Below are 111,809 nucleotides of genomic sequence, written 5' to 3' on the forward strand. Positions count from 1 at the left end.
AGCGCGGTGGCGCCGCCGTGGGTCCGCACCAGCCGCCGCTGTTGGGCCAGCAGGCTGAGGTCGCGGCGCACGGTGGCCTCCGAAACGCCCAGGGCGGCGCCCAGTTCTTCCACGCTGGTGTCGCGGTGGCGAACGAGGTCGAGGATGGCGCGCTGGCGGTCGGTCGGTTTCATGGCGGTCTCGCTTTGCTGTCGGGGCTGCCGGTTGGCCGTTGCGCAGGCCGCCCGCGGAGGCGGGCGGGGCGGGCTAGCGGGGGCTGAGGATAGTATCGCGCGCCTCGGGCAGCAGCCCCGGGTAGTCCAGGGTGTAGTGCAGGCCGCGGCTTTCGTGGCGCTGCATGGCCGAGCGGATGATCAGGTCGGCGACCACGGCGAGGTTGCGCAATTCGATCAGGTCGCGGCTGACCTTGTAGTTGCTGTAGAACTCGTCGATCTCGCTGAGCAGCATCTGCACGCGGTGCTGGGCGCGCTGCAGGCGCTTGGTGGTGCGCACGATGCCGACGTAGTCCCACATGAAGCGCCGCAGTTCGTCCCAGTTGTGCGCGATGATCACGTCCTCGTCCGAGTCGGTGACCTGGCTTGCGTCCCAGCTCGGCAGGGCCGGGGTGGCCGGGGTGCTTTCCAGGCGCGCCTGGATGTCGGCGGCGGCGGAGCGGGCGTAGACGAAGCACTCCAGCAGCGAGTTGCTGGCCATGCGGTTGGCCCCGTGCAGGCCGGTGAAGCTGGTTTCGCCGATGGCGTAGAGGTGCGGCACGTCGGTGTGGCCGTGCTCGTCCACCAGCACGCCGCCGCAGGTGTAGTGGGCGGCCGGCACCACCGGGATGGGCTCGCGGGTGATGTCGATGCCGAAGGTCAGGCAGCGCTCGTACACCGTGGGGAAGTGTTCCTTGATGAACTCGGCCGGCTTGTGGCTGATGTCCAGGTACACGCAGTCCACGCCCAGGCGCTTCATCTCGTGGTCGATGGCGCGCGCGACTATGTCCCGCGGGGCCAGTTCGGCGCGCGGGTCGAAGCGCTTCATGAAGCGCTCGCCGTTGGGCAGGCGCAGGTAGGCGCCTTCGCCGCGCAGCGCCTCGGTGATGAGGAAGCTCTTGGCCTGCGGGTGGTACAGGCAGGTGGGGTGGAACTGGTTGAATTCCAGGTTGCCGACGCGGCAGCCGGCGCGCCAGGCCATGGCGATGCCGTCGCCGGAGTTGCCGTCCGGGTTGCTGGTATAGAGGTAGACCTTGCTGGCGCCGCCGCAGGCGAGCACGGTGAAGCGCGCCGAGAAGGTGTCCACCTCGCCGCTGTCGCGGTTCAGCACGTAGGCGCCGAGGCAGCGCTGGCCGGGCAGGCCGAGCTTGCGTTCGGTGATCAGGTCGACCGCCACGCGCTGCGCCAGCAACTCGATGTTCGGGCGCTGCCGGGCCTGTTCCAGCAGGGTGTTGAAGATGGCCGCGCCGGTGGCGTCGGCGGCATGGATGATGCGCCGGTGGCTGTGGCCACCCTCGCGGGTGAGGTGGAATTCGAAGCCGTTGTCCTCGCGGCCCGCCTCGCTGTCGCGGGTGAAGGGCACGCCCTGGTCGATCAGCCACTGGATGGCCTCGCGGCTGTGCTCGACGGTGAAGCGCACGGCGTCTTCCCGGCACAGGCCGGCGCCGGCGTCCAGGGTGTCCTGCACGTGGGACTCGACGGTGTCGGTGTCGTCCAGCACCGCGGCGACCCCGCCCTGGGCCCAGAAGGTCGAGCCCTGGGACAGTTCCCCCTTGCTCAGCACGGCGATGCGCAGGTGCTGCGGCAATGTCAGGGCGAGGCTGAGGCCCGCGGCCCCGCTGCCGATCACAAGGACGTCGTGATGAAAGTGCTCGCTCATGCCCGGATTCCGATTGGTGGCGGCCTAGTATATAGAAGGGGGGATCGGCACAATAGCGGCCTTGTGCCTGCCGCCGTATTTCTGGCGCAAGCCCCGGCGTTCATGCGCCAGGGGCGGCAGGTGGAACTATTTCAGTCTTTCTGGTTCTAACGGTGAATGTCCGAAACCTTCTTGCAACGGGGTTCCCGACGCGCGAGAAGGCTGTGGTTGTTCGCCGATTGCAGTGGATTTTCAAAGGCTTGGACAATGGGTCCGGCCGGGTCGCGGTGAAGCGACAAAAAAACTGTGCGGCGTACGCTTGGAGGGGAGAACTTTTGCAAGACATCCGAGTCTATCTTGGCAGAGCGATTCTGCAGGGTGCTCGCAGCTCCTCCGGGCTTGTTGAGGAGCATGCATGCTAACCCAGGAACAGGATCAGCAACTGGTTGAACGGGTACAGCGCGGAGACAAACGGGCTTTCGATCTGCTGGTGCTGAAGTACCAGCACAAGATCCTCGGGTTGATCGTGCGGTTCGTGCACGACGCCCAGGAAGCCCAGGACGTTGCGCAGGAGGCTTTCATCAAGGCGTATCGCGCCTTGGGCAACTTCCGCGGTGACAGTGCCTTTTATACCTGGTTGTACCGGATCGCCATCAATACCGCGAAGAACCACCTGGTGGCGCGCGGTCGGCGACCACCGGACAGCGATGTGACAGCCGAGGATGCGGAGTTCTTCGATGGCGACCACGCCCTGAAGGACATCGAATCGCCGGAACGGGCAATGTTGCGGGACGAGATCGAGGAAACGGTCCATCGCACCATCCAGCAACTGCCAGAGGACCTGCGCACGGCATTGACCCTGCGCGAATTCGAGGGATTGAGCTACGAGGATATCGCCACCGTGATGCAATGCCCGGTGGGTACGGTCCGCTCACGGATCTTCCGTGCGCGGGAAGCGATAGACAAAGCCTTGCAGCCGTTGCTGCATGATGAACAGCCCTGAATACGGCGGAACAGCCAAGAGAGGTACGCCATGAGTCGTGAAGCCCTGCAGGAGTCGCTGTCCGCACTGATGGATAACGAAGCGGACGAACTCGAACTGCGCCGGGTACTCGCAGCCTGCGGTGAAGACGCGGAAATGCGTGCCGCCTGGTCGCGCTATCAACTGGCCCGGTCGGTGATGCACCGCGAGCCGGTGCTGCCCAAGCTGGACATCGCCGCCGCGGTGTCGGCTGCGCTGGCCGAGGAGGCCGCCCCGGCACAGCCGCGGCGCAATCCGTGGCGCAATGTCGGGCGCGTGGCGGTCGCCGCATCGGTGACACTGGCCGTGCTGGCGGGTGTTCGTCTATACCATCAGAATGATAGCGTTGCTCCGAGCCTGGCCCAGCAAGGCGCCACGCCGCAGATCACCCTGCCGCAGGTGCAGGGCCCGGCGGTACTGGCCGGCTACAGCCAGGACGAGGACGCACCGCAGGTCATCACTGGTGGCGCGGGCAGCCCCACCACCTGGCATGAACAGCGTCTTCCGGGATATCTCCGCCAGCATGCCCAGCAGTCGGCGGTGAACGGTGCCGACAGCGCCCTGCCTTACGCGCGAGCCGCCAGCCTGGAAAGTCGCTGAAACCCCTTTAAGGAGCGTCATGCGCGCCACCTTCCTGTTGTTCTTCCTGGGCGGTCTGCTGGCAATGCCGGTACAGGCCGCCGACGTTCAGGCGTGGGTCAAGCGGCTGACCGAGGGCCAGCAGCGACAAAGCTTCCAGGGCACCTTCGTCTACGAGCGCAACGGCATCTTCTCCACCCATGAGGTCTGGCGTCTGGTCGAGCCCGACGGCTCGGTGCGCGAGCACTGGCTGCAACTGGACGGCCCGCGCCAGGAAGTGGTCAAGCGCGATGGCGTGACCCAGTGCATCGCCGGCGGCATGGCCGGGCAACTGGGCGCCGGGCAGCTGTGGCCGGTGCGCAAGCTGGTCTCGGACGACCTGGCTTCCTGGTACGACATCCGCATGGTCGGCCAGTCCCGCATCGCCGGGCGCGCGGCCACGGTGATCGGGCTGATCCCCCGCGACCAGTACCGCTACGGCTTCGAGCTGCACCTGGACCAGGAAACCGGCTTGCCGCTGAAGTCGCTGCTGCTCAACGACAAGGGCCAGCCGCTGGAACGCCTGCAGTTCACCCAGTTCAGCACCGCGGCGCCGGACGACAGCGGCCTGCAGCCCTCCGAGGCCTGCCAGGCGGTTCCCGCGGGCAAGCCGGACGCCCCGGTCGCCAGCAGCTGGCGCTCGGAATGGGTGCCGCCGGGTTTCACCCTGAACAACACCTATGAGCGCCGCAGTCCGGTATCGGACGACCGCGTCGTCAGCATGGACTACGGCGATGGCCTGGCGCGTTTCTCGATCTTCATCGAGCCGCTGCACGGCGCCAGGATCGACGACGCGCGCACCCAACTGGGCCCGACCTCGGTGGTGTCCAAGCGCCTCAACACCGAAGATGGCGGCATGATGGTCACCGTTGTCGGCGAGATTCCCACCGGGACCGCCGAACGCATCGCCATGTCGGTGCGTCCGCAGGCGCCCGCCCAGGGAGCCGCCGCGCAGTGATCGAAGAGCGGGGTCGGGTGATCGGCGTCGAATCCGCAGCGGTGCGGGTCCAGACGCTGCGCCAGGGCACCTGCTCAGCCTGCAGCGCCAAAGCCGGATGCGGCCAGGGATTGTTGCAGCAATTGGGCTCCTCTGCGGGGCGCGGCGAAGTCCGCGCCCTTTCTGCTTTCCAGCTCGGGGTGGGTGACGAGGTGGTGCTCGGCATACGCGAGGACCTCTTGTTGAAATGCGCCCTGATGTTCTATCTATTCCCCCTGCTCGGCCTGTTCGCCGCTACGCTGCTCGCGTGGTGCGCCGGCCTCGCCGAGCCCTGGTTGATCCTGGCCGGCCTCGCGGGTTTCTTCGTGACCTGGCTGTGGGTACGGCGCCATGCCCGGCGCCATTCGGATGACCCGGCGTTGCAGCCGGTTGTGCTGCGCACGCTGGTCACAGGGGCCGAGGGCCCCGCCTAAGTCCACTTCCCTTTGAATACGGGAGCAGTAGTCCATGCAAACCCTGAAACGCAGTATGGCCGCGATGGTCGCCCTGCTGGCCTTGAGCCTGTCGGTGGTCGCCCGCGCCGAATTGCCGGATTTCACCCCGCTGGTGGAGAAGGCTTCGCCGGCCGTAGTGAACATCAGTACCACCCAGAAGGTGCCGGACCAGGTCGCCAGCGCTCAGATGCCCGACCTGGAAGGCCTGCCGCCGATGTTCCGCGACTTCATCGAGCGCAGCATGCCGCGTGGCCAACGCCCGCCGCGTGGGGCGCAGCGCGAGGCGCAATCCCTGGGTTCGGGGTTCATCATTTCCGATGATGGCTACGTCCTGACCAACAACCACGTGGTCGCCGACGCCGACGAGATCGTCGTGCGCCTGTCCGACCGCAGCGAGCACAAGGCCAAGCTGATCGGCGCCGATCCGCGCAGCGACGTGGCCCTGCTGAAGATCGAGGCCAAGGGCCTGCCGACCCTCAAGCTGGGCGATTCCGACAAGCTCAAGGTCGGTGAGTGGGTGCTGGCCATCGGCTCGCCGTTCGGCTTCGACCACTCGGTGACCGCCGGCATCGTCAGCGCCAAGGGCCGCAGCCTGCCGAACGAGAACTACGTGCCCTTCATCCAGACCGACGTGGCCATCAACCCGGGCAACTCCGGCGGCCCGCTGCTGAACCTGCAGGGCGAGGTGGTCGGCATCAACTCGCAGATCTTCACCCGCTCCGGCGGCTTCATGGGCCTGTCCTTCGCCATCCCGATCGACGTCGCCATGAACGTGGCCGACCAGTTGAAGAAAGGCGGCAAGGTCAGCCGCGGCTGGCTGGGCGTGGTGATCCAGGAAGTCAGCAAGGACCTCGCCGAATCCCTCGGCCTGGACAAGCCGGCCGGCGCCCTGGTGGCCCAGCTGGTGCAAGACGGCCCGGCGGCCAAGGGCGGCCTGCAGGTCGGCGACGTGATCCTCAGCCTGAACGGCCAGACCATCAACGAGTCGGCCGACCTGCCGCACCTGGTCGGCGGCATGAAGCCGGGCGACAAGGCGGCCCTGGACGTGTTCCGCGATGGTTCGCGCAAGACCCTGAACATGACCATCGGCAACCTGCCGGACGAGGACGACGAAGTCGCCGCCGTCGAAGGGCAGGGCGCCGAGCGCAGCAGCAACCGCATGGGCGTGACCGTCGCCGACCTCACCGCCGAACAGCGCAAGTCGCTGGACATCAAGGGCGGCGTGGTGATCAAGGACGTCCAGGACGGCCCGGCGGCGATGATCGGCCTGCGTCCGGGCGACGTCATCACCCACCTGAACAACCGCACGGTGGATTCCGCCAAGGCCTTCTCCGACATCGCCAAGGCGCTGCCGAAGGGCAAGTCGGTGTCCATGCGCGTTCTGCGCCAGGGGCGTGCCAGCTTCATTACCTTCAAGCTGGGGGAATGACTGGCGGGTAGGTAGGCCGGAAAAGGGTCGTGCCACTGGGGCATCCGGTGTGGCCGATGAATCCAACCGCGGACGGGGTCCGCTCCTACGACGTGCTTCCCTGAACCGTAGGAGCAACTGTCTGCGTCGAGGTGCTTTTCGTAGGATGGGTTGAGCTTGCGAAACCCATGCGGTTGCGCTGATGGGTATCGCTTCGCTCAACGCCATCCTACGAAAAACCGTGCTTCCTGGAAGCGTAGGAGCGGGCTCTGTCCGCGATTCGGCGGATAACGCCGCACGCAGAAACCTCCGGGCGCACCGGAATACCTCTGAAGGCCAAATGAAAAACGCCGTTTCCCCCTCAGGAAACGGCGTTTTTTTAAGTGCGTTCAGCGCAGCTCAGCGGAACGCCCAGCGCACCCCCAACCAGGCGGTACGTGGCGCCCCCGGAGCAACGAAGGTTTCACCCACGGAATTGCTCCGCCTGCCATTGACCGTGCCATTGCCGGCAGCGCCATCGGTACGCATCACGCCATTGTCGTCGAACGGATTGGCGCCAAGCATGCCGGCCGTGGCGTACTCCCGGTCGAACAGATTGTTGACCTGGGCGAAGACGCGCCACGCCGGGGTGAGCTGGTAGGCGCCGTTGAGGTTGAACACGGTGTAGCCGCCGATCTCGCCGCCACCCTGGTATAGGCCGCCACTCTGGTGGTCGTTGTTCTCGTTGCCGCGCACGTAGGAGCCGGAGACGCTGATGGCATCGGCGCCGAGGCTCAGGCGCTCGGTCACCGCGTAGTCGGCCGACAGCTTGAGGATGTTGCGCGGGATCAGCGGAATGCGGTCGCCGGACTTCACGCTGATGTTGCCGTCCTCCGCGCTGCTGTTGGCCTCGCCCAGGAAAGTTTCGCCCGAGCGGTAGGTGGCGTCGATGAAGGTGTAGTTGGCGGCCAGCGCCCAGTCGCCCCAGTTCCCGGAAATGCCGGTTTCGATGCCGCGCCGGCGGGTTTCGCCGAAGTTCGCGAAGTAGCCGCTGCCGCTGGTGCTGGACGACACGAACATGATGTCGTTGCTGTTGCGCGCGCTGAACAGCCCGGCGTTCCACTGCACGTTGTTTCCGATCAGGCCGCGCAGGCCGGCTTCCCAGGTGCGCGTCACCACCTGTTCCAACGGCGGATCGCCGGCCATGGAGTTGGGCAGGCGGCAGGGCGACTCGGGGTTGGCGCAGCCCAGCTCGATGGTGGTCGGGGCCCGGCTGCCTTCGCTGTAGCCGACGTAGGTGGTCAGGCTGGGCGTCGGGCGGAAGGTCAGGCCGATGGCCGGGTTGAAGCGGTTGAAGCTGTGCTTGCCGCTGAGCGAGGCGTTATCGTCGACGGTGTCGCCCAGGGCGTCGCCGTCGAGTTCGTAGTGGGACAACTGGTCGTGGTTGCGCACCGAGATGTCGTTGTAGCGCCCGGACAGCGTGAGATCCAGCGTCGGGGCCAGGCTCAGGGTGTCGCTGCCGTAGAGGCTCCAGGTGCGGGTGTTGCCCTTCAGGCGCGCGGCGCGGTCGTCCAGTTCGCCGTCCAGGTTGAAGGCGTTGCCGGCTTCGGCGTACACGCCCGTGCCGACGATGCCGCGGTCGGCGGTGAGCGCGCCGTATTCGGCCGACTGCCGGAAGCGTACCTGGCTGTAGTCGAAGCCGCCGCCCAGGGACAGCAGGTTTTCCTTGCCGAACAGGCGGTTGCGCAGCGAGAACTGCTCGAACAGGCCGATGTTGCTCTGGGTGGTACTGGTGCGGTTGATCATCCCGGTGCATTTCTCGCCGGGTTCGCCGCCCGGCTCGAACTGCGCGGCGCAGGCTGCCAGGTTCGCCGCGGTGGTGTAGCTGCCGGCCGTCGGCAGGATGTTCTGCCCGGCTTCGCCGATGCCCTCGGGCAGGGACTCGTCGTTGATGTCGCCGTTGAAGGTGTCGGTCTTGATGTGGCGGTAGTAGAGGTTGCCGGAAGCGCTCAGGTCGTCGCTGTAGTCGTGGTTCCACTGCAGGTTGAGGAAGTTGGCGGTGTTCTGCGTGTTGTCCGGGTAGGTGTACACGCTGTCGCGGTCGCGGCGCAGGAAGCTCTCGGGGACCATGCCGTTACCGTTGAGGTCGCTGTCGGCGAAGCTGTAGGTCAGCTTCAGGTCGGTGGCCTCGCCCTGCCAGCCGAGCTTGCCGAACAACTGCTGCGCGTCGGAATCGGAGTGGTCGCGCCAGCCGTCTTCCTCGAAATGGGTGCCGGCGAAGAACCAGTCCCATTGCCCCTCGCTGCCGCCGTATTCGGCCTCGCCGATCCTGCGCCCGTAGGAGCCCAGGGTGGCCTGGACGGCGCCGCCGGGGTTGTCGCGGCCATTCTTTGTCTGCACCGAAAGCGCGCCGCCCAGGGTGTTGAGGCCGAACAGCGGGTTGCTGCCGGGCATCAGTTGCGCGCCGGCGATGGCGTTGTCGGGGATCAGGTCCCAGCTGACGACGTCGCCGAACGGCTGGTTCATGCGCACGCCGTCGAGGTACAGCGACAGCCCCTGGGGCGTGCCGAGCAGCGGCGAGGCGGTGAAGCCGCGGTAATTGATGTCCGGCTGCAGCGGGTTGTTCTGGATCTCGTTGACGTAGACCCCGGCGCTGCGCCGCTTGAGATAGTCGGCCAGGTCCAGCGCCTGGCTTTTCTGCATGTCCTCGCCGCTGAAGGTCTGTACCGGCGCGGCGATCCGGTCGCGGGAAACGCCCAGCGAGGGCAGCGGCAGGCTGCTGATCACCTCGGTCTGCCCCAGCGACAGGGGCTGCTCGCCGTCCGCTGCGCGGGCGGGCAGGGCGAGGCCGGCGGCATGGGCCACGAGCAGGGCGAGGGCGCTCGGGCCGAAGGGGTGGCGTCTGGGCATGGCAGTGCTTCCTGGTTCTTGTTGGCGTTATGGAGCGGCGCGGCCGAATCGCTCCGCCGCGCCAGGGCCAGGCGCGCAGGTGCTCGGTGGGGAGGGGTGGCCTTGGCCGGCGTGCGGCTGCACGGAGGACACTAGGGCCCTGGGTGGGGTGGGAAAATCCTACGTTGGATGCGGGCGCATCGTACGAACGTACTGGATGGCGGCCGCTGGGCGTCGGCAGCGCTGCGGCGCAGGGTGACGCCTGGCTGCGGATTCAGGTAAACTCCCCGGCTATTTTTCGGCGGATCGCCGCCTTCAGCCTTCCGAGTGTGTCAAGCCGTGAGTGACCTGAGTCATATCCGCAACTTCTCCATCATCGCCCACATCGACCATGGCAAGTCGACCCTGGCCGACCGCTTCATCCAGATGTGCGGTGGTCTGTCCGACCGCGAGATGGAAGCGCAGGTCCTCGACTCCATGGACCTGGAGCGCGAGCGGGGCATCACCATCAAGGCCCACAGCGTCACCCTGTACTACAAGGCCAAGGACGGTAAGACCTACCAGCTGAACTTCATCGACACCCCCGGCCACGTCGACTTCACCTACGAAGTCAGCCGCTCCCTGGCTGCCTGCGAGGGCGCGCTGCTGGTGGTGGACGCCGGCCAGGGCGTCGAGGCGCAGTCGGTGGCCAACTGCTACACCGCCATCGAGCAGGGCCTGGAAGTCATGCCCGTGCTGAACAAGATGGACCTGCCGCAGGCCGACCCGGACCGGGTGAAGGACGAGATCGAGAGCATCATCGGCATCGACGCCACCGACGCCGTGGCCTGCTCGGCGAAGAGCGGCATGGGCGTGGACGAGGTGCTCGAACGCCTGGTGCAGACCATCCCGGCGCCCGAGGGCGAGATCGAGGCGCCGTTGCAGGCGCTGATCATCGACTCCTGGTTCGACAACTACCTGGGCGTGGTCTCGCTGGTGCGCGTCAAGCACGGCCGCGTCAAGAAGGGCGACAAGATCCTGGTGAAGTCCACCGGCAAGCTGCACCAGGTGGACAGCGTCGGCGTGTTCTCGCCGAAGCACACCGAGACGCCGGACCTCAAGGCCGGCGAAGTGGGCTTCATCATCGCCGGCATCAAGGACATCCACGGCGCGCCGGTGGGCGACACCCTGACCCTCAGCACCACCCCCGACGTGGCCGTGCTGCCCGGCTTCAAGCGCATCAAGCCGCAGGTCTACGCCGGCCTGTTCCCGGTCAGCTCCGACGACTTCGAGGACTTCCGCGAAGCCCTGCAGAAGCTGACGCTGAACGACGCCGCCCTGCAGTACGAGCCGGAAAGCTCCGAGGCCCTGGGCTTCGGCTTCCGCATCGGCTTCCTCGGCATGCTGCACATGGAGATCATCCAGGAGCGCCTGGAGCGCGAATACGACCTGGACCTGATCACCACGGCGCCCACCGTAATCTTCGAAATCGTGCAGAAGAACGGCGACATCCTCTATGTCGACAACCCGTCCAAGCTGCCCGACCTTTCGTCCATCGACGAGATGCGCGAGCCCATCTGCCGGGCCACCATCCTTGTGCCTCAGGAGCACCTGGGCAACGTCATTACCCTGTGCATCGAGAAACGCGGTGTGCAGCGTGACATGCACTTCCTCAGCGGCCAGGTCCAGGTGATCTACGACCTGCCGATGAACGAAGTGGTGCTGGACTTCTTCGACCGTCTGAAGTCGACCAGCCGCGGCTACGCCTCGCTGGACTATAGCTTCGACCGCTTCGAGCCGGCCAACCTGGTCCGTCTCGACGTGCTGATCAACGGCGAGAAGGTGGACGCCCTCGCCCTGATCGTCCACCGCGACAACGCTCCCTACAAGGGGCGCCAGCTGGTGGAGAAGATGAAGGAACTGATCCCGCGTCAGATGTTCGACGTCGCGATTCAGGCGGCCATCGGCGGGCAGATCATCGCTCGTTCGACGGTCAAGGCGCTCAGGAAGAACGTGCTGGCCAAGTGCTATGGTGGTGACGTGAGCCGTAAGCGCAAGCTGCTGGAGAAGCAGAAGGCCGGTAAGAAAAGGATGAAGCAGGTCGGTAGCGTGGAGATTCCCCAGGAAGCCTTCCTCGCCGTGCTCAAAGTGGACAGTTAGATTCTATGACGCTGAATTTCCCGCTGTTGCTGGTGATCGCCGTCGCCCTGTGCGGCGCCCTGGCCCTGGTCGACCTGGTGCTCTTCGCACCGCGCCGCCGGGCCGCCATTTCCGCCTACCAGGGCTCGGTCACCGAGCCCGATCCGGAAGTGCTGGACAAGCTGAACAAGGAACCCGTGCTGATCGAGTACGGCAAGTCCTTCTTCCCGGTGCTGTTCATCGTGCTGGTGCTGCGGTCCTTCCTGGTCGAGCCGTTCCAGATCCCCTCCGGCTCGATGAAGCCCACCCTCGAGGTCGGCGACTTCATCCTGGTCAACAAGTTCGCCTACGGCATCCGCCTGCCGGTGCTGGACGCCAAGGTGATCCCGGTCGGCGACCCGCAGCGCGGCGACGTCATGGTGTTCCGCTACCCCAGCGACCCGAACATCAACTACATCAAGCGCGTGGTCGGCGTGCCGGGCGACCGCATCCGCTACACCAGCGACAAGCGCCTGTACGTCAACGACCAGTTGGTGGCCGAGCAACTGATCGGCGAGGAGCCGGGCAGCCTGGGCAGCGTGACCCTCTACCAGGAGAAGCTGGGCGAGGCCGAGCACCTGATCCGCAAGGAGATGACGCGCTACCGCGTGGAGCCGGGCAAGGAGTGGACGGTACCCGCCGGGCACTACTTCATGATGGGCGACAACCGCGACAACTCCAACGACAGCCGCTACTGGAACGATCCGAAGATCCCGAAGGAGCTGCTGGGCATGGTTCCGGACCGCAACATCGTCGGCAAGGCCTTCGCCGTGTGGATGAGCTGGCCGGACCCGAAACTGCGCAACCTGCCGAACTTCTCGCGGGTCGGCGTGATTCACTGAATGTGAGATGCGTCGAGCGCCGGCCGCCGGTCGGTGCTAGAACGAAGGGCGGGGCGGCACGCGGGGAGCGGGTCTGCCCCGCTTGCACTTGGAACCGCCGGTGGCGGGGGATGAGAACCATACCGACATGAGGTCAGCATGAAGTACGCAGGTTCGCAGAAGGGGATGTCGTTGCTGGGTTGGCTGGTGGTGCTGGCCATTGTGGCCTTCCTGGCCAGTACCGCATTCAAGATCATTCCGCACTACCTCGACTACTACGCCATCGAGAAGGCCATCAAATCGGTGGAAACCGACAAGGCGGCGGATGTGCGCAGCGTCCCGGAGTTCTACTCTTACGTGGACAAGGCGCTGACCATCAACAACATCCGCGACCTCAAGCTCGAGGACGCGCTGACCGTGGAACAGGACAACAACGAGTTCCGCGCGCACCTGAAGTATGAAAAACGCGAGCCGCTGATCGAGAACCTCGACCTGGTGGTCCACTTCGACAAAGAATTCCGTGTAAGAACGCCGTGAGCAATACCCTGGATCGACTCGAGCGCAAGCTCGGCTACACCTTCAAGGACCAGGACCTGATGGTCCTGGCCCTGACCCATCGCAGCTTCGCCGGGCGCAACAACGAGCGCCTGGAGTTCCTCGGTGACGCCATCCTCAACTTCGTCATCGGCGAAGCCCTGTTCAGCCACTTCCCGCAGGCCCGCGAGGGCCAGCTGTCGCGCCTGCGCGCACGGCTGGTCAAGGGCGAGACCCTGGCCCTGCTGGCCCGTGGCTTCGAACTGGGCGACTACCTGCGCCTGGGCTCGGGCGAGCTCAAGAGCGGCGGTTTCCGCCGCGAGTCGATCCTCGCCGACGCCATGGAAGCGCTGATCGGCGCCATCTACCTGGACACCGGCATGGATTCCGCGCGCGAGCGCATCCTCGCCTGGCTCGGCCCGCAACTGCGCGAGCTGACCCCGGTGGACACCAACAAGGACCCCAAGACGCGCCTGCAGGAGTTCCTGCAGTCGCGCGCCTGCGAGCTGCCGCGCTACGACGTGGTGGACATCCAGGGCGAACCGCATTGCCGGACCTTCTTCGTCGAGTGCGAAGTGGCCCTGCTGAACGACAAGACCCACGGGCACGGCGGCAGCCGCCGCATCGCCGAGCAGGTGGCCGCCGCCGCCGCGCTGGTGGCCCTGGGCGTGGAGAATGGCCATGACTGAACAACACGACGACATCAGCCGCTGCGGCTACGTCGCCATCGTCGGCCGCCCCAACGTGGGCAAGTCGACGCTGCTCAACCACATCCTCGGGCAGAAGCTGGCCATCACCTCGCGCAAGCCGCAGACCACCCGCCACACCCTGCTCGGCATCAAGACCGAAGGCGCGGTGCAGGCGGTGTACGTCGACACCCCCGGCCTGCACAAGGACAACGACAAGGCGCTGAACCGCTACATGAACCGCTCCGCCAGCGCCGCGCTGAAGGACGTCGACGTGGTGATCTTCGTCGTCGACCGCCTGCGCTGGACCGACGAGGACCAGATGGTCCTGGACCGCGTGCAGCACGTCAGCTGCCCGGTGCTGATCGCGGTGAACAAGGTCGACCGCCTGGAAGACAAGGCCGAGCTGCTGCCGCACCTGCAATGGCTCACCGAGCAGTTGCCCAAGGCCGAAGTGGTGCCGATCTCCGCCCAGCACGGGCAGAACCTAGACCTGCTGGAAAAACTGGTGGCCGAGCGCCTGCCGGAAAGCGAGCACTTCTTCCCCGAAGACCAGATCACCGACCGCAGCAGCCGCTTCCTCGCCGCCGAGCTGGTGCGCGAGAAGATCATGCGCCAGCTCGGCGCCGAGCTGCCCTACCAGATCACCGTGGAGATCGAGGAGTTCAAGCAGGAAGGCCGCGTGCTGCACATCCACGCGCTGATCCTGGTGGAACGCGAAGGGCAGAAGAAGATCATCATCGGCGACAAGGGCGAGCGCATCAAAAGCATCGGCCAGAGCGCGCGCAAGGACATGGAAGTGCTGTTCGACTCCAAGGTCATGCTCAACCTCTGGGTCAAGGTGAAGGGCGGCTGGTCCGACGACGAACGCGCCCTGCGCTCGCTCGGCTACGGCGACCTCTGACACCCACCCGCGCGGCCCGCTCCAACGGGCCGCCTGAAGGCCGCACCCGCGCATGAGCCTCGTCAGCGTTCCCCTGCCGACCTTCATCCTGCACAGCCGCCCGTACAAGGAAACCAGCGCGCTGGTGGACTTCTTCACCCCCGAAGGCCGCCTGCGCGCGGTGTTGCGCGGCGCGCGCGGCAAGTCCGGGGCGCTGGCGCGGCCGTTCGTGCCGCTGGAGGCGGAATTCCGCGGCCGCGGCGAGCTGAAGAACGTCAGCCGCCTGGAAGCCGCCGGCATTCCCAACCTGCTGGCCGGCGAGGCGCTGTTCAGCGGCCTCTACCTCAACGAACTGCTGATTCGTGTGCTGCCGGCGGAAGTCGCCCATCCCGGGTTGTTCGAGCACTACCGCGCGACCCTGCCGGCGCTGGCCGCCGGGCGCCCGCTGGAGCCCTTGCTGCGTGCCTTCGAATGGCGGCTGCTGGACGAGCTGGGCTATGGTTTCGCCCTCGATCGCGATATTGTCGGACAAGATATCGTCCCCGGCGGCCTCTACCGCCTGCTGCCCGACGCCGGCCTGGAGCCGGTGGGCGGCTTCCAGCCGGGCCTGTTCCACGGCGCCGACCTGCTGGCCATGGCCGAGGCCGACTGGAGCGCCCCCGGCGCCCTGGCCGCGGCCAAGCGCCTGATGCGCCAGGCCCTGGCGCCGCACCTTGGCGGCCGACCGCTGGTCAGCCGCGAACTCTTCATGAATCGCAAGGAACCTCCCCGTGACTGAAGCCAACCGCATCCTCCTCGGCGTCAACATCGACCACGTCGCGACCCTGCGCCAGGCCCGCGGCACCCGCTACCCGGACCCGGTGAAAGCGGCGCTGGACGCCGAGGAAGCCGGCGCCGACGGCATCACCGTGCACCTGCGCGAGGACCGCCGGCACATCCAGGACCGCGACGTGCGCGTGCTCGCCGAGGTGCTGCAGACGCGCATGAACTTCGAGATGGGCGTGACCGAGGAGATGCTGGCCTTCGCCGAGGCGATCCGCCCGGCCCACGTCTGCCTGGTCCCGGAAACCCGCCAGGAACTGACCACCGAGGGCGGCCTGGACGTGGCCGGCCAGGAGGCGCGCATCCACGCCGCGGTGCAGCGCCTGGCCGCCGCCGGCTGCGAGGTGTCGCTGTTCATCGACGCCGACCCGCGGCAGATCGAAGCCTCCGCCCGCGTCGGCGCGCCGGCCATCGAACTGCACACCGGGCGCTACGCCGACGCCCACGGCGCGGCGGAAACCGCGCTGGAACTGGCGCGCATCCGCGACGGCGTGGAGGCTGGCCTGTCCCACGGGCTGATCGTCAACGCCGGCCACGGCCTGCACTACCACAATGTCGAGGCGGTGGCGGCGATCGCCGGCATCAACGAACTGAACATTGGCCACGCCCTGGTGGCCCATGCGCTGTTCGTCGGCTTCAAGCAGGCGGTGGCGGAGATGAAAGCGCTGATCGTGGCGGCGGCCAAGCGCTGAGCCCTAGGGGGTCCGGGCGCGGCCTCGGCGTTGGTGGAGGCCGCGGTGTATCGGCGTATAACCGCGAACGGTTATACGCCCTACGCTGAGGCTGCTTTTCGTAGGATGGCGTTGAGCGAAGCGATACCCATCAGCGCAACCTCCGGCGTTGGCGGAGGCGGCGGTGTATCGGCGTATAACCGCGAACGGTTATACGCCCTGCGCCGAGGCTGCTTTTCGTAGGATGGGTTGAGCGAAGCGATACCCATCACCGCAACCTCCGGCGTTGGCGGAGGCCGCGGTGTATCGGCGTATAACCGCGAACGGTTATACGCCCTACGCCGAGACTGCTTTTCGTAGGATGGTGTTGAGCGAAGCGATACCCATCACCGCAACCTCCGGCGTTGGCGGAGGCGGCGATGTATCGGCGTATAACCGCGAACGGTTATACGCCCTACGCCGAGGCTGCTTTTCGTAGGATGGCGTTGAGCGAAGCGATACCCATCAGCGCAACCGCATGGGTATCGCAAGCTCAACCCATCCTACGAAAAGCCGTGCTTCCTGGAACCGTAGGAGCGGGCCCTGCCCGCGATTCGCGCGCAGGGCGCGTGCGCAGGCCTAGGGCTTACGCGCCACCAGGGTGGCGCGCAGCGGCGCCGGCAGGCCTTCGAGGGTGCGGCTGGGGTCGTGCGGGTCGAGGAATTCCGGCAGCGACTGGTAGCGCATCCACTGGGTGGAACGCTGTTCCTCCACCGTGGTGCGGCTCTGGTCGACGCAGCGCACATCCGTGAAGCCAGCGCGGCGCAGCCACAGTTCCAGGGCCGCCACCGAGGGCAGGAACCAGACGTTGCGCATCTGCGCGTAGCGGTCCTCCGGCACCAGCACGGTGGTGACGTCGCCTTCCACCACCAGGGTTTCCAGCACCAGTTCGCCGCCGCGGCGCAGGCAGTCCTTGAGCGCGTAGAGATGGTCGATGGGCGAGCGGCGGTGGTAGAGCACGCCCATGGAGAACAGGGTGTCGAAGCCTTCCAGGCTCGAAGGCAGTTCCTCCAGGGTGAGCGGCAGGTGCCAGGCGGGCAGCTCCGGCAGGTAGCGCTTCATCGCCAGGAACTGGCAGAAGAACAGCCAGTTCGGGTCCACCCCCACCACGCTGCGGGCGCCGGCGCCGAGCATGCGCCACTGGTAGTAGCCGTTGCCGCAGCCGACGTCGAGGATGCGCTTGCCGGCCAGGTCCAGGTGTGGCGAGACGCGCTCCCATTTCCAGTCCGAACGCCACTCGGTATCGATATGCACGCCGAACACGTCGAAGGGCCCCTTGCGCCAGGGGATCAGCCCTTGCAGGGCGGTCTTCAGTTCGGCGCGAGTGGCCTCGTCGCAGGGGCCTTCCAGGGCGAAGCAGCGGGCCAGCTCGACGCTTTCGGCGCGCAGTCCGGGCAACTGGTCGACGGCGGCCAGCCAGCGTTCCAGGTCGCCGTGGCCGTCCGCCACCTTGGCCGCGAGCTGCGCGGCGAGGGATTCGCTCCAGGCTTGCAGGGGCGTGCCGGCCAGTTCCCGGCGTAGGCCGTCGAGGGCGAAGCGTTCGATCATGGCAGGGCGACCAGCGAGGCGAAGTTCAGGCACTGGAACCAGGGCACCACCTTGGAGAAACCGGCCCGGGCCAGGCGCTCGCGGTGCTCGTCCAGGGTGTCCGGGCGCATCACGTTCTCGATGGCGGTGCGCTTCTGGGCGATCTCCAGCTCGCTGTAGCCGTTGGCGCGCTTGAAGTCCAGGTGCAGCTCGTTCAGCAGCTCCTGCTCGGCGTCGTCGCTGAAGCGCAGCTTCTCCGAGAGGATGAGCGCGCCGCCGGGCAGCAAGGCCTGGCGGATGCGCTGCAGCAACTCCAGGCGCTTGCCCGGCTCGATGAACTGCAGGGTGAAGTTCATGGCCACCAGCGAGCAGCTCTGGAAGTCCATGGCCAGGATGTCCGCCTCCAGCAGGTCCGCCGGCAGCAGTTCCTGGTACATGGCGTCCTGGGCGCTGAGGTACTCGCGGCAGCGCGCCAGCATGGCGGCGGAGTTGTCCACGCCCAGCACCTTGCAGCCATCGGCCCTGACGTGGCGGCGCAGCGCCTGGGTCACCGCGCCCAGCGAGCAGCCCAGGTCGTAGATCAGGCTGTGCGGCTGGGCGAAGCGCGCGCCGAGCACGCCGATGTTCTCGACGATGGTCGGGTAGCCCGGCACCGAGCGCTTGATCATGTCCGGGAAGACGCGCGCCACGTCCTCGTTGAAGGTGAAGTCGGCGACGTGTTCCAGGGGTTGGGCGAAGATGCGGTCAGACTCGCTCACGCGGTGGGGCCTCGGTACGGTGGTGCGGACGGCCGGCGCCAGTCTCGGGCGCCGGGGTGCGCATTGTAGCCGAGCGGGCGGGGCGCCCCAACCTCCGGGCGACGAGCCCGGCGCCTCACTTGAGCTTGTCGGAGAAGTACTCGCCGGCGCCCTGCAGTGGGCCCAGGGGGTTCTTCTTGTCTTCCACGCGGCGGATGTTCGGCTCGCCGTTGCTGACCTTGTGCACCACCACGTCGTCGATCAGCACGAACACCGGGCGGAACGACCAGCCCTGGACCTGGCGGCGCTTGCGGAAGTTGAACATGTCGGCCCAGAAGCTGCCGATGCGCTGGCTGTCGGTCTTGTTGAAGTCGAAGGAATAGCCGATGCAGCGGTCCTTGGCCTGCAGGCAGGTCACCAGGCCGTCGGGCAGGTAGTCGATGGGGATGTTCGGCTGCACGAAGAGCAGGCGCACGTCGATGAACGAGAGCATCTTGGCGTTGCCCTGGGTCAGCGGGTCGAAGCCCAGGCTGAGCAGTTGCGAGCGCGTGGTCCGGCCCGGCACCACCTGTTCGTAGCGGTGCTCGGCGTCCTGGTAGTCGATGAAGGGAGACTGCACCTCGGCGCGTTCGCTGGGCAGCAGGCTGCCGCACGCGCCAAGCATCAGACAGGTTCCAAGCATCCCCAGCAAACGGACTTCAGCACGCATGAAACCTCTCCATTCGATACTCCCTGGTATTTGATCTATAGACGATGACGGCAGCGCCTGCCGGACTTTTCTACAGGGCGAATGTGTCAGTCGACAGAGACCAGGTACTCGCGCATCAGCGGTGCCCAGGCGTCGCCTTCGCGCAGCCTGCGCAGGCCCTCGTCGAGCTGCGCCAGGCGTGCGTCGGCGTTCTTCAGGTGCGGGCTCAGGGCCACGTACATCGGCCGCGGGCTGGGCAGCTCGCCGGCGCTGCGAACCTGTCCGGCAAGGCCCTGGCGCTGAAGGTAGCGGTCGACGATGCGGCGGTCCTCGACCACCACGTCGACGCGGCCGAGCAGCAGCTTCTGCAGGTTGCGTTCGAGCACGCGCTCGCCGCTGAGGACCTGCACCCGCTCGTGGTCGTCCAGGTTGCGGTCGCGCCAGGCGTCCAGTTGCTCGCCGTAGGAATAGCCCTGGGCCAGGCCGACGGCGAGCCCGTCGAGGGAGGCCGGGTCGCGGTAGCGCCAGTCGCTGTCGGCGCGGGTGTAGAAATGCATGTCGGCCCAGGCGATGGGTTCGCGGCCGATCAGCAGCCCCTGGCTTTCCTCCGCGTAGGCGCCGATCACCCCGTCGATCAGGCCTTCGCGGGCCATCTGCAGGGCCCGCGACCAGGGCAGGTTCTCGAATTGCGGCGGCTCGGGCAGGGCCTGGCCCAGGCCTTCGAGCAGGTAGCCGGGTTTCTCCGGCGTCTGCGGGCACAGGTAGGGGCACCAGTCGTCGCCGCCCAGGTGCAGCGGCTCGGCGGTGGCGCCCAGGGCTGCCGCGCAGCACAGGGCGGTGAGGGTGGAGCGCAGCATGGCGTCCTCAGGCGAGGGGGTTCGCCTGCGAGTATGGCAGAGGCGTATGGCGCGCACTAACCGAGGCGGCGATGCCCAACTGGCCGAGCCAGTAGCTGAGCATGATGGCGTAGCCGGAACCGGCGAAGGGCGAGACGAAGCGGTTGATGCCGATCATGCCGTCGGAGATCACGAACAGCAGGGCGCCGGCGGCGGCCAGGCGGGCGCAGGGCGAGGCCTGCGGCAGCCGGGCCAGGGCGCGCCAGAGCATGCAGGCGATCACCAGGCTGTACGCCGCGATGGGTAGGCGCAGCGGGCCCAGGCCCTGGCGGTCGAGCAGCAGGAACAGCCCGCCGCCCAGCGCCGCGGCGCAGGCCAGGGCCAATGGCGCGGGGCGTCGCGTCTCGCCCAGGTAGGCGGCGAGGTAGGCCAGGTGAGCGAGGAGGAAGGCGCACAGGCCGGGCACGAAGGCGTTGAGCGGCCATTCCAGCAGCACGTCGCCGAGCAGCGATAGCGCCAGGCCCAGGGTGATCCAGCGGCGGTAGGCGGTGGCGGGGTCGCGGCTCACCCAGCCGAGCAGGGCGATGATCGGCAGCGGCTTGCAGAGCATGCGCAGCCAGGGCAGGTCGAGGGCGATGCCGAGCAGGTAGGCGAGGCCGGCGAGGACGGCCAGGGGGAGCAGCCAGCGCATCTGTCGATTCTCCGCAGCAGGGTGCGTCGACTGTGCCGCAGCCGTCGTCGCCGCCCCAGGCCGTGGGCGTCAGATCGGGTGGTATTTGGCGCCGCGTTCAGTACGCCTTGAGTGCGCAGTCGAAGGTGCGCTCGGGGGCGACGTCGGCCTCCCAGGGGCGGCGGTAGGCCAGTTGCAGGTGGTCCTCGCCGCTGGCGGTGACGCGGAAGCGCCAGGTGGACTCGCCGGCGCTGCCGACCAGGCCGCTGTCCTCTGGGTTGTTGTAGACCTCCGGGCCCAGGCTGGCCAGCACGTGGCTGGCGGGGTTGCGCACTTCCCAGCGGAAGCCGGTGGTGGGGTTGCTCGGCAGCATCAGCACCAGTTCCTGGCCCTGGTGCAGTTCCAGGGGCTTGCAGGGCTTGTCGTCTTCCAGGCTGACCACGGGCTTGGGTTGGCTGGAGCAGGCGGCGAGCAACAGCAGGGGCAGGGCGAGCAGGGGGCGGGGCGACGGCATGACGACTCCTCGGGCTGGGTCCGGACAGGCGGGAGGATATCGCAAAGGTCCGACGCGGTGGGGCCATACGTCCCCAGGGAACGGCATGGGTGAGAGGCTCTTCGTAGGCGCGAGCCGTGTCAGCCTGCAGCTCGCGCCGGGATGGCCGGCCATCGCGGACAAGGTCCGTTCCTACGGGGGAATGCCGTGCCTTCGGGCAACCTGTAGGAGCGGGCCCTGCCCGCGATTTCGCGCGCAGGGCCCGCTCCTACATGGGAATGGTGTAGGTGGGGCGGCGTAGGAGGATCTCATCCGCGAATTGCGCCGGGATGTCCGGCTATCGCGGACAAGGTCCGCTCCTACGGGGGAATGCCATACCTTCGGGCAACCTGTAGGAGCGGGCCCTGCCCGCGATTTCGCGCGCAGGGCGCGCTCCTACATGGGAATGGTGTAGGTGGCGCGGCGTAGGAGCGGATCTTATCCGCGATCCGCGCCGATACGTCCGGCTATCGCGGACAAGGTCCGCTCCTACACCCTCCGGCAAACACAACACCCCGTAGGATGGTGTTGAGCGAAGCGATACCCATCACCAGTGTCCGATGGGTATCGCAAGCTCAACCCACCCTACGAAGAGCGTTCCGGCGCAGCGCTGGCCCTCAGGCCGGGAACAGCACCTTGGCCACGTCGCTGTAGCGCTTGGCGAAGTGCACCGTCAGGCCTTCCTTGAGGTAGTCCGGCAGTTCCTCGAAGTCGCCGCGGTTGGCTTCGGGCAGGATCAGCTCGTGGATCTTCTGCCGGCGCGCCGCGATCACCTTCTCGCGCACCCCGCCGATGGGCAGCACCTGGCCGGTGAGGGTCAGCTCGCCGGTCATGGCCACGCCCTTCTTCGGCGCCTGGTTGCGGGCCAGGGACAGCAGGGCGCTGGCCATGGTGACGCCGGCGCTGGGGCCGTCCTTGGGCGTGGCGCCCTCGGGCACGTGCAGGTGGACGAAGGCCTGGTCGAAGAAGTTGGCATCGCCACCGTACTTCTTCAGGTTGGCGGTGATGTAGCTGTAGGCGATTTCCGCCGACTCCTTCATCACGTCACCCAGTTGCCCGGTCAGCTTGAAGCCGCGGTTCAGCGTGTGGATGCGCGTCGCCTCTATGGGCAGGGTGGCGCCGCCCATGCTGGTCCAGGCCAGGCCGGTGATGACGCCGATGCCGGAGAGCAGCTGCTCGGTGCGGAACACCGGCATGCCGAGGTAGCTCTCCAGGTCCTTGGCGCCGATCTTCAGCTTGGCCTCGGGGTCTTCCAGCAGCTTGACCACGGCCTTGCGCACCAGCTTGCCCAGCTGTTTCTCCAGCTGCCGCACCCCGGCCTCGCGGGCGTAGCCCTCGATCACCGCGCGCAGGGCGGCGTCGTTGATCGACAGCCGCTCCTTCGGCACCCCGGCCTTCTCCAACTGCTTGGGCCACAGGTGGCGCTTGGCGATGGCCAGCTTCTCCTCGGCGATGTAGCCGGACAGGCGGATGACCTCCATGCGGTCGAGCAGCGGCCCGGGGATGGAGTCCAGGGTGTTGGCCGTGCAGACGAACAGCACCTTGGACAGGTCCAGGCGCAGGTCCAGGTAGTGGTCGAGGAATTCCACGTTCTGTTCCGGGTCCAGCGTCTCCAGCAGCGCCGAGGCCGGGTCGCCCTGGTAGCTGGCGCCGAGCTTGTCGATCTCGTCGAGCATGATCACCGGGTTCATCACCTCGACGTCCTTCAGCGCCTGCACCAGCTTGCCCGGCAGGGCGCCGATGTAGGTGCGGCGGTGGCCCTTGATCTCCGCCTCGTCGCGCATGCCGCCGACGCTGAAGCGGTAGAACGGCCGGCCGAGGCTCTCGGCGATGGACTTGCCGATGCTGGTCTTGCCCACCCCGGGCGGGCCCACCAGCAGCACGATGGAGCCGGCTATCTCGCCCTTGAAGGCGCCCACGGCGAGGAATTCGAGGATGCGGTCCTTGACGTCTTCGAGGCCGGCGTGGTGCTTGTCCAGCACCTTGCGCGCGTGGGGCAGGCTGAGCTTGTCCTTGCCCAGCACGCCCCAGGGCACCGCGGTGGCCCAGTCCAGGTAGTTGCGGGTGACCGCGTATTCCGGCGAGCCGGTCTCCAGGATCGACAGCTTGTTCAGCTCCTCGTCGATGCGCTTCTTCGCCTGCTCGGGGAGGATCTTGCCTTCCAGGCGGGCGCGGAACTCGTCGGCGTCGGCGCTCTTGTCGTCCTTGGTGATGCCCAGCTCCTGCTGGATGGTCTTGAGCTGCTCCTTGAGGAAGAACTCGCGCTGGCGCTCGCCGATCTTGCGGTTGACCTCGGCCGACAGTTCCTTCTGCAGGCGCGCGACTTCCACCTCCTTGCGCAGCAGCGGCAGGACCTTCTCCATGCGCTTGAGCATCGGCACCGTGTCCAGCACCTCCTGCAGCTCGTTGCCGGGCGCGGTGGTCAGGGCCGCGGCGAAATCGGTCAGCGGCGAGGGGTCGTTGGGGTTGAAGCGGTTCAGGTAGTTCTTCAGCTCCTCGCTGTACAGCGGGTTGAGCGGCAGCAGCTCCTTGATCGCGTTGATCAGCGCCATGCCGTAGGCCTTGACCTCGTCGCTGGCATCGCTGGGCGTATGGGGATACTCCACCTCCACCAGGAACGGCGGTCGGTGGCGCTTGATCCAGCCGCGGATGCGCACCCGCGCCAGGCCCTGGGCGACGAACTGCAGCTTGCCGCCCTCGCGGCTGGCATGGTGCACGCGCACCAGGGTGCCGTGCTCGGGCAGGCTGTCCGGGTCGAAGTGGCGCGGATCGTCCGGCGGGTTGTCCATGAAGAACAGCGCCAGGCTGTGGTGGTCGGTCTTGGCCACCAGCTCCAGGGTTTCCGCCCAGGGCTCCTCGTTGACGATCACCGGCAGCACCTGCGCGGGGAAGAACGGGCGGTTGTGGATCGGGATGACGTAGACGGTGGTCGGCAGCTTCTGGCCGGGCAGCACCAGGCCGGTCCCGGTGACCTCCTCGGCGCTGTGGATATCGTGAATCTCGTCTTGGTCGCTCATGAGGCACCTGACTGATTGAACATGACAGTCTAGATGGGGAATCGGCCCGCGACTTTCAATTCCCCGACGAGCGCGGCCTGTTGCCGGAGGTTTCCCGCGGCGGGCGCAGGAAGTCGCTGGGCGGGCGGCCGAACTGGCGGCTGAACATGGCGCTGAAGGCGCTGGGCGTGGAGTAGCCGACCTCCAGCGCCGCCTCCAGCACGCTGGCGCCGCTGCCCAGCAGTTCCAGGGCGCGCAGCAGCCGGGCCTGCTGGCGCCACTGGCCGAAGGTCAGCCCGGTGTCGCGCAGGAACCAGCGGCGCACCGTCTTGGCGTCGACGCTGGCCCGCGCGGCCCAGTCCTCCAGCCCGGCCTCCAGGCCCATGTCGCGGCACAGCCGGCGCAGGCGCGGCTCGTTGGGCAGCGGCAGGTGCAGGGGCAGCGCTGGCTCGCTGGTCAGCTCGTCGAGCAGCAGGCGCAGCACGCGGCCGTCGCGGCTGTCCGCCGGAACCTCGCCGGCGATGCCGACGGCGGCCAGGATCAGCTCGCGCAGCAGCGGCGAGATGGCCAGCACCGTGCACGCGGTGGGCAGGTGCGGCGCGCTGTCCGGCTCGATGTAGAGGGTACGCACGCGCACCTCGCCGACCATCCGCGTCCAGTGCTCGACGCCGGCGGGAACCCACAGGCCACGGTTGTCCGGCACCACCCAGAGGCCGCCGGCAGTGCCCACCACCAGCACCCCGCGCACCGCATAGAGCAGTTGCGCGCGCTGGTGGCTGTGGCTGGGCACCTGGTGGCCGTCGGCGTAGTCCAGGGCGACGGCGGTCACCGGGCCGGTGGCGTGCTGGTCGCCGTGAATGGAAGGAATGTCCGCTTCTCGCATTTCATCGCCCATTTTGCGTTAGACGGCCAGTCTCGCCCGTTACTAGCATGCTCGCCAATCCCCTCGCGCCCGGTTTTTCCCATGTCCGATTTCGCCACTGCCCTGCAACCGCTCACCGAACAGCTCACTCGCATCGCCGACCTGCTGCAGCGCAACCTGCCGCCGCAGCCGGCCCAGGCGCTGCAGCCGGAAGTGATCGCCTACCTCTGGGAATACCGCCCCCACGCCGGGGTGGCCCAGGCGCAACTGACGCCGGTGCGCGAGCCGGCGCTGATCGCCTTCGACGACCTGCGCAACGTCGAGCGGCAGAAGGCGCTGATCGAGCGCAACACCCGCCAGTTCGTGCAGGGCCGCCCGGCCAACAACGTGCTGCTCACCGGCGCCCGCGGTACCGGCAAGAGTTCGCTGGTGAAGGCCTGCCTGCACGCCTTCCACGCCGAGGGCCTGCGCCTGATCGAGGTGGACAAGGAGCACCTGGGCGACCTGCCGCAGATCATCGAGCTGGTCCGCCAGCGCCCGGAACGCTTCGTCCTGTTCTGCGACGACCTCTCCTTCGAGGACGGCGAGACCGGCTACAAGGGCCTGAAGACGGTGCTCGACGGCTCGGTGGCGGGGCAGGCCGGTAACGTGCTGATCTACGCCACCTCCAACCGCCGCCACCTGCTGGCCGAGCGCGCCGCCGACAACCTGGCCTTCTCCCGCGGCGAGAACGGCGAGCTGCACCCGGGCGAGGCGGTGGAAGAGAAGGTCTCGCTGTCCGAACGTTTCGGCCTGTGGATTTCCTTCTATGCCTTCAGCCAGGACGAATACCTGGAGGCGGTGGCGCGCTGGCTGCAGTCCCACGGTCTGGGCGAGGAGGCCATCGAGGCCAGCCGCGCCGAGGCGATCCGCTGGGCCACCCACCGCGGCTCGCGCTCCGGGCGCATCGCCGCGCAGTTCGCCCGCGACTACGCCGGGCGCCACGCCGGCTGACCGGCGCGGCTGGGCAGGGCCGCGCAACTTCGCTAGAGTGCGGGAAAGCCACGCACGCCTCCTGCCGATGTTGCACGCACGCCTCGCTCGCCTGCCCGAGCAGTCCCACGCCCACGACCACGAACATCACCAACTGGTGATGGCCCTGGCCGGCCGCGCCGAGTTCGAGGTCGACGGGCGCGGCGGCGAGGTCTGCCGCATGCGCGCCTGCCTGGTGCCGGGCGACGCCCGGCACGCCTTCGCCGGCACGGGCGACAACCGCATGCTGATCCTCGACCTGCAGGCGCCAGGCGTGGCGGACGAGGACCGCGAGCTGCTGGCGCGGCTGTTCGAGGCGCCGCGCTACCCGACGCTGGACGCCGACTTCCAGAACCTGCTCAGCTACGCCGGCGCGGAACTGGCGCGCTACGGCAGCGACCCGCTGCTGGCCAGGGCGCTGGGCGGCGTGCTGCTGCGCGCCCTGCACCTGCGCCTGTTCGGCGAGACGCCCCGGCCGGCCACCGGCCCGCTGGACATGCAGCGCCTGGACGGGCACATCCGCAGCCACCTGGCGCGGCGCATCACGGTGGCCGAACTGGCCCAGGTGGCCTGCCTGAGCCCCAGCCATTTCCACGCCCAGTTCAAGGACAGCGTCGGCCTGACGCCGCACCAGTACCTGCTCAAGCAGCGCCTGGACGCCGCCGCGCGCCTGCTGCGCGAGACCGACCTGGCGCTGGTGCGGGTGGCGGAAGAGTGCGGTTTCTCCAGCCAGAGCGCCCTGACCACGGCGATGCGCCGCTACCTGGGGCTCACGCCAGGGGCGCTGCGCCGCGGCTGAGCCGGCCGCCTCAGGGACCGGCGATGTCGCGGGAGTCGACCTCGGCGCGGTAGCCGGGGCCGACGTCGAAGAGCACGAAGTAGGGCACCGCCGGGCGCTGGAAGGTCAGGCTGGAGTCGGCGCCCAGGCGTTCTTCCAGCAGCGTCTGGCCGTCATGGCCGAGGACCCGCAGCTTCACGCCCTGCGCCTGGCTGCCGTCGCTGAAGCCGCCCAGGCAGCGGATGCGCTCGGCGTCCAGGGCCTTGCATTCGAGGAAGGGCGCGTGGGCCAGGGCCACTGGGGTGAGGCCCAGCAGGAGGAGGGGAAGCAGGGCTTTCATTGGGATGCTCCTTGGCGGTCGAGCCAGGCCACCAGCGACGGGGAGGCCTCGGCGAGGGGCAGGCTGGCCTGGTGCACGCTGCCGTCCCAGGCTTCGACGGTCAGCCACAGCTGGTCGTCGGCGCGGGCGCGTGGCGGTACCGCCACCTCGGTGAACTGCTGGTACGGGCTGCCGCTGAGCAGCGCGCCGGGGGCGCTCAGGCTGTAGGGCCGGCCGATGCGCAGGTAGGCCGCGCGGATGCGCTGCTCGCAGCCCTGGCACCAGGCCAGGGCGAAGGCCTTGAGGTGGCCGGCGCGGCCTTCGTCCTCGGGATCGCCGACTTCCCATTCGGCCAGGCGCGCGCGCCAGGGGCCGACCTGCAGTTCGCCGACCTCGCGTTCGCCCAGGCCGGTGAGGCCGCGGTCGACGCGGGCGTCGTGGAGGAACGCCGGCAGGTAGCCGAGGGGGATCAGCACCAGCAGGGCGCTGAGGTGGAAACGCCAGCGCAGCCACTGGCGGCGCTGGCGCGAAGGTTGGCGGGCGGGCATGGCGTTCACTCCGTGAGGGCCGCGGCGCGCTGCGGGGCGCGTTGTTTCTTCTTCAACTGCTTGGCGGTGGCCAGCAGGGTGCGCTTGCTCCAGATCTGCAGGCCGCTGAGCACCATCAGGCTGAGCAGCAGGCCGAAGGCGAACCAGATCAGCTTCACCCACAGCCCGCCGAAGTCGCCCACGTGCAGCGGGCGCATGGATTCGCTGAAGAACTCCAGGCCGCTGCGGTCGCCCAGGCGCCGGGTGGCGGCCAGGCTGCCGTCGTAGGGGTTGACCTTGGCGCGCTCGAACAGCAGCGGGAACCAGCCGTGGCCGAGCAGGCCGATGGGCGCGAAGGCGTCGCCCGGCAGCGCCAGGTAGCGTGGCTCGAAGCCGGGAATCTCGCGCTGCGCGACGGCTACCGCCTGGTCCAGGCCGATGCGCGGCGGCGGCCCGCCGTCGACGCCGGGCGGCACCTGCTCGGGCTGGATGATGGCCGGCACGCCTTCGCTGGAGATGGAAATGGCGTTGTCGTAGAGCACCGCCTGGACCAGGAACCAGGTGCCGCTGACGGCGATCACCGCGATGAACCAGATCGACCAGATGCCGGTCAGGCGGTGGAAGTCGCCCCAGAAGATGCGCGCGCCCTGGTTCAGGCGCAGGCGCGGGGCGAGGAAGCCGCGCCAGAAGCGCTTGTAGACCACCAGCCCGGTGACCAGCGAGGCCAGCATCGGCAGGCCCAGCAGCGTCACCAGGTACCAGCCCCAGCTGTAGCCGTGGCTGAAGGGCACCAGCCACCAGCCGTGCAGGGCGCGGGTGAAGTTGCGGAAGTCGAACAGCGGCGCCTCGCCCTGGATGGCGCCGCTGTACGGGTTGACGTAGAGGGTGGCGTTGCGCGCGTCCGGGTAGCTGACCTGGGCTTCTATGGCGAAGTGCCTTTCGCTCGGCACGTGCAGGCCTTGCACATGGGCCTGCGGCTGCTGGCGCCGGACCGCGGCCAGCAGGGCGTCGTAGCCCAGGCGCTGGGCGTCGCCGGGCGGCGCGTTGGCGCGGATGGCCGGGTTGGCCAGCCAGACGATCTCCTGGCTGACGGTGGCCAGGGTGCCGGTGATGCACACCAGGAAGACGAAGAACCAGATGGGCAAGGCCAGCCAGCTGTGGATCAGGAACCAGTTCCTGGCACGGGATTTCTTGGACATGGGGGCTTCAGGCTTCACGCAGTGGAGGAGGCGGCGATGCCGCCGGGGCCCCGCCATTGGCCGGGGATTCTATGGATAAGGACGGATGAGACGGAGAAATCGGCCAGTGGGTTTGCAATAAATTATTTCATCGCTCCGGTTGCCGGTTTTGCCCCGCTCGTTCGTCTTCATTAGAGAAAGCCGCAATGGCGGCCCGGAAAAGGACTCTTTCGTGACCCTCCACCCTCGCTTCCCCGACGCGGCCGCCGACGACCGGCCCGAGGTCCTGCCGCTGGCGCTGCGCCGCGAACTGCGCCCGGCGCGCAAGCTACTCGAACGCGCCGGCCTGCGTTGCAGCCTGCCGCGCCTGAAGGTACTGGACGTGCTCTGTTCCGGCGGCTTCTACAGCGTGTCGGCGCTGCACCAGCGCCTGCTGGACGAAGCCGCGCCCATCTCGCCCAACTGCGTGCGCCAGACCTTGCGCCGGCTGCATGCCAGCGGCGTGCTGCGTCGCGATGCGCAGCGCCGCTACGGCCTGGAGACAGAGCTGTTGGCTTAGGGCCCAGGGGTTCGTGGACGAACGATTGACGTGTCGGCCGGCCAACCCGGTCTACAGTTGAAGTGTCGATCATTCGTTGAAAGAACCTGAGGGAGTGTAGCCATGAGCCAGCTGTTCGAGCCCCTGACCCTGCGCCAACTGACCTTGCCTAACCGCATCGGCGTTTCCCCCATGTGCCAGTACTCGGCCGAGGACGGCCTGGCCAACGACTGGCACCTGGTGCACCTGGGCAGCCGCGCCGTGGGTGGCGCCGGCCTGGTCCTGGTGGAGGCCACCGCGGTGGTTCCGGAGGGGCGCATCACCGACCGCGACCTGGGCCTGTGGAAGGACGAGCAGGTCGAGCCCCTGCGGCGCATCACCCGTTTCATCGAATCCCAGGGCGCTGTGGCCGGCATCCAGCTGGCCCACGCCGGGCGCAAGGCCAGCACCTACGCGCCCTGGCTGGGCAAGCCGGGGAGCATGCCGGTGGCCGAGGGCGGCTGGGTGCCGTTTGCGCCGTCGGCCATTGCCTTCGACCCCAAGCACACCACGCCCACGGCGCTGACCGAGGCGCAGATGGCCGAAGTCACTCAGGCCTTCGTCCGTTCCGCCGAGCGCGCCCTGGCGGCGGGCTTCAAGGTGGTGGAGGTGCACGCGGCCCACGGCTACCTGCTGCACCAGTTCCTCTCGCCGCTGTCCAACCAGCGCCGCGATCAGTACGGCGGCTGTTTCGAGAACCGCATCCGCTACCTGCTGGAAGTGACCCAGGCGGTGCGCGAGGTGTGGCCTGAAGAACTACCGCTGCTGGTGCGCCTGTCGGCCACCGACTGGGTGGAGGACGGCTGGAACCCCGACGAGACGGTGGCGCTGGCCCGGCGCCTGAAGGACCTGGGCGTCGACCTGATCGACGTGTCTTCCGGCGGCACCGCGGTGAACGCCGAGATTCCGGTGGGCCCGGGCTACCAGACGCAGTTCGCCGAGCGCGTGCGCAAGGAGGCCGAGATCGCCAGCAGCACCGTCGGCATGATCACCGAGCCGGTGCAGGCCGAGCACATCCTGCGCACCGGCCAGGCCGACCTGATCCTGCTGGCCCGCGAGCTGCTGCGCGAGCCCTACTGGCCGCTCAACGCCGCCGACGAGCTGGGCGGCCAGCAGGTGCCCTGGCCGGCGCAGTACCTGCGCGCGGCCCAGCGCGGTACGCCGATGCGCAAGCCCCTGGGCGAAGCCTGAGGCCATGGCGTGCCGTCCGTCGGGCGGCGCGCCAGCACTTTCGTACAACAGAATGTGAAATGGATCGCATGCAGGCATTTTGCTGCTATGCTCCGCCGCAACGCGTCAGGACGACGCACTTCCCACTGGTACACGCATGGACGCACGCACCCCACCCGCCGCCGTGCCGGAATCGGAGATCGCCCTGCTGGCGAACATCCTGGCCCTGGCGACGCGCAACATGTCCGCCCTCAGCACCCTGATCGGCCAGCTTTCCCTGGAGCTGGGCCGCAGCGCCGACCCGCACCTGCAGCAGGTCGGCCAGCGCGCCCTGAACGACATCGCCCACCTGGCCGGCGACCTGGAAACCCAGTGGGAGCTGATCGGCAGCCTGGCGCGCTTCTGCCCGCTGCTCAAGCGCAGCCAGCTGAAGCCCGAGCCGCTGCTGACGGAAATCCACATCACCGAGCTGCCCAGCGCCGAATGAGCCTTTGATCGGGATCAGGTCCTGGCCGCCGGGGCGGGACTAGCCTGTCCTGACCATTCCCCGAAAGGAGCCCGGCCATGAAAGCCCTGGTCTACCGCGGTGTCGGCGACATCGCCCTGGAAGAGCGCCCCGACCCCGAACTGCAGGCGCCCGGCGACGCCGTGGTGCGCCTGGTCCGCACCACCCTCTGCGGCACCGACCTGCACATCATCAAGGGCGACGTGCCGGCCTGCAGGCCCGGACGCATCCTCGGCCACGAGGGTGTCGGGGTGGTCGAGCAGGTCGGCGCGGCGGTCAGCCAGTTCAAGCCCGGCGACCGCGTGCTCATCTCCTGCATCAGCGCCTGCGGCAAGTGCGACTTCTGCCGCAAGGGCATGACCTCGCACTGCCGCACCGGCGGCTGGATCCTCGGCCACCTGATCGACGGCACCCAGGCCGAGAAGGTGCGCATCCCCCACGCCGACACCAGCCTCTACCACCTGCCCGCCGAGGCGGACGAGGAGGCCATGGTGATGCTCAGCGACATCCTCCCCACGGGCTTCGAGTGCGGCGTGCTCAACGGCCGCGTGCAGCCCGGCGGCAACGTCGCCATCGTCGGCGCCGGCCCGGTGGGCCTGGCCGCGCTGCTCACCGCGCAGTTCTACTCGCCGGCGCGGATCATCATGATCGACCTGGACGACAACCGCCTGGAAGTGGCGAAGGGCTTCGGCGCCACCGACTGCTTCAACGCCGGCGACCCGCAGTTGCTGGAGAAGGTGAAGGCGCTGACCGACGGCCTGGGCGTGGACAGCGCGGTGGAAGCGGTGGGCGTGCCGAGCACCTTCAGCCTGTGCGAGGAGCTGATCGCGCCCGGCGGCGACATCGCCGTGCTGGGCGTGCACGGGGTGCCGGTGGAGTTGCACCTGGAGCGCCTGTGGTCGCACAACATCACCCTGCGCACCCGCCTGGTGGACGCGGTGACCACGCCGATGCTGCTCAAGAGCGTGCAGGCCGGCAAGCTGCAGCCCGAACAGCTGATCACCCACCGCTTCGCCCTGGGCGACATCCTTCAGGCCTACGAGACCTTCGGCAAGGCGGCGCAGAACAAGGCGTTGAAGGTGATTATCGAGGTTTGATGGGGCGCTCTTCGTAGGAGCGAGCTTGCTCGCGAACCGTGTATTCCTGCGATGTTGGCGTGATGGATTGACTCCGCTCCCTCTCCCCAACCCTCTCCCTGAAGGGAGAGGGGGCCTTATGGTTTGAAGCGCAACATCGGCGCTCGTCGGCGAACACCTTTCGTTTCGGTTAGCACGGATAGCTCCCTCTCCCTTCGGAGCGGGGCGCGCAGCCAGGGCGGGGGGAGAGGGTTGGTGGGGCTAGCGCAAACCTTCCAGCCCCAGGCCAACCTCACCACCCCAACTGCTTATGCAACCCAAGGGCGTCGTAGTAATCCCCCTGGTAAACGATCTTTCCGTCCTTGACCTTCACATAACTGACACCGTCGAACGACAGCGGCTTGTTGGTCGCCGGCGTCTGCGCGTCCCAGGCGCCGGTGTTGGTGCCGCTGAAGGTCCACTGGAAGGCGATGCCGTCCTTGTCGACGATGGGCTTGCCGTTCATCTTCCACTTCAGGTCCGGCACGGCGCCGACGAAGACCTTGATCACGTTGTCGCGCGCGGCCTCGCGGCCCTTCTGCGGGGTGCCGACGGTGACGTCGAAGTACTCCGCGTCCTTGGCCAGGTAGCCGGCGGCCTTCTCGGCGTCGTGGGCGTTCCACGCGGCCATGTAGGCGTCGACTATCTGTTTCGGTGTTTCCTGGGATGAAGAGCTGGCGGCCTGGGCCAGGCCGGCGAGGGTGAACAGCGACAGCAGGTAGAACGCTCTGACGAGGTGACGCATGCTTGCCTCCGTTGCGGGCACGCCCGCGGGTTGTGGGCCGGGTGGCCCTGGGTGCCGCGAGGTCGCCGGGCTCCCGCGTGTGCGGGAACCCGGAAAACAACCTCAGTGCTTGAACATCACATGACGAACGGCGGTGTAGTCCTCCAGCCCGTACATGGACATGTCCTTGCCGTAGCCGGAAAGCTTCATGCCGCCATGGGGCATCTCGGTGGTCAGCATGAAGTGAGTGTTGACCCAGGTGCAGCCGTACTGCAGGCGGGCCGCCAGGCGGTGGGCGCGGCCGATGTCGCTGGTCCACACCGAGCTGGCCAGGCCGTAGTCGGAGTCGTTGGCCCAGGCCAGCGCCTGCGCTTCGTCGTCGAACTCGGTGACCGAGACCACCGGGCCGAAGATCTCGCGGCGCACCACTTCGTCGTCCTGGCGGGCGCCGGCCAGCACGGTCGGCTCGAAGAAGAAGCCGGGGCGGTCGGCGCGCTTGCCGCCGGTGACCACCTCGATGTGCGGCAGCTGGCGGGCACGCTCGACGAAGCCGATGACGCGCTCCAGGTGCTGCTCGGTGATGACCGGGCCGAGTTCGGTGTCCGGGTCGTCCTGCTCGCCGTAGCGAATGCTGGCGACGGCTTCGCCCAGTTTCTCCACGAATTTGGCGTAGATGCCCTTTTGCGCATAGATGCGGCAGGCGGCGGTGCAGTCCTGGCCGGCGTTGTAGAAGCCGAAGGTGCGGATGCCTTCCACGGCGGCGTCGATGTCGGCGTCGTCGAAGATGATCACCGGGGCCTTGCCGCCCAGCTCCATGTGCATGCGCTTCACGGTGTCGGCGGTGCCGGCGATGATGCGGCTGCCGGTGGCGACCGAGCCGGTCAGCGAGACCATGCGCACCTTCGGGTGGGTGGTCAGCGGCTCGCCGACGCTGGGGCCGCGGCCGAAGACCAGGTTGACCACGCCGGCGGGGAAGATGTCGGCCATCAGCTCGGCCAGGCGCAGGGCGGTCAGCGGGGTCTGCTCGGAGGGCTTGAGCACCACGGTGTTGCCGGCGGCCAGGGCCGGGCCGAGTTTCCACGCGACCATCATCAGCGGGTAGTTCCAGGGCGCGATGGAGGCGACCACGCCGATCGGGTCGCGGCGGATCATCGAGGTGTGCCCGGGCAGGTATTCGCCGGCGGCGGAACCCTGCAGGCAGCGGCTGGCGCCGGCGAAGAAGCGGAACACGTCGGCGATGGCCGGCAGTTCGTCGTTCAGCGCGGCGCTGTAGGGCTTGCCGCAGTTGTTGGATTCCAGGCGCGCCAGTTCCTCGGCGTGGGCGTCGATGGTGTCGGCCAGTTTCAGCAGCAAAAGCGAGCGGTCCTTCGGCGCGGTCTGCGACCAGGCGTCGAAGGCGGCGTCGGCGGCCTGCACGGCGGCGTCGACCTGGGCCGGGGTGGCCTCGGCGATCTCCACCAGGGTGGTGCCCAGGGAGGGATTGAGCACGGCGAGCTTCTCGCCTTCGCCAGCGACCAGTTGGCCGTTGATCAGCAGTTTGGTTTGCATTCTTTAAGTCCTCTTGGTCAGGGCTTGCAGGTATTCGTTGGGGTTTCTTTTATGGGGCCGCCGGTTTCGGCAGTCCTGAGGGGGTCTGTTATGTCGGAGCGGGGGCTTTTCCCTCTCCCCCCGCCCTGGCTGCGCGCCCCGCTCCGAAGGGAGAGGGAGCCGCTGAGGCCTTGGTTTCCTCCTGCTCCGATCAAGTCCCCTCTCCCTTCAGGGAGAGGGTTAGGGAGAGGGCCGCACGGCACCGTAGTCACTTCCCACTCCCCGCCACGCCCTCGCCACCCTTGGTCAGGTAGTAGGCGCCGAGGATCGGCAGCATGGTCACCAGCATCACCAGCATGGCCACCACGTTGGTCACCGGCACGTCGCGCGGGCGTGTCAGCTGGTTGAGCAGCCAGATCGGCAGGGTGCGTTCGTGGCCGGCGGTGAAGGTGGTCACGATGATCTCGTCGAAGGACAGGGCGAAGGCCAGCATGCCGCCGGCCAGCAGGGCCGAGCCGAGGTTCGGCAGGATCACGTAGCGGAAGGTCTGCCAGCCGTCGGCGCCCAGGTCCATCGAGGCCTCGATCAGGCTGTGGGAGGTGCGGCGGAAACGGGCGATCACGTTGTTGTAGACGATCACCACGCAGAAGGTCGCGTGGCCGATGACGATGGTCAGAAAGCCCGGCTCGATGCCCAGAGTCTTGAACGCCGAGAGCAGGGCGATACCGGTGATGATGCCGGGCAGGGCGATGGGCAGGATCAGCATCAGCGAGATGCCCTCCTTGCCGAAGAAGTCGCGGCGGTACAGCGCGGCCGCGGCCAGGGTGCCCAGGAGCATGGCGATCAGGGTGGCGATGCAGGCAATCTTCAGCGACAGGGTGATCGACTCCAGCACGTCCTGGCGGCCGAAGGCGACGCTGAACCAGTGCAGGGTGAAGCCCTGCGGCGGGAAGCTGAACGCGGCGTCTTCGGTGTTGAAGGCGTACATGAAGATGATCAGGATCGGGAAGTGCAGGAACACCAGCCCGCCCCAGGCGGCGGCTTTCAGGCCCCAGGAAGCCTTCTCTTGAGATGAGGAGTCAGAGTGCATCGAAGGCCCCCAGGCGTTTGACGATGGACAGGTACACGGCGATCAGCACGATCGGCACCAGGGTGAAGGCGGCGGCCATCGGCATGTTGCCGATCGCGCCCTGCTGGGCGTAGACCATGCTGCCGATGAAGTAGCCCGGCGGGCCCACCAGCTGCGGCACGATGAAGTCGCCGAGGGTCAGGCTGAAGGTGAAGATCGAGCCGGCGGCGATGCCCGGGATCGACAGCGGCAGGATCACTTGCAGGAAGGTCTGCCGCGGGTGCGCGCCGAGGTCCGCGCTGGCTTGCAGCAGCGACGGCGGCAGGCGCTCCAGGGAGGCCTGGATCGGCAGGATCATGAACGGCAGCCAGATGTACACGAACACCAGGAAGCGCCCCAGGTGCGAGGTGGACAGGGTGTTGCCGCCCACGCCGGGCATGTCCATCAGCAGGTCCAGCAGCCATTGCAGGCCGAGGTGGTGCACGAACCACATGGCCACCCCGCCCTTGGCCAGCAGAAGGGTCCAGGCGTAGGCCTTGACGATGTAGCTGGCCCACATCGGCATCATCACCGCGATGTAGAAGAACGCCTTGGTCTTGCCCCTGGTGTAGCGCGCCATGTAGTAGGCGATGGGGAAGGCCACCACGCCGCTGGCGATGGACACGGCGATGGCCATCGCCAGGGTGCGCTGGATGATGTCGAAGTTGGCCGGGGTGAACAGGGCGGCGAAGTTGGCCCAGGTCAGATCCGGCGTCACCGTCATGGTGAAGTCGTCGAAGGTGTAGAAGCCCTGCCACATCAGGGTCAGCAGCGAGCCCAGGTAGATGGCGCCGAACCACAGCAGCGGCGGCACCAGCAGCAGCGAGAGGTACAGCGTCGGCTTGCGGTACAGCAGGTTGGACAGCCGGCGCAGCGGGCCGTTGCCGGCCATGGGCGCCTGCGCGTTCATCGTCAGTTCCATCTCAGGCGCCCTCGTTCAGCGCCACCATGGCCTCGCGCGCCCAGCGCGCAGTGACGCGCTGCCCCGGCTGGTGGGCCACGGCGGCGGCGTCCCACTGGCTGTTGGCCTGGCTCAGGCAGAGGTTCTGGCCGTTGTCCAGGCGGATCTCGTAGCGGGTGGCGGCGCCCTGGTACTGGATGTCGTGCAGCAGGCCGCTGATCTCCAGGTCGCCGGCGCCCCGTTCGCCGCTGGCGAAGCGAATGTGCTCGGGGCGGATGGAGAACGGCTGGGCGTTGCCGGTGAGCTGTTGGGCGAGGTCGCCGCGCAGCACGTTGGAGGTGCCGACGAACTCGGCGACGAAGGGCGTGGCCGGCTGCATGTACAGGTTGCGCGGGGTGTCGACCTGCTCGATGCGGCCCTTGTTGAACACCGCCACGCGGTCGGACATCGACAGCGCTTCGCTCTGGTCGTGGGTGACGAAGATGAAGGTGATGCCCAGCTGGCGCTGCAGCTTCTTCAGCTCGCTCTGCATCTGCTCGCGCAGCTTCAGGTCCAGCGCGCCCAGGGGTTCGTCCAGCAGCAGCACCCGCGGGCGATTCACCAGGGCCCGGGCGAGCGCTACGCGCTGGCGCTGGCCGCCGGACAGCTGCACCGGCTTGCGGCTGCCGTAGCCGCCGAGGGCGACCATGCCCAGGGCTTCCTCGGCGCGCTTGAGGCGTTCGGCCTTGCCCACGCCTTTCACCTTCAGGCCGTAGGCGACGTTCTCGAGCACGTTCATGTGCGGGAACAGCGCGTAGTCCTGGAACACCGTGTTGACGTCGCGCTGGTACGGCGGCAGGCCGGCGGCCTCCTCGCCATGGATGCGGATGGAGCCGGCGGAGGGCTGTTCGAAACCGGCGATCAGGCGCAGGCAGGTGGTCTTGCCCGAGCCCGAGGGACCGAGCATGGAGAAGAACTCGCCGTCCTTGATGTCGATGGATACCCGGTCGACGGCTTTCACCTCGCCGAACTGGCGGGAGACCTGGGTGAATTGAACAGCGGGGGTGGTCATGGGGCACGCTCCAGGGGCAGGAATTCGGCGTGCGAAGGCCCTGCCCGGAAAAATCGGGTGAATCAGAAACGGATGTTGGGCTGGGCGCCCCCTCTCCCTTCAGGGAGAGGGACGGGGAGAGGGTTGCCTTGGCATCGGCACGGGGCATTGCCCTCTCCCCCAGCCCCTCTCCCTGAAGGGAGAGGGGAGCCAGTCAGGCGCGAAGCGAAGCCTCGTGCTTAGCGGCCGCCCATGATCGCGATGTAGTCCTGGGTCCAGCGGCTATACGGCACGAACTTGCCGCCCTCGGCCTGCGGGGTCTTCCAGAAGGCGATCCTGGCAAACTGGTCGAAGCCGTTGGTGGCGCAGCCTTCGGCGCCGAGCAGCTCGCTGGCCTTGCAGCCTTCCGGCGCGGCCGGCACCGAGCCGAACCAGGCGGCGACGTCGCCCTGCACCTTGGGCTCCAGCGACCAGTTCATCCACTTGTAGGCGCAGTTCGGGTGCGCGGCTTCGGCGTGCAACATGGTGGTGTCGGCCCAGCCGGTGACGCCTTCCTTCGGGAACACGGTGGCGATCGGCTGCTTCTCGGCCTTCAGCGCGTTGGCCTGGTACGGCCAGGAGCTGGAGGCGGCCACACCCTCGTTCTTGAAGTCGCTCATCTGCACGGTCGCGTCGTGCCAGTAGCGGTGGATCAGCGAATGCTGCTTGCGCAGCAGGTCGAGCACGGCGCCGTACTGCGCCTCGGTCAGCTGGTACGGGTCCTGGATGCCCAGTTCCGGCTGGGTGCTCTTCAGATACAGCGCGGCGTCGGCGATGTAGATCGGGCCGTCGTAGGCCTGCACGCGGCCCTTGTTCGGCTTGCCGTCGGGCAGGTCCTGCGCCTGGAACACCACGCTCCAGCTGTCCGGCGCCTTGGGGAAGACCTTGGTGTTGTACATCAGCACGTTCGGGCCCCACTGGTACGGGGTGCCGTAGGTCTTGCCGTTGACGGTGTACCAGGGCGCGTCCTTCAGGCGCGCGTCGACGTTCTTCCAGTTGGGGATCAGCCCGGGGTCGATCGGCTGCACGCGCTTGCCGTAGATCAGCCGCAGCGAGGCGTCGCCGGAGGCGGTGACCAGGTCGTAGCCGCCCTTGGCCATCAGGCTGACCATCTCGTCGGAGGTGGCGGCGGTCTTCACGTTGACCTGGCAGCCGGTGTCCTTCTCGAACCGGGTGACCCAGTCGTAGGCCTTGTCGGATTGGCCGCGTTCGATGTAGCCCGGCCAGGCGATGATGTCCAGGCGGCCTTCACCGGCGCCGACCGCCTTGATGGCGTCGGCGGCCTGTACGCCGGCGCTGGCCAGCAGGGCGGTGGTGATGGCGCTGAACAGTGCTGTCTTGCGCATGCGATGTCTCCCTCGTTTGTTGTCTCTATTGGTGGGGCAGTGTCAATCGAGCAACGGCCCTCGCGCGGCGTACCGCCGGGGCATTTCTTATGTACCGGCGGGCGGGCCCGCCGGGGCGTTCAATCCAGGCGGTCGCCGTGGCGGGCCATGATGTGGCGCACCACGCTGTAGTCCTGCAGCGAGTCGCTGGACAGGTCCTTGCCGTAGCCCGAGCGCTTGAGGCCGCCGTGGGGCATCTCGCTGGCGAGCATGAAATGGGTGTTGATCCAGGTGCAGCCGTACTGCAGGCGGTTGGCGATCTGGAAGGCCTTGTCCAGGTTCTGCGTCCACACCGAGGAAGCCAGGCCGTATTCGGAGTCGTTGGCCCAGTCCACCGCCTGCTCCAACTGCTCGAAGCGTGTCACCGTGACCACCGGGCCGAACACCTCGCGCTGGACGATCTCGTCCTGCTGCTTGCAGCCGGCCAGCAGCGTGGGCTGGTAGTAGAAGCCGGGGCCGGAGTGCACGGCGGCGCCGGTCACGCGCTCGATGTGCGGCTGGCCCAGGGCGCGTTCGACGAAGCTGGCCACGCGGTCGCGCTGGCGGGCGCTGATCAGCGGGCCGATCTCGTTGTCCTGATCGCGCTTGCGGGCGAAGCGGATGCTTGCCACCGCCTCGCCCAGCTCGGCTACCAGGCGGTCGTGGATGCCGGCCTGGGCGTAGATGCGGCAGGCGGCGGTGCAGTCCTGCCCGGCGTTGTAGTAGCCGTGGGTGCGCACGCCCTGGACGACCGCCTCGATATCGGCGTCGTTGCAGACGATGACCGGCGCCTTGCCGCCCAGCTCCAGGTGGGTGCGCTTCAGGGTGCGCGCGGCGGCCTGGAGAATCTTCTGCCCGGTGACGATATCGCCGGTCAGCGAGACCATGCGCACCCGCGGGTGGCCGACCAGGTGGCTGCCGACGTTCTCGCCGCCGCCGCAGACGATGTTGAGCACGCCCGGCGGGAGGATGTCCGCCAGCGCCGGGGCCAGCGCCAGGACCGACAGCGGGGTGTGCTCGGAAGGCTTGAACACCAGGGTGTTGCCGGCGGCCAGGGCCGGGGCGATCTTCCACGCGGCCATCATCAGCGGGTAGTTCCAGGGCGCGATGGAGGCCACCACGCCCACCGGGTCGCGGCGCACCATGCTGGTGTGCCCGGGCACGTACTCGCCGGCCAGCTGGCCCTGCTGGCAGCGCACGGCGCCGGCGAAGAAGCGGAACACGTCGGCGGTGGCGGGGATGTCGTCCTGCCGCGCCAGGTGCAGCGGCTTGCCGCAGTTCAGGGCTTCCAGGCGGGCGAGGGCGTCGGCGCGCTTGTCGATGGCATCGGCGATGGCCAGCAGCGCAGCGGAGCGTTGCGCCGGGGTGGTCCGCGACCAGGCCGGGAAGGCGCGCTGGGCGGCGTCGATGGCCTGTTCGATCTGCTCGGGGGAGGCATCGGCGACCGAGACCAGGGTTTCGCCGCTGGCGGGGTTGAGGATCGCCTCGGCAAGGCCCTGGCCGGGCGTCAGCTGATCGTCGATCAGCAGCTCGGTGTACAGGGTCGGGGTGCTCGCCAGGGCGTTCATCTTCGCGGCTCTTTTCTTCTCGGTCTTGTTTTCGGGGGCCATGGGCTGCTCCGCTGGGTTGCCCGGCCCTTCTGTATGAAGCCAGAGACTAGATTCCGGGCCTGAGGTCGACAAATTCTAAATACTGAAAGTGGCATTCGATTAAATCGAATGCTGCTAGATGGAAGGCCGCTTGGCGTTGGGTTGCTCGCGGGCCACGGTGAGGAACGGGTCCACCAGCGCCGGCCGCGCCGTGCCGCGGCGCCAGGCCAGGCCGACGTCCAGCGGCTCGCCCAGGTCCACCAGCGGGCGCGCCTCGATGATGTCGCCTTCCAGCGACCAGGGGCGGTAGGTCATGTCCGGCTGGATCGACAGGCCCAGGCCTGCGGCCACCAGGCTACGCACGGCCTCCACCGAGGCGGTGCGCAACGTCACCTGCGGCACCAGCCCGGCGCGTGACCAGATGCGCTGGGTGTGCAGGCCCATCTCGTCGGCGTTGAGCTGGATCAGCGGCTCCCCGGCGACGTCCGCCAGGCCGATGCTGTCGCGCTCCAGCAGCGGGTGCTGGGCCGGCAGCCAGAGGCGGTGCGGCGAGTGGGTGAGCACCTCGGTCTGCAGGGCGTGGCGGTCCTCCAGGTTGGAGAGGATCAGCACGCCGACGTCGATCTCGCCGCTCACCAGCAGGTGCTCTATATAAGGCCGCTCGTCCTCCACCACGCGCGTCTGCACGTTGGGGTAGGCGCGCTGGAAGCGGGTGATCAGGTCGGCCAGGTAGTAGCCGGCGACCAGGCTGGTCACGCCGATGGTCAGGCTGCCGGCGACCTTGTCGGTGCTCTGCTGCAGGCTGCGCTTGGCGTTCTCCACCGTGGCCAGGATCAGGTGCGCCTGGCGCAGGAACTGGTGGCCCTGGTGGGTGAGCGTCATGCCCTTGGCATGGCGCTCGAACAGGCGCACGCCGATCTCCTCCTCCAGTTGCTGGATGGCCAGGGTCAGGGTGGACTGGGAAATGAACACGGCCTGGGCGGCGGCGGAGATCGAACCGGTCTCGGCGACGGCGATGAAATGGCGGATCTGGCGCAGGGTCATCATGGGTGGCAGGCCATGGCTTTTGTGCTTTATCGAAAATCTATAGGAGCATTCTTTTAAATCGAATGAAAGCACCCGCCCACCCGCTCGCTCTTCGTAGGATGGGTTGAGCCTGCGAAACCCATCGGGCCGCGGTAACGGGTATCACTTCGCTCAACCCGTCCTACGACGATGTTCTCCTGCGACTATAGGATCGGGCCCTGCCCGCGATTCATACTCCCCAGCAATATCCCGAAGCACTCTGCGCCTGCGCACATACGGGAGCGGGCGCTAGAGTCGAGGTTTCCCTCAACCGACCCAGGAGACCGCCATGAACACCCGTGGCCTGCTCGACCAACTGCTCAAATCCGGCCAGGACCTCCTGCAGAACAAGGGGCTCGCCCAGAGCGGCGGCCAGCCCGGTCAGGCCCAGGGCAAGGGCGGCCTGGACCTTGGCAGCCTGCTCTCCGGCGCCGGTGGCGGCGCCCTGGCCGCCGGCGCGCTGGGCCTGCTGCTGGGCAGCAAGAAGGCGCGGAAGATGGGCGGCAAGGTCGTCACCTACGGCGGCCTGGCCGCCCTCGGGGTGATCGCCTACAAGGCCTACGGCAACTGGCAGCGCCAGCAGGCCAGCGCACCGCGCGGCGAACCGCAGACCGTCGACCGCCTGCCGCCGGTGGAGGCCGAGGCCCACAGCCACGCCATCCTCCGCGCCCTGGTGGCGGCGGCCAAGGCCGACGGACACATCGACGCCCGCGAGCGCCAGCTGATCGACGGCGAGATCGCCAAGCTCACCGGCGACCTGGAGCTGCAGGGCTGGCTCGACCGCGAACTGGCCAAGCCGCTGGACCCGCAGGAAGTGGCGCGCGCCGCGCAGAGCGAGGAAATGGCCGCCGAGATGTACCTGGCCAGCCTGCTGATGGTCGACGAGGAGAACTACATGGAGCGCGCCTACCTCGACGAACTGGCCCGCCAGCTGAGCCTCGACCCGGGCCTCAAGGCCGAGCTGGAAGCACAGGCGCAGAAGGCCCTGCAGGCACTGCCGGCCTGATTCTCAGCGTGCCCCTGAATAGTCCCGGACGGCATTGGCGGAATCCGCCACCGGGACTATCGTTGCCTGACCGCAACCACGCCGAGGGCGCTGCCATGAACACCACGGATCTGCTGGAACAACTGCTGCGGGCCGGCCAGGGCGCGCAGGCGCAACAGGGCGGCGCAGGCGGCCTGGGTGGCCTTGGCGGGTTGCTTGGCGGCCTGCTTGGGGGAGCCACCGGCGGTGGCGCAGCGGCCGGAGGCCTGGGCGGCCTCGGCGGCGTGCTGGGCAGCATGCTCGGCGGCGGCGCCCCGGCCAGCCAGGGCCGCTCCAGCGGCGGCGGGGTCAACTACGCCATGCTCGCCTCCCTGGGCATGATGGCCTTCCAGGCCTACCAGAACTGGCAGCAGCAACAGGCGGCCGCCGCGCAGCAACAGCCGCCGACCACCGTCGACCAGCTCTCCGGCGACGAAGCCGAAGCCCACAGCCACGCCATCCTCATCGCCCTGATCGCCGCGGCCAAGGCCGACGGCCGCATCGACGACAAGGAAAAGCAGGCGATCTACGCGGAAATCTCCCGCCACGCCGGCGAACCGGAACTGCAGGCCTGGCTCGACAACGAAGTGCAGAAACCCCTCGAAGCCGCCGACGTGGCCCAGGCCGCGCAAGGCGACCCGGGCAAGGCCGCGGAAATGTACCTGGCCAGCGTGATGCTGGTGGACGACCAGCAGGAAAGCGAGCGCAACTACCTGGACGAGCTGGCCTACCAGCTGCAGCTCGACCCGGAACTGCAGGCGCACCTGGAACAGCAGGCCAAGACCGGCGGTGAAGTAGCCTGAAACAACTTCGCGCGGCCCCGGGCCGCGCATTCGCACAGGCGCATGGTCGAAGGGATGCAATCAATCCGGACGAACGCATCCTGCGCGATGCGTTCGCCCTTCAACCGGCAAGGAGGCGTCATGCCCTTCACCCGTTTCACCCTCTGCACCGCGCTGCTGCTCAGCGCCACCGCCAGCCTGGCCAACGCCGCCAAACTCGAAGACGTGGCGCCCTATCCCAAGGCCGAAGACGGCTTTGTGCGCCAGGTCATCCACCTGCCGCAGCAAGCCCACGAAGAGAACTTCAAGGTCGAAGTCCTGGCCGGCAAGACCCTGACCGTCGACTGCAACCGCCAACGCCTGGGCGGCAGCCTGGAAGAAAAGACCCTGGAAGGCTGGGGCTACCCCTACTACCGCCTGGACAAGGTCGGCGGCCCGGCCAGCACCCTGATGGCCTGCCCGCAAGGCACCAGCAGGAAGGACTTCGTACCGGTGGTCGGCGACGGCTTCCTGCTGCGTTACAACAGCAAGCTGCCGATCGTGATCTACGCCCCCAAGGACATCGAAGTCCGCTACCGCATCTGGTCCGCCTCGGACAAGGTCGAACACGCCCGCGCGGAGTAACCCCTCGACCAAGCCCATGCATCCTCGTAGGAGCGGGCCCTGCCCGCGATTCGCGCGCAGGGCCCGCTCCTACATGGGAATGGCGTGGGTGGGGCAGCGTAGGAGCGGATCTTATCCGCGATCCGCGCCGAAACCTCCGGCAATCGCGGACAAGGTCCGCTCCTACGGGGAGAGGAATGCCGTATTTCCCGGCGACCTGTAGGAGCGGACTCCGTCCGCGATCCCGCCAGCACTGCTGGCGCCCGGCCGGGCACGGCGATGGGTATCGCTTCGCTCCACCCATCCTACGAAGAGCGCCACGGTTTAGTTGTGTAGGGCAGCGGCGTTCCGGCTGGTCCGAGTTCGGTATTTGCAGTCGAGTGCCAAGACCCGCTTTCATACGCCCTTGCAGGGAAACTCCATACGCATTACAGGCCGGAGGAAGCGGGCATCCTCTCGATAATAGTCCTGGCCCGTAACGATCAAGGACGCTTTGGATGCGATACATCACCAGCATTATTCTTCTGTTCTTCCCGTTATTCGCTCTGGCGAATAACTGCGTTTTCAGCACTCCGAAAGAAGAGCCATTGGAGTACAAGGCAGGACGTTATCTGCCGGTTCTCCTGGGAGGCATCCAGTTCGACCTCCCGGGGACGCCCAAGGCCTTTCTCAGTACTGACGGCCTGATCGCAGCCTATCCCGACCGGCAATTCGTCAGCCATCAGCGCGTCACCTCGGAAACCTTCCCGGAATTTCGAGAGATCTTTCCGCACATCCAATCCGTCGCCCAGGTGTACCGGCTGATCTATGGCGTGGAACCTGCCACAGCCCTCACCGAGAGGCAGGCGCAGGAGTTGGCTATGTTGCGCAAAGTCTTCCGGCTCGACTGCAAGTCACAGGTACGCTTGTTCGGTATGGCAGACACCCGGATTCTGCTGCGCGAATTGGACAGCCCCGAGGGTATCTTCGAAATCCTCGTGCTCCGTCAGAGCCATGTTGACCTGATCCAGGTGAGGGGGCCGGAGTCGATGGCGCTCGAAGTGGTTCGCAGCATCAGGAGGTCGGATCGATGAGCCGGATCGATCCCGCTGATGAGCAAGCCCTGAAAGAGGTCCTGGTGACCTGGTACGGGCCCCAGGCGCAGTATTGGAATATCAATCAGGCTGTGCTCGAACTGGTAATTGAAATGGTCAGGGAAATGGATAACTGCTCCGCAGCCATGGATTACATTCCGCAGCCGATCAACTTCGGCAATCCGCTCAGTCAGCTCGCCAAATCCCAATTGAAGAGATTCATTGCGCGTCTCAAGGATAACGACAGGACCTACCTGATCTGCGCCCGACATACCCTGCTCCATTTCAAATCGCCTCTGGCAATCGCAGCCATGGGCTTCTGAACGTGCAGGGCCTGGCGAAGCCCAGGTAGAGCGGACTCCACCGTCTTCCTGTTCCTTTCAGGCCTTGCTCTCAACCAGAATCCCCTGCTCCCGCTCACACAACTCCACCAGAAAATCCCAAACCAACCTCAGCCGCACCGACCGGTGCAACTCCCGTCGCGTACACATCCAGTACTCCCGCTCGATGAACTCCTCCGGCAGCACCGGTACCAGCAGCGGGTCGTGCAGGCCCATGAACTGCGGGAGGATGGCCAGGCCGACGCCGGCCTGGGCGGCTTGTTGCTGGGCCACCACGCTGGTGCTGCGGAACACCACCTGGGGGTGGCGGCAGAAGCTGTGGTGGAACATCAGTTCCTGGCTGAACAGCAGGTCGTCCACGTAGCCGATCCACTGGTGCTTGCACAGGTCGTCGCGGTCGCGCAGGGGCGGGGCCTTTTCCAGGTAGGCGGGGCTGGCGAACAGGCTCAGGCGGTAGCGCGTCAGGCGGCGGCTGATCACCAGGTCGGCGTTGGGCCTTTCCAGGGTGATGGCGATGTCTGCCTCGCGGTTGGTGATGCTGACGAAGCGCGGCACCGACACCAGTTCCAGCTCAAGGCCCGGGTACTGGCGCATCAGCTCGCCCAGGCGCGGGGCGAGGAACATGGTGCCCAGGCCCTCGGTCACGCCCAGGCGCACCTGGCCCAGGGGGCTGATGCTCTGGCTCATTTCCTCCTGGGCGAGCAGGGCGGTGTTCTCCATGGCCTCGGCGTGCTTGAGCAACGCCAGGCCCGCTGGGGTCAGCTGGTAGCCGCCGGTGTGCTGGGCGAACAGCTGGGTGCCCAGGTCGCGCTCGATGTTCTCGATGTGTCGGGCCACGGTGGCGTGGGTGGTGCCCAGCTTGCGCGCGGTGGCCAGCAGGCGGCCGCTGCGGTGCAGTTCGAGGAAGTAGCGCAGGTCGTTCCAGTCGAACATGGCGGGCTCCGTTGTTAGAAAACGATCAGCAGCTGACTCGAAATGTTCGTTTTTTTATCGCGAATGAGCGGCTAGCCTCAAGCGACGCATCGATAAGAACGACTAACTATAAGAACAACTGGAGGTCAGCCCATGCCCCAGGCACTGGACGCTTTCGACTACCTGATCGTGGGGGCCGGCCCCGCCGGTTGCCTGCTGGCCAACCGCCTGTCCGCCGACCCGTCCAACCGCGTGCTGCTGATCGAAGCCGGCGGCCCGGACAACTACCCCTGGATCCACATCCCCGTCGGCTACCTCTACTGCATCGGCAACCCGCGCACCGACTGGTGCTTCGACACCGAAGCGGTGCCCGGCCTCAACGGCCGCGCCATCAAGTACCCCCGCGGCCGCGTGCTCGGCGGCTGCTCGTCGATCAACGGCATGATCTACATGCGCGGCCAGGCCCGCGACTACGACGGCTGGGCCGCCGAGGGCAACCCCGGCTGGGGCTGGAACGACCTGCTGCCGCTGTTCCTCGGCATGGAGGACCACTTCGCCGGCGACAGCGCCATCCACCATGGCGGCGGCGAATGGCGGGTGGAGCAGCAGCGGCTGTCCTGGGAAATCCTCGATGCTTTCCGCGAGGCGGCGGCGCAGACCGGCATCGCTTCGGTGGACGACTTCAACGGCGGCGACAACGAAGGCTGCGGCTACTTCCAGGTGAACCAGCGCGGCGGCGTGCGCTGGAACGCCTCCAAGGCCTTCCTGCGCCCGGTCGAGCAGCGCCCGAACCTGCTGGTGCTGACGAATGTCGAGGCGCAGCAACTGATCCTCGAAGACGGCCGCGCCAAAGGCCTGGTGGTGGACTGGCAGGGCGCCCGCCGCGAACTGCGGGCGCGCCGCGAGGTGATCCTGTGCGCCGGCGCCATCGGCTCGCCAACCCTGCTGCAGCGCTCGGGCATCGGCCCGCGGCCCTTGCTGGAGCAACTGGGCATCGGCGTGCGCCACGCGCTGCCCGGCGTCGGCGAGAACCTGCAGGACCACCTGCAGCTGCGGCTGATCTACCGCATCCAGGGCACCCGCACGCTGAACCGTATCGCCGCCACGCCCTGGGGCAAGGTCGGCATGGGCCTGGAATACCTGTTCAAGCGCAGCGGCCCGCTGTCCATGGCGCCAAGCCAACTGGGCGCCTTCGCCAGGTCCGACCCCGGCCAGGCCTCGGCCAACCTCGAATACCACGTGCAGCCGCTGTCCCTGGAGCGCTTCGGCGAGCCGCTGCACGCCTTCCCGGCCTTCACCGCCTCGGTGTGCGACCTGCGCCCGCAAAGCCGCGGCAGCGTGCGCATCCGCAGTACCGACCCGCGCGCCAAGCCGCTGATCCAGCCCAACTACCTGAGCCACCCGGAAGACCTCAAGGTGGCCGCCGACGCCATCCGCCTGACCCGCCGCATCGCCGCCGCGCCGGCCCTGGCGCGTTTCCACCCGGAGGAATACAAGCCCGGCCCGGACTTCCGCAGCGAGGAAGACCTGCACCGCGCAGCGGCTGACATCGGCACCACCATCTTCCACCCCGCCGGCACCTGCCGCATGGGCAGCGGGCCGAATGCCGTGGTCGATAGCCAGCTGCGCGTGCACGGCATCCCCGGCCTGCGCATCGCCGACGCCTCGATCATGCCCACGCTCACTTCCGGCAACAGCTGCTCGCCGGTGCTGGTGATCGCCGAGAAGGCGGCGCGGATGATCCTGGCCGAACCCTCGCGGCAGGCGGAGGTCATCCCTATCAGCGGCCGGGAGGAGAAGGCCCTGTCCTGACGGCCACCCCGGCGGGACGACACGAGGTTCGACACCAGACAGCGTCGCGCGGCCCCACGGGCCGTGGCGGTCGAGGCTGAAACAACAATAAGAGCCCCCACGAGGGGCAGGAGAGCCGTAATGACCGATCTAGCACAGCCCCAGTCGTTCGAACGGGGGCGCTCCAGCAGCCGCGAAGAGCGCAAGGTGATCTTCGCTTCCTCGCTCGGCACCGTGTTCGAGTGGTACGACTTCTTCCTCTACGGATCGCTGGCAGCGGTCATCAGCAAGCAGTTCTTCGCCGGCGTCAACGACACCACCGCCTTCATCTTTGCCCTGCTGGCCTTCGCCGCCGGCTTCCTGGTGCGGCCCTTCGGCGCCCTGGTGTTCGGCCGCCTGGGCGACATGATCGGGCGCAAGTACACCTTCCTCGCCACCATCCTGCTGATGGGCCTGTCGACCTTCTGCGTCGGCCTGCTTCCGTCCTACGCCAGCATCGGCGTGGCCGCGCCGATCATCCTCATCGCCTTGCGCCTGCTGCAGGGCCTGGCCCTGGGCGGCGAATACGGCGGCGCGGCCATCTACGTCGCCGAGCACGCCCCGGCCAACAAGCGCGGCGCCTACACCAGTTGGATCCAGTGCACCGCCACCGCCGGCCTGCTGCTGTCGCTGCTGGTGATCTGGGGCTGCCGCCAGGCCACAGGCGAAGCCTTCGAGACCTGGGGCTGGCGCCTGCCGTTCCTGATTTCCATCGTGCTGCTGGGCATTTCCACCTGGATCCGCCTGTCCATGCAGGAGTCGCCAGCGTTCCTGAAGATGAAGGCCGAGGGCAAGATCAGCAAGTCGCCGCTCAAGGAGTCCTTCACCCGCTGGAGCAACCTGAAGATCGTGCTGATCGCCCTGTTCAGCATCAACGCCGGCCAGGCGGTGACCTTCTACGCCGCGCAGTTCTACGTGATGTTCTTCCTCACCCAGGTGCTCAAGGTCGACCCGGGGCTGTCCAACGTGCTGCTGATCATCTCCCTGGTGATAGGCGCGCCGCTGTTCGTGCTGGCCGGCTGGGTGTCCGACAAGGTCGGGCGCAAGCCGGTGCTGGTGGTCGGCCTGCTGCTGGCGACGGTGTTCTACTTCCCGCTGTTCAAGGCCCTGACCCACTACGCCAACCCGCAGATCGACCAGGCCTCGCGCCAGGCCCCGGTGGTGGTGATGGCCGACCCGGCCACCTGCACCTTCCAGTTCGACCCGGTGGGCAAGGCCAAATTCGACAGCCCCTGCGACAAGGCCAAGACCCTGCTGGTGAAAGGCGGCGTGCCCTACAGCACCCAGGCCGCGCCGGCCGGCAGCGAGCTGGTGGTGAGCGTGGGCGAGAAGCGCATCGAAGGCTTCGACGCCGCCGCCCTGGGCGCCGCGGTGAAGGAAGCCGGCTACCCGACCCAGGCCGACGCCTCGCTGGTGAACCGGCCGATGGTGATCGCCATCATCGTGGCGCTGATCTTCATTGCCACCTGCTGCTACGGCCCGCTGGCGGCGCTGATGGTCGAACTGTTCCCGACGCGCATCCGCTACACCTCGCTATCGCTGCCGTACCACATCGGCAACGGCTGGTTCGGCGGGCTGCTGCCGACCATCTCCTTCGCCCTGGTGGTGTACACCGGCAACATCTTCTACGGCCTCTGGTACCCGGTGCTGATCACCGGCGTGAGCCTGGTGTGCTCGCTGCTGTTCCTGCGCGAGACGCGGCACAACGACATCCATGCCGATTGAGCATGGCGCTGCCGGCTTCCGGCTCTTCGTAGGAGCGAGCTTGCTCGCGAACGGTGCCTTCCGGCGGCAGCTGTGTTCAGGTTGACTCCGCCCCTCTCCCTGAAGGGAGAGGGGGCTGTCCGGCATGCTCTGGAAGTTCGGCGTCAATCTGTAGGAGCGGACTCCGTCCGCGAATCGCGCGCAGGGCGCGCTCACCCGGCCGAGCCACCGCGCGGCCGGCAAATCCAATCGCGGACGGAGTCCGCTCCTACGCCCGTGCTTCTCTGAACCGTAGGCGTAACTGTCTTGCAGGCCGCGCCGGGGCGCTCTTCGTAGGATGGGTTGAGCTTGCGAAACCCATGCGGTTGCGCTGATGGGTATCGCTTCGCTCAACACCATCCTACGACGGAACTCCTCCCGTGGGTGGGCGTGTTAGAACAACACCATCTGCCGATCGACCAGCCGTGCGAAGTCATCGCCGACGAAGGGCAGGATGGCGTCGGCCACCGGTTGCAGCTGGCGTGTCAGGTAGTGTTCGTAGTCGATGGCCGCGCGGCGGTTTTCCAGGGGCTCGGGGCCAGCGGTGGTGATCAGATAGCTGATCCAGCCGCCGTGCTGGTATTGCCGCGGGCGGCCCTGGCTCTGGTTGTAGTCGTCGGCGGCGCGGGCCGCGCGCACGTGGGGCGGGACGTTGCGTTCGTAGTCGTCCAGGCGCCGGCGCAGGCGCTTGCGGTAGACCAGCAGGTCGTCCAGCTCGCCAGCCAGGGTGCGGCGCACGTAGTCGCGCACGTAGTCCTGGTAGGGCTGGCGGCGGAAGATGCGTTCGTACAGCTCCTGCTGGAAGCGCTGGGCCAGCGGCGACCAGTCGGTGCGCACCGTTTCCAGGCCCTTGAAGACCATTTCCTCGCTGCCGTCGGCGCGCCGCACCAGGCCGGCGTAGCGCTTCTTGCTGCCTTCCTCGGCGCCGCGCACCGTGGGCATCAGGAAGCGCTGGTAGTGGGTTTCGTACTGCAGCTCCAGGGCGCTTTCCAGGCCGTAGGTTTCGCGCAGGTGCTCCTTCCACCATTGGTTGATGCGTTGCACCAGGGCGCGGCCGATGCGCTCGGCGTCCGCCTCGGCGTGGGCGCCGCCGAGCCAGACGAAGGTGGAGTCGGTGTCGCCGTAGATCACCTGGTGGCCCTGCGCTTCGATCAGCTCGCGGGTGCGGCGCATGATCTGGTGCCCGCGCATGGTGATGGACGACGCCAGGCGCGGGTCGAAGAAGCGGCAGCCGCTGGAGCCGAGCACGCCGTAGAAGGCGTTCATGATGATCTTCAGCGCCTGGGACAGCGGCTTGTTGCCCTCGCGCTTGGCCGCCTCGCGGCCCTGCCACACGCGTTCGACGATGGCCGGCAGGCAGTGCCGGCTGCGCGAGAAACGGGCGCCGCGGAAGCCTTCCACCGAGTGTTGGTCGTCCGGCTGGCGCAGGCCTTCCACCAGGCCCACCGGGTCGATCAGGAAGCTGCGGATGATCGACGGGTACAGGCTCTTGTAGTCCAGCACCAGCACCGATTCGTACAGCCCCGGACGCGAGTCCATGACGAAGCCGCCGGGGCTGGCCTCCGGCGGCTTGCCGCCGAGGTTGGGGGCGACGAAGCCGAGGCGGTGCATGGCCGGCAGGTACAGGTGGGTGAAGGCCGCCACCGAGCCGCCGCTGCGGTCGGCGGGCAGGCCGGTGACGCTGGCGCGTTCGAGCAGGAAGCGCAGCAGCTCGGTCTTGGCGAAGATGCGCGTGACCAGCTCGCAGTCCTTGAGGTTGTAGTGGGCCAGGGCCGGCTTGTCCTCGGCGAACTTGCGGTCGATCTCGGCCATGCGGTCGTAGGGGTTGTCGATCGCCTTGCCTTCGCCCAGCAGCGTCTGCGCTACGCTTTCCAGGCTGAAGGAGGGGAAGTTCCAGGTGGCCGAACGCAATGCCTCGATGCCGTCGATGATCAGCCGCCCGGCGGCCGCGGCGAAGTAGTGGTTGCTGCCGCTGCCGTGCTGGCGCCAGTGCATCTCGTCACCGTCGCGGCCCAGGCGCAGGGGGATCTTCAGGCGCTGGGCATGCTCGCGCAGCACGCGCAGGTCGAACTGCACCAGGTTCCAGCCGATAATGGCGTCGGGGTCGTGCTCGGCCAGCCACTGGTTGAGGCTTTCCAGCAGTTCGCCGCGGCTGTCGCGGTAGGCCAGGTCGAAGTCCAGCAAGCTGGCGTCGCCGTTGGCCGGGCCGAGCATGTACACCTGGCGCTGGCCGCAGCCTTCCAGTGCGATGGAATAGAGGTTGCCGTGGATGTCGGTCTCGATGTCCAGGGACACCAGCTTCAGCCGTGGCCGATAGTCTGGCGCCGGTTTGAGCACGGCCTCGCACAGCACGCCCTCGGCATCGGCCTCGCCATCGAAGCTCACTGGGGCGGTGATGAAGCGCTCCATCAGGTAGCGCTCCGGCGGGCGGATGTCGGCTTCCAGCACCTCGATGCCGGCCGCGCGCAGGCGCTTGTCCAGGTCCATCAGCTGGCGGTGCTGGCGGCAGTACAGGCCCAGCACCGGGCGTTGCTCGAAGTCGCGCAGCTGCAGCGGGCGCAGCTCCACGCCGGTTTCGCCCTGCAGCAGGCGCTGCGCCGCCTCGCGCTGGGCGGCGGGGAGGAAGGCCACCGAAGTCTGCGGCGGCAGGCGTACCCGGCGCGGGCCGGCGTCGGTGGCCAGCCAGAACTCCACCTCGGTGCCGGCGGGCGTGTCGCGCCAGTGCCGGGTGAGGACGAAGCCGTGTTGTGCTGCCACCGGTAACCCCTGGGAAGAATCTTTCAGGCGTTCATTCTACCGGGGTGGGAAGCTTGTAGGCGCTTACTGGTGATAAAGCGTTTGCGTGACGAGCGCCGGCCCTGCCGGCGCAATCGCGGATAAATCCGCTACAAGGTGCAGGAGAGACACCGTCGTAGGATGGTGTTGAGCGAAGCGATACCCATCACCGTGACCGCATGGGTTTCGCAAGCTCAACCCATCCTACGAAGAGCGCTTCGGTGCGGCCTGTAAGACCGCCGCTCCTACGGTGGCAGGGAAGCACGGGCGTAGGAGCGGACTCCGTCCGCGATTGGATTCACCCGCCACGCCGGACGCCCCGATGGCACGACGGCGGCGTATAACCGCGAACGGTTATACCCCTTACGCCGATGTTGCTTTCGTAGGATGGTGTTGAGCGAAGCGATACCCATCAGCGCAACCGCATGGGTTTCGCAAGCTCAACACCATCCTACGAAGAGCACCTCGGCGCAGCCTGCAAGACGGTTGCTTCTACGACGGTGCCCTGCCGGCGAATCGCGCGCAGGGCGCGCTCCTACATGGGGCGCGACGGTTAGCGCTGCGTAGGAGACTCCGTCCGCGATTGCCGGGCGTTTCTGTGAGATACAGCTACAAGGGAAACACTATCGCCAGTGCACCTCCGGCGGTTCTCTTTTGCGCCGATCCTGTCCAGAATGGCCGCCCCTTTTCCCAGCCCCGACGCCATGAACGCACAAGCCCTCGATGTACTCCTGCAACAGCTGCTGGCCGCCCTGGAGGCGCCGCCCGCCGAGGTTCGCCGCCTGTTCCACGGCCGCGGCCGGCGCTGGCCGGGGCTGGAGCATGTGACCGCGGATTGGCTGCAGGGCGTGCTGCTGGTGTCGCTGTTCCGCGAGCCGGGCGAAGATGAACTGGCGGCGCTGGAGCGCCTGCTGCTGGGCCTGTGCGAGTCGCCGCAATGGCGCGCCAGCGGCGCCGAGGCTTTGCTGCTGCAGCACCGCTACCGCCCGGACAGCGCCATGCAGGCCCTGTTCGGCGAGGTGCCGGAGGAGCGCGTGGTCAGCGAGAACAGCCTGCGCTACCTGCTGGACCTGGGGCGCAAGCAGAACAACGGCCTGTTCCTCGACATGCGCCTGGGCCGCCAGTGGGTGCAGGCCCGGGCCGCCGGGCAGCGGGTACTCAACCTGTTCGCCTATACCTGCGGCTTCTCGGTGGCGGCCATCGCCGGCGGCGCCGAGCACGTGGTCAATCTGGACATGGCGCGCGCCGCGCTCAGCCGCGGGCGCGACAACCACCGGCTGAACGGCCACGACCTGTCGCGGGTGGAATTCCTCGGCCACGAGCTGTTCAAGTCCTGGGGCAAGGTGAAGAAGTCCGGGCCCTACGACCTGGTGATCATCGACCCGCCGTCGTTCCAGAAGGGCAGCTTCGCCCTCGGCAAGGACTACCCGCGCATCCTGCGCCGCCTGCCCGAGCTGCTGGCGCCCGGCGGCCGGGTGCTGGCCTGCGTCAACGATCCGTCCGTGAGCCCGGCCTTCCTCATCCAGGGCATGGCGGCCGAGGCGCCGGAGCTGGCCTTCGTCGAGCGCCTGGACAACCCGCCGGAGTTCGCCGACATCGATGAGGATGCGGCGCTCAAGGCGCTGGTGTTCGCCCGTTCGGGCTAAGCCCGCACCTGGATGTAACACCTGGCACACAATCTGCTCCGCATCGGCCATGGCACGGAAAACGCCGGTTTTCCGTCATCCCCTGGCCACGGAGCGAATCCCATGCGCTTTTCCTGCAACGGTTGCGGCAAGTGCTGCCATGACCACCACGTACCCCTGACCCTCGACGAATCCCGCGACTGGGTGGCCGACGGCGGCAGCCTGATCGTCCTGCTGGAAGCGGTGCTGGACGACGGCGCCGGGCTGCCGGAGGGGCAGCGCGAGCACGTGCTGCGCCGCTCGCTGCCGGTCCGCTGTGGCAGCACCCAGGCGCACCTGGCGATCACCTTCGCCGCCTTCAACCAGGGCGCCTGCCGCCACCTGGGCAGCGACATGCGCTGTGGCATCTACGAGCGGCGGCCGCTGGTGTGCCGCATCTACCCCATGGAGATCAACCCGCACATCCCGCTGCGCGCGGAGGCCAAGGACTGCCCGCCGCAGGTCTGGGACGAGGGCCCGGAGCTGATCGTCGGCGGACGCCTGGTGGACACCGAACTGGCGGCGCTGGTCGAGCGCTCGCGCCAGGCCGACCGCGAGGAGATCGCAGCCAAGGCGGCCATCTGCGAGCGCCTGGGCATCAGCGTCTCGGCGCTCAAGGGTGACGGCTTCACCGCCTACCTGCCGCAGCGCAAGGCCTTCCTGGCGGCCCTGGACGCGGTGCGCGCGCAGACGCCGGCCAGCTCCGCGGCGGACTGGCAGTTGCATGTCTCCAGCGATGACCTGGCCCGCCAACTGGAGGAAACCGGGGCGATGATCGCCGCCCTGCTGAGCGACGACTGCGCCTTCATTCCCCTGCGCGCGGCCTGATGGGGGAGGGGATGGCCGGGTAGTAGTCCTTCGGAATAATGACGCCGAAAATTCGCCGGTGCGGATAATATATGCGGCATTTTCCGCTAGAACTGAAAAGAAGGCTGACGCCAATCTGCCTTCGTCTGCAGGTTTTACCTGTCAGACAGCCGATCATCACCAGGGGAATACTGTGAAGAATTGGACGCTCCGCCGACGTATCCTGGCCAGCTTCGCGGTCGTGATCGCGATCATGTCGCTGATGGTGGTGGTTTCCTACATCGCCCTGCTCGCCGTCGAGCGCGACTCGCGCAGCGTCAGTACCGACGCCATGCCGGGCACCTATGCGCTGACCACGGTGCGTACCACCTGGACCGACACCATGCTGCGCACCCAGGCCCTGGTCGGCCTGGGCGACGGCAAGCCGCTGGACGCCGCCGGCCGCCAGGGCTTCCGCGAACTGCACGAGACCCTGCTGCAGCGCATCGCCACCTACGAGGCCACCGTGCACGCGTCGGCCGACCGCGAGCTGCTGGCCCGCTACAAGCAGCAGGCGCTGGACTTCCAGGCGCAACTGGAGCAACTGCTCGACCTCTACGACAAGGACCACCAGGCCGCCCGCCAGTCGCTGCTGCACGACCTGCTGCCGGCCTGGGAGAAGGGCCGGCAGACGCTCAACGAGCTGATCGCGCTGAACCGGCAGATCGCCGATGCGGCGGTCATCGCCATCGTCCACCAGGTGGAGCTGGCCGAGGCCGCCATGCTGGTCTCGCTGCTGCTGGCCATCGTCGCCGCCGGCGTCCTCGGCCTGCTGCTGATGCGCGCCATCACCGGCCCGGTGGAGAAGGTGGTGAAGACCCTCGAGACCATGAGCGGCGGCGACCTCACCGCGCGCCTGGCGCTGGAGCGCAACGACGAGTTCGGGGTGATCGAGAGCGGCTTCAACGGCATGGCCGAGGAGCTCAAGGCCCTGGTGGCGCAGGCGCAGCGCTCGGCCATCCAGGTCACCACCTCGGTCACCGAGATCGCCGCCACTTCCAAGCAGCAGCAGGCCACCGCCACCGAGACCGCCGCCACCACCACCGAGATCGGCGCCACCTCGCGGGAGATCGCCGCCACCTCGCGCGACCTGGTGCGCACCATGACCGAGGTCTCCAGCGCCGCCGAACAGACTTCCACCCTGGCCGGCTCCGGCCAACTGGGCCTGGCCCGCATGGAAGAGACCATGCACCAGGTGATGGGCGCCGCCGAGCTGGTCAACGCCAAGCTTGCGATCCTCAACGAGCGCGCCGGCAACATCAACCAGGTGGTCACCACCATCGTCAAGGTCGCCGACCAGACCAACCTGCTCTCGCTCAACGCCGCCATCGAGGCGGAGAAGGCCGGCGAGTACGGCCGCGGCTTCGCCGTGGTGGCCACCGAGGTGCGCCGCCTGGCCGACCAGACCGCCGTGGCCACCTACGACATCGAGCAGATGGTCCGCGAGATCCAGTCGGCGGTGTCCGCCGGGGTGATGGGCATGGACAAGTTCTCCGAGGAAGTGCGCCGCGGCATCGCCGAGGTCGGCCAGGTCGGCGAGCAGTTGTCGCAGATCATCCACCAGGTGCAGGCCCTGGCGCCGCGGGTGCAGATGGTCAACGAAGGCATGCAGGCGCAGGCCACTGGCGCCGAGCAGATCAACCAGGCCCTGGTGCAGCTGGGCGAGGCCACCGGGCAGACCGTGGAGTCGCTGCGCCAGGCCGGTTTCGCCATCGACGAGCTGAACCTGGTGGCCAATGGACTGCGCAATGGCGTCTCGCGCTTCAAGGTCTGAGGCCGGCGGGCGGCTGTACCTGCAGTTCCGCCTGGGCGCCGACCGCTACGCGCTGGACGTGCACGAGATCGTCGAGGTCCTGCCGCTGCGGCGCTTCAAGCAGGTGCCCGAGGCGCCGGCCTGGGTGGCCGGGCTGTTCGTCCACCGCGGCGAGCTGCTGCCGGTGCTCGACCTCAGCCAGATCGCCTGCGGCCGCCCGGCGCCGCGGCACACCAGTACGCGCCTGGTGCTGGTGGACTACCGCTTCGCCGGTAGCGGCCCGCAGCGGCGCCTGGGGCTGATCCTGGAACAGGCCAGCCAGACCTTGCGCCGCGACCCGGCGGCCTTCCGCGACTACGGCCTGGAGCCGGGCGAGGCGCGCTACCTGGGGCCGGTGCTGGAAGACGCCGAGGGCCTGCTGCAGCGCGTGCAGGTGGACGAACTGCTGCCTGAGCACGTGCGCGAACTGCTCCTGGCCCAGGGTGAGCGGCCATGAGCGACGAGCGTTTCAGCCAGTTGCTCAAGGCGCGCATCGGCCTGGACGCGGAGTCGGTGGGCGAGGCGGTCATCGCCCGCGCCGTGCGCCAGTGCGCCAACCGTAGCAGCGGCGGTGACCTGGAGGCCTACTGGCTGCGCCTGCAGGGCTCCGCCGAGGAGCAGCAGGCGCTGATCGAGGCGGTGATAGTCCCGGAGACCTGGTTCTTCCGCTACCCCGAATCCTTCGCCGCCCTCGGCCGCCTGGCCCTGCGCCGGCAACTGGAACTGGCCGGCGCGCGGCCCCTGCGCCTGCTCAGCCTGCCCTGTTCCACCGGCGAGGAGCCGTACTCCATCGCCATGGCCCTGCTCGACGCGGGCCTGCCGGAAGCGGCCTTCCAGATCGACGCCCTGGACGTCAGCCCGGCCTCGCTGGAGCGCGCGGCCCATGGCGTGTACGGGCGCAACTCGTTCCGCGGCAGCGAACTGGGCTTCCGCGACCGCTACTTCCACGCCGAGGGCCCCGACTACCGCCTCGACGAGCGGGTGCGCCGCCGCGTGCGCCTGCGCCGCGGCAACCTGCTGGCGCCCGGCCTGCTGGCCGAGGAGGCGCCCTACGACTTCCTGTTCTGCCGCAACCTGCTGATCTATTTCGACCGCGACACCCAGGAACGCGCCGTGCAGGTGCTGCTGCGCCTGGTGCGCGAGGACGGCGCGCTGTTCATCGGCCCGGCCGAGGCCAGCCTGACGTCGCGCCCGGGGCTGCGCGCGCTGGGCGTGCCGCAGTCCTTCGCCTTCCTGCGCGTGGCGGCGCAGCCCGAGGCGCCGGCGGCCAGGCCGCGCCCCACCATGCAAACCACGCCGCCGCCGACAGTGGCGCCGCGCCCGGCACCACGCCGCGCGCCTTCGCCGCTGCCCGCCAGGCCGGCGGTAGCGCCGCCGAGCGGTGCCGAACAGGGCCTGGCGGAAATCGCCCGGCTGGCCAACCTGGGCCAGACGGCCCAGGCCCGCGCCGCCTGCGAGGCCCACCTGGCCCAGCACGGCCCGGCGGCCCAGGCCTATTACTGGCTCGGCCTGCTGGCCGATGCCGAGGGCCGCAGCGAACAGGCCCAGGGCTACTACCGCAAGGCGCTGTACCTGCAGCCCGACCACCAGGAAAGCCTGCTGCACCTGGCCGCCCTGCTGGCCGCCCGCGGCGATCGGGAAGGCGCGCGACGCCTGCAGGAGCGCGCCGCGCGAGGAGTGAAGCGCGATGCCTGAGCAGCGCTACCACCTGCACCCGGAGGCCGCCGAACAGGCGGTGGACGACTGCTGGAACCGCATCGGCATCCGCGGCGACAAGTCCTGCCCGCGGCTGGCCGAACACATCCACTGCCGCAACTGCCCGGTCCACGCCGCCGCCGCCGTGCGCCTACTGGACCGCTACGCCCTGGGCGCCGAAGGCGAGCAGGCCGCCAGCGTCGAGGACGAGGCGCCGCCAGGCGATGCCTACCTGCTGTTCCGCCTCGGCGAGGAATGGCTGGCCCTGCGCACCCTGGCGCTGGCGGAGGTGGCGCCGAACTGCCCGGTGCATTCGCTGCCGCACCAGCGCTCGCCGGTCGTGCTGGGCGTGTCCAACGTGCACGGCGCGCTGGTCGCCTGCCTGTCGCTGGCCGAGCTGCTCGGCCTGCCGCCTTCCGCCCCGCGTGAGGACGAGGGCCGCCGCCTGCCGCGCATGCTGGTGCTGGCCACCGACAGCGGGCCGGTCCTGGCGCCGGTGGACGAGGTGGACGGCATCCACCCGCTGGCGCCGGGCCAGGTGCGCGTCGCCGCGGCGGCCGGCAGCCGTTTCACCCACGACGTGCTGAAGTGGCGCGAGCGCAGCGTGCGCCTGCTCGACCACCAGGCCTTGCTTGCCGCCGCCGCCCGGAGCCTGGCATGACCCCCGAGCAGATGAAGGACGCCTCGCTGCTGGAGCTCTTCCGCCTGGAGGCCGAGGCCCAGGCGCAGGCGCTCGGCCAGGGCCTGCTGGCGCTGGAGCGCGAACCGCGCCAGGCCGCGCAGCTGGAGGCCTGCATGCGCGCCGCGCATTCGCTCAAGGGCGCCGCGCGCATCGTCGGCCTGGACGAGGGCGTGCAGGTCGCCCACGTCATGGAGGAATGCCTGGTGGCCGCCCAGGACGGCCGCCTGCTGCTGGGCGCGGAGCACATAGACGCGCTGCTGGCCGGCACCGATATCCTGCTGCATATCGCCGACGTCCAGGCCGAGCGTGCCGCCGAGGCGCGCGCGGCGGTGCCCGGCCTGGTGCAGCGCCTGGAGACACTGCTGGGCGCGGAGCCTGCGCAGCCCGCCGCACCTGTCGCCGCCGAAGCGCCGCCGGCTGCGCTGCCAGAGCCGCCGGCCGAAACCGTCGAGCCGGCGCCCGTCACGCTCGAGAAAAAGGGCGAGGAGGCCACCGGCCGGGTACTGCGCGTCACCGCCGAGCGCCTGAACCAGTTGCTCGACCTTTCCAGCAAGGCCCTGGTCGATTCCCAGCGCCTGCAACCGCAACTGGCCTCCATGCAGCGCCTCAAGCGCCTGCAGGCCACCGCCAGCCGCCTGCTCGACGGCGCCCGCGACGCCGCCGGCGCCAGCCTCGACCCGCAGGCCCAGGCCTTCCTCGCCGATGCCCGGCGTCTGGTCGGAGAGTGCCAGCAACTGCTGGGCGAGCAGATGGCCGAGCTGGACGAGTTCGCCTGGACCACCTCGCAGCGCGCCCAGACCCTCTACGACAGCGCCCTGGCCTGCCGCATGCGGCCCTTCGCCGACGTGCTCGGCGGCCAGGCGCGCATGGTCCGCGACCTCGGCCGCGAGCTGGGCAAGTCGGTGCGCCTGGAGGTGGACGGGGTGTCCACCCAGGTCGACCGCGAGGTCCTGGAAAAACTCGAGGCGCCGCTGACGCACCTGCTGCGCAACGCCGTCGACCACGGCATCGAGACGCCGGACGCACGGCGCCGGGCCGGCAAGCCGGAGCAGGGGCTGATCCGCCTGCTGGCGCGGCACCACGCCGGCATGCTGGTGCTGGACCTGCGCGACGACGGTGCCGGTGTCGACCTGCAGCGCCTGCGCGAAGGCATAGTGCGCCGTGGCCTGTCCACCGGGGAGACGGTCGCGCGGCTGTCCGAGGAAGAGCTGCTGGCCTTCCTCTTCCTGCCCGGCTTCAGCCTGCGCGAGCAGGTCACCGAGGTTTCCGGCCGCGGCGTCGGCCTGGACGCCGTGCAGCACATGGTGCGCCAGCTGCGCGGCGGCATCCGCATGGAGCAGGTGGCGGGGCAGGGCAGCCACTTCCACATCGAGGTGCCGCTGACCCTCTCGGTGGTGCGCAGCCTGGTGGTGGAAATCGGCGGCGAGGCCTACGCCTTCCCCCTGGCGCACATCGAGCGCATGCGCAGCCTGGCGCCGGAGGAGATCGTGCAGATCGAGGGCCGCCAGCAGTTCTGGCACGAGGGCCGGCATGTCGGCCTGGTGGCCGCGCACCAGTTGCTGCAGCGCCCGGAAGGCCACGCGCCGGAGGGCGACATCCCGCTGGTGCTGATCCGCGAGCGCGACAACCTGTACGGCGTGGCGGTGGAGCGCTTCATCGGCGAGCGCACCCTGGTGGTGATGCCGCTGGACGCGCGCCTGGGCAAGGTCCAGGACGTGTCCGCCGGCGCCGTGCTGGACGACGGCACGCCGGTGCTGATCCTCGACGTCGAGGACATGCTGCGTTCGGTGGACAAGCTGCTGGCCAGCGGCCGCCTGGAACGCATCGACGCCGGCAACCGCCAGGGCGCGGCGCTGCGCAAGCGCGTGCTGGTGGTGGACGACTCGCTCACCGTGCGCGAACTGGAGCGCAAGCTGCTGGCCGGCCGCGGCTACGACGTGGCGGTGGCGGTGGATGGCATGGACGGTTGGAACGCCCTGCGTTCGGAGCGCTTCGACCTGGTCATCACGGATATCGACATGCCGCGCATGGACGGTATAGAACTGGTCGGGCTGATCCGCCGCGACGCCCGCCTGCAAGCCCTGCCGGTCATGGTCGTGTCCTACAAGGACCGCGAGGAGGACCGCCGCCGCGGGCTCGATGCCGGCGCCGACTACTACCTGGCCAAGGCCAGTTTCCACGACGAGGCTCTGCTGGATGCGGTGGTCGATCTAATTGGAGGTGCGTAGGGTCGGCTCCCGTTTCGGCGCGGCCGCGACGGAGCCGCATTTTGCGCAGAGCAAGGCGCGAGGAGAGAGGTTTGGTTATTCCAAATGAACGACGAGTAACGCGGCGCTGCGCAAAATGCGGCCCGTCCCTTCGGGTTGCGCGGCAACGCGGCTCGCGCCGAAACGGGAGCCGACCCTAAGATGAGGATTGGCATCGTCAACGACATGCCGCTGGCCGTGGAAGCGTTGCGCCGGGCCTTGGCCTTCGAACCTACGCACCGCGTGCTCTGGGTCGCCAATAACGGCGCCGAGGCAGTGGAAATGTGCGCCGCGCAGACCCCCGACGTGGTGCTGATGGACCTGCTGATGCCGGTGATGGACGGTGTGGAGGCCACGCGGCGGATCATGTCCGCCTCGCCCTGCGCCATCATCGTGGTCACCGTGGACCTGGAGCAGAACCTCTCGCGGGTGTTCGAGGCCATGGGCTGCGGCGCGGTGGACGCGGTGAACACCCCGGCGCTGGGCGTCGGCGATTCCCTGGAGGCGGCCCGCCCGCTGCTGCGCAAGCTGCAGAACCTGGCCTGGCTGTCGGCCCCGGGCAACAGCCGGCCGCGCAGCGAGGTCGCCGTGCGCGAAAACCCGGCCAAGGCCCGCCGCCTTGTGGCCGTGGGCGCCTCGGCCGGTGGCCCGGCGGCCCTGGCCGAGTTGCTGGGCCTGCTGCCGGCGAGCTTTTCCGCGGCCATGGTGGTGGTGCAGCACGTGGACGAAGTGTTCGCCGCCGGCATGGCCGAATGGCTGGCCAGCCAGGCGCGCATCCCGGTGCGCCTGGCGCGCAACGGCGAAGTGCCGCAGCCCGGCTGCGTGCTGCTGGCCGGCACCAACGACCACATCCGCCTGCAACGCAACGGCGAGCTGGCCTACACCGCCGAACCCTGCGGGCACATCTACCGGCCCTCGATCGACGTGTTCTTCGACAGCGTGGCCGACAACTGGGTGGGCCAGGCCACCGGCGTGCTGCTCACCGGCATGGGCCGCGACGGCGCCCAGGGCCTGAAGCACATGCGCGAACGCGGCTTCCTGACGCTGGCCCAGGACCAGGCCAGCAGCGCCGTGTACGGCATGCCCAAGGCCGCCGCGGCGATCGGCGCCGCCACCGAAATCCGCGGCCTGGGCGACATCGCCCGGCGCCTGGGCGAACTGTACGGCTGACATTCCGGAGGCAGCGCCAGCGGCGCCACGACGACGATGAACCCCAAGCATAGCGAGAACCCCTTGATCACTCCGGACGACACCGCGGTCATGGTCCTGCTGGTCGACGACCAGGCCATGATCGGCGAGGCCGTGCGCCGCGCCCTGGCCGAGGACGGCGGCATCGACTTCCACTTCTGCTCCGACGCCACCCAGGCCATCGAGCAGGCCCTGCAGATCCGCCCGACGGTGATCCTGCAGGACCTGGTGATGCCCGACACGGACGGCCTGGAGCTGGTGCGCCAGTACCGCCGCCACCCGCAGACGCGCGACATCCCGATCATCGTCCTGTCGACCAAGGAGGAGCCGCAGGTCAAGAGCGCCGCCTTCGCCGCCGGGGCCAACGACTACCTGGTCAAGCTGCCCGACGCCATCGAGCTGGTGGCGCGGGTGCGCTACCACTCGCGCTCCTACCTCGCCCTGCAGCAGCGCGACGAGGCCTACCGCGCCCTGCGCGAGAGCCAGCAGAAGCTGCTGGAGACCAATCTGGTGCTGCAGCGGCTGATGAACTCCGACGGCCTCACCGGGCTGTCCAACCGCCGCCACTTCGACGAGTACCTGGAGATGGAATGGCGCCGCGCCCTGCGCGAGCAGAGCCAGCTGTCGCTGCTGCTGATCGACGTCGACCACTTCAAGGCCTACAACGACACCTTCGGCCACGTCGCCGGCGACGAGGCGCTGCGCCGCGTCGCCGGGACCATCCGCGAAAGCTGCGCGCGTTCCTCCGACCTGCCGGCGCGCTACGGCGGCGAGGAGTTCGCCATCATCCTCCCGGGCACCTCGCCGGGCGGCGCGCGGCTGCTGGCGGAAAAGCTGCGGCTGACCGTGCAGGCCCTGGGCATCGCCCACGAGCAGCCGGATTCCGGCGCGGTGCTGACGGTCAGCGTCGGCGTGGCGACCCTCACCCCGGGGCAGGGCGAAAGCTGCCTGAAGCTGATCGAGCATGCCGACCGCGCGCTCTACAACGCCAAGCACGGCGGGCGCAACCAGGTGGGGGTGGACGGCGGCGCAACCGGCTGACGCACAGCCGCCCACGGGCGGCTTTCTCGGGTATACTTCCGGGTTTTTCCACGCCATTACCCGTGAGTGCTGACCGCCATGGAAATCCAACCGATCCTCAACAGCATCAAGGACCTCTCCGACCGCACCCAGTCCATTCGGGGGTATCTTTGACTACGATCTGAAACATGATCGTCTGATCGAAGTAAACCGCGAACTGGAAGACCCGGCGGTCTGGAACAAGCCCGAATACGCCCAGAACCTGGGCCGCGAGCGCGCCACCCTGGCGCAGATCGTCGAGACCCTCGACGAGCTGACCGGCGGCCTGGCCGACTCCCGCGACCTGCTCGACATGGCGGTCGAGGAGAATGACGAAGGCGCCGTCGGCGACGTCGAAGCGGAAGTCCAGCGCCTGCGCGAAATCCTCGAGAAGCTGGAATTCCGCCGCATGTTCAGCGGCGAGATGGACCCGAACAACGCCTACCTGGACATCCAGGCCGGCTCCGGCGGCACCGAGGCCCAGGACTGGGCCAACATGCTGCTGCGCATGTACCTGCGCTGGGCCGACAAGAACGGCTTCGACGCCGAGATCGTCGAGCTGTCCGAGGGCGAGGTCGCCGGCATCAAGGGCGCCACCGTGCACATCAAGGGCGAGTACGCCTTCGGCTGGCTGCGCACCGAGATCGGCGTGCACCGCCTGGTGCGCAAGAGCCCGTTCGATTCCGGCAACCGCCGCCACACCTCGTTCACCGCGGTGTTCGTCTCGCCCGAGATCGACGACAACATCGAGATCGAGATCAACCCGGCGGACCTGCGCATCGACACCTACCGCTCCTCCGGCGCCGGCGGCCAGCACGTGAACACCACCGACTCCGCGGTGCGTATCACCCACGTGCCGACCAACACCGTGGTGGCGTGCCAGAACGAACGCTCCCAGCACGCCAACAAGGACACCGCCATGAAAATGCTGCGGGCCAAGTTGTACGAGCAGGAGATGCAGAAGCGCACCGCCGCCTCGCAGGCTCTGGAAGACACCAAGTCCGATATCGGCTGGGGCCACCAGATCCGTTCCTACGTGCTCGACCAGTCGCGCATCAAGGACCTGCGTACCGGCGTGGAACGCAGCGATTGCGACAAGGTGCTCGACGGCGACCTCAACGAATACCTGGAAGCCAGCCTTAAACAGGGCCTGTAGACCGCACCCCGTAGGAGCGAGCTTGCTCGCGAACCCGCTGAAGAGCTTCGCGAGCAAGCTCGCTCCTACAGTTGTTATCCCTAATTGAATGAATCGACGCCAGGCAGATAGAACGACCATGAGCGACCAACAACTCGACCAGCACGAGCTGCAACAGGAAGAAAACAAGCTGATCGCCCAGCGCAAGGAAAAGCTTGCCGCCGTGCGCGAGGCCAGGGCCATCGCCTTCCCCAACGACTTCCGCCGCGACGCCTACTTCGCGGACCTGCAGAAGCAGTACGCCGACAAGACCAAGGAAGAGCTGGAAGCCGCAGCCATCCCGGTCAAGGTCGCCGGTCGCATCATGCTCAACCGTGGCGCCTTCATCGTCCTGCAGGACAGCAGCGACCGCCTGCAGGTCTACGTCAACCGCAAGACCCTGCCCGAAGAGACCCTGGCCGAGATCAAGACCTGGGACCTGGGCGACATCATCGGCGCCGAAGGCACCCTGGCCCGCTCCGGCAAGGGCGACCTGTACGTCGACATGAGCAGCGTGCGCCTGCTGACCAAGTCGCTGCGCCCGCTGCCGGACAAGCACCACGGCCTGACCGACACCGAGCAGCGCTACCGCCAGCGCTACGTCGACCTGATCGTCAACGAGGAAACCCGCCACACCTTCCGCGTGCGTTCCCAGGTGATCGCCCACATCCGCCGCTTCCTGTCCGAGCGCGGTTTCCTCGAAGTGGAAACCCCGATGCTGCAGACCATCCCCGGTGGCGCCGCGGCCAAGCCCTTCGCCACCCACCACAATGCGCTGGACATGGCCATGTTCCTGCGCATCGCTCCGGAGCTGTACCTCAAGCGCCTGGTGGTCGGCGGTTTCGAGAAGGTCTTCGAGATCAACCGCAACTTCCGCAACGAAGGCGTCTCGACCCGGCACAACCCCGAGTTCACCATGCTCGAGTTCTACCAGGCCTACGCCGACTACGAAGACAACATGGACCTGACCGAGGAACTGTTCCGCGAGCTGGCCCAGGCGGTGCTCGGCACCACCGACGTGCCCTACGGCGACAAGGTCTTCCACTTCGGCGAGCCGTTCGCCCGCCTGTCGGTGTTCGACGCCATCCTCAAGTACAACCCGGACATCACCGCGGCCGACCTGCAGGATGTCGACAAGGCCCGCGAGATCGCCAAGAAGGCCGGCGCCAAGGTCCTCGGCCACGAAGGCCTGGGCAAGCTGCAGGTGATGATTTTCGAGGAGCTGGTGGAGCACAAGCTGGAACAGCCGCACTTCATCACCCAGTACCCCTTCGAAGTCTCCCCGCTGGCCCGCCGCAACGACCGGGACCCGAGCGTCACCGACCGCTTCGAGCTGTTCATCGGCGGCCGCGAGATCGCCAACGCCTACTCCGAGCTGAACGACGCCGAAGACCAGGCCGAGCGTTTCATGCTGCAGGTCAAGGAGAAGGACGCCGGCGACGACGAGGCGATGCACTACGACGCCGACTTCATCAACGCCCTGGAATACGGCATGCCGCCCACCGCCGGCGAAGGCATCGGCATCGACCGCCTGGTGATGCTGCTGACCGACTCGCCGTCGATCCGCGACGTGATCCTGTTCCCGCACATGCGCCCGCAGGCGTAAGCGCAGGAGCTGTGGAAAAGCCGCCTTAGGGCGGCTTTTTCGTGCCTGAGGGCAAGGCTCTTCGTAGGAGCGAGCTTGCTCGCGAACAGTGCTTGCCGGGGATTTGGGCGCTGGGTTTGGGAGCGCCCTCTCCCCAGCCCTCGGCTGCGCGCCCCGCCCTGAAGGGAGAGGGGGCTTGTCCGTGGCGAGAGAAGGAATGGTTTCAGCTGGAAACCCTCCGTGTTGCCGGCTGACTCCAAAACATCCAAGCACACCGAACGGTCCCCTCTCCCTTCAGGGAGAGGGTTAGGGAGAGGGAACGGAGGTTGGCGCAACAATGGAGTTGCCGGGTAACGCATTCGCGAGCGCTCCTACAAAGCCCGCCCTTCCATCCGCCAGCGGGCCACCGATTGATTCCCCAAGCAAAAGCCCGAACAATGCGCCATCGCCCGCGAGCGGAGGAAAGACCGTGCCCCGAGCAGTTTCCAGAGACAGCGCCGCCCAGGCCGCCAGTGCGGTGGCCGAGAGTGTCCAGTACCAGGGCCGCAAGGCCGCCCGCCAGGGCAGCGAGCAGCGCCGCCAGGCGATCCTCGACGCGGCCATGCGCATCATCGTCCGCGAGGGCGTGCGGGCCGTGCGGCATCGGGCGGTGGCGGCCGAGGCGGACGTGCCCTTGTCGGCCACCACCTACTACTTCAAGGACATCGACGACCTCATCACCGACACCTTCGCGCTCTTCGTCGAACGCAGCGCCGAAGCCCTGTCGGCCTTCTGGGCCAGCGTCGAGGGCGACCTGCAGGCCCTGGCCGCCGGCCTCACCGGCAGCCCCGAGGCGCGCCGCGAGCTGGCCGACCGCATCGCCGAGCTGGCCATCCAGTACGTGCGCGTGCAACTCACCGAGCGCCGCGAGCACCTGCTGGCCGAGCAGGCGTTCCGCCAGGAGGCGTTGCTCAACCCGCGCCTGGAACAGCTGGCGCAGAGCCACAGGCGCATCCTCTCCCTGGGCGTGGTGCACTTCTTCGAGGTGCTCGGCTCGCAGCAGCCGGAACAGGACGCCAAGGTGTTGACGGCCATCATCCTGCAGATGGAGTATCAGGGCCTGCTGGATGGCGTGGAGCACCTGGACACCGTGGAAATGCGCGCCATCCTGACCCGCTACCTGTACCTGGTGCTGGGCCTCTGAAGCCCGCCGACGACCCCATATGGCGTGCCGCCCGCGGCCCCTGAGGAGACTTCGATGAAAGCCTGGCGCGCCTTGCTGCTGTTGAGCATCTTCCTGCTCGGCGGCTGCCTGGTGACCTTCAAGGAGCCGATCCCGGCGAAGGAGGCCGCGCCCAAGCAGTTGCTCGGCCAGTGGTCGCGGATCGACGAATACGGCGAGGAACAGTTCCTCGAGATCAGCCGCACCGGCGAGGGCCTGTACCGCGCCTTCAGCTACTACGACGACAGCGGCAACACCGACAGCGCCGAGGACCTGCCCTTCACCGTGGTCCACCACGGCCAGCGCTGGTACCTGTCCGCCGAACTGCCCAAGAGCCAGGGCGGCAACTACGTGCTGGCCGGCTTCGAGATCACCGACAAGGACGAGCTGGTGGTCTACTCGCTGGACGTCGAGCAAATCCTCCAGGCCATGGCCAAGGGCACCCTGCAGGGCCAGAAGGTGGACAGCGAGCAGGGCGCCGGCGCCCTGGTGGCCAGCCCCCTGGGCGACGTCCTGGCCTACCTGGACGAGCCCGCCAACGCCGAAGTCTTCAACGAAGCGCTACGCTTCCAGCGAGTGACTCCGGGAGAACGCCCATGAACCCGCGGCGCAAGAAAAGCACGCCCAGCGAGTACCAGCAGATCATCCGCGGCCTGTCCGACCGCCTGGTGGAGGCGCAGACGCCGATCCGCGTGCTCGATGCCATCAAGTGGGACGACAGCGTGCGCGCGGACTTCCTCAAGGGCCGCGGCAAGCACGCGCCCAAGGTCGACCGTGGCTACTACGACGGCCGCCCGCTGGCCTTCGACGGCAACGCCAAGAAGCAGGAATTCCAGAACCTGGAGCGCGACATCACCCGCCAGCTCGGCCAGTTCAACCCGGTGGGGCAGATCATGCGGCGCATGTGCCGCGAGTACCGCATGGTCATCCGCATGCTGGAGGCGCGCGGCACCCAGGACTTCGGGCTGATCTCCCAGGAACTCTACGGCTCGGCCTCCGACGCCTTCCACGCCGGTGACCCGACCCTGGCCGACCTCGGCCTGATGCTCTCGGACTACCTGAACAACATCGCCGACCGCGGCGACCTCAAGGACGAACCCAAGACGCTCACCGCCAAGGAAGCGGTGGCCATGCTGCAGGAGCGCCTGAACAAGACCTTCGGCGAGGCCGAGGACACCATCCGCGTGTTCGAGTCCGACGGCATAGTCGCCGACGCCGCGGCCGGCGCCGACTACATCAAGGTGCGCGCCGACGCCATGTTCAACGAGCGCGACGTGCGCGCCCTGGAAGTCCACGAGGGCCTGGTGCACGTGGGCACCACCCTGAACGGGCAGAACCAGCCGATCTGCACCTTCCTGGCCAAGGGCCCGCCGTCCTCCACCGTGACCCAGGAAGGCCTGGCCATCCTCATGGAGGTGATCGCCTTCGCCTCCTACCCTACGCGCCTGCGCAAGCTGACCAACCGCACCCGCGCCATTCACATGGCGGAGGAGGGCGCGGACTTCCTCGAGGTGTTCCACTTCTACCGCGAGCAGGGCTACAGCCAGGAAAGCAGCTACCAGAACGCCAGCCGGGTGTTCCGCGGCTCCACGCCCGGCGGGCTGCCGTTCACCAAGGACCTGTCGTACCTCAAGGGCTTCATCCTCATCTACAACTACATCCAGCTCGCCGTGCGCAAGGGCAAGCTGGAGCAGATCCCGCTGCTGTTCTGCGGCAAGGCCACCCTGGAAGACATGCGCACCCTCCGCCAACTGGTGGACGAGGGCCTGGTGGTGCCGCCGAAGTACCTGCCGCCGCAGTTCCGCGACCTCAACGCGCTGTCGGCCTGGATGTGCTTCTCCAACTTCCTCAACCACCTGAGCCTGGACCGCATCGAGGCGGACTACGCGAATATCCTCTGACGCCATGCCAACCCGTTCAGGCTCCGTAGGATGGCGTTGAGCGAAGCGATACCCATCGATGGGAATCGCTCCGCTCGTCCCATCCTACGAAAGCGCTTCTGTGCCGCCAGTGTGGGAGCGATCCCCGGCCCCAAGGATGACCCGACCATGACCCACCGCTTCAAGGCCGCCGCGCTGTCCCTGTTGCTTCTGCTCGGCGGCTGCAGCTCGCTGCTGTTCTACCCCAGCCCCGACGTGGCCATCACCCCGGCGCGGGCCAAGCTGGATTACCGCGACGTCACCCTCACCACCGCCGACGGCGTCAAGCTCGCCGGCTGGTGGCTGCCGGCCAAGCCCGGGGTGCCGGTCAAGGGCACGGTGCTGCACCTGCACGGCAACGGCGGTAACATGGCCTGGCACCTGGGCGCCACCTTCTGGCTGCCGGAACAGGGCTACCAGGTGCTGATGCTCGACTACCGCGGCTACGGCCATTCCCAGGGCGAGCCCAGCCTGCCGGCGGTGTACCAGGACATGGACGCCGCCTTCGCCTGGCTGGACAAGGCCCCGGAAGCCCAGGGCAAGCCGCTGATCCTGCTCGGCCAGAGCCTGGGCGGCGCCATGGGCGTGCACTACCTGGCGCAGCATCCCGAGCGGGTGAAGCAGCTCAAGGCCGTGGTGCTCGACGGCGTGCCCGCCAGCTACCGCGAAGTGGCACGCTACACCCTGGGCACCGCCTGGCTGACCTGGCCGCTGCAGATTCCGCTGTCCTGGGCGGTGCCCGATGGCGACAGCGCGATACGCGCCATGCCGCGACTTTCTGGCGCACCCGTGCTGTTCTTTCACAGCATCGACGATACCATCGTGCCCCTGGACAACGGCCTGAGCCTGTACAAGGCGGCGCGGCCGCCGAAAGTCTTCCAGCTGACCCGTGGCGGGCACGTGGAAACCTTCGGCGAACCGACCTGGCGCGAAGTGATGCTGCGCTTCCTCGACGACCCGCAGCACTTCAGCGGCCTGCGCCGCCTGGCCGAAGTCCCCAACACCGATCCGCCGGCCGAGCCGGCCAGCCAGTCCCAGGGCAAGCCATGACCACCAGCACCGACCGCAACATGATCCCGTACATCCTCACCGCCATCGGCAGCATCATCGTCAGCGTGGGCACGCTCTGGTACTACGGCTACCTGCACTTCGCCAAGGAGCAGGACGCCCTGCTGCTGGCCGAGTTCACCATGCTCAAGAGCATTCCCGGGCAGGACGTGAAACTCTCGCTGGAGCCGGCCAACCAGATCGCGCAATGCATCGACGGCGTGCTGGTGCTGTTCGACACCACCCAGAAAGGCCTCTCCGGCGTGCTGGTGGACAACAAGAAGCACGCCGTGCGCTGCGCCGGCGAGGAAACCCCGCAGGAAGTCCGCTGACGGCATGCTTCGGGGGCCAGTCTGGGAGCAACCTGGAGGGCGCGACCATGAGCAACCCCGAAATCCACGTCTGGCAGGGCGACATCACCACCCTGCGCATCGACGCCATCGTCAACGCCGCCAACAGCTCGCTGCTCGGCGGCGGGGGCGTGGACGGCGCCATCCACCGCGCCGCCGGCCCGGAACTGGCGAACCACTGCCGCAACCTGGGCGGCTGCAGGACCGGCGAGGCCAGGATCACCCCTGGCTTCCGCCTGCCCGCCGCCCACGTCATCCACACGGTAGGCCCGGTCTGGCGCGGCGGCGGCCACGGCGAGCCGGACCTGCTCGCCGCCTGCTACCGCAACAGCCTGGCGCTGGCGGAGGAGCATGAGCTGGAGGGCATCGCCTTCCCGGCGATCAGTTGCGGCATCTACGGCTATCCCCTGGAAGCGGCGGCCAGCATCGCCGTCGCCGAACTGCGCCGCCAGCGCCCCGCCGGCAGCAGCCTGCAACGCCTGTTGCTGGTGCCTTTCGCCGAAGACATGGCCGAACTCTACCGGCGCCTGTTGCGGGGTGGCGCCTAGGCGCCGACTGCGCCGAGGTGCTCTTCGTAAGCGGGCCCTGCCCGCGAAATCGTCCTACATGGGAAGGGTGCGGGTGGGGCGGCGTAGGAGCAACTGTCTTGCGCCGAGGCGCTCTTCGTAGGATGGGTTGAGCTTGCGATACCCATGCTGCCGTGGTGATGGGTATCGCTTCGCTCAACGCCATCCTACGAAAACCCGTGCGTCCTGGAACCGTAGGATCTCATCCGCGAAGCGCGCCGGTGGTTCCGGCTATCGCGGACAAGGTCTGCTCCTACATGGATAGCCGCGTCAGTAATCGCTACCCACCGACGACCGCGGCACCACCGGCTTGGCGTCGTTGGAGATGGTCACTTCCACCCGGCGGTTCTGCGCGCGGCCGGAGGATGTGGCGTTGCTCGCCACCGGGTAGTCCTTGCCGTAGCCGCGGGTGGTCACCCGCGCCGGGTCCACGCCCTGGGCCAGCAGGGCCATGCGCACCGAGTCGGCGCGGCGTTCGGACAGGCCCTGGTTGTAGCCGGCCGAGCCGCTGCTGTCGGTGTAGCCCTCGACCAGCACCTTGCGCTCGGGGTTCTGCTGCAGGTAGCTGGCCAGTTGCTGGATGTTGTGGCTGGCCTCGGGCTTGAGGTCGGCGCGGTCGAGGTCGAAGAGCACGTCGCCGAAGGTCACCAGGGTGCCGCGCTGGGTCTGCTTCGCCTGCAGCTCCTTGAGCTGCTGGGTGCGCACGTCCAGGCGGGCCTGGGTGCGCTGCGCCGAGGCGTTCTGCAGCTGCCCTTCGGCGCTCTTCAGGGCGATGGTCTGGTTGGCCAGGTTGATGCGCTGCTGCGTCAGGTAGGCCAACTGGTCCACGTCCTGCTGCTTCTCGCCGTCGCGGTAGGCCTTGTCGGCCTTGGCCAGCCAGTCGCCGGCGTCCTTGGTTTCCAGGGCCGCGAGCTGGGTGGCCTGGGGTTGCGCCTGCAGGGCGGAATAGTCGCTGCGGGCCTTCTCCAGGTTGGCGTTGGGCTCGTGGGCGCAGGCGGCCAGCAGCAGCGCCAGGCTGGAGAGGGCGGGGAGGGCGATGAGTTTACGCATGGCTGTCGTCCTTAATGATCCGGAGGGGGAATGGGGAAGGGCGCCTACTGCTGTGGCTGCTGGAGCTTCTGCAGCCCTTCCTCGCGGATTTCCATCACGCCCTGCTGGGCGTCCTTGACGGCGTTCTGCGCCTTGACCGCCTGCGACTTGCGCTCGGCCACGCGGGCGTCCCATTCGGCCTGCTGGGCCAGGCGCCTGGCCTGCTCGTATTCCTTGTCGTTGAGGGCGATGCGCGCCTGGGCGAGCTTGTCCTGGGCGGTCTTCATCTCTAGCGGCGCGTACTGCGGGCCGCCGGCGCTGACCGCGGCGTTCACCGCCGATTCGGTGACCGCCATCTGTTCGCTCGGCGGGTTGCCGGCGCAGCCGGCCAGGGCCAGGGCGCCGAGGCCGGCCAGCAGGCCCGTGCGCAGGAAGGCGAGGCGGGGTTGGTGTGTTTTCAGTTCCATTGTTCGAGTCCTCTCGTCTGGGGAACGCGGATTCTCAACGGGCGGTGCCCGGCCCGGCCGTTCGCAGCCCTGCGCTGCGGCGTTGTCCCGTGATGGCCAGGTACTACTGGGGACTTGAGGACTTGTCCGAGGGTTCAAAAAAAATGGCCGCCCGGCGGGGCGGCCATGTCTGCGGCGCGGCTTTCAGAAGCGCAGGCGGAGCAGGCGCAGGCCGTTGAACACCACCAGCAGGCTGGCGCCCATGTCGGCGAACACCGCCATCCACAGTGTGCCCATGCCGGCCAGGGTGAGGGCCAGGAATACAGCCTTGATGCCCAGCGCCAGGCTGATGTTCTGCACCAGCACGGCGTGGGTGCGGCGCGACAGGCGGATGAACTGCGGCAGCTTGCGCAGGTCGTCGTCCATCAGCGCCACGCCGGCGGTCTCGATGGCCGTGTCGGTGCCCGCCGCGCCCATGGCGAAGCCGATGTCGGCGCGGGCCAGGGCCGGAGCGTCGTTGATGCCGTCGCCGACCATGCCCACTCGCGCGCCACCGGCCTGGTGCTGTTCGACCTCGCGCAGCTTGTCCTCGGGCAGCAGGTTGCCGCGGGCCTGGTCGATGCCCACCTGGGCGGCGATGGCGGCAGCGGTGTGCGGGTTGTCGCCGGTCAGCATCAGCGTTTTCACACCCAGGCCGTGCAGCTCGGCGAGGGCTTCGCGGCTGGTCTGCTTGACCGCGTCGGCCACGGCGAACAGGGCCAGCGGGCCTTCGTCGTCGAGCAGGACGATGACGGTCTTGCCCTGTTGCTCCAGGGCGTCGAGGCGTGCTTCCAGCGCCGCCGAGCACAGCCCCAGTTCCTCCACCAGGCGATGGTTGCCCAGGTGGTGCAGGCGGCCGTCGACCACGCCCTTCACGCCGCGGCCAGGGATGGCCTCCAGCGCGTCGACGCCGTACAGCGCCAGGCCGTCGGCTTCGGCGGCGCGGGCCACGGCCTGGGACACCGGGTGGTCGGAACGTGCCGCCAGGCTCGCGGCCAGCAGCCGGGCGCGCGCCTCGTCGCCGCGCAGGCCGTGGAAGTCGGTCTGCCTCGGGCGGCCTTCGGTGAGGGTGCCGGTCTTGTCCAGGGCCAGCCATTGCAGCTGGCGGCCCAGTTCGAGGAACACCCCGCCCTTGATCAGGATGCCGGCGCGCGCCGCCGCCGACAGGCCGCTGACGATGGTCACAGGAGTGGAGATCACCAGCGCGCAGGGGCAGGCGATCACCAGCAGCACCAGGGCGCGGTACACCCAGTCGAGCCAGGCGCCGCCGAAGGCCAGCGGCGGGATCAGCGCGGTGGCGATGGCGATGAGGATCACGACTGGCGTGTAGATGCGTGCGAACTGGTCGACGAAGCGCTGCGTCGGCGCCCGCGAGCCCTGGGCTTGCTCCACGGCGTGGATGATCCGCGCCAGGGTGCTGTCGTCGGCGCCGCGGCTCACCGCATATTCCAGCGCGCCCTCGCCATTGATGCTGCCGGCGAACAGGGCTTCGCCGGCCTGTTTCTCCACCGGCAGGCTCTCGCCGGTGATGGGCGCCTGGTTGACGCTGGAGCGGCCCTCGACCACCTCGCCGTCGAGGGCGATGCGTTCTCCGGGGCGCACACGCACGCGCTCGCCCACGGCCACCGACTTGGCCGGCACGTCCCGCCACTGCCCGTCGCGCAGCACCGTGGCTTGTTCCGGGGCCAGTTGCAGCAGGCCGCGGATGGCGCTGCGCGCGCGTTCCAGGGAGCGCGCCTCGATCAGCTCGGCGATGGCGAACAGCACCGCGACCATGGCCGCTTCCGGCCACTGGCCGATGAGCATGGCGCCGGTCACGGCGATGCTCATCAGCGCGTTGATGTTCAGGTCGCGGTTCTTCAGGGCGATCCAGCCCTTGCGGTAGGTCGGCAGGCCGGCGCCGAGGATGGCCGCCAGCGCCAGGGCTGCCACCAGCCACTGCGGGCCGAGGGCGAACCACTCGCAGACTTCCGCGGCCAGCGCCAGCACCCCGGCCAGGGCCAGCGGCCACCAGGGCTTGTGCTTGCCTGGGGCGCTGGTGAGTGGCTGGCCATCCTCCACGGCCTCGGCCTCCATGCCCAGGGAGGCGACCAGCTTCTGCAGCGGCTCCAGGCTGTCGAAGCGGTGCTGCACCTTGAGCAGGCGCTGCATCAGGTTGAACTCCAACTGCTCCACCGCCGGCAGCTTGCCCAGGGCGTCGCGCAGCAGGCGCTCCTCGGTGGGGCAGTCCATGGCCTCGATGCGCAGGCTGCTCCAGCGCAGCTCACCGGTGGCGGCGGCCGCGGCGGCGCCCAGCGCCGGTTCGGCGTGGCGCGGGCGCTCGTGGTGGTGGTCATGCCCATGCTCGTGTTCATGGCGATGCACGGCGGCGGGGGCGTGGTCGTGGCAGCAGGGCCCGCATCCAGGCTGGCGGCTGTTGGCGTCGGTCATCAGGTCGTTTCCCATTTGACGGTATGCTTGCGATTGCACACCCTGTAGCAACTACAGAGTCAAGCGGTTCCGGGAGGGAAGGGCGATGAAGATCGGTGAACTGGCGAAACTGACCGGCTGCCCGGTGGAGACCATCCGCTACTACGAGCGCGAGGGCCTGCTGCCGGAGCCGGCGCGCACCGGCGGCAACTACCGGCAATACGACAACGCCCACGTCGAGCGGCTGTCGTTCATCCGCCACTGCCGCTCGCTGGACATGACCCAGGAGGAAATCCGCATCCTCCTCGGCCTGCGCGACCGCCCCGAGTCCGACTGCGGCACCGCCAACCGGCTGATCGACGAGCACCTGCACCACGTGGAAGTGCGTATCGCCGAACTGCAGTCGCTGCGCCAGCAACTGCAGGACCTGCGCGCCCGCTGCAGCGGCAGCGGCAACAGCGAGGACTGCGGCATCCTCCGCGAACTGCAGCTACCCGCCGAACCCTCGGCGGTGCCGGAAGCCTGCGCCGAGGCCGGGCACCTGCACGTGCCCGGGGTGCATGGCCGGCATTGAGAGAACGCGGCAGATGCTCTGCTCGCCGTAGGGCTCCGTTCGCGACAGCCACGTCATACCCCTGTAGGAGCGCGCCCTGCGCGCGAAATCGCGGGCAGGGCCCGCTCCTACAGCAGTCAGGAATGGCTCGGCTCTTCCTTGTGCCCCGTCAGCTCATGCAGGTACTTGCGCGACAGCTGCAGGAAGCGCGGGGTAGGGCCGACGTCCTCGTAGAGCGGGTCGCCCTGTTCGTCCAGCGCCACCACCTTCTGCCCCTTCACGTAGGGGAAGCTCGCCTCCAGTTCTTCCAGGGCCGAGCCGACCAGCTCGCCGAGCAGTTCCTCGACGCTGCGCTTGGGGTACATGTCGTGCAGCGCGGCCAGGCGCGCGGCGGTTTCCACGTCCAGCGGGATGCTGTAGCTGTGGCTGGTCATGCGCCCCCTGGCGTTCTGTTCCCAATGGCGTACCAGATCGCGGATCTTCATGTTCACCTCATGGGCCGGCTCGTGGCCGGCGGGGAGACGGCCCTTTTGGAGCCGCCGGGAAGAATTTCCCGAATCCTTCGGGATCACATCTAGCCTAGACGCTGTCGGAGCAGGATCGCGGGCGTTCGTCGCACGCTTGTCAGTGAGTGTCGCCAGGCGGCACTGTAAGAGAATCCAGACACGGAGAACCCCCATGGCGGATATCGACGCGCGCCTGCGCGAGGACGTGCACCTGCTGGGCGAACTGCTCGGGCAGACCATCCGCAGCCAGTACGGCCAGGCCTTCCTCGACAAGGTCGAGCTGATCCGCCAGGGCGCCAAGGCGGCGCGGCGCGGTTCGGCCGAAGGCGCGCGGCAGCTGGCGGCGGCCCTCGACGGCCTGGGCGAGGACGAGCTGCTGCCGGTGGCGCGGGCCTTCAACCAGTTCCTCAACCTGGCCAACATCGCCGAGCAGTACCACCGCATCCGTCGCCGCGGGCCGAAGGAGCCGCAGCCCTTCGAGCAGCGCGTGCTCGGCGAGCTGCTGGGGCGCCTGCGCAAGGCCGGCGTGGAGCCGGCGGAGCTGGCGCGCCAGGTGGCGCAGCTGGACATCGAGCTGGTGCTCACTGCGCACCCCACCGAAGTGGCGCGGCGTACCCTGATCCAGAAATACGACGCCATGGCCGCGCAACTGGCGGCCAAGGACCACACCGACCTGCTCCCCGAAGAGCGCGAGCAGGTGGACACGCGCCTGCGCCGGCTGGTGGCCGAGGCCTGGCACACCGACGAGATCCGCCGCACCCGGCCAACGCCGGTGGACGAGGCCAAGTGGGGCTTCGCGGTGATCGAGCATTCCCTCTGGCACGCCGTGCCCGACTTCCTCCGCCACGTCGACGAGACCCTGCAAAGCTGCACCGGCCAGCGCCTGCCGCTGCAGGCCGCGCCCATCCGCTTCGCCTCCTGGATGGGCGGCGACCGCGACGGCAACCCCAACGTCACCGCCACCGTCACCCGCGAGGTGCTGCTGCTGGCGCGCTGGATGGCCGCCGACCTCTACCTGCGCGACGTCGACAGCCTGGCCGCCGACCTCTCCATGCAGCAGGCCAGCGAGGAACTGCTGGCGGAAACCGGCGAGGTGGCCGAACCCTACCGCGCCCTGCTCAAGCAACTGCGCGAACGCCTGCGCGCCACGCGGGCCTGGGCCCAGCGCGCGCTGAGCGAAGACGAGGTTGCACCCGAGGCGGTGCTGCAGGACAACCGCGAGCTGCTGGCGCCGCTGGAGCTGTGCCACCGCTCGCTGCACGCCTGCGGCATGGGCGTGATCGCCGACGGCGCGCTGCTCGACAGCCTGCGCCGCGCCGCCACCTTCGGCCTGTTCCTGACGCGCCTGGACATCCGCCAGGACTCCGGCCGCCACGCCGCCGCCCTGAGCGAAATCACCGAGTACCTGGGCCTGGGCCGCTACCAGGAGTGGGACGAGGCGGTGCGCCAGGAATTCCTCCTGGAGGAGCTGGGCAACCATCGCCCGCTGCTGCCGGCGGACTACCAGGCCAGCGCCGACACCGACGAAGTCCTGGCCACCTGCCGCGTGGCGGCTGCCGCGCCGGCGGCCTCGCTGGGTTCCTACGTCATCTCCATGGCCGGCCAGCCGTCCGACGTGCTGGCGGTGCAACTGCTGCTCAAGGAGTGCGGGTTGCGCCGGCCGCTGCGCGTGGTGCCACTCTTCGAAACCCTCGACGACCTGGACAACGCCGGCCCCTGCATCGACCGCCTGCTCGGCCTGGACGCCTACCGCGAAGCTCTGGCCGGGCCGCAGGAAGTGATGATCGGCTACTCCGACTCGGCCAAGGACGCCGGCACCCTGGCCGCCGCCTGGGCGCAATACCGCGCCCAGGAAGCACTGGTGGACATCTGCCGCGCCCATGGCGTCGAGCTGCTGCTGTTCCACGGCCGCGGCGGCACCGTCGGGCGCGGCGGCGGCCCGGCCCACGCGGCCATCCTCTCGCAGCCGCCGGGCTCGGTGGCGGGGCGCTTCCGCACCACCGAACAGGGCGAGATGATCCGCTTCAAGTTCGGCCTGCCCGGCATCGCCCGGCAGAACCTCGACCTCTACCTGGCCGCGGTATTGGAGGCCACGCTGCTGCCGCCACCGGCGCCGGAGCCGGCCTGGCGCGAGGAAATGCAGCGCCTGGCTGCCGATTCCCTGGCCGCCTACCGCCAGGTGGTGCGCGAGACGCCGCAGTTCGTCGACTACTTCCGCGAGGCCACGCCGGAACAGGAACTCGGCCGCCTGCCCCTGGGCAGCCGCCCGGCCAAGCGCCGCCAGGGCGGCATCGAGAGCTTGCGGGCCATCCCGTGGATCTTCGCCTGGACGCAGACGCGGCTGATGCTGCCGGCTTGGCTGGGCTGGGAGACCGCGTTGTTCAACGCCATCGACCGCGGCGAGGGCAGCCTGCTGCAGCGCATGCGCGAGCAGTGGCCGTTCTTCCGCGCGCGCATCGACATGCTGGAGATGGTCCTGGCCAAGGCCGACGGTGAGATCGCCCAACTCTACGACGAACGTCTGGTGCAATCGGAACTGCGACCATTAGGTGCGCATTTACGCGACCTATTGTCGCAGGCGCTGCGCGTGGTTCTCGGCCTGACCGGTCAGCAGCGCCTGCTGGCGCAGGCCACAGAGACGCGCGAATCCATCGCCGTGCGCAACATCTACCTGGACCCGCTGCACCTGCTCCAGGCGGAGCTGCTGGCCCGTTCCAGACGCTGCGAGGGCGAGGCCTGCGGCGGTCTGGAACAGGCCCTGCTGGTGACGGTGGCGGGCATCGCCGCGGGGCTGCGCAACACCGGTTGAGCGGCCCCGGCCACGACTTTCCGGTGGCTTGTGCGCTCAGGGTGCGCTGTGTATCTTGATCAGCCTTTCGGCGTATTCCTGCGCCATTTCAAGCATGTTCAGATAGGCCCCATAAGGCAGATCCGGGATTTCGCTTTCAACAAGACTAAGGAGCATATCGATGCGTGTGATTCTGCTCGGGGCGCCCGGTGCCGGCAAAGGTACTCAGGCTCGCTTCATCACCGAGAAGTTCAGCATTCCGCAGATCTCCACCGGGGACATGCTGCGCGCAGCGGTCAAGGCCGGCACCGAGCTGGGCCTGCAGGCCAAGAGCGTGATGGATGCCGGCGGCCTGGTTTCGGATGACCTGATCATCAACCTGGTCAAGGAGCGCATCGCCCAGCCCGATTGCGCCAACGGCTTCCTGTTCGACGGTTTCCCGCGCACCATTCCCCAGGCCGAGGCCATGAAGGAAGCCGGCGTGAGCATCGACCACGTGATCGAGATCGCCGTCGACGACGAAGAGATCGTCAGCCGCATGGCCGGCCGCCGCGTGCACCCGGCCTCCGGCCGCGTGTACCACGTCGAGCACAACCCGCCGAAGGTCGCCGGCAAGGACGACGTCACCGGCGAAGACCTGATCCAGCGCGACGACGACCGCGAAGAGACCGTGCGCCACCGCCTGTCGGTCTACCACACCCAGACCAAGCCGCTGGTCGACTTCTACCAGAAGCTGGCCGCCGTCGAAGGCACCCCGAAGTACAGCCGCGTCGAAGGCGTCGGCTCGGTGGACCAGATTACCGCCAAGGTCCTGGCCGCGCTCAGCTGAGTCGCCGCCCGACCTGCACCAGAGGCCCGCTTGCGGGCCTTTGGCGTTTATAATGCCCGCCCTTTTTCAGCTTGCCGGAAGACCCCGATGCCCACCCTGCTGGCCCTGGACACCTCCACCGAAGCCTGTTCCGTCGCCCTGCTGCACGACGGCCGGCGTTTCAGCCGCCACGAGGTGATCCCGCGGCTGCATGCCAAGCGCCTGCTGCCGATGGTGCAGGAGCTGCTCGACGAGGCCGGCATCGCCCTGGCCGCGGTGGACGCCATTGCCTTCGGCCGCGGCCCCGGCGCCTTCACCGGCGTGCGCATCGCCATCGGCGTGGTGCAGGGCCTGGCCTTCGCCCTGGACAAGCCGGTGTTGCCGATCTCCGACCTCGCGGTGCTGGCCCAGCGGGCCCACCGCGAGCACGGCGCCAGCCAGGTGGCGGCCGCCATCGACGCGCGCATGGACGAGGTCTACTGGGGTTGCTACCGCCTGGAGCAGGGCGAGATGCGCCTGGCCGGCGCCGAGGCGGTGCTGCCGCCGGAAAAGGTGGCGCTGCCGCGCGATGCCGAGGGCGACTGGTTCGGCGCCGGCACCGGCTGGGGCTACTGCGAGCGCCTGGCGGTGAAGGTGCAGGCCGAGGACGCCAGCCTGCTGCCCAACGCCGGAGACCTGCTGGACCTGGCGCTGTTCGCCTGGGAACGCGGCGATGCCGTGCCGGCGGACCAGGCGCAGCCGGTCTACCTGCGCGACAACGTGGCCACGCCCAAGGCCGGCTGACCGGCGATTGCCAAGCCCCTGGACGCTCGCTAGAGTGAAATCCTCATCCGCTGAGCCCTGAACATGCGCATCGACGGCCTGTCCAGCTACTCCATCACGCCCGACTCCGGCAGCCGCCCCGGCACCGCGGTCACGCCCTATCGCGAGGTCATGCGCGAGGCCGAGGCGCGTCGCGAGCAGCCGGCCTCGGTGGCCGCCAGCCAGGGCCTGGAGCAGCAGGCGCAGACGCGCTACGTGGAGCCGGGCAACGCCGGCAGCGGCAGCCTGCCCATCGTCCTCAGCGACGTCCTGGCCTACCAGCGTCCGGTCAGCAACCGCGCCGCCCAGGCCCTGGCCAGCTACAGCAGCACCGCCAACCTGCCGCTGGGCGGCTACGACGCCCCGGAAGTGCTGGGCATCGACCTCTACGCCTGATGGGCCTGCCGTACTACCTGGGCTGCCCGTCGTGGAACGAGCCCGCCTGGCGCGGCAGCTTCTACCCCGCCGACCTGCGCCCGGCCGACACCCTGGGCTTCTACAGCCAGGTGTTCAACGCGGTGGAGGGCAACACCACCTTCTATGCCCGGCCCAGCGCCGACACGTTGCAGCGCTGGGCGCAGACCATGCCGGCGGACTTCCACTTCTGCGCCAAGCTGCCCCGCGACATCAGCCACGAAGGTGATTTGCGCGAGCAGTTCGGCGCCACACGCGACTTCCTCGACCTGCTGGCGCCGCTGGGCACCCGGGTGAGCCCGCTGTGGCTGCAGCTTTCCGCCGGCTTCGGCCCGCAGCGCCTGGGCGAGCTGGCCGCCTGGCTGGACGAGTTCGGCGCCCGGCGCATCGCCGTGGAAGTGCGCCACCCGGCATTCTTCGAAAAGGGCGAGGAGGAGCGGGTGCTCAACCGCCTGCTCCACGAGCGCGGCGTGGAGCGCATCTGCCTGGATTCGCGGGCGCTGTTCGCCTGCCAGTCCGACGACCCGGCGGTGCGCCATGCGCAGTCGAAGAAACCGAGGATTCCGGTGCGCCCGGCGGCCTTCAGCGACAGCCCGCAGGTGCGCTTCATCGGCGGGCCGGACCTGGACGCCAACCAGGCCTACCTGACGCCCTGGGTGGACAAGGTGGCCGGCTGGATCGAGGACGGCCTGACGCCTCACGTGTTCCTCCACACCCCGGACAACCACCGCGCCGCCGAACAGGCACAGCGCTTCCACGCCCTGCTGGCCGAGCGCCTGCCGAGCCTGCCGGTGCTACAGCTGCCGCAGCCGGAAGTGGAGCAACTGGGCCTGCTCTGAGGCCGCGGTTGCGCTAACCTGCAAGCTCCCATTCGCACGGAGAGCGCCCCCATGACCACCCAACACGAACGCGGCCTGGCCTTCCAGGCCCTGCACCGGCGCGACGGCCTGTTCGTCCTGCCCAACCCCTGGGACGCCGGCTCGGCGAAAATGCTCGCCGGGCTGGGCTTCGAGGCCCTGGCCACCACCAGCGCCGGCCTGGCCTTCGCTCTCGGCCGCTGCGACGCCGAAGGCGAGGTGAGCCGCGAGGAAGCCCTGGCCAATGCCCGCGCCATCGTCGAAGCAACGCCGCTGCCGGTGGCCGCCGACCTGGAGAACGGCTACGGCGACGCGCCCGAGGACTGCGTGGCGACCATCCGCCTGGCCGCCAGCATCGGCCTGGTGGGCGGCTCCATCGAGGACGCCACTGGCCGCCCGGACGATCCCATCTATCCCTTCGAACTGGCGGTGGAACGCGTGCGCGCGGCGGTGCAGGCCGCGCACTCGCTGGAATTCCCCTTCACCCTGGCGGCCCGCGCGGAGAACCTGCTGCACGGCCGCGACGACCTGGACGACACCATCCGCCGCCTGGTGGCCTTCGCCGAGGCCGGTGCCGACGTGCTCTACGCGCCCGGGCTGACCACCCGCGAGCAGATCGACGCGGTGGTACGCGCGGTGGCGCCGCGGCCGGTGAACGTGCTGGTCGGCTCGCCGGCCCTGCAACTGTCGCTGAGCGACCTGGCTGAACTCGGCGTGAAGCGCGTCAGCCTGGGTTCGTCGCTGGCTCGGGTGGCCTATGGCGCTTTCTTTCACGCCGCCAGCGAACTGGCCGGCGGGCGCCTGGAGGCGACCCAGGAAGGCATGCCCTTCGCCCGCCTCAATGCGCTGTTCCGGCGCTGAGCCGGGGCCTGCGGTAGAATCGGCGCTTTTGCACCGGATCGACCCGCATGAGCGCCAGCGCAGACACTCCCCGCATCATCGTCCAGGCCCTGCAGCCCCACTACCGCGAAGCCGCCGGACAATGGGCCCGGCGTCTGGGCCTGGAACTGGCGGAGGAGGGCGCGGCGGACTTCGCCCTGCAACTGGGCGAGCAGGGCCTGCAACTACTGCAACTGGGCCCGGACTCGCCGGGCCCGGTGCGCGTGGACTTCCTCGAAGGCGCCGCCGCCCACCGCCGCCAGTTCGGCGGCGGCAGCGGGCAGATGATCGCTAAGGCGGTGGGCGTGCAGCCGGGCGTGCGCCCGCAGGTGCTCGACGCCACCGCCGGCCTGGGCCGCGACGCCTTCGTCCTCGCCACCCTGGGCTGCGAGATGCAGCTGATCGAACGCCAACCGCTGATCGCCGCCCTGCTGGAAGATGGCCTGGCCCGCGCGGCGCGAGACCTGGAAGTGGCGCCGATAGTGGCGCGCATGCAACTGCACCAGGGCAACGCCATCGACCTGATGGGCGCCTGGCAGGGCGAAGCGCCCCAGGTGATCTACCTCGACCCCATGTTCCCGCACCGCGACAAGAGCGCCCTGGTGAAAAAGGAAATGCGCCTGTTCCGCCCCCTGGTGGGCGACGACATGGACGCCCCGGCGCTGCTCCAGGCGGCCCTGGCCCTGGCCAGCCACCGCGTGGTGGTCAAGCGCCCGCGCAAGGCGCCGATCATCGAGGGCGCCAAGCCGAGCTACAGCCTGGAAGGGAAGTCGAGCCGGTATGACATCTATCCGTTGAAGTCCCTGAAGCCCTGAGCAGGGGGCTTTTCGTAGGAGCGAGGGGGGCGTCGCGAACAATGGTGTCAGGCCTTGCTCCAGAGCGAGGTCGAAGTCCGTCCCCTCTCCCCAGCCCTCTCCCTGAAGGGAGAGGGGGCTTGTCTGTGCCGAGAGAAGGAGTGGTTTCAGCCGGAACCGCTGGAGTTGCCGGCGAACTCCAGAACATCCGTGTCTGCCCAACGGTCCCCTCTCCCTTCAGGGAGAGGGTTAGGGAGAGGGGCGGAGCCGAGCCAAGACACCGTAGCCACCGGGGAACCCCCTTCGCGAGCAAGCTCGCTCCTACAGGAGAAGCGCCCACGGCATAGGCCTCAAGGCCGATATGCCCGCAAAAACAACTCCACCACCTCCTGCACATGCCTTTCGCTCTCCTCCAGCGGCGGCCGCTCGACGCAGCCGATCAGCAGGCGGAAGTGCAGGCAGCCCTGCACCAGCATCAAAAAATGCTCGGCGGCGTTGCGTGCGTCGCCCTCGCGCAGTTCGCCCTTGCGCTGGGCCTGGGCGATCAGCCGTTGCATCTGGTCCAGCACGCGCTGCGGGCCGGCGTCGAAGAACATCTGCGACAGCGCCGGGTTCTGCCCGCCCTGGGCGATCATCAGGCGGCTCAGGGCGATGGCCTCGGGGCTGTTGATCAGGCGGTTGAAGCCGCGCGCGATGTTCAGCAGCAGCTCGCGGGTGGGCGCGTCGGCCGGCGGTTCGTGGAACAGCTCCGGCACCTGCTCGGCGCACTTGGCCTGCACCGCCTCGCAGAACAGCGTCTCCTTGTCGGTGAAATGGCTGTACACGGTGAGCTTGGAAACCCCGGCCTCGGCGGCGATGGCTTCCATGCTGCTGCCGTCGTAGCCGTTGCGGACGAACAGCTCCTTGGCGGCTTCGAGGATCGCCTGGCGCTTGGCCGGGTCCTTGGGGCGGCCGGGGCCGGTGGGGGTAGTGGGCTGGGACATGTTATTTACACTTCAAATACTGGACTGGTCGGTTTTGTATTCTTACTATACCGCCGAGTATAAGAATTCAACTGCGTTTTGCGAAAGGTCATACATCATGTTCCGCCATGCCTTGTCCGTCGCTGTCCCTCTCGCCTTCTCCCTGACCCTTGCCGCCTGCGGCAACGGCGAGCCGGCCAAGCCGGCGCTGCGCCCGGCCATGGTCGTGCAGCCGCAGTTGGCGCGTTCGGTCACCGAGGCCTACCCGGGCGAGGTGCGCGCCCGCCACGAGCCGGAGCTGGCGTTCCGCATCGGCGGCAAGGTGGCCAAGCGACTGGTGGAGACCGGCGAGCGCGTGCGCCGCGACCAGCCGCTGGCCGAACTCGACCCCGAGGACGTGCGCCTGCAGCTGGAGGCCAACCGCGCCCAGGTCGCCGCCGCCGAGGCCAACCTGCAGACCGTGCGTTCGGAATATCAGCGCTACAAGGTGCTGCTGGAGCGCAAGCTGGTCAGCCAGTCGCAGTTCGACAACATCGAGAACACCTACCGCGCCGGCGAGGCGCGCATGAAGCAGGTGCGCGCCGAGTACGACGTGGCGCGCAACCAGGCCGACTACGCCGTGCTGCGCGCGCCGCAGGACGGGGTGATCTCGGCGCGGCGCGTCGAAGTGGGGCAGGTGGTGGCCGCCGGGCAGACGGTCTTCACCCTGGCTGCCGATGGTGACCGCGAAGTGCTGATCAGCTTCCCCGAACACGCCATCGAGCGCTTCCGCATCGGCGAGGGCGTCAGCGTCGAGCTGTGGTCGCAGCCGGACAAGCGCTTCAGCGGGCATATCCGCGAGCTGTCGCCGGCCGCCGACCCACAGTCGCGCACCTTCGCCGCGCGGGTGGCCTTCGACGATGCCAAGGTGCCGGCCGAACTGGGCCAGAGCGCCCGGGTGTACATCCACAGTGAGGGCGCCGTGCCCCTGGCTGTGCCGCTGGCGGCGGTGAGCGCCGAGGGCGGCCAGCCGTTCGTCTGGGTGGTCGACCCGAAGGATGCCAGCCTGCACCGCCGGCCGGTGCGCATCGGGCCTTACACCGAGGACCGGGTGCCGGTGCTCGAAGGGCTGCAGCCCGACGACTGGGTGGTCGCCGCGGGCGTCCAGGTATTGCGCGAAGGCCAGCAGGTACGCCCGGTCGACCGCGAGAACCGTTCGGTCAAGCTGCTGGCGAAGGAGTGACGCAGGATGCGCTTCAACCTCTCCGCCTGGGCCCTGCAGAACCGACCGATCGTACTTTTCCTGATGCTGCTGCTGGGCATCGCCGGGGCGCTGTCCTACACCAAGCTCGGCCAGAGCGAGGACCCGCCCTTCACCTTCAAGGCCATGGTGGTGAAGACCAACTGGCCCGGCGCCACCGCCGAGGAAGTCTCGCGCCAAGTCACCGAGCGCATCGAGAAGAAGCTGATGGAGACCGGCGACTACGACCGCATCGTCTCCTTCTCGCGCCCGGGCGAGTCGCAGGTGACCTTCGTCGCCCGCGAGGACTTCAAGTCCAGGGACATCCCCGAGCTGTGGTACCAGATCCGCAAGAAGGTCAGCGACATCCGCTACACCCTGCCGCAGGGCATCCAGGGGCCGTTCTTCAACGATGAGTTCGGCACCACCTTCGGCAACATCTACGCGCTGTCCGGCAAGGGCTTCGACTACGCGGTGCTGAAGGACTACGCCGACCGCATCCAGCTGCAGCTGCAGCGCATCAAGGACGTCGGCAAGGTCGAGCTGGTCGGCCTGCAGGACGAGAAGATCTGGATCGACCTGTCGAACACCAAGCTGGCCACCCTCGGCCTGCCCCTGGCGGCGGTGCAGAAGGCCCTGGAGGAGCAGAACGCGGTGAGCGCCACCGGTTTCTTCGAGACCGCCAGCGACCGCGTGCAGCTGCGGGTGTCCGGGCGCTTCGATTCGGTGGAGGACATCCGCCAGTTCCCCATCCGCGTGGGCGACCGCACCTTCCGCATCGGCGACGTGGCCGAGGTGCACCGCGGCTTCAACGACCCGCCGGCGCCGCGCATGCGCTTCATGGGCGAGGACGCCATCGGCATCGCCGTGGCGATGAAGGACGGCGGCGACATCCTGGTGCTGGGCAAGGCGCTGGAAAACGAGTTCCACCGCCTGCAGCAGAACCTGCCGGCGGGCATGGAGCTGCGCAAGGTGTCGGACCAGCCGGCCGCCGTGCGCGAAGGCGTGGGCGAGTTCGTCCGGGTGCTGGCCGAGGCGCTGGTCATCGTGCTGCTGGTGAGCTTCTTCTCCCTGGGCCTGCGCACCGGCCTGGTGGTGGCGCTGTCGATCCCGCTGGTGCTGGCGATGACCTTCGTCTGCATGCGCTACTTCGACATCGGCCTGCACAAGATTTCCCTCGGCGCGCTGGTGCTGGCGCTGGGCTTGCTGGTGGACGACGCCATCATCGCCGTGGAGATGATGGCGGTGAAGATGGAGCAGGGCTACGACCGCCTCAAGGCGGCCAGCTTCGCCTGGACCAGCACCGCCTTCCCGATGCTCACCGGCACCCTGGTGACCGCCGCCGGCTTCCTGCCGATCGCCACCGCGCAGTCGGGCACCGGCGAATACACCCGCTCGCTGTTCCAGGTGGTGACCATCGCGCTGCTGGTGTCCTGGGTGGCCGCGGTGATGTTCGTGCCCTACCTGGGCGCCAAGCTGCTGCCGGATCTGGCCAAGCGCCATGCGGAAAAGCACGGCGGCAGCGACAAGGGCCACGACCCTTACTCGACGGGCTTCTACCAGCACTTCCGGCGCCTGGTGGAGTGGTGCGTGCGCCACAACAAGGCGGTGATCGTCCTGACCCTTCTGGCCTTCGTCGGCTCCATCGCCGCCTTCCGCCTGATACCGCAGCAGTTCTTCCCGCCGTCGGTGCGCCTGGAGCTGCTGGTGGACCTGAAGCTGGCCGAGGGCGACTCGCTGGCCGCCACCGCCGAGCAGGTCAAGCGCCTGGAGAAGCTGCTCGCCGAGCATCCGGGCATCGAGAACTACGTGGCCTACGTCGGCACCGGCTCGCCGCGCTTCTACCTGCCGCTGGACCAGCAGCTGCCGGCGGCGAGCTTCGCCCAGTTCGTGGTGCTGGCCAAGGACCTGAAGGGCCGCGAGGAGGTGCGCCAGTGGCTGATCCAGCGCATGGCCGAGGACTTCCCCACGCTGCGCAGCCGCATCAGCCGCCTGGAGAACGGTCCGCCGGTGGGCTACCCGGTGCAGTTCCGGGTGTCCGGCGAGCACATCCAGCAAGTGCGTGAGCTGGCGCGCAAGGTCGCGGCGAAGATGCGCGAGAACCCCCACGTGGTGAACGTGCACCTGGACTGGGAGGAGCCGAGCAAGGTCATCCGCCTCAACCTCGACCAGGACCGCGCCCGCGCCCTGGGCGTGAGCACCCAGGACGTCTCGCAGTTCCTGCAGAGTTCGCTGACCGGCTCCACCGTCAGCTACTACCGCGAGGACAACGAGCTGATCGAGATCCTCCTGCGCGGCGACGCCCGCGAGCGCCAGGACCTGTCGCAGCTGCCGAGCCTGGCCATCCCCACCAACAACGGCCGCAGCGTGGCGCTGTCGCAGGTGGCGACCCTGGAGTACGGCTTCGAGGAAGGCATCATCTGGCGGCGCAACCGCCTGCCGACGGTGACCGTGCGCGCGGACATCTACGACGACTCGCTGCCGGCCACCCTGGTCAAGCAGATTTCCCCGACCCTCGAGCCGATCCGCGCCGAACTGCCGGACGGCTACCTGCTGGAAGTGGGCGGCACGGTGGAGGATTCGGCCAAGGGGCAGAACTCGGTGAACGCCGGTATCCCGCTGTTCCTGGTGGTGGTGATGACGCTGCTGATGATCCAGCTGCGCAGTTTCTCGCGCATGGCCATGGTGTTCCTCACCGCGCCCCTGGGGCTGATCGGCGTGACCCTGTTCCTGCTGGCGTTCCACAAGCCCTTCGGCTTCGTCGCCATGCTCGGCACCATCGCCCTGGCCGGGATGATCATGCGCAACTCGGTGATCCTGGTGGACCAGATCGAGCAGGACATCGCTCACGGCCTGGACCGCTGGCACGCCATCATCGAGGCCACGGTGCGGCGCTTCCGCCCCATCGTGCTGACCGCGCTGGCGGCGGTGCTGGCGATGATCCCGCTGTCGCGCAGCGCGTTCTTCGGGCCGATGGCGGTGGCCATCATGGGCGGGCTGATCGTCGCCACGGCGCTGACGCTGCTGTTCCTGCCGGCGCTGTATGCGGCCTGGTTCAGGGTGAAGCAGGAACCTGCGTAGGGCGTATGACCGTTCGCGGTCATACGCCCTAGGGTCCGGGACCACCCTGTAGGAGCGAGCTTGCTCGCGAACGGTACTTGCAGCCACAACACCGCAGGATGGCGCCTACCTTCCAGGCTACTCAGGACAGCTCCCTCTCCCTTCAGGGAGAGGGTTGGGGAGAGGGAGCGGAGTCACCTGATACAACGATGTAACCGGAAAAACACCCTTCGCGAGCAAGCTCGCTCCTACGAGTTCCGCGGGCCTCAGAGCGCCCCAAAAACCTTCTTCGCCAAACTGGTAGCCGCCCCCGCCGGATTCTCCCGAATCCCCTTCTCCTGCTGGGCGATCACCTTGAACAGCCCATCCAGCGCCTGCTCGGTAACATAGCCCTCGACATTCGCATCCTTGGCATCGACCACGCCAAAAGCCGCGGCCTGGCTGGCAAAGGCGTTGTACTGCTTGGCCAGGCCGACCTTGTCGGTGGCCTGCTTGACGATCGGCAGGAAGCGCTGGCGCAACTGCTCGCGGCTGCTGCGTTCCAGGTACTGGGTGGCGGAATCGTCGCCGCCGGCGAGGATGCCCTTGGCGTCCTGCACGGTCATCTTCTTCACCGCATCCACCAGCAGCGTCTGGGCCTGCGGCACGGCGGCCTCGGCGGCCTGGTTCATGCTGGCTTCCAACTGGTCGACCTGGGCGCCCATGCCGAATTGCTTCATCACCTTGGCGGCCTTGCCCAGCTTGCCCGGCAGCTCGATGCGCACGGCCGGATCGTTCGTGAAGCCGCCGGGCTTGCCCAACTGCTTGACCGCGATCTGCGCGCCCTGGCTCAGGGCATCCTTGAGGCCGCCGCTGGCATCGGTCTGGCTGAGGTTGGCGAGGGACAGGGCGAAGGCATTGGCGGACAGCAGGGCGCCGGCCAGCAGGGCGGTGAAACGCAGCATCGGGATTCCTTGTGGGGCAGGGCGAAACCTTCGCCGAGCGTCTCGGCGAAGGAAGAAGGGGCAAGCTTAGCGAGGCCGGGCCGGCAACGGAACCGGCCGCAGGAGGACGGATCAGCGCACCGCGTCGACGCGGATGCGCAGCGGCTGCGGATCGCTGCCGTCGAGCTTGACGCTGTGGCGCTCGGTGCTGATGAACAGCAGCTTGCCGGCATTCTCGATACGCGCGCTGACCGCATAGCTATGGCCGGGCTGGACCCGCTGCGGGTCGTAATCGAGCTTGAAGGCCACCGGCACCTGCTGCCCGCCGGGCAGCGTCTGCGAAGCCAGCTCCACGGCCGGCGCATCGGCCAGGGAAACATCCTGCAGGCTCACCGAAACCTGCGCACCCGGCGGCAGCGCGATGCGCTGCAGATAGAACACCTCGCCACTGAGCGAAGCGCTCTGCGAAGGCGAATTCGAGGCGCAGGCGGCAAGCACGCCGGTCATGAACAGGAGGGGGAGGGCGGTGAGCTTCATCGACGGATTCCTTCCGGATAGAACGGGCGTCATCCGACACAGCTTAGGCGCAAAGGTTGCGAGAGGGGTTGTAAGCGGAGGTTTCGCTGATCTGCAGCAAGCAGCCCCGCCGTTGCGGCGGGGCTGGGGGTTCAGGACGCGTCGACGGCTGGCGCGGCAGTTGGGCGTTCGAGCGCGACCTGCCGAATCGACAACCGGATCTCCGCCGGCAGCACACGCTTGGCCGCGCCTTCGACCACTTCGCCCAGTTTCTCGTGGTAGCTCAGCTTGTCTTCTTCATCCTTGCGCAGCACGCGCTGGTCGAGCAGGGCCTGGATGAAGTTGCGGAACAGTGTCTTGTCGAAGAATTCCGGGGCGTTCAGGCCGTGGAGGATGGACAGGCGCTGGGCCATGACGGTGCACAGGTTCTCCAGTTCCTCGGCGCTGAGCTGGCGTTGCCCGGCGTTGAGCAGCAGGGCGATGGCCATGTAGAAGCGCTGCAGGGTCTGGGTGATGGCGCGGGCCAGCAGGGTCAGCAGCACGTATTCGCGCGAGCTGGGCGCCGGGCGCACGTAGGCGTCGCCGTCCTGTTTCAGCAGGTTCTGCTCCACCAGCGCGGCCAGCCACTGGTCGACCACGGCGTCGAGCTGGTCCAGGTCCCAGCGGATGAACAGTTCCTGTTGCAGGAAGGGGTAGAGCGCGCGGGTGTAGTTGAGCAGCTGTTCGCGGCTGATCCGCGCGTTGCTCTGGAAGAAGCTGGCGATCAGCGCCGGCAGGGCGAATACGTGCAGGACGTTGTTGCGGTAGTAGGTCATGAGGACGGCGTTCTGCTCGTCCAGGTAGAGGATGCGGCCCAGGGCGTCCTTCTGTTCGGCGAGCAGGTTCATGCTCTTCACGTATTCGATCAGCGCCTTGCCGTCGCCGTCGGGCAGGGTGGCGCTGGGCGAGTAGGGCACCTTGCGCAGCAGCGCCAGGTACAGGTCCAGCACGCGTTCCAGGGCGCGTTCGTCCAGGGCCAGGCGGCTGGTGGAGAGCAGCGCCAGGGCCACCAGGTTGACCGGGTTGATCGCCGCCGCGTCGTTGAGGTGGCGGGCCACTTCGCGGGCCAGTTGGTTGGTGGCTTCCGGTAGCCAGGCCGGGCGGTATTCCGGGCCGAGTTCCTGCTTGCGCCAGCCAGGCTCGTGCTGTTCGAGGAAGCTGTCCAGGTGGATCGGCTCGCCGAAGTTCACCCACACCTGGCCGAAGCGCTGGCGCAGCGCGCCCACCACCTTGAACAGGTCGAAGATGGATTCCTTCTTCTTCGCCGCGCCGCGTAGCTCGCCCAGGTAGGTGCGGCCTTCCAGAACGCGCTCGTAGCCGATGTACACCGGCACGAAGACGATCGGCCGGCGCGAGTCGCGCAGGAAGCTGCGCAGGGTGATGGCGAGCATGCCGGTGCGCGGGTGGAGCATGCGCCCGGTGCGCGAGCGCCCGCCCTCGACGAAGTATTCGGTGGAGAAACCGCGGCTGAACAGGGTGTGCAGGTATTCGTTGAACACCGCGGTGTACAGCTGGTTGCCCTTGAAGCTGCGGCGCATGAAGAAGGCCCCGCCGCGGCGCAGGATGGAGCCGACCACCGGCATGTTGAGGTTGATGCCGGCGGCGATGTGCGGCGGCGTCAGGCCGTTGCGGAACAGCAGGTAGGACAGCAGCAGGTAGTCGATGTGGCTGCGGTGGCAGGGCACGTAGACGATCTCGTGGCCCTGGGCGACGTCCTGCACGCGCTCGATGTGGTTGACCCGCACGCCTTCGTAGAGCTTGTTCCAGAACCAGGTGAGGGTGACTTCGAGGAAGCGGATCACCGGGTAGGACACGTCCGCGGCGATCTCGTTGGCGTAGCGCAGGGCCAGGGCCTCGGCCTTTTCCGTGGAGATGTGCTGTGTCTCGATCTCTTCCTGGATGGCCTGGCGCACCAGGGGCGCGCGCAGCAGGCCTTTGACCAGGGTGCGGCGGTGCGAGAGGTCCGGGCCGATGACCGCGGTCTTCTGGTTGCGGAAGTGCACCCGCAGGATGCGCTGGACCATGCGCTGGGTGCGCTCCTGGCCCTTGCCCTGGTCGACCAGCTCGCGCAGGTGGATGGGCGCGGAGAACTGCACGCGCGTCTTGCGCCCGAGGATGAGGATGCGTGCCAGCTTGCGCAGGCGCCCGGTCACCGCCCAGTTGTCGGCGAACAGCAGCTTCCAGGCGCTCTTCTCGCTGTCCGGCGACTGCCCCCAGAACACGCTGACCGGGACGATCTGCGCGTCGTCCACGCCGTTCTGGCCGATGGCCGCGAGCATGCGCATCAGCGCCGGCGGCGCGCCGCGCTTGTCCTGGCGGCCGAGCCAGTCGGGCTCCGGCGTCAGGTAGAAGAAGGCCGCCGGCTCGACGCTGCTGCCCACCGCCACCGGCATCACCGGGCGCGGCAGGCCGGCCTTGCGGCACTCCGTGTCGACTACCGCCAGGTCGCTCACCGAAGGCTGCTGCAGCACGTAGAGCACCGGCTTGCTGCGGTCGATCTTCAGGCTCAGGGACGACTGGTTGATGGTTTCCGAGCGCACCCAGAGGTAGAGCAGGCGGCGCAGGACGCCAAAGCCGAAGCGGCGGAACGGGTAACGGGGCATACGGGCTCGCAGGCAGTTGAACGGGGCTCGGTGGCGACCAAGCGGACGCTAGTGTGCCGCAACGCTACGGCAGGCAAAAGGGTGGGACGGCAGCCTGGAAGCATGCTATGACCTCCGCTCGGCTGCTTTCGATGTAGGAATAGGACCGCATTCCTAAATAAATTTTCATGCACGGCAGTGTACTTTTTCGTCACAGTCTCCACCTTGCACTGCCGTCCGTCGGTTCATATATTCCCGGCGGCATTTTGTGGGAGCTCGTCTGCCCCGTGTGTTCCGAGTTCGCGGCGGGCTCTTGGCGCAACGGTGAGAGAAATGATCGAAATAAGCAGACTCACGAAGCGATTCGCGCAGCACACCGCGGTGGACGACCTGTCGTTCAGTGTGCAACCGGGGGAAGTCCTGGGCTTTCTCGGCCCCAACGGCGCCGGCAAGTCCACCACCATGAAGATGCTCACCGGGTTCCTCGCGCCCACCTCGGGCACCGCGAGCATCCACGGTTTCGACATCCAGACGCAGACCCTGCAGGCCCAGCGCCTGATCGGCTACCTGCCCGAGGGCGCGCCCTGCTACGGCGACATGCGCGTGCGCGGCTTCCTCGAATTCATCGCCGAGGTCCGCGGCTACCGCGGCGCGCAGAAGCGCGAGCGGGTGGCGCGGGTGGTCGAGCAGCTGGAGCTGGAGCCTGTCCGCGAGCAGTCCATCGAAACCCTCTCCAAGGGCTTCAAGCGCCGCGTCGGCGTGGCCCAGGCGATCCTCCACGACCCGCGGGTGCTGATCCTCGACGAGCCCACCGACGGCCTGGACCCGAACCAGAAGCATCAGGTCCGCGAGCTGATCCGCGGCCTGGCCCGCGAGCGCATCGTCATCATCTCCACCCACATCCTCGAAGAGGTCACCGCAGTCTGCACCCGCGCCGTGGTGATCGCCAACGGCCGCCTGCTGGCCGACGGCACGCCCTTCGAGCTGGAAAGCCGCTCGCGCTACCACCAGGCGGTGACCCTGGTCGCCGATGGCGAGCTGGACCGCGCGGCCCTGGCCGCATTGCCGGGCGTGGCGGCGCTGGAAGAGAACCCGCTGGAGCACAGCCTGACGCTGTTGGCCAGGCCCGGCGAGGTGATCTTCCCGCAGGTGAATGCGCTGATCGCCGAGCGCGGCTGGCGCATCCGCGAGCTGGACGTGGAGCGCGGCCGCCTCGACGAGGTGTTCCGCAGCCTGACCAGGGGGGAAGCGGCATGAAGCAGTTGCCGGTGGTCTTCAAGCGCGAGCTGGCGAGCTACTTCGCCACCCCGCTGGCCTACGTGTTCATCGTCATCTTCCTGGTGCTGTCCGGGGTCTTCACCTTCTACCTGGGCAATTTCTACGAGCGTAACCAGGCGGACCTGACGGCCTTCTTCAACTTCCACCCCTGGCTCTACCTGTTCCTCATCCCGGCACTGGCCATGCGCCTGTGGGCCGAGGAGCGCAAGTCCGGCTCCATCGAGCTGCTGATGACCCTGCCGATCACCCGCTTCGAGGCGGTCACCGGCAAGTTCCTCGCCGCCTGGGTGTTCGCCGGCATCGCGTTGCTGCTGACCTTCCCCATGGTGCTCACGGTCAACTACCTGGGCGAGCCGGACAACGGCGCCATCCTCGCCGGCTACCTCGGCAGCTGGCTGCTGGCCGGCGGCTACCTGGCCATCGGCTCGTGCATGTCGGCGCTGGCGAAGAACCAGGTGATCGCCTTCATCCTCGCCGTGGTGATGTGCTTCGTGTTCATCGTCAGCGGCTTCCCCCTGGTGCTCGACGCCTTCAATGCCTGGGCGCCGCAGTGGCTGCTGGATGCGGTGGCCTCGATGAGCTTCCTGACGCGCTTCGATGCGATCAGCAAGGGCGTCATCGACCTGCGCGACCTGCTGTTCTTCGCCAGCCTGATCGTCGCCTGGCTCGCCGCCACGGCGGTGGTGGTCGACCTGAAGAAAGCCGATTGAGGAAGCCCGCATGAAGAAACTGATGTATTCCGCCGCCGGGCTGCTGGTCATCGCCTTGCTGTTCCTGGCTTTCAACCTGGTGTCCGGGCTGGCCTTCACCGGCGCGCGCCTGGACCTGACGCAGCAGAAGCTCTACACCATCTCCGACGGCACGAAGAAGGTGCTGGGCTCCATTGGCGAGCCGATCAACCTGTACTTCTTCTTCTCCGACAAGGGCAGCAAGGACCTGGTCCCGCTGCGCAACTACGCCAAGCGCGTGGAGGAACTGCTCAAGGCCTACGAGCGCGAGGCCGACGGCAAGATCCGCCTGCACGTCATCGACCCGCAGCCGTTCTCCGAGGAGGAGGACAAGGCCGCCGAGTTCGGCCTGCAGGCGGTGCCGCTGAACCAGGGCGGCGACACCCTGTACTTCGGCCTGGCCGGCACCGACGCGCTGGACAACATCCAGGTGATCCCGTTCTTCCAGCCGGACCACGAGGCGTTCCTGGAGTACGACCTCAGCCGCCTGGTCAACGCCCTGGCGCACCCCAGGCGGCCGGTGGTGGGCGTGCTCAGCACCCTGCAGATGACCGGTGGCTTCGACATGCAGACGCAGCAGCCCAGCTCGCCCTGGATGCTGCTCGACGAGGTGCGCCAGCAGTTCGACCTGAAGAGCCTCAAGCCCGACGTCGACGCCATCCCGGACGACGTCAGCGTGCTGCTGCTGGTGCATCCCAAGCACTTGCCGCAGCAGACGCTCTACGCCATCGACCAGTTCGTGCTGCGCGGCGGCAAGCTGCTGGCTTTCGTCGATCCCTTCAGCGAGGCCGACAAGTCCTCGCCCATGGCCGCGCTGGATGGCCCCGGCGACCAGTCCTCGGACCTCGAGCCGCTGTTCAAGGCCTGGGGCGTGCAACTGCTGCCGGGCAAGGTGCTCGGCGACGCCAGCTACGCCATGTCGGTGAGCATGGGCCAGGGCCAGCGCGCGGCGCATCACCCGGCCTGGCTGAACCTCGACGCCAAGGCGCTGGACGCCAACGACGTGGCCACCGCCGGGCTGGAGAACCTGACCCTGGCCACCGCCGGCATCCTCGAACCGCTCAAGGACGCGAAGACCCGCTTCACCCCGCTGATCCAGAGTTCGGCGCAGGCGATGCCCTTCGACGTCCAGCGCTTCGCCACCCTGCGCGACCCCGGTGAGCTGATGGCCCAGCTCAAGCCCACCGGCCAGCGCTACGTCATGGCCGCGCGCATCCAGGGCCCGGCGCAGAGCGCCTTCCCCAATGGCATCGAGGGCCGCAAGGACGGCCTGAAGAGCGCCGACAGCATCAACGTCATCGCCGTGGCCGACACCGACCTGCTCACCGACCGCATGTGGGTGCAGGTGCAGGACTTCTTCGGCCAGCGCGTGCCGCAGCCCTGGGCCGACAACGCCAGCTTCGTGATCAACGCGCTGGACAACCTGGCCGGCTCCGACGCGCTGATCAGCGTGCGCTCGCGTGGCCGCTTCAGCCGCCCGTTCACCGTGGTGGACGAGCTGCAGCGCCAGGCCGAGACGCGCTTCCGCGAGAAGGCCGACGCGCTCAAGCAGCGCCTGGCCGACACCGAGCAGAAGCTCGCCGCGCTGCAGAACCCCGACCCGGGCAAGGCCCTGGAGCTGACGCCGGAGCAGCAGAGCGCGATGCAGCAGTTCATCCAGGAGCGCGTGCGCATCCGCAAGGAGCTGCGCGATGTGCAGTTCCAGCTGAACGCGGATATCGAGTCCCTCGGCCGCACCCTGAAGATCGTCAACATCGCCGCCGTGCCGCTGCTGCTGACCCTGGGCGTGCTCGCCCTGTGGTGGTGGCGCCGCCGGCGCCAGGCCTGAGGAGGCGGCCATGCAACGCAAGAGTCTGATCCTGCTGGTGGTCCTGGTGGTGGCGCTCGGTGGCCTCTTCGCCTGGCTGCAGCGCGAGCCGGCCCGCCTGGCGCCGCCGGCGGAGGTGCGCTATTTCCCGGGCCTGGACGCGCAGCAGGTGAGCGCGGTGACAGTGCGCCGCCCCGGCCAGCCGGACATCCGCGTGGCGCGCCAGGACGGGCGCTGGGTGATGCCGGCCAAGGCCGGCTACCCGGCGGCCGGGCGCCTGGTCGGCGACCTGCTGCACGACCTGGCGCAGGCGCGCAAGGTCGAGGCCAAGACCCGCGAGCCGGGCAACTTCGCCCAGCTCGGCGTCGCCGACCAGGGCGAGGGCGCCGGCGTGCGCCTGAGCCTGGAGCGCAGCGCCGGCGCGCCGCTGGAGCTGCTGGTGGGCAAGGCCGCGCAGCAGGGCGGGCGCCTGGTGCGCCAGCCCGGCGACGAGCAGGTCTGGCTGATCGACAAGGACCTGCGCCTGCCGCCCGACGAACTGGACTGGCTGGACCGGCGCATCACCAGCATCCCCTTCGAGAAGGTCGCCGAGGTGTCGGTGAGCTACCCCGGCGGGGAAACCCTGACGGTGTTCCGCGACAAGGCCGGCGAGCCCAACCTGCGGGTACGCCAGCTGCCCAGGGACGCCAAGCTGGCCTACGAGTCCATCGCCAACGGCATGGCCACGCCTTTCGGCACCCTGACCTTCAGCGAAACGGCGCCGCTGGACCAGGTGCAGTTCAAGGGGCCGGCGCGCCTGAGCCTGACGCTCAAGACCCTCGATGGCGCCAGCCTGAGCGGGCGCGTGCTGGAGCAGGGCGGGCAGAACTGGCTGCTGCTGGACCGCGTCGAGGGGTTCGCCGACGGGCAGATCCAGGCGCGCAAGGGCTGGGCCTACCGCATCGAAGCCAACCAGTACGAGGCGCTTGCCCGGCACCTGGCGGATTTCACCGCGAAGAAACCTTGAGGTATTTCAAAGGCCGGCCGGGCGAAGTTCCGGTCGGCAACTTTCACCATGGGCGTGCGGAAATGTGCGCTACAGCACGCCGACAATGACAAAACTTACAACTCCGTTACATCGTCCAAGTGCACCAGAATGGCCTTGGAAGCCCCGTAAAATGGCACTTTGGCCGCATCGGTCACGGTGCTGGCACTGAGGCGAAAAAGTGCTTTCCAGCTGTAACTTTTGATTTATATACTCGGGAGCGCGGTCGTCATTGGGGCGTTATTCGAATTGCCCATCCAGCGGCTAAGGCCCTGGACGGTCAATGCGGACAACCCTCCGCCTGTCGAGCCGTTGCAGTCCTCATTCCCGGGGGCCACCCAAAAATAATAGCGAGTTGGAGAGTGTGGTAATGGCTGATCGTGAGGTCGGAACCGTCAAGTGGTTCAATGACGCCAAGGGTTATGGATTCATTCAACGCGACAGCGGTCCGGACGTTTTCGTCCACTACCGCGCCATTCGTGGCGAAGGTCACCGCTCCCTGGTCGAAGGCCAGAAAGTGGAGTTCTCGGTGATCCAGGGTCAGAAAGGCCTGCAGGCGGAAGACGTCTCCAAGGTCTGAGAACCCGTTTACGATCTGCTGCGCGTCGGCATAACTGCGTTGAAAACAGGCGAGTAATGCTCATTTAGCTAGCTAAACTGCGCTTCCTCGCCTGTTTTCGCCTTGTTCTGCTCTAGCTCGCGAGATCGTAAACAGGCTCTGAGCCCCCGAAGACAAAGGCCCGTCGCGAGACGGGCCTTCGTTTTCCAGCCGGCGCCTGGCGCCCGGCTCTTCAGCAACGACGCCGCACATCGCGCCAGCGTCGTTTTCGTGCTTCAGCCGGTTCGCCAGGTGATCTCGGCGACGCCCTCGGCGGTCACCTTCAGCCAGCGGTCGGCGTCTTCCTCGCCCTGTTCTTCGCTCCAGCTGCCCGGTGCGCAGCGCACCTCCACGCCCAGCGCGGCGTTGGCCGCCCTGGCGCAGGCCAGGTCGTCGTCCCAGGGCGTGGCGTCGCTGTCGATGAACAGGCTGTGCCACTTGCCCACCGCCTGCGGCAGCCAGGTCAGCGGGATCATCCCGCTGGGGCTGTCGGCCAGGCACTTGAAGGTCTCGCCCTGGCGCCGCCATTCGCTGCAGGGGCCCAGCGCCTCGGCCAGCCAGGCGCCGACGGCGGCCTGGTCGGCGTCCTTCAGGTAGATCTCGATATCCGGTTGGCGCATGGGCGTCCTCGTCAGGTTTTTTGGCGTTCCAGCCAATCGTAGCGCACCGCCACAGTGACCTCGAAGGGCTCGGCGAGGATGCGCTCGCGGCGCTGCGGGTTGACCCGCCAGCCGTGGGGCGTCATCGCCAGCAGGGTTTCGCGGGCTTCGCGGCTGTCCAGGGCCAGGCGGAAATTCAGGCTTTCCGTATGGGCCAGGGCCAGGCTCGGCGGCAGGTCGGCCAGGTGCTTGTCGTCGACGTACTCGCGCACCTCGTCGTACAGGCGCTGGCGCAGTTCCAGCAGGTGGTCGCGGCCCGGGCCCAGGCGCAGCACGCCGCCGCCGGGGGCCAGCAGGCGCGCGGCCTCGTTCCAGTCGATGGGGCTGAACACGCTGGCCAGCAACTGGCAGCTGGCGTCGGCCAGCGGCACCCGGGCCATGCTGGCGACCATCCAGGTCAGCTGCGGGGCGCGGCGGCAGGCGGCTTTCACCGCCTCGCGGGAGATGTCCAGGGCGTAGCCGTCGCTGTCCGGCAGCGCCTCGGCAAGCTGGGCAGTGTAGTAGCCCTCGCCGCAGCCGATGTCGAGCCAGCGCGCCGGCGCGCGTTCGGCGGCCAGCTCGGCCAGGCGCCGGGCCAGCGGGGCGTAGTGGCCGGCGCCGAGGAACTGGCGGCGGGCCTCGACCATGGCGGCGTTGTCGCCCGGGTCGCGGCTTTTCTTGTGCTGCACGGGCAGCAGGTTCAGGTAGCCCTGGCGCGCGCGGTCGAAACTGTGCCCGGCGGGGCACTTCACGCTGTTGTCGAGGTGTTCCAGCGGCGCCTGGCAGATCGGGCAGGTGAGCATCTCAGTCCTTGCGCTCCGTGCGCAGCGGGCTCAGCACGGTGAGCAGCGGCAGGCTGCGCTGGCGCAGGTTGAGCTGGTAGCTGCGCAGGGCGTAGCGCCGCTCCGGGGCCGGCATCGGCGGTGGGATGTCGGGTTGGGTGGCGGCCAGGCAGAAGCCTTTCTTCACGTCGCTCATGCCAGCAGCCGCACCAGTGTCTGGTAGTAGATTTCGCTCAGCAGGTCGAGATCGCTGGCCAGCACCCGCTCGTTGACCTGGTGGATGGTGGCGTTGACCGGGCCCAGCTCGACCACCTGGGTGCCCAGGGTGGCGATGAAGCGCCCGTCCGAGGTGCCGCCGGAGGTCGAGGGGGTGGTCTGCCGGCCGGTGACCGCCTGGATGCTGGCGGCCACGGCGTCGAGCAGCTCGCCCGGCTCGGTGAGGAACGGCAGGCCGGACAGCGCCCAGTCGATGTGCCAGTCCAGGCCGTGCTTGTCGAGGATGGCGGCGACGCGCTGCTGCAGCCCCTCCGGGGTGGATTCGGTGGAGAAGCGGAAGTTGAACACCACCACCAGCTCGCCGGGGATGACGTTGGTGGCGCCGGTGCCGCCGTTGATGTTGGAGATCTGGAAGCTGGTCGGCGGGAAGAAGGCGTTGCCGTCGTCCCAGTGCTCGGCGGCCAGTTCGGCCAGGGCCGGGGCGGCCAGGTGGATGGGGTTCTTCGCCAGGTGCGGGTAGGCCACGTGGCCCTGCACGCCGCGCACCTTGAGGGTGGCGCCGAGGGAGCCGCGGCGGCCGTTCTTGACCACGTCGCCGACCAGGGTGGTGCTCGACGGCTCGCCGACGATGCACCAGTCCAGGCGCTCGTTGCGCGCGCGCAGGCGCTCGACCACGGCCTTGGTGCCGTGCTGCGCCGGGCCTTCCTCGTCGCTGGTGATCAGGTAGGCGATGCTGCCGCGGTGGTCCGGGTGCTCGGCGACGAAGCGCTCGGTGGCGATGATCATGGCCGCCAGGCTGCCCTTCATGTCCGCCGCGCCGCGCCCGCAGAGCATGCCGTCGGCGTCGATCAGGGCGTCGAACGGCAGGTGCTGCCAGGCCTGCTCGGGGCCGGTGGGGACCACGTCGGTGTGCCCGGCGAAGCACAGCACCGGGCCTTCGCCGCCGTCACGGCCAGCGCGGCGGGCCCAGAAGTTGTCCACTTCTTCGATGCGCATCGGCTCCAGGTCGAAGCCGCAGGCGGCCAGGCGCTGCATCATCAGCTGCTGGCAGTCGGCATCGACGGGGGTGACGGAGGGCCGGCGGATCAGCTCGCAGGCGAGGGCCAGGGTCGGCGACAGGGACATGGGCAAGGCATCCAGGGTGAAACGGAAAAGGCGCACATCTTAAAGCAAAAGCGCGGGGACAGCGCGTCGTCTGGTCGCAGCGGGGCGCGACTGTCTTGCCGACTGCGCCGGGGTGCTTTCGTAGGATGGGTTGAGCCTGCGAAACCCATGCTGCCGCGGTGATGGGTATCGCTTCGCTCAACCCATCCTACGAAAAGCGCCCGGCCGTTCAGCCCACCTGCTCGGACCCGCTCAGCGCCTCTTCCTCGCGCGGGCGCGGCAGCGAAGAGAGCAGGGCCATTCCGAGCTCAACTGTAGGAGCGGGCCCTGCCCGCGATTTCGCGCGCAGGGCGCGCTCCTACAAGGAGCGCGGTGCGTGGGATGGCGTAGGAGCGAGCATGGCTTTTCGTAGGATGGCGTTGAGCGAAGCGATACCCATCGCCATGACCGCATGGGTATCGCCAAGGCTCAACCCATCCTACGAAAAGCGCCTGGCCGTTCAGCCCACCTGCTCGGAACCGCTCAGTGCCTCTTCCTCGCGCGGGCGCGGCAGCGAGGAGAGCAGGGCCATGATCAGCGCCGCCAGGTATGGCAGCGACTGCACCAGCAGCATCACCACCCAGAACATCAGGTCCGGGCTGGGCACGCCCTGCACCAGCACGATGCCCAGGGCGGCGCCCCAAAGCAGGAGCATGATGAAGACTTCCTCGCGGGCCTCCGCCAGGGCCACCAGCAGGCCGTGGCTTGCGCGCATCTTCGGCGTGCGGAAGAACGGGATGGAGCGGGTGACGAAGCCGTACAGCACCGCCTTGGCGATGGTGTGCGACAGCGACAGCCCGGCCAGCGCGGCGAACAGCGCGTCGCGCAGGTTCACGCCCACGGTGCGGCGGTAGAGGAAGAGGATCTTGCCGACCTTGAAGGCGAACAGCGTCAGCGGCAGGATCGCGAAGATCAGCAGCGGCGGGTCGACGCGCTTGGGCACGATGATCATCGCCGCCGACCAGAGCAGCGCGCCGAGGGTGAAGAAGATGTTCATGCCGTCGGCGATCCACGGCAGCCAGCCGGCGACGAAGTGGTAGCGCTGGCCGCCGGTCAGCTTGCTGCCGTCCGGGCCGCGGCCGCGCAGCAGGGCGTCGGTGTGGCGCTTCATGATCTGGATGGCGCCGTAGGCCCAGCGGAAGCGCTGCTTCTTGAAGTCGATGAAGGTGTCGGGCATCAGGCCCTTGCCGTAGCTGCGCTCGAAGTAGGCCGCCGAGAGGCCGCGCTCGAACACCCGCAGGCCCAGCTCGGCGTCCTCGGTGATGCACCATTCGGCCCACTTCAGCTCGTCCAGCACCTGGCGCCGGACCATGGTCATGGTGCCGTGCTCGATGATCGCGTCGCGGTCGTTGCGGGTGACCATGCCGATGTGGAAGAAGCCCTTGTACTCGGCGTAGCACAGGCGCTTGAAGGCGCTCTCGTGCTGGTCGCGGTAGTCCTGCGGCGACTGCACCACGGCGATCTGCGCGTCGGCGAAGTGCGGCACCATGTGCTTGAGCCAGTCCGGCTCGACGCAGTAGTCGGAGTCGATCACCGCGATGACTTCGGCGTCGGGCGCGACGAACTGCAGCGCATAGTTCAGCGCGCCGCCCTTGAAGCCGGCCAGGGGCGCCACGTGGAAGAAGCGGAAGCGCGGGCCGAGCAGCTCGCAGTGGGCCTGCACCGGCTCCCACACGGCCGGGTCCTTGGTGTTGTTGTCGATCACCAGGACCTCGAAGTCCGGGTAGTCGAGCCTGGCCAGGGCGTTCAGCGTCTCCTTGAGCATCTCCGGCGGCTCGTTGTAGCAGGGCACGTGGATGGAGACCTTGGGCCGGTAGGCCTCGGCCGCGGTGACCGGCAGGAACAGGCGGCGGCGCTTGCGCGTCCACACGGCCTCGGCCAGCTCGTGGGCCTCGGTGAACAGCACTATCACCACGCCCAGCGCGCCTATGCCCAGCAATACGCCGACGGTGATGCTGAACCAGGTGCTGTACTGCTGGCTGTAGTCGTAGCCGATCCACACCAGGATGGACGCGCAGACGAACGAGACCACGGCGAGGAAGGTCCGCCCGCGCTGGCGCAGGGCGCTGCTGTCGATCAGCAGCAGGGTGAAGGTGAGCAGCGCCAGCACCACCGAGGCGATGGCCAGCACGCGCCACTTGGGAATGGCCACCACCGGGCCCTGGAAGTTGAACTTGGGCTGGCGCGCGGCGTTGAACACGCCCCAGTAGGCGCCCACCGAGCCTTCGTCGGTGTACTTCCACGGCTGGTCGAAGGCCTCGACCACGAAGTAGTTGTAGCCCTTCTTGTTCAGCGCGTTGGTCAGTTCGCGCAGGTAGATGGCCTGGTCCGCCTGGGTGGCGGTGGCGCCGCCGCGCATGCGGCCGTTGCTGGGCCAGCCGACCTCAGCCAGCAACAGCGGCTTTTTCGGAAACTTCAGACGCAGGTCGCGGGCGCGGTCGAGGACGAACTGCACCGAGTCCTGCATGGGCACGAACTCCCAGTAGGGCAGCACGTGGGCGGCGATCAGGTCGACGTGCTTGGCCAGCTCCGGGTATTTCTCGTAGATGTGCCACTGCTCGGCGGTGGTCACCGGCACCTTCACCGCGGCGCGGACGCGGTCGAGGTAGCCGATCAGCTGGTCCTTGGTGACCTCGCGGCGGAACAGCGCCTCGTTGCCGACTATCACCCGCACCACGCTGCGCGAGCGGTTGGCGATCTCGATGCCGCGGGCGATCTCCGCCTCGTTCTCGGCCTCGTCGGCGCTGATCCAGATGCCCAGGCTGACGCGCATCCCGTACTCCTCGGCGAGGAAGGGGATGTCGGAAAGGCTGCCCTTGGTCGAGTAGGTGCGGATGTTCTCGGTCATCCGCGAGACCAGTTCCAGGTCCGAGCGGATCTGCTCGTCGCTGGGAAAGCGGCCGCTCTGCGGGCTCTGGTCCAGGCGGAAGGGCGAGAAGGAGAAACCGGAGATGCTTTCCGGCCAGTCCGGCGCGCTCACCGGGCGGTTGTACAGGGCCCAGACGCCGGTGAGCAGGGCGGCCAGGGCGACCAGCACGACCAGGTTGAGGCCGAATTTGCGTGATGGCATGGAGCGATCGGGTTCCTGTCGGTGTTTCGGGGCCGGGAACGGGTCGGCGCGCATCCTACCCCGCACCCCCCTGGGTGTATAGCTCCCGTCCAACGCCGCGGGGGCGGCATAGAATGTCCCTGGTGGCCGGTTATGGCCTTGCCGGGCGTCAATTCGGCCGGCCCTGGCGCCCGCCTTCCTATAGAATGCCGGGCGTTTTTTGCGGAGACACTGTGATGGTAGTGGACGATCAGCGTTTCGGTGGCATCGCCCGCCTGTACGGCACCCAGGGCCTGGAGCGCCTGGCCGCGGCCCACGTGGCGGTGGTCGGCATCGGCGGCGTCGGCTCCTGGGCGGCCGAGGCGCTGGCGCGCAGCGGCGTCGGCGAGATTTCCCTGTTCGACCTGGACGACGTCTGCGTGACCAACACCAACCGCCAGGTCCACGCCCTGGAAGGCGCCGTGGGCAAGCCCAAGGTGGAGGTGATGGCCGAGCGCATCCGCGCCATCAACCCGGCGTGCAAGGTCCACGCGGTGGCGGACTTCGTCACCCGCGAGAGCATGGCCGACTGCATCACCACGGAGATGGACTTCGTCATCGACTGCATCGACAGCGTGCCGGCCAAGGCGGCGCTGATCGCCTGGTGCAAGCGGCGCAAGATCCAGATCGTCACCACCGGCGGCGCCGGTGGCCAGGTCGACCCGACGCAGGTGCAGGTGGCCGACCTGAACAAGACCTTCAACGACCCGCTGGCGGCCAAGGTGCGCTCGCTGCTGCGCCGCGACTACAACTTCTCGCGCACGCCGGGGCGGCATTACAGCGTGCCCTGTGTGTTCTCCACCGAACAGCTGCGCTACCCCAAGCCGGACGGCAGCGTGTGCCAGGCCAAGGGCTTCGTCGGGGAAGGGGTGAAGCTGGACTGCGCGGGTGGTTTCGGGGCGGTGATGATGGTTACGGCCACCTTTGGCATGGCTGCGGCGGCCAGGGCTGTGGATAAGCTGGTGGCGGGGGCGCGGCGGCCTTCGGAGCGTAGCGCGGCTGGAAATCCCCCTTAACGCGAACGGCGCTCACCTGTTATCGAGGTGTTTGCTGTTACTCCGCTCCCTCTCCCTAACCCTCTCCCTGAAGGGAGAGGGGACTGTCCGTGCCTGCGGATATCTCGGCGTTTGCCGGCAACATTGGAGTAGCAGTGAGCGCCGTTAGTGCGCTTCACACCATACGGCTCCCTCTCCCTTCAGGGAGAGGGCTGGGGAGAGGGGACGGGGTTTGGCATCGCTCCGGAGTTGAGCTTGACTCCGTTGTTCGCGAGCAAGCTCGCTCCTACGAAACGAGTTCGCGCATGCGTTGGAGCACCGCATTCAGACCATTGCTGCGCGAGGGCGACAACTGTCGACCCAGGCCCAGTTCGTTGAACCACTGCCCCAAATCCAGTTGCGCCAGTTCCTCCCCCGGCAACCCCTGTACCCGCACCAACAGCAGCGCGATCAGCCCGCGCAGCAGGCGTGCGTCGCTGGTGGCGCGGAAGTGCCAGGCGCCGTCGCGCTGTTCGGCCACCAGCCAGACCAGGCTTTCGCAGCCATGGATGCGGTTGGCCTCGCTGCGTTCCGACTCGTCCAGCGGCTCCAGCCTGTCGCCCCATTGCATCAGCAGGCGCGCGCGCTGTTCCCAGGAGGCTTGCCCGGCGAAGGCTTCCAGCGCCTGGCGGACGGCTTCGGGCAGGCTCATCGCAGCAGTTCCAGGGCGCCGTCGAGGGCGCGGAAGAAGCGCTCCAGGTCGGCGCCGTCGTTGTACAGGGCCAGGGACACGCGGATGGCGCCGGGCAGGCCCAGGCGCTTGAGCAGCGGCATGGCGCAGTGGTGTCCGGCGCGCACCGCCACGCCCTGTTCGGTGAGCAGGTGGGCGAGGTCGGCGCTGTGCACGTCCCGCACCACGAAGCTGGCCAGCGCCGCCTGGGGTTCGCCCAGCAGGCGCACGCCGTCGCGGGCGCGCAGCCCGGCCAGCAGTTGGGCATGCAGCAGGGCTTCGTGGGCGGCCATTTCCGCGGCGTCCTGGCGGGTCAGCCAGTCGAGGCTGGCGCCCAGGCCGATCACCGCGCCTATGGCCGGGGTGCCGGCTTCGAAGCCCAGCGGCGCCGGGCGGAAGTGCGCGCTTTGGTAATCGGCGTTCTGCACCATCTCGCCGCCGAACTGCCAGTGGCGCAGGCGCGCCAGCGCTTCCGCGCGGCCCCAGAGCAGGCCCAGGCCCTCGGGGCCGTAGAGCTTGTGGCTGGAGAACACGTAGAAGTCGCAGCCCAGGGCGGACAGGCTGTGCCGGCCATGGACCACGCCCTGGGCGCCGTCCACCACGCTCAGCGCGCCTTGCGCGCGGGCCAGGGCCAGCAGCTCCGGCAGTGGCTGCCAGGTGCCGAGCACGTTGGACAACTGGCTCACGGCGAGCAGGCGGGTGCGCGGGCCGATCAGTTGCGTGGCGGCCTCCAGGTCGATGACCCCGCGGTCGTCCAGCGGCAGCACCACCAGCTTCGCTCCGCGGCGCAGCGCCAGTTGCTGCCAGGGCAATAGGTTGGCGTGGTGCTCCAGGGCGCTGATGGCGATCTCGTCGCCTTCGCCGAACAGCGGCTCCAGGCCGTAGGCCAGCAGGTTCAGGGCCTCGGTGGCGCCGTGGGTGAACACGAGCTGTTCCGGGCTGCCGGCGTCCAGCCATTGTGCCAGGCGTGTGCGTGTCGCCTCGAAGGCGCGGGTGGCGCGCTCGCCGGGCAGGTGCTGGGCACGATGGACGTTGGCCGCGCCGCTGGCGTAGTAGCCGGCCAGGGCGTCGAGCATGGCCTGGGGCTTCTGCGCGGTGGCGGCGCTGTCGAGGTAGGTCTGCTCCTCGGCTGCCAGCGCGGCGAGGGCAGGGAAGGCGGAGCGCCAGGGGGAAAGAAGCATGGCTGTAAGCCTGAAGCTGGAAGCTGGAAGCTGGAAGCTGGAAGTGCCTTGTGCAGCTCGCTTCCGGCTTTTGGCTTCCAGCTTCCAGCTCTGACTTAGTTGTGCGCGTGCAGCGCTTCGTTCAGCTCGATGGCGGTCTTGTTGGTCTTGCACTCCACCGCGCCGGTCTGCGAGTTGCGGCGGAACAGCAGGTCCGGCTGGCCGGCCAGGTCGCGGCCCTTGACCACCTTGACCAGGTTGTTCTGGTCGTCCAGTAGCGCCACCTTGGTGCCGGCGGTGACGTACAGGCCGGCTTCGACGATGTTGCGGTCGCCCAGCGGGATGCCGATGCCGGCGTTGGCGCCGATCAGGCAGCCTTCGCCGACGCTGATGACGATGTTGCCGCCGCCGGACAGGGTGCCCATGGTCGAGCAGCCGCCGCCCAGGTCCGAACCCTTGCCGACGAACACGCCGGCGGAGACGCGGCCTTCGATCATGCCCGGGCCGGCGGTGCCGGCGTTGAAGTTGACGAAGCCTTCGTGCATCACGGTGGTGCCTTCGCCGATGTAGGCGCCCAGGCGCACGCGGGCGGTGTCGGCGATGCGCACGCCGGCCGGGACCACGTAGTCGGTCATTTTCGGGAACTTGTCCACCGAGAAGACTTCCAGCAGCTTGCCCTTCAGGCGCGCTTCGAGTTGCAGCTCGGCCAGCTCGGCCAGGTCGACGGCGCCGATGTTGGTCCAGGCCACGTTCGGCAGCAGCGGGAAGATGCCCGACAGGTTGACGCCATGGGGCTTGACCAGGCGGTGCGAGAGCAGGTGCAGCTTCAGGTAGGCCTCGGGAGTGGAGGCGGGGGCGGCGTCTTCGGCCAGCAGGGTGGCGACCAGCGGTTTCTGGCTTTCGGCCAGGCGGTTGAGCAGGGCGGCCTGGGCCGGGGCGATGGTCTTCAGCGCGTCGGCCAACTGGTAGGCCTGCTGGTTGCTGAAGGCGATGGCCTGGTTGCCGTTCTCGTAGCCGAGGATCGGCGCGACGGCGGCGACCAGCTCGGCGGTCGGGTTCAGCAGCGGTTGCGCGTAGAAGACTTCCAGCCAGGCGTCCTGGCGGTTCTGGGTGCCGACGCCGAAGGCCAGGCTGAACAGGGATTGGGACATGTGCGGTTCCTCGAAAAAACGGTGAAAAAGTGTCAGGCCAGCGCGGCGGCGTAGGCGTCGGGCTTGAAGCCGACCAGGGTGCGGTCGCCAAGGTCCAGCACCGGACGCTTGATCATCGACGGCTGGGCGAGCATCAGCTCGATCGCGCGGGACTCGTCGAGGTCGGCTTTCTGCGCCTCGTCGAGCTTGCGGAAGGTGGTGCCGGCGCGGTTCAGGACCGTCTGCCAGCCGTGCTCGGCGCACCATTGCTCAAGGTGCGCGCGGTCTATTCCGCTAGTCTTGTAGTCGTGGAAGGCATAGTCGACGCCGTGTTCCTCAAGCCAGGTGCGGGCTTTCTTCATGGTGTCGCAGGCCTTGATTCCGTAGATGGTCCGCTGGGTCATGGGCGGCGCTCCTCGTCGTTCCTTTGGCAAGCGTGGGATTATGCCATTTTCCCGTGAACTTGCGGGGGTGGGGAGGGCGGGACGATTCTTTTGCGATTGCAATAGTCTATTGCTCGCCCGGGGGCTGATGGAGAGCGTCTCTGGATGTTCCAATGGGGCGCCGCGAACTGGCGACTGGGAGATCGTCGATGCAAACCGTGTATACCGTGCTCATCCTGCTGCTGGTGGTCGGGGGCACGCGCCTGCTGGCGCAACTGCTGCCCTTGCCGCTGCCGCTGATCCAGATCGCCTCGGGGGCGGTCCTGGCCTGGCCCAGCCTGGGGTTGCACGTGGCGCTGGACCCGGAGCTGTTCATGTTCCTGTTCATTCCGCCGCTGTTGTTCGCCGATGGCTGGCGCATGCCCAAGGGCGAGTTCTGGCAGATGCGCTGGCCGATCCTGACCATGGCCTTCGCCCTGGTGCTGTTCACCGTGGCTGGCGGTGGCGCCTTCATCCACCTGCTGATTCCCGAGATTCCCTGGGCCGCCGCCTTCGCCCTGGCCGCGGTGTTGTCGCCCACCGACGCCCTGGCGGTATCGGCGATCGCCCAGAACCGCCTGCCGCGGCGGCTGATGCACGTGCTGCAGGGCGAGGCGCTGATGAACGACGCCTCGGGCCTGGTGGCCTTCAAGTTCGCCGTGGCCGCGGCCATGACCGGCGCCTTCTCGCTGCTCGACGCCAGCCTGAGCTTCCTCCTGGTGGCGATTGGCGGCCTGGCCTGCGGCGTGGTGCTGAGCTGGCTGCTGGGGCGCATCCGCGCCTGGATGATCCGCCGCGGCTGGGACGACCCGGCCACCCACGTGGTGCTCATGCTGTTGCTGCCCTTCGCGGTGTACATGGTTGCCGAGGAGTTCGGCGTCTCCGGCATCCTCGCGGCGGTGGCGGCGGGCATGATGCAGAGCTGGACCGATCTGCTGCCGCGGCAGACCCACACCCGCGTGCTCAACCGCAGCGTCTGGTCGATGCTGGAGTTCGCCTTCAACGGCGTGGTGTTCCTGCTGCTGGGCCTGCAACTGCCGGACATCCTCAAGTCGGTGACGCACCACGCCGGCGACAGCCTGTGGCGTTCCTCGCAGTTGCTGTTCTACGTGCTGGCGGTGTATGCCGTGCTGATCCTGCTGCGCTTCGCCTGGGTCTGGTGCTACTGGAAGCTGTCGCTGCGCTTCGAGCGCTGGTGGGGCATCGAGCTGGGCGGCAAGCCCGGCGAGCCGGTGCTGCGGCTGTCGGCGATCTCGGCGCTGGGCGGGGTGCGCGGGGCGGTGACCCTGGCCGGCGTACTGTCGGTGCCGCTGCTGCTGGGCAGCGGCGAGGCCTTCCCGCAGCGCGACCTGATCATCTTCATCGCCGCCGGGGTGATCCTGGTGTCGCTGCTGGCGGCCACCCTGGGCCTGCCGGCCTTGCTCAAGGGGCTGCCGGTGGCCAGCAACGACCAGTCCGAACTGGAGTACCGCTCGGTATGGCGGCGCACCGCGGTGGCGGCCATCCGCATGCTGGAGAAGGAGGAAATGCCAGCCGGCGAGAAGGTGGATGCCGAGGAGGCCGCGCGGCTGGCGGAGGTGAAGGCGCGGCTGATGGCCGAGTACCGCCAGCAGCTCGACCCGGCTCCGGACAGCGCCGAGGCGCGGGAGCGGGCGCGCAGCCTGGAGCTGGCCGACCAGGCCCTGCGCATCAAGGCGCTGCGTACCCAGCGCCTGGAGCTGTACCAGCTGCGCCGGGAGAACCTGGTGGACGACGAGACCATGCGCAAGGTGCTCGGCGACCTGGACTCCCAGGAAGCCTGGCTGACCAGCAAGGCGGGGCGGTGGGTGTAGGGCGGCGGCAGGTTGCAGGCGGCTTCGAGCTTGACCGCGGCGCGGGCTGAGGCCCAGGTGAAACGGCGGATAACCGCGAACGGTTATTCGCCCTACGTTGCCGGTGGGCTTGGCGTAGGGCGGATAACGCCTACGGCGTTATCCGCCGTTTGGCCTTGGCTGCAGGCGGCTCCGAAGTTGATCTGGGCGCGGGCTTTGGTCTGGGTGAAGCGGCGGATAACCGCGAACGGTTATACGCCCTACGTTGCTGGCGGGCTTGGCGTAGGGCGCATAACGCCTACGGCGTTATCCGCCGTTTGGCCTTGGCTACGGGCGGCTCCGGGTTTGATCTGGGCTGGCCTGGACGAAGCGCTTGATCCGCTCGGCCGCTTCCACGCATTCCGCCAGCGGCGCGACCAGGGCCATGCGCACGCGGTTGGCGCCGGGGTTCTCGCCGTTCACTTCGCGGGACAGATAGGAGCCCGGCACCACGGTGACGTGCTGCTGGTCGAACAGGCCGCGGCAGAACTCGGTGTCGGCGATGGGCGTCTTCGCCCACAGGTAGAAGCTGCCGTCCGGACGCTGTACGTCGAGCACGCCGGCGAGGATGTCCAGCACCGCGGCGAACTTCTCGCGGTACAGGTCGCGGTTGGCGCGCACGTGGTCCTCGTCCTGCCAGGCGGCGATGCTGGCCAACTGGGTCTGCACCGGCATGGCGCAGCCGTGGTAGGTGCGGTACAGGAGGAATTTCTTCAGCACCTCGGCGTCGCCGGCGACGAAGCCCGAGCGCAGGCCCGGCAGGTTGGAGCGCTTGGACAGGCTGTGGAACACCACGCAGCGCCTGAAGTCCGAGCGGCCCAGTTCGGCGCAGGCGCTGAGCAGGCCGGGCGGCGGGTTCTGCTCGTCGAAGTACAGCTCGCTGTAGCACTCGTCGGCGGCGATCAGGAAGTCGTGCTCGTCGGCCAGGGCAATCAGCTTCTTCAGGGTTTCCAGCGGGACCAGCGCGCCGGTGGGGTTGCCCGGGGAGCAGAGGAAGAGGATCTGGCAGCGCTGCCAGACGTCCGCCGGCACCGCGTCGAAGTCCGGATTGAAGCCGTTCCCGGCGCGGCAGGCCAGGTAGTGCGGCTGCGCGCCGGCCAGCAGGGCCGCGCCTTCGTAGATCTGGTAGAAGGGGTTGGGGCTGATCACCAGGCCGTTCTTGCTGCGGTCCACTACCGCCTGGGTGAAGGCGAACAGCGCTTCGCGGGTGCCGTTCACCGGCAGCACGTGGCGCGCCGCGTCCAGCCAGCCGGCGGGGACGCCGAAGCGGCGTTCGCACCAGGCGGCGATGGTTTCGCGCAGCGCCGGCAGGCCCAGGGTGGTCGGGTACACCGCCAGTTGGTCGAGGCTGTCGGC

Annotated in this window: 101 protein-coding genes (2 of these 101 running past the window's edge); 59 read left to right on the top strand and 42 right to left on the bottom strand. The window is 68.2% G+C overall.

Features of this window, described 5'->3' with window-relative positions; translation table 11 throughout:
- Together QSJ95_RS13875 and nadB are read right to left on the bottom strand one after the other, a co-directional pair.
- On the bottom strand, nt 1-173 hold the 5' end (the start) of the coding sequence (locus QSJ95_RS13875) for a DeoR/GlpR family DNA-binding transcription regulator (protein WP_285643063.1). 610 nt of this gene lie to the left of the window's left edge; 173 of the gene's 783 nt are visible here — the first part of the coding sequence; it begins with the start codon at nt 171-173; the stop codon falls past the left edge of the window.
- Nucleotides 174-246: 73 nt separating this feature from the next.
- Nucleotides 247-1,851, bottom strand: a complete 1,605-nt coding sequence (gene nadB, locus QSJ95_RS13880) for an L-aspartate oxidase (protein WP_009616433.1) — start codon at nt 1,849-1,851, stop codon at nt 247-249.
- A 394-nt stretch (nt 1,852-2,245) separates the two neighbouring features.
- Here nadB and rpoE point away from each other — a divergent pair, with 394 nt between their 5' ends.
- Genes rpoE through QSJ95_RS13905 form a run of 5 tightly spaced genes read left to right on the top strand, consistent with a single transcriptional unit; the run spans nt 2,246 to nt 6,329 of the window.
- Entirely contained in the window at nt 2,246-2,833 is a 588-nt protein-coding gene (gene rpoE, locus QSJ95_RS13885) for an RNA polymerase sigma factor RpoE/AlgU (RefSeq protein WP_009616435.1), read from the top strand.
- Nucleotides 2,834-2,863: 30 nt separating this feature from the next.
- Nucleotides 2,864-3,451, top strand: coding sequence for a sigma-E factor negative regulatory protein (locus QSJ95_RS13890; protein ID WP_043271382.1), 588 nt, complete (start codon nt 2,864-2,866; stop codon nt 3,449-3,451).
- 19 nt (nt 3,452-3,470) lie between these two features.
- Nucleotides 3,471-4,427 (top strand): MucB/RseB C-terminal domain-containing protein, encoded by a 957-nt coding sequence (locus QSJ95_RS13895; protein WP_009616439.1) that lies wholly within the window; start codon nt 3,471-3,473, stop codon nt 4,425-4,427.
- Nucleotides 4,424-4,879, top strand: coding sequence for a SoxR reducing system RseC family protein (locus QSJ95_RS13900; RefSeq protein ID WP_009616441.1), 456 nt, complete (start codon nt 4,424-4,426; stop codon nt 4,877-4,879). The genes QSJ95_RS13895 and QSJ95_RS13900 overlap by 4 nt, the downstream gene beginning before the upstream one ends.
- A gap of 34 nt (nt 4,880-4,913) precedes the next feature.
- Nucleotides 4,914-6,329: a DegQ family serine endoprotease gene (locus QSJ95_RS13905; RefSeq protein ID WP_009616442.1), complete on the top strand. Its 1,416-nt coding sequence runs from the start codon at nt 4,914-4,916 to the stop codon at nt 6,327-6,329.
- A 378-nt stretch (nt 6,330-6,707) separates the two neighbouring features.
- Here the strand turns inward: QSJ95_RS13905 and QSJ95_RS13910 are convergent, their stop codons facing one another.
- Nucleotides 6,708-9,197 carry a TonB-dependent receptor gene (locus QSJ95_RS13910; protein ID WP_285643064.1) on the bottom strand — a complete coding sequence of 830 codons (2,490 nt, stop codon included), beginning with the start codon at nt 9,195-9,197 and terminating at the stop codon, nt 6,708-6,710.
- A gap of 318 nt (nt 9,198-9,515) precedes the next feature.
- Here QSJ95_RS13910 and lepA point away from each other — a divergent pair, with 318 nt between their 5' ends.
- From lepA to pdxJ, 7 genes are all read left to right on the top strand, one after another.
- A complete protein-coding gene (lepA, locus tag QSJ95_RS13915; protein WP_009616447.1) occupies nt 9,516-11,315 on the top strand; it encodes a translation elongation factor 4 in 1,800 nt (599 codons plus the stop codon).
- Between the two features lie 5 nt (nt 11,316-11,320).
- On the top strand, nt 11,321-12,175 hold the full coding sequence (gene lepB / locus QSJ95_RS13920; protein ID WP_009616449.1) for a signal peptidase I: 855 nt from the start codon (nt 11,321-11,323) through the stop codon (nt 12,173-12,175).
- 138 nt (nt 12,176-12,313) lie between these two features.
- Complete coding sequence (locus tag QSJ95_RS13925; RefSeq protein ID WP_009616451.1) at nt 12,314-12,691, top strand: DUF4845 domain-containing protein; 378 nt, start codon at nt 12,314-12,316, stop codon at nt 12,689-12,691.
- Complete coding sequence (rnc, locus tag QSJ95_RS13930; RefSeq protein WP_009616452.1) at nt 12,688-13,377, top strand: ribonuclease III; 690 nt, start codon at nt 12,688-12,690, stop codon at nt 13,375-13,377. The genes QSJ95_RS13925 and rnc overlap by 4 nt, the downstream gene beginning before the upstream one ends.
- A complete protein-coding gene (gene era, locus QSJ95_RS13935; protein WP_058487298.1) occupies nt 13,370-14,278 on the top strand; it encodes a GTPase Era in 909 nt (302 codons plus the stop codon). Before rnc ends, era begins: the two co-directional genes overlap by 8 nt.
- A 52-nt stretch (nt 14,279-14,330) precedes the next feature.
- Nucleotides 14,331-15,035, top strand: a complete 705-nt coding sequence (recO, locus tag QSJ95_RS13940; RefSeq protein WP_009616456.1) for a DNA repair protein RecO — start codon at nt 14,331-14,333, stop codon at nt 15,033-15,035.
- Nucleotides 15,028-15,771: a pyridoxine 5'-phosphate synthase gene (gene pdxJ / locus QSJ95_RS13945; protein ID WP_009616458.1), complete on the top strand. Its 744-nt coding sequence runs from the start codon at nt 15,028-15,030 to the stop codon at nt 15,769-15,771. The genes recO and pdxJ overlap by 8 nt, the downstream gene beginning before the upstream one ends.
- 597 nt (nt 15,772-16,368) lie before the next feature.
- On the opposite strand, the gene cmoB is transcribed toward pdxJ, so the two are convergent.
- The 8 genes from cmoB to QSJ95_RS13985 form a co-directional block, all read right to left on the bottom strand.
- A complete protein-coding gene (cmoB, locus tag QSJ95_RS13950; RefSeq protein WP_285643065.1) occupies nt 16,369-17,337 on the bottom strand; it encodes a tRNA 5-methoxyuridine(34)/uridine 5-oxyacetic acid(34) synthase CmoB in 969 nt (322 codons plus the stop codon).
- A complete protein-coding gene (gene cmoA / locus QSJ95_RS13955; protein ID WP_009616462.1) occupies nt 17,334-18,074 on the bottom strand; it encodes a carboxy-S-adenosyl-L-methionine synthase CmoA in 741 nt (246 codons plus the stop codon). Before cmoA ends, cmoB begins: the two co-directional genes overlap by 4 nt.
- 115 nt (nt 18,075-18,189) lie before the next feature.
- Nucleotides 18,190-18,762, bottom strand: coding sequence for a hypothetical protein (locus tag QSJ95_RS13960; RefSeq protein WP_009616464.1), 573 nt, complete (start codon nt 18,760-18,762; stop codon nt 18,190-18,192).
- 86 nt (nt 18,763-18,848) lie between these two features.
- A complete protein-coding gene (locus tag QSJ95_RS13965; protein ID WP_281688215.1) occupies nt 18,849-19,598 on the bottom strand; it encodes a substrate-binding periplasmic protein in 750 nt (249 codons plus the stop codon).
- Between the two features lie 7 nt (nt 19,599-19,605).
- Nucleotides 19,606-20,268, bottom strand: coding sequence for a lysoplasmalogenase (locus QSJ95_RS13970; protein WP_281688214.1), 663 nt, complete (start codon nt 20,266-20,268; stop codon nt 19,606-19,608).
- 97 nt (nt 20,269-20,365) lie between these two features.
- Entirely contained in the window at nt 20,366-20,761 is a 396-nt protein-coding gene (locus QSJ95_RS13975; protein WP_285643068.1) for a protease inhibitor I42 family protein, read from the bottom strand.
- Nucleotides 20,762-21,396: 635 nt separating this feature from the next.
- Nucleotides 21,397-23,796: an endopeptidase La gene (lon, locus tag QSJ95_RS13980; RefSeq protein WP_285643069.1), complete on the bottom strand. Its 2,400-nt coding sequence runs from the start codon at nt 23,794-23,796 to the stop codon at nt 21,397-21,399.
- Between the two features lie 55 nt (nt 23,797-23,851).
- Nucleotides 23,852-24,658, bottom strand: coding sequence for an AraC family transcriptional regulator (locus tag QSJ95_RS13985; RefSeq protein ID WP_285643070.1), 807 nt, complete (start codon nt 24,656-24,658; stop codon nt 23,852-23,854).
- 81 nt (nt 24,659-24,739) lie between these two features.
- Between QSJ95_RS13985 and QSJ95_RS13990 the strand changes: the two genes are divergently transcribed.
- Nucleotides 24,740-25,630: an ATP-binding protein gene (locus QSJ95_RS13990; protein ID WP_285643071.1), complete on the top strand. Its 891-nt coding sequence runs from the start codon at nt 24,740-24,742 to the stop codon at nt 25,628-25,630.
- Nucleotides 25,631-25,697: 67 nt separating this feature from the next.
- Nucleotides 25,698-26,447, top strand: coding sequence for an AraC family transcriptional regulator (locus QSJ95_RS13995; RefSeq protein ID WP_043271359.1), 750 nt, complete (start codon nt 25,698-25,700; stop codon nt 26,445-26,447).
- Between the two features lie 10 nt (nt 26,448-26,457).
- Here the strand turns inward: QSJ95_RS13995 and QSJ95_RS14000 are convergent, their stop codons facing one another.
- From QSJ95_RS14000 to QSJ95_RS14010, 3 genes are read right to left on the bottom strand one after another with little or no spacing between them, the layout of a single operon-like run.
- The gene (locus QSJ95_RS14000; RefSeq protein ID WP_043314953.1) at nt 26,458-26,766 is read right to left on the bottom strand and encodes a hypothetical protein; all 309 of its coding nucleotides are present in this window, start codon (nt 26,764-26,766) and stop codon (nt 26,458-26,460) included.
- The gene (locus QSJ95_RS14005; RefSeq protein WP_285643073.1) at nt 26,763-27,293 is read right to left on the bottom strand and encodes a PA2404 family protein; all 531 of its coding nucleotides are present in this window, start codon (nt 27,291-27,293) and stop codon (nt 26,763-26,765) included. The genes QSJ95_RS14000 and QSJ95_RS14005 overlap by 4 nt, the downstream gene beginning before the upstream one ends.
- A gap of 5 nt (nt 27,294-27,298) precedes the next feature.
- Complete coding sequence (locus QSJ95_RS14010; protein WP_043314955.1) at nt 27,299-28,471, bottom strand: PepSY-associated TM helix domain-containing protein; 1,173 nt, start codon at nt 28,469-28,471, stop codon at nt 27,299-27,301.
- A 211-nt stretch (nt 28,472-28,682) separates the two neighbouring features.
- On the opposite strand from QSJ95_RS14010, the gene QSJ95_RS14015 reads away from it, so the two are divergent.
- The 4 genes from QSJ95_RS14015 to QSJ95_RS14030 all read left to right on the top strand — a co-directional run bounded on the left by QSJ95_RS14015 (nt 28,683) and on the right by QSJ95_RS14030 (nt 31,799).
- A complete protein-coding gene (locus QSJ95_RS14015; protein WP_225617182.1) occupies nt 28,683-29,009 on the top strand; it encodes a ferric uptake regulator family protein in 327 nt (108 codons plus the stop codon).
- A gap of 102 nt (nt 29,010-29,111) precedes the next feature.
- Complete coding sequence (locus QSJ95_RS14020) at nt 29,112-30,218, top strand: NADH:flavin oxidoreductase/NADH oxidase (protein WP_043314956.1); 1,107 nt, start codon at nt 29,112-29,114, stop codon at nt 30,216-30,218.
- A 136-nt stretch (nt 30,219-30,354) separates the two neighbouring features.
- Nucleotides 30,355-30,684 carry a hypothetical protein gene (locus QSJ95_RS14025; protein WP_009616491.1) on the top strand — a complete coding sequence of 110 codons (330 nt, stop codon included), beginning with the start codon at nt 30,355-30,357 and terminating at the stop codon, nt 30,682-30,684.
- A 77-nt stretch (nt 30,685-30,761) separates the two neighbouring features.
- A complete protein-coding gene (locus QSJ95_RS14030) occupies nt 30,762-31,799 on the top strand; it encodes a zinc-dependent alcohol dehydrogenase family protein (protein WP_074978803.1) in 1,038 nt (345 codons plus the stop codon).
- 271 nt (nt 31,800-32,070) lie between these two features.
- Here the strand turns inward: QSJ95_RS14030 and QSJ95_RS14035 are convergent, their stop codons facing one another.
- The 8 genes from QSJ95_RS14035 to QSJ95_RS14070 form a co-directional block, all read right to left on the bottom strand.
- Nucleotides 32,071-32,562 carry an ester cyclase gene (locus tag QSJ95_RS14035; RefSeq protein ID WP_058073172.1) on the bottom strand — a complete coding sequence of 164 codons (492 nt, stop codon included), beginning with the start codon at nt 32,560-32,562 and terminating at the stop codon, nt 32,071-32,073.
- Between the two features lie 102 nt (nt 32,563-32,664).
- Nucleotides 32,665-34,089: a gamma-aminobutyraldehyde dehydrogenase gene (locus QSJ95_RS14040; RefSeq protein ID WP_285643078.1), complete on the bottom strand. Its 1,425-nt coding sequence runs from the start codon at nt 34,087-34,089 to the stop codon at nt 32,665-32,667.
- 247 nt (nt 34,090-34,336) lie between these two features.
- Nucleotides 34,337-35,158: an ABC transporter permease gene (locus tag QSJ95_RS14045; RefSeq protein WP_197887254.1), complete on the bottom strand. Its 822-nt coding sequence runs from the start codon at nt 35,156-35,158 to the stop codon at nt 34,337-34,339.
- Nucleotides 35,148-36,098 carry an ABC transporter permease gene (locus QSJ95_RS14050; RefSeq protein WP_502945273.1) on the bottom strand — a complete coding sequence of 317 codons (951 nt, stop codon included), beginning with the start codon at nt 36,096-36,098 and terminating at the stop codon, nt 35,148-35,150. Before QSJ95_RS14050 ends, QSJ95_RS14045 begins: the two co-directional genes overlap by 11 nt.
- A 1-nt stretch (nt 36,099) precedes the next feature.
- Nucleotides 36,100-37,128 (bottom strand): ABC transporter ATP-binding protein, encoded by a 1,029-nt coding sequence (locus QSJ95_RS14055; protein ID WP_285643081.1) that lies wholly within the window; start codon nt 37,126-37,128, stop codon nt 36,100-36,102.
- A 218-nt stretch (nt 37,129-37,346) separates the two neighbouring features.
- A complete protein-coding gene (gene ydcS, locus QSJ95_RS14060; protein ID WP_285643082.1) occupies nt 37,347-38,492 on the bottom strand; it encodes a putative ABC transporter substrate-binding protein YdcS in 1,146 nt (381 codons plus the stop codon).
- 119 nt (nt 38,493-38,611) lie between these two features.
- Nucleotides 38,612-40,120, bottom strand: a complete 1,509-nt coding sequence (locus tag QSJ95_RS14065; RefSeq protein WP_285643083.1) for a gamma-aminobutyraldehyde dehydrogenase — start codon at nt 40,118-40,120, stop codon at nt 38,612-38,614.
- 114 nt (nt 40,121-40,234) lie between these two features.
- Complete coding sequence (locus QSJ95_RS14070) at nt 40,235-41,146, bottom strand: LysR family transcriptional regulator (protein WP_009616507.1); 912 nt, start codon at nt 41,144-41,146, stop codon at nt 40,235-40,237.
- A gap of 307 nt (nt 41,147-41,453) precedes the next feature.
- Between QSJ95_RS14070 and QSJ95_RS14075 the strand changes: the two genes are divergently transcribed.
- From QSJ95_RS14075 to QSJ95_RS14095, 5 genes are all read left to right on the top strand, one after another.
- A complete protein-coding gene (locus QSJ95_RS14075; protein ID WP_285643084.1) occupies nt 41,454-42,170 on the top strand; it encodes a tellurite resistance TerB family protein in 717 nt (238 codons plus the stop codon).
- 95 nt (nt 42,171-42,265) lie between these two features.
- Nucleotides 42,266-42,991, top strand: a complete 726-nt coding sequence (locus QSJ95_RS14080; protein WP_043314966.1) for a DUF533 domain-containing protein — start codon at nt 42,266-42,268, stop codon at nt 42,989-42,991.
- 120 nt (nt 42,992-43,111) lie between these two features.
- Nucleotides 43,112-43,594 carry a serine protease inhibitor ecotin gene (gene eco, locus QSJ95_RS14085; protein WP_285643085.1) on the top strand — a complete coding sequence of 161 codons (483 nt, stop codon included), beginning with the start codon at nt 43,112-43,114 and terminating at the stop codon, nt 43,592-43,594.
- 476 nt (nt 43,595-44,070) lie between these two features.
- Nucleotides 44,071-44,646: a hypothetical protein gene (locus tag QSJ95_RS14090; protein WP_285643086.1), complete on the top strand. Its 576-nt coding sequence runs from the start codon at nt 44,071-44,073 to the stop codon at nt 44,644-44,646.
- The gene (locus QSJ95_RS14095; RefSeq protein WP_058073170.1) at nt 44,643-44,969 is read left to right on the top strand and encodes a hypothetical protein; all 327 of its coding nucleotides are present in this window, start codon (nt 44,643-44,645) and stop codon (nt 44,967-44,969) included. The genes QSJ95_RS14090 and QSJ95_RS14095 overlap by 4 nt, the downstream gene beginning before the upstream one ends.
- 57 nt (nt 44,970-45,026) lie before the next feature.
- Here QSJ95_RS14095 and QSJ95_RS14100 read toward each other — a convergent pair whose 3' ends face one another.
- Entirely contained in the window at nt 45,027-45,920 is an 894-nt protein-coding gene (locus QSJ95_RS14100; RefSeq protein ID WP_061562562.1) for a LysR family transcriptional regulator, read from the bottom strand.
- Between the two features lie 132 nt (nt 45,921-46,052).
- Here QSJ95_RS14100 and QSJ95_RS14105 point away from each other — a divergent pair, with 132 nt between their 5' ends.
- Nucleotides 46,053-47,711, top strand: coding sequence for a GMC family oxidoreductase (locus tag QSJ95_RS14105; protein WP_285643087.1), 1,659 nt, complete (start codon nt 46,053-46,055; stop codon nt 47,709-47,711).
- A 120-nt stretch (nt 47,712-47,831) separates the two neighbouring features.
- Complete coding sequence (locus QSJ95_RS14110) at nt 47,832-49,454, top strand: MFS transporter (RefSeq protein ID WP_043314602.1); 1,623 nt, start codon at nt 47,832-47,834, stop codon at nt 49,452-49,454.
- 411 nt (nt 49,455-49,865) lie between these two features.
- Here the strand turns inward: QSJ95_RS14110 and QSJ95_RS14115 are convergent, their stop codons facing one another.
- Entirely contained in the window at nt 49,866-52,229 is a 2,364-nt protein-coding gene (locus QSJ95_RS14115) for a DNA polymerase II (protein WP_285643088.1), read from the bottom strand.
- Between the two features lie 722 nt (nt 52,230-52,951).
- On the opposite strand from QSJ95_RS14115, the gene QSJ95_RS14120 reads away from it, so the two are divergent.
- The 17 genes from QSJ95_RS14120 to QSJ95_RS14200 all read left to right on the top strand — a co-directional run bounded on the left by QSJ95_RS14120 (nt 52,952) and on the right by QSJ95_RS14200 (nt 71,243).
- Nucleotides 52,952-53,893, top strand: a complete 942-nt coding sequence (locus tag QSJ95_RS14120; protein WP_285643089.1) for a class I SAM-dependent methyltransferase — start codon at nt 52,952-52,954, stop codon at nt 53,891-53,893.
- Nucleotides 53,894-53,995: 102 nt separating this feature from the next.
- Nucleotides 53,996-54,739, top strand: a complete 744-nt coding sequence (locus QSJ95_RS14125) for a YkgJ family cysteine cluster protein (protein WP_009616519.1) — start codon at nt 53,996-53,998, stop codon at nt 54,737-54,739.
- Nucleotides 54,740-54,911: 172 nt separating this feature from the next.
- Nucleotides 54,912-56,531: a methyl-accepting chemotaxis protein gene (locus QSJ95_RS14130; protein WP_058487270.1), complete on the top strand. Its 1,620-nt coding sequence runs from the start codon at nt 54,912-54,914 to the stop codon at nt 56,529-56,531.
- Nucleotides 56,506-57,006, top strand: a complete 501-nt coding sequence (locus QSJ95_RS14135; RefSeq protein ID WP_009616521.1) for a chemotaxis protein CheW — start codon at nt 56,506-56,508, stop codon at nt 57,004-57,006. Before QSJ95_RS14130 ends, QSJ95_RS14135 begins: the two co-directional genes overlap by 26 nt.
- Complete coding sequence (locus QSJ95_RS14140; protein ID WP_285643090.1) at nt 57,003-58,244, top strand: CheR family methyltransferase; 1,242 nt, start codon at nt 57,003-57,005, stop codon at nt 58,242-58,244. The genes QSJ95_RS14135 and QSJ95_RS14140 overlap by 4 nt, the downstream gene beginning before the upstream one ends.
- Entirely contained in the window at nt 58,237-58,905 is a 669-nt protein-coding gene (locus QSJ95_RS14145; RefSeq protein WP_285643091.1) for a chemotaxis protein CheW, read from the top strand. Before QSJ95_RS14140 ends, QSJ95_RS14145 begins: the two co-directional genes overlap by 8 nt.
- The gene (locus QSJ95_RS14150) at nt 58,902-61,154 is read left to right on the top strand and encodes a hybrid sensor histidine kinase/response regulator (RefSeq protein ID WP_285643092.1); all 2,253 of its coding nucleotides are present in this window, start codon (nt 58,902-58,904) and stop codon (nt 61,152-61,154) included. The genes QSJ95_RS14145 and QSJ95_RS14150 overlap by 4 nt, the downstream gene beginning before the upstream one ends.
- 180 nt (nt 61,155-61,334) lie before the next feature.
- On the top strand, nt 61,335-62,342 hold the full coding sequence (locus QSJ95_RS14155) for a chemotaxis response regulator protein-glutamate methylesterase (RefSeq protein WP_285643093.1): 1,008 nt from the start codon (nt 61,335-61,337) through the stop codon (nt 62,340-62,342).
- A 36-nt stretch (nt 62,343-62,378) separates the two neighbouring features.
- Nucleotides 62,379-63,401 carry a response regulator gene (locus QSJ95_RS14160; protein WP_285643094.1) on the top strand — a complete coding sequence of 341 codons (1,023 nt, stop codon included), beginning with the start codon at nt 62,379-62,381 and terminating at the stop codon, nt 63,399-63,401.
- 78 nt (nt 63,402-63,479) lie between these two features.
- Nucleotides 63,480-64,575, top strand: a protein-coding gene (gene prfB, locus QSJ95_RS14165) for a peptide chain release factor 2 (protein WP_285643095.1) whose coding sequence is annotated in 2 segments (ribosomal slippage) — nt 63,480-63,551 and nt 63,553-64,575 — 1,095 coding nt in all. Because the reading frame shifts where the segments join, the coding sequence is not laid out codon by codon here.
- A gap of 118 nt (nt 64,576-64,693) precedes the next feature.
- Nucleotides 64,694-66,199 carry a lysine--tRNA ligase gene (gene lysS, locus QSJ95_RS14170; RefSeq protein WP_285643096.1) on the top strand — a complete coding sequence of 502 codons (1,506 nt, stop codon included), beginning with the start codon at nt 64,694-64,696 and terminating at the stop codon, nt 66,197-66,199.
- A 448-nt stretch (nt 66,200-66,647) separates the two neighbouring features.
- Complete coding sequence (locus QSJ95_RS14175; RefSeq protein ID WP_267853305.1) at nt 66,648-67,361, top strand: TetR/AcrR family transcriptional regulator; 714 nt, start codon at nt 66,648-66,650, stop codon at nt 67,359-67,361.
- Between the two features lie 54 nt (nt 67,362-67,415).
- Nucleotides 67,416-67,979, top strand: a complete 564-nt coding sequence (locus QSJ95_RS14180; RefSeq protein WP_043271295.1) for a hypothetical protein — start codon at nt 67,416-67,418, stop codon at nt 67,977-67,979.
- Nucleotides 67,976-69,280 carry a flavohemoglobin expression-modulating QEGLA motif protein gene (locus QSJ95_RS14185; protein WP_043271293.1) on the top strand — a complete coding sequence of 435 codons (1,305 nt, stop codon included), beginning with the start codon at nt 67,976-67,978 and terminating at the stop codon, nt 69,278-69,280. The genes QSJ95_RS14180 and QSJ95_RS14185 overlap by 4 nt, the downstream gene beginning before the upstream one ends.
- Before the next feature lie 147 nt (nt 69,281-69,427).
- The gene (locus QSJ95_RS14190) at nt 69,428-70,348 is read left to right on the top strand and encodes an alpha/beta hydrolase (RefSeq protein ID WP_285643104.1); all 921 of its coding nucleotides are present in this window, start codon (nt 69,428-69,430) and stop codon (nt 70,346-70,348) included.
- Complete coding sequence (locus tag QSJ95_RS14195) at nt 70,345-70,677, top strand: PA3694 family proteiin (protein ID WP_009616537.1); 333 nt, start codon at nt 70,345-70,347, stop codon at nt 70,675-70,677. Before QSJ95_RS14190 ends, QSJ95_RS14195 begins: the two co-directional genes overlap by 4 nt.
- Nucleotides 70,678-70,724: 47 nt before the next feature.
- Nucleotides 70,725-71,243 carry an O-acetyl-ADP-ribose deacetylase gene (locus QSJ95_RS14200; protein WP_009616538.1) on the top strand — a complete coding sequence of 173 codons (519 nt, stop codon included), beginning with the start codon at nt 70,725-70,727 and terminating at the stop codon, nt 71,241-71,243.
- Between the two features lie 288 nt (nt 71,244-71,531).
- Here QSJ95_RS14200 and lptF read toward each other — a convergent pair whose 3' ends face one another.
- The 3 genes from lptF to QSJ95_RS14215 all read right to left on the bottom strand — a co-directional run bounded on the left by lptF (nt 71,532) and on the right by QSJ95_RS14215 (nt 75,205).
- Nucleotides 71,532-72,311 carry a lipotoxin F family OmpA-related lipoprotein LptF gene (lptF, locus tag QSJ95_RS14205; RefSeq protein WP_064584122.1) on the bottom strand — a complete coding sequence of 260 codons (780 nt, stop codon included), beginning with the start codon at nt 72,309-72,311 and terminating at the stop codon, nt 71,532-71,534.
- Nucleotides 72,312-72,355: 44 nt separating this feature from the next.
- A complete protein-coding gene (locus QSJ95_RS14210) occupies nt 72,356-72,757 on the bottom strand; it encodes a DUF4398 domain-containing protein (protein ID WP_043314625.1) in 402 nt (133 codons plus the stop codon).
- Between the two features lie 183 nt (nt 72,758-72,940).
- On the bottom strand, nt 72,941-75,205 hold the full coding sequence (locus QSJ95_RS14215; protein ID WP_285643108.1) for a heavy metal translocating P-type ATPase: 2,265 nt from the start codon (nt 75,203-75,205) through the stop codon (nt 72,941-72,943).
- Nucleotides 75,206-75,290: 85 nt separating this feature from the next.
- Here QSJ95_RS14215 and cadR point away from each other — a divergent pair, with 85 nt between their 5' ends.
- Nucleotides 75,291-75,758 (top strand): Cd(II)/Pb(II)-responsive transcriptional regulator, encoded by a 468-nt coding sequence (gene cadR, locus QSJ95_RS14220; RefSeq protein ID WP_074985207.1) that lies wholly within the window; start codon nt 75,291-75,293, stop codon nt 75,756-75,758.
- A 116-nt stretch (nt 75,759-75,874) separates the two neighbouring features.
- Here the strand turns inward: cadR and QSJ95_RS14225 are convergent, their stop codons facing one another.
- Nucleotides 75,875-76,222: a hypothetical protein gene (locus tag QSJ95_RS14225; protein WP_009616546.1), complete on the bottom strand. Its 348-nt coding sequence runs from the start codon at nt 76,220-76,222 to the stop codon at nt 75,875-75,877.
- 193 nt (nt 76,223-76,415) lie between these two features.
- Here QSJ95_RS14225 and ppc point away from each other — a divergent pair, with 193 nt between their 5' ends.
- The 7 genes from ppc (at nt 76,416) to QSJ95_RS14260 (ending at nt 83,605) form a co-directional block, all read left to right on the top strand.
- Nucleotides 76,416-79,052 carry a phosphoenolpyruvate carboxylase gene (gene ppc / locus QSJ95_RS14230; RefSeq protein ID WP_285643112.1) on the top strand — a complete coding sequence of 879 codons (2,637 nt, stop codon included), beginning with the start codon at nt 76,416-76,418 and terminating at the stop codon, nt 79,050-79,052.
- Nucleotides 79,053-79,212: 160 nt separating this feature from the next.
- Nucleotides 79,213-79,860 (top strand): adenylate kinase, encoded by a 648-nt coding sequence (gene adk / locus QSJ95_RS14235; protein ID WP_285643114.1) that lies wholly within the window; start codon nt 79,213-79,215, stop codon nt 79,858-79,860.
- Nucleotides 79,861-79,947: 87 nt separating this feature from the next.
- A complete protein-coding gene (gene tsaB, locus QSJ95_RS14240) occupies nt 79,948-80,622 on the top strand; it encodes a tRNA (adenosine(37)-N6)-threonylcarbamoyltransferase complex dimerization subunit type 1 TsaB (protein ID WP_285643116.1) in 675 nt (224 codons plus the stop codon).
- 63 nt (nt 80,623-80,685) lie between these two features.
- Nucleotides 80,686-81,036: a hypothetical protein gene (locus QSJ95_RS14245; protein ID WP_009616550.1), complete on the top strand. Its 351-nt coding sequence runs from the start codon at nt 80,686-80,688 to the stop codon at nt 81,034-81,036.
- On the top strand, nt 81,033-81,893 hold the full coding sequence (locus tag QSJ95_RS14250; RefSeq protein ID WP_285643257.1) for a DUF72 domain-containing protein: 861 nt from the start codon (nt 81,033-81,035) through the stop codon (nt 81,891-81,893). Before QSJ95_RS14245 ends, QSJ95_RS14250 begins: the two co-directional genes overlap by 4 nt.
- A 51-nt stretch (nt 81,894-81,944) precedes the next feature.
- Nucleotides 81,945-82,772 carry an isocitrate lyase/PEP mutase family protein gene (locus QSJ95_RS14255; protein WP_285643118.1) on the top strand — a complete coding sequence of 276 codons (828 nt, stop codon included), beginning with the start codon at nt 81,945-81,947 and terminating at the stop codon, nt 82,770-82,772.
- Between the two features lie 47 nt (nt 82,773-82,819).
- Entirely contained in the window at nt 82,820-83,605 is a 786-nt protein-coding gene (locus tag QSJ95_RS14260; protein ID WP_285643120.1) for a class I SAM-dependent methyltransferase, read from the top strand.
- Nucleotides 83,606-83,934: 329 nt separating this feature from the next.
- Here QSJ95_RS14260 and QSJ95_RS14265 read toward each other — a convergent pair whose 3' ends face one another.
- Nucleotides 83,935-84,567, bottom strand: coding sequence for a TetR/AcrR family transcriptional regulator (locus tag QSJ95_RS14265; RefSeq protein ID WP_285643122.1), 633 nt, complete (start codon nt 84,565-84,567; stop codon nt 83,935-83,937).
- A 97-nt stretch (nt 84,568-84,664) separates the two neighbouring features.
- Between QSJ95_RS14265 and QSJ95_RS14270 the strand changes: the two genes are divergently transcribed.
- Together QSJ95_RS14270 and QSJ95_RS14275 are read left to right on the top strand one after the other, a co-directional pair.
- Entirely contained in the window at nt 84,665-85,768 is a 1,104-nt protein-coding gene (locus tag QSJ95_RS14270; RefSeq protein WP_009616555.1) for an efflux RND transporter periplasmic adaptor subunit, read from the top strand.
- A 6-nt stretch (nt 85,769-85,774) separates the two neighbouring features.
- The gene (locus QSJ95_RS14275; RefSeq protein WP_069863621.1) at nt 85,775-88,846 is read left to right on the top strand and encodes an efflux RND transporter permease subunit; all 3,072 of its coding nucleotides are present in this window, start codon (nt 85,775-85,777) and stop codon (nt 88,844-88,846) included.
- 245 nt (nt 88,847-89,091) lie between these two features.
- On the opposite strand, the gene QSJ95_RS14280 is transcribed toward QSJ95_RS14275, so the two are convergent.
- The 3 genes from QSJ95_RS14280 to plsB form a co-directional block, all read right to left on the bottom strand.
- Nucleotides 89,092-89,769, bottom strand: a complete 678-nt coding sequence (locus QSJ95_RS14280; RefSeq protein ID WP_009616557.1) for a DUF4197 domain-containing protein — start codon at nt 89,767-89,769, stop codon at nt 89,092-89,094.
- Nucleotides 89,770-89,880: 111 nt separating this feature from the next.
- Nucleotides 89,881-90,285, bottom strand: a complete 405-nt coding sequence (locus tag QSJ95_RS14285; RefSeq protein WP_009616558.1) for a YbaY family lipoprotein — start codon at nt 90,283-90,285, stop codon at nt 89,881-89,883.
- Between the two features lie 131 nt (nt 90,286-90,416).
- Nucleotides 90,417-92,906 (bottom strand): glycerol-3-phosphate 1-O-acyltransferase PlsB, encoded by a 2,490-nt coding sequence (gene plsB / locus QSJ95_RS14290; RefSeq protein WP_285643127.1) that lies wholly within the window; start codon nt 92,904-92,906, stop codon nt 90,417-90,419.
- Between the two features lie 312 nt (nt 92,907-93,218).
- On the opposite strand from plsB, the gene QSJ95_RS14295 reads away from it, so the two are divergent.
- The 5 genes from QSJ95_RS14295 to QSJ95_RS14315 all read left to right on the top strand — a co-directional run bounded on the left by QSJ95_RS14295 (nt 93,219) and on the right by QSJ95_RS14315 (nt 98,302).
- On the top strand, nt 93,219-94,142 hold the full coding sequence (locus QSJ95_RS14295) for an ABC transporter ATP-binding protein (RefSeq protein ID WP_043318426.1): 924 nt from the start codon (nt 93,219-93,221) through the stop codon (nt 94,140-94,142).
- Nucleotides 94,139-94,873 (top strand): ABC transporter permease subunit, encoded by a 735-nt coding sequence (locus tag QSJ95_RS14300; RefSeq protein ID WP_009616584.1) that lies wholly within the window; start codon nt 94,139-94,141, stop codon nt 94,871-94,873. The genes QSJ95_RS14295 and QSJ95_RS14300 overlap by 4 nt, the downstream gene beginning before the upstream one ends.
- A 10-nt stretch (nt 94,874-94,883) precedes the next feature.
- Nucleotides 94,884-96,719, top strand: coding sequence for a GldG family protein (locus QSJ95_RS14305; RefSeq protein ID WP_285643130.1), 1,836 nt, complete (start codon nt 94,884-94,886; stop codon nt 96,717-96,719).
- 10 nt (nt 96,720-96,729) lie between these two features.
- Nucleotides 96,730-97,704, top strand: coding sequence for a DUF4340 domain-containing protein (locus tag QSJ95_RS14310; protein ID WP_285643132.1), 975 nt, complete (start codon nt 96,730-96,732; stop codon nt 97,702-97,704).
- Between the two features lie 388 nt (nt 97,705-98,092).
- Nucleotides 98,093-98,302: a cold-shock protein gene (locus QSJ95_RS14315; protein ID WP_003082372.1), complete on the top strand. Its 210-nt coding sequence runs from the start codon at nt 98,093-98,095 to the stop codon at nt 98,300-98,302.
- Between the two features lie 254 nt (nt 98,303-98,556).
- Here the strand turns inward: QSJ95_RS14315 and QSJ95_RS14320 are convergent, their stop codons facing one another.
- The 5 genes from QSJ95_RS14320 to QSJ95_RS14340 all read right to left on the bottom strand — a co-directional run bounded on the left by QSJ95_RS14320 (nt 98,557) and on the right by QSJ95_RS14340 (nt 104,169).
- On the bottom strand, nt 98,557-98,940 hold the full coding sequence (locus QSJ95_RS14320) for a hypothetical protein (protein ID WP_009616607.1): 384 nt from the start codon (nt 98,938-98,940) through the stop codon (nt 98,557-98,559).
- A gap of 11 nt (nt 98,941-98,951) precedes the next feature.
- Nucleotides 98,952-99,761, bottom strand: a complete 810-nt coding sequence (locus QSJ95_RS14325; protein ID WP_285643136.1) for a putative RNA methyltransferase — start codon at nt 99,759-99,761, stop codon at nt 98,952-98,954.
- A 1-nt stretch (nt 99,762) separates the two neighbouring features.
- Nucleotides 99,763-99,936 carry a hypothetical protein gene (locus QSJ95_RS14330; RefSeq protein WP_009616609.1) on the bottom strand — a complete coding sequence of 58 codons (174 nt, stop codon included), beginning with the start codon at nt 99,934-99,936 and terminating at the stop codon, nt 99,763-99,765.
- Nucleotides 99,933-101,081 (bottom strand): succinyl-diaminopimelate desuccinylase, encoded by a 1,149-nt coding sequence (gene dapE, locus QSJ95_RS14335; RefSeq protein ID WP_267853273.1) that lies wholly within the window; start codon nt 101,079-101,081, stop codon nt 99,933-99,935. Before dapE ends, QSJ95_RS14330 begins: the two co-directional genes overlap by 4 nt.
- A 478-nt stretch (nt 101,082-101,559) precedes the next feature.
- Nucleotides 101,560-104,169: a glycosyltransferase gene (locus tag QSJ95_RS14340; RefSeq protein WP_285643141.1), complete on the bottom strand. Its 2,610-nt coding sequence runs from the start codon at nt 104,167-104,169 to the stop codon at nt 101,560-101,562.
- A gap of 215 nt (nt 104,170-104,384) precedes the next feature.
- On the opposite strand from QSJ95_RS14340, the gene tcdA reads away from it, so the two are divergent.
- The gene (tcdA, locus tag QSJ95_RS14345) at nt 104,385-105,203 is read left to right on the top strand and encodes a tRNA cyclic N6-threonylcarbamoyladenosine(37) synthase TcdA (protein WP_009616613.1); all 819 of its coding nucleotides are present in this window, start codon (nt 104,385-104,387) and stop codon (nt 105,201-105,203) included.
- Between the two features lie 265 nt (nt 105,204-105,468).
- Here tcdA and QSJ95_RS14350 read toward each other — a convergent pair whose 3' ends face one another.
- The 4 genes from QSJ95_RS14350 to QSJ95_RS14365 form a co-directional block, all read right to left on the bottom strand.
- Nucleotides 105,469-105,873, bottom strand: a complete 405-nt coding sequence (locus QSJ95_RS14350; protein ID WP_009616615.1) for a SufE family protein — start codon at nt 105,871-105,873, stop codon at nt 105,469-105,471.
- The gene (locus QSJ95_RS14355; RefSeq protein WP_009616617.1) at nt 105,870-107,072 is read right to left on the bottom strand and encodes an aminotransferase class V-fold PLP-dependent enzyme; all 1,203 of its coding nucleotides are present in this window, start codon (nt 107,070-107,072) and stop codon (nt 105,870-105,872) included. The genes QSJ95_RS14350 and QSJ95_RS14355 overlap by 4 nt, the downstream gene beginning before the upstream one ends.
- Before the next feature lie 95 nt (nt 107,073-107,167).
- The gene (gene dapD, locus QSJ95_RS14360; RefSeq protein WP_009616620.1) at nt 107,168-108,202 is read right to left on the bottom strand and encodes a 2,3,4,5-tetrahydropyridine-2,6-dicarboxylate N-succinyltransferase; all 1,035 of its coding nucleotides are present in this window, start codon (nt 108,200-108,202) and stop codon (nt 107,168-107,170) included.
- A 32-nt stretch (nt 108,203-108,234) separates the two neighbouring features.
- Nucleotides 108,235-108,585 carry an ArsC family reductase gene (locus QSJ95_RS14365; RefSeq protein WP_009616622.1) on the bottom strand — a complete coding sequence of 117 codons (351 nt, stop codon included), beginning with the start codon at nt 108,583-108,585 and terminating at the stop codon, nt 108,235-108,237.
- A 188-nt stretch (nt 108,586-108,773) separates the two neighbouring features.
- Between QSJ95_RS14365 and QSJ95_RS14370 the strand changes: the two genes are divergently transcribed.
- Nucleotides 108,774-110,435: a Na+/H+ antiporter gene (locus QSJ95_RS14370; protein ID WP_009616624.1), complete on the top strand. Its 1,662-nt coding sequence runs from the start codon at nt 108,774-108,776 to the stop codon at nt 110,433-110,435.
- A gap of 306 nt (nt 110,436-110,741) precedes the next feature.
- On the opposite strand, the gene dapC is transcribed toward QSJ95_RS14370, so the two are convergent.
- Nucleotides 110,742-111,809: the 3' portion of a succinyldiaminopimelate transaminase gene (dapC, locus tag QSJ95_RS14375; protein ID WP_009616626.1), read on the bottom strand. The gene runs 153 nt beyond the window's last position; 1,068 of the gene's 1,221 nt are visible here — the last part of the coding sequence; its start codon lies beyond the right edge, outside the window — the gene reads right to left on this strand; it ends in the stop codon at nt 110,742-110,744.

Origin of the sequence: Pseudomonas sp. NBRC 100443 (genome assembly GCF_030268185.1) — a bacterium.
GTDB lineage: Bacteria > Pseudomonadota > Gammaproteobacteria > Pseudomonadales > Pseudomonadaceae > Pseudomonas > Pseudomonas citronellolis.

What these genes read in the sequence shown, in the direction of transcription:
- QSJ95_RS14145 (WP_285643091.1), top strand. Translation starts at nt 58,237, where the DNA reads ATGCCTGAGCAGCGCTACCACCTGCACCCGGAGGCCGCCGAACAGGCG.
- eco (WP_285643085.1), top strand. Translation starts at nt 43,112, where the DNA reads ATGCCCTTCACCCGTTTCACCCTCTGCACCGCGCTGCTGCTCAGCGCC.
- QSJ95_RS14090 (WP_285643086.1), top strand. Translation starts at nt 44,071, where the DNA reads ATGCGATACATCACCAGCATTATTCTTCTGTTCTTCCCGTTATTCGCT.
- lon (WP_285643069.1), bottom strand. Translation starts at nt 23,796, where the DNA reads ATGAGCGACCAAGACGAGATTCACGATATCCACAGCGCCGAGGAGGTC.
- QSJ95_RS14105 (WP_285643087.1), top strand. Translation starts at nt 46,053, where the DNA reads ATGCCCCAGGCACTGGACGCTTTCGACTACCTGATCGTGGGGGCCGGC.
- rpoE (WP_009616435.1), top strand. Translation starts at nt 2,246, where the DNA reads ATGCTAACCCAGGAACAGGATCAGCAACTGGTTGAACGGGTACAGCGC.
- QSJ95_RS13995 (WP_043271359.1), top strand. Translation starts at nt 25,698, where the DNA reads ATGTTGCACGCACGCCTCGCTCGCCTGCCCGAGCAGTCCCACGCCCAC.
- QSJ95_RS14005 (WP_285643073.1), bottom strand. Translation starts at nt 27,293, where the DNA reads ATGCCCGCCCGCCAACCTTCGCGCCAGCGCCGCCAGTGGCTGCGCTGG.
- QSJ95_RS14110 (WP_043314602.1), top strand. Translation starts at nt 47,832, where the DNA reads ATGACCGATCTAGCACAGCCCCAGTCGTTCGAACGGGGGCGCTCCAGC.
- cadR (WP_074985207.1), top strand. Translation starts at nt 75,291, where the DNA reads ATGAAGATCGGTGAACTGGCGAAACTGACCGGCTGCCCGGTGGAGACC.
- QSJ95_RS14000 (WP_043314953.1), bottom strand. Translation starts at nt 26,766, where the DNA reads ATGAAAGCCCTGCTTCCCCTCCTCCTGCTGGGCCTCACCCCAGTGGCC.
- QSJ95_RS14225 (WP_009616546.1), bottom strand. Translation starts at nt 76,222, where the DNA reads ATGAAGATCCGCGATCTGGTACGCCATTGGGAACAGAACGCCAGGGGG.
- nadB (WP_009616433.1), bottom strand. Translation starts at nt 1,851, where the DNA reads ATGAGCGAGCACTTTCATCACGACGTCCTTGTGATCGGCAGCGGGGCC.
- QSJ95_RS14055 (WP_285643081.1), bottom strand. Translation starts at nt 37,128, where the DNA reads ATGACCACCCCCGCTGTTCAATTCACCCAGGTCTCCCGCCAGTTCGGC.
- QSJ95_RS14075 (WP_285643084.1), top strand. Translation starts at nt 41,454, where the DNA reads ATGAACACCCGTGGCCTGCTCGACCAACTGCTCAAATCCGGCCAGGAC.
- tsaB (WP_285643116.1), top strand. Translation starts at nt 79,948, where the DNA reads ATGCCCACCCTGCTGGCCCTGGACACCTCCACCGAAGCCTGTTCCGTC.
- QSJ95_RS14195 (WP_009616537.1), top strand. Translation starts at nt 70,345, where the DNA reads ATGACCACCAGCACCGACCGCAACATGATCCCGTACATCCTCACCGCC.
- QSJ95_RS14095 (WP_058073170.1), top strand. Translation starts at nt 44,643, where the DNA reads ATGAGCCGGATCGATCCCGCTGATGAGCAAGCCCTGAAAGAGGTCCTG.
- QSJ95_RS14325 (WP_285643136.1), bottom strand. Translation starts at nt 99,761, where the DNA reads ATGCTCACCTGCCCGATCTGCCAGGCGCCGCTGGAACACCTCGACAAC.
- QSJ95_RS13895 (WP_009616439.1), top strand. Translation starts at nt 3,471, where the DNA reads ATGCGCGCCACCTTCCTGTTGTTCTTCCTGGGCGGTCTGCTGGCAATG.
- QSJ95_RS14270 (WP_009616555.1), top strand. Translation starts at nt 84,665, where the DNA reads ATGTTCCGCCATGCCTTGTCCGTCGCTGTCCCTCTCGCCTTCTCCCTG.
- QSJ95_RS14295 (WP_043318426.1), top strand. Translation starts at nt 93,219, where the DNA reads ATGATCGAAATAAGCAGACTCACGAAGCGATTCGCGCAGCACACCGCG.
- QSJ95_RS14370 (WP_009616624.1), top strand. Translation starts at nt 108,774, where the DNA reads ATGCAAACCGTGTATACCGTGCTCATCCTGCTGCTGGTGGTCGGGGGC.
- QSJ95_RS14190 (WP_285643104.1), top strand. Translation starts at nt 69,428, where the DNA reads ATGACCCACCGCTTCAAGGCCGCCGCGCTGTCCCTGTTGCTTCTGCTC.
- QSJ95_RS14315 (WP_003082372.1), top strand. Translation starts at nt 98,093, where the DNA reads ATGGCTGATCGTGAGGTCGGAACCGTCAAGTGGTTCAATGACGCCAAG.
- QSJ95_RS14140 (WP_285643090.1), top strand. Translation starts at nt 57,003, where the DNA reads ATGAGCGACGAGCGTTTCAGCCAGTTGCTCAAGGCGCGCATCGGCCTG.
- QSJ95_RS14260 (WP_285643120.1), top strand. Translation starts at nt 82,820, where the DNA reads ATGAGCGCCAGCGCAGACACTCCCCGCATCATCGTCCAGGCCCTGCAG.
- QSJ95_RS14300 (WP_009616584.1), top strand. Translation starts at nt 94,139, where the DNA reads ATGAAGCAGTTGCCGGTGGTCTTCAAGCGCGAGCTGGCGAGCTACTTC.
- ydcS (WP_285643082.1), bottom strand. Translation starts at nt 38,492, where the DNA reads ATGCGCAAGACAGCACTGTTCAGCGCCATCACCACCGCCCTGCTGGCC.
- QSJ95_RS14305 (WP_285643130.1), top strand. Translation starts at nt 94,884, where the DNA reads ATGAAGAAACTGATGTATTCCGCCGCCGGGCTGCTGGTCATCGCCTTG.
- QSJ95_RS13925 (WP_009616451.1), top strand. Translation starts at nt 12,314, where the DNA reads ATGAAGTACGCAGGTTCGCAGAAGGGGATGTCGTTGCTGGGTTGGCTG.
- QSJ95_RS14280 (WP_009616557.1), bottom strand. Translation starts at nt 89,769, where the DNA reads ATGCTGCGTTTCACCGCCCTGCTGGCCGGCGCCCTGCTGTCCGCCAAT.
- QSJ95_RS14050 (WP_502945273.1), bottom strand. Translation starts at nt 36,098, where the DNA reads ATGGAACTGACGATGAACGCGCAGGCGCCCATGGCCGGCAACGGCCCG.
- QSJ95_RS14245 (WP_009616550.1), top strand. Translation starts at nt 80,686, where the DNA reads ATGCGCATCGACGGCCTGTCCAGCTACTCCATCACGCCCGACTCCGGC.
- QSJ95_RS13970 (WP_281688214.1), bottom strand. Translation starts at nt 20,268, where the DNA reads ATGCGCTGGCTGCTCCCCCTGGCCGTCCTCGCCGGCCTCGCCTACCTG.
- QSJ95_RS13910 (WP_285643064.1), bottom strand. Translation starts at nt 9,197, where the DNA reads ATGCCCAGACGCCACCCCTTCGGCCCGAGCGCCCTCGCCCTGCTCGTG.
- QSJ95_RS14180 (WP_043271295.1), top strand. Translation starts at nt 67,416, where the DNA reads ATGAAAGCCTGGCGCGCCTTGCTGCTGTTGAGCATCTTCCTGCTCGGC.
- QSJ95_RS14365 (WP_009616622.1), bottom strand. Translation starts at nt 108,585, where the DNA reads ATGACCCAGCGGACCATCTACGGAATCAAGGCCTGCGACACCATGAAG.
- QSJ95_RS14150 (WP_285643092.1), top strand. Translation starts at nt 58,902, where the DNA reads ATGACCCCCGAGCAGATGAAGGACGCCTCGCTGCTGGAGCTCTTCCGC.
- QSJ95_RS14100 (WP_061562562.1), bottom strand. Translation starts at nt 45,920, where the DNA reads ATGTTCGACTGGAACGACCTGCGCTACTTCCTCGAACTGCACCGCAGC.
- QSJ95_RS14040 (WP_285643078.1), bottom strand. Translation starts at nt 34,089, where the DNA reads ATGCAAACCAAACTGCTGATCAACGGCCAACTGGTCGCTGGCGAAGGC.
- QSJ95_RS14025 (WP_009616491.1), top strand. Translation starts at nt 30,355, where the DNA reads ATGGACGCACGCACCCCACCCGCCGCCGTGCCGGAATCGGAGATCGCC.
- QSJ95_RS14185 (WP_043271293.1), top strand. Translation starts at nt 67,976, where the DNA reads ATGAACCCGCGGCGCAAGAAAAGCACGCCCAGCGAGTACCAGCAGATC.
- QSJ95_RS13905 (WP_009616442.1), top strand. Translation starts at nt 4,914, where the DNA reads ATGCAAACCCTGAAACGCAGTATGGCCGCGATGGTCGCCCTGCTGGCC.
- QSJ95_RS14310 (WP_285643132.1), top strand. Translation starts at nt 96,730, where the DNA reads ATGCAACGCAAGAGTCTGATCCTGCTGGTGGTCCTGGTGGTGGCGCTC.
- QSJ95_RS14320 (WP_009616607.1), bottom strand. Translation starts at nt 98,940, where the DNA reads ATGCGCCAACCGGATATCGAGATCTACCTGAAGGACGCCGACCAGGCC.
- adk (WP_285643114.1), top strand. Translation starts at nt 79,213, where the DNA reads ATGCGTGTGATTCTGCTCGGGGCGCCCGGTGCCGGCAAAGGTACTCAG.
- ppc (WP_285643112.1), top strand. Translation starts at nt 76,416, where the DNA reads ATGGCGGATATCGACGCGCGCCTGCGCGAGGACGTGCACCTGCTGGGC.
- QSJ95_RS14135 (WP_009616521.1), top strand. Translation starts at nt 56,506, where the DNA reads ATGGCGTCTCGCGCTTCAAGGTCTGAGGCCGGCGGGCGGCTGTACCTG.
- QSJ95_RS13965 (WP_281688215.1), bottom strand. Translation starts at nt 19,598, where the DNA reads ATGCTGCGCTCCACCCTCACCGCCCTGTGCTGCGCGGCAGCCCTGGGC.
- QSJ95_RS13960 (WP_009616464.1), bottom strand. Translation starts at nt 18,762, where the DNA reads ATGCGTGCTGAAGTCCGTTTGCTGGGGATGCTTGGAACCTGTCTGATG.
- QSJ95_RS14125 (WP_009616519.1), top strand. Translation starts at nt 53,996, where the DNA reads ATGCGCTTTTCCTGCAACGGTTGCGGCAAGTGCTGCCATGACCACCAC.
- QSJ95_RS14030 (WP_074978803.1), top strand. Translation starts at nt 30,762, where the DNA reads ATGAAAGCCCTGGTCTACCGCGGTGTCGGCGACATCGCCCTGGAAGAG.
- QSJ95_RS14065 (WP_285643083.1), bottom strand. Translation starts at nt 40,120, where the DNA reads ATGGCCCCCGAAAACAAGACCGAGAAGAAAAGAGCCGCGAAGATGAAC.
- QSJ95_RS14210 (WP_043314625.1), bottom strand. Translation starts at nt 72,757, where the DNA reads ATGGAACTGAAAACACACCAACCCCGCCTCGCCTTCCTGCGCACGGGC.
- recO (WP_009616456.1), top strand. Translation starts at nt 14,331, where the DNA reads ATGAGCCTCGTCAGCGTTCCCCTGCCGACCTTCATCCTGCACAGCCGC.
- era (WP_058487298.1), top strand. Translation starts at nt 13,370, where the DNA reads ATGACTGAACAACACGACGACATCAGCCGCTGCGGCTACGTCGCCATC.
- lysS (WP_285643096.1), top strand. Translation starts at nt 64,694, where the DNA reads ATGAGCGACCAACAACTCGACCAGCACGAGCTGCAACAGGAAGAAAAC.
- dapD (WP_009616620.1), bottom strand. Translation starts at nt 108,202, where the DNA reads ATGTCCCAATCCCTGTTCAGCCTGGCCTTCGGCGTCGGCACCCAGAAC.
- tcdA (WP_009616613.1), top strand. Translation starts at nt 104,385, where the DNA reads ATGGTAGTGGACGATCAGCGTTTCGGTGGCATCGCCCGCCTGTACGGC.
- QSJ95_RS14330 (WP_009616609.1), bottom strand. Translation starts at nt 99,936, where the DNA reads ATGAGCGACGTGAAGAAAGGCTTCTGCCTGGCCGCCACCCAACCCGAC.
- QSJ95_RS14160 (WP_285643094.1), top strand. Translation starts at nt 62,379, where the DNA reads ATGAACCCCAAGCATAGCGAGAACCCCTTGATCACTCCGGACGACACC.
- QSJ95_RS14080 (WP_043314966.1), top strand. Translation starts at nt 42,266, where the DNA reads ATGAACACCACGGATCTGCTGGAACAACTGCTGCGGGCCGGCCAGGGC.
- QSJ95_RS14265 (WP_285643122.1), bottom strand. Translation starts at nt 84,567, where the DNA reads ATGTCCCAGCCCACTACCCCCACCGGCCCCGGCCGCCCCAAGGACCCG.
- lptF (WP_064584122.1), bottom strand. Translation starts at nt 72,311, where the DNA reads ATGCGTAAACTCATCGCCCTCCCCGCCCTCTCCAGCCTGGCGCTGCTG.
- QSJ95_RS14215 (WP_285643108.1), bottom strand. Translation starts at nt 75,205, where the DNA reads ATGACCGACGCCAACAGCCGCCAGCCTGGATGCGGGCCCTGCTGCCAC.
- cmoB (WP_285643065.1), bottom strand. Translation starts at nt 17,337, where the DNA reads ATGATCGAACGCTTCGCCCTCGACGGCCTACGCCGGGAACTGGCCGGC.
- QSJ95_RS14010 (WP_043314955.1), bottom strand. Translation starts at nt 28,471, where the DNA reads ATGTCCAAGAAATCCCGTGCCAGGAACTGGTTCCTGATCCACAGCTGG.
- QSJ95_RS14350 (WP_009616615.1), bottom strand. Translation starts at nt 105,873, where the DNA reads ATGAGCCTGCCCGAAGCCGTCCGCCAGGCGCTGGAAGCCTTCGCCGGG.
- QSJ95_RS14355 (WP_009616617.1), bottom strand. Translation starts at nt 107,072, where the DNA reads ATGCTTCTTTCCCCCTGGCGCTCCGCCTTCCCTGCCCTCGCCGCGCTG.
- QSJ95_RS13890 (WP_043271382.1), top strand. Translation starts at nt 2,864, where the DNA reads ATGAGTCGTGAAGCCCTGCAGGAGTCGCTGTCCGCACTGATGGATAAC.
- lepB (WP_009616449.1), top strand. Translation starts at nt 11,321, where the DNA reads ATGACGCTGAATTTCCCGCTGTTGCTGGTGATCGCCGTCGCCCTGTGC.
- QSJ95_RS14070 (WP_009616507.1), bottom strand. Translation starts at nt 41,146, where the DNA reads ATGATGACCCTGCGCCAGATCCGCCATTTCATCGCCGTCGCCGAGACC.
- dapE (WP_267853273.1), bottom strand. Translation starts at nt 101,081, where the DNA reads ATGTCCCTGTCGCCGACCCTGGCCCTCGCCTGCGAGCTGATCCGCCGG.
- QSJ95_RS13975 (WP_285643068.1), bottom strand. Translation starts at nt 20,761, where the DNA reads ATGCCGTCGCCCCGCCCCCTGCTCGCCCTGCCCCTGCTGTTGCTCGCC.
- QSJ95_RS14120 (WP_285643089.1), top strand. Translation starts at nt 52,952, where the DNA reads ATGAACGCACAAGCCCTCGATGTACTCCTGCAACAGCTGCTGGCCGCC.
- QSJ95_RS14020 (WP_043314956.1), top strand. Translation starts at nt 29,112, where the DNA reads ATGAGCCAGCTGTTCGAGCCCCTGACCCTGCGCCAACTGACCTTGCCT.
- QSJ95_RS14285 (WP_009616558.1), bottom strand. Translation starts at nt 90,285, where the DNA reads ATGAAGCTCACCGCCCTCCCCCTCCTGTTCATGACCGGCGTGCTTGCC.
- QSJ95_RS13990 (WP_285643071.1), top strand. Translation starts at nt 24,740, where the DNA reads ATGTCCGATTTCGCCACTGCCCTGCAACCGCTCACCGAACAGCTCACT.
- QSJ95_RS14275 (WP_069863621.1), top strand. Translation starts at nt 85,775, where the DNA reads ATGCGCTTCAACCTCTCCGCCTGGGCCCTGCAGAACCGACCGATCGTA.
- QSJ95_RS13985 (WP_285643070.1), bottom strand. Translation starts at nt 24,658, where the DNA reads ATGCGAGAAGCGGACATTCCTTCCATTCACGGCGACCAGCACGCCACC.
- QSJ95_RS14340 (WP_285643141.1), bottom strand. Translation starts at nt 104,169, where the DNA reads ATGCCATCACGCAAATTCGGCCTCAACCTGGTCGTGCTGGTCGCCCTG.
- QSJ95_RS14155 (WP_285643093.1), top strand. Translation starts at nt 61,335, where the DNA reads ATGAGGATTGGCATCGTCAACGACATGCCGCTGGCCGTGGAAGCGTTG.
- plsB (WP_285643127.1), bottom strand. Translation starts at nt 92,906, where the DNA reads ATGCCCCGTTACCCGTTCCGCCGCTTCGGCTTTGGCGTCCTGCGCCGC.
- QSJ95_RS14035 (WP_058073172.1), bottom strand. Translation starts at nt 32,562, where the DNA reads ATGCGTCACCTCGTCAGAGCGTTCTACCTGCTGTCGCTGTTCACCCTC.
- QSJ95_RS14200 (WP_009616538.1), top strand. Translation starts at nt 70,725, where the DNA reads ATGAGCAACCCCGAAATCCACGTCTGGCAGGGCGACATCACCACCCTG.
- QSJ95_RS14255 (WP_285643118.1), top strand. Translation starts at nt 81,945, where the DNA reads ATGACCACCCAACACGAACGCGGCCTGGCCTTCCAGGCCCTGCACCGG.
- QSJ95_RS14045 (WP_197887254.1), bottom strand. Translation starts at nt 35,158, where the DNA reads ATGCACTCTGACTCCTCATCTCAAGAGAAGGCTTCCTGGGGCCTGAAA.